A 110780-nucleotide genomic window follows, 5' to 3' on the forward strand; every position below is an offset into this window, starting at 1 on the left:
GCGCCGATGGTACTGCAGGGGGGACCCTGTGGGAGAGTAGGACGCCGCCGAACAATCATTGTGGGAAAGCCCCGCACCTTCTGGTGCGGGGCTTTCCTGCGTTCACGGGGCTTTACGCGGGTCTTTGTGCCTGAGAGCCGAAACGGGCCAGGTAGTGCCAGACGCGCTTCAGGGCCTGCTCGTCGTAGCGGCCGCTGCGGGCGGCCTCGCCGAGGATGCGCGGGGTGAGCACGTCGCCGACGGCGATGGCGCAGCCGAGGTCGACGAAGTCCTGGCCGCGGTAGTCCGGGTGCCGGCGGAGTTCGGTGACCGTGAGGCGGAAGCCCGGGTGCCATTCCGTGGGGCAGGGGAGCTTCGCGGCGGCGGCCTCGACTTCGGTGCCGCGGTAACTGGGGTCAAGTACGAGGGCCGCGACGTCGTGGTCCAGCCGTACCGGGGTGTGGACCTGGGCCTCGATGTAGTCGTCGAGTGCGTCCTGGTCGTCGGCCAGGGCCAGGGGGGTCAGCGACATGCGGTCGGCCACGCCGAAGGACTCGGGCTCCAGGTAGCTGTCCGGGTAGCAGAAGGTGGTGCGGGCCAGGGTTTCCGGGCGGAGCCGGAAGTGCGCGGAGCCGAAGCGGGGAGCGGCGCCGGCCGGGTTGTGGCGGAAGTTGAGGGCGCCGTACACCGGGCGTTCCTCGGCGGGCGCGTCGTCGTAGGCGCCGCCGAAGATGCGGCTCTCCCACTGCCAGCGGGCGCCGCCGGGCCGGGCGGTGAGGCCGCCGTTGCTGGTGCCCGTCACGAACTGGGAGCGGTAGACGCCCTCCTCGGCCAGAGCGGTGAGGATCGGACGGTCTTCGCTGACGCGGTCCGGGTGGAAGTTCAGCGTGACCGTGAGGGTCGGGTCCATCGGGGGGCCGGAGGAGAGGGCGGTGACGTGGGCGAGCGCCCGGGCGTGCGGATGCATGGGTGCAGTGTGCACCAAGCGGGTGGTTAGGATCCGCGATTATGGATCAGCATGTGGTGCGGGCCGTACGGGCCGACGAGTGGCAGCAGGTCAAGGCGTTGAGGCTGGACGCCCTGCGGGACCCGGCGGCGCCGGTGGCGTTCCTGGAGACGCTGGAGCAGGCGGAGGAACGGCCGGACGAGTTCTGGCAGGACCGGGCGCTTGGCGCCTCGCGGGGGCGGGTCGCGCGGCAGTTCGTCGCGGAGCGGCCCGACGGTGAGTGGGACGGATCGGTGAGCGTGCTCGTCGAGGAGGCGGGGAGCACCGACTTCTTCGGCCTGCCCGTGGAGAAGACCCAGGCGCATGTGGTCGGGGTGTTCGTACGCGGAGGGCGGCGGGGCGCGGGACTGGCCGAGGCGCTGTTCACCGCCGGGGTGGAGTGGGCGCGGGGGCTGGAGGCGCCGGTGCCGGAGCGCATACGGCTCTTCGTGCACGAGGAGAACCTGCGGGCGGCCGCCTTCTACCGGCGGTTCGGGTTCGTGCCGAGCGGGCGCGTGGTGGAGCTGGAGTCGGGGGCCGAGGAGCGCGAGTACGTCCTCGAGCGCTGAAGCGGGGTCGGGTGGCGTCAGCGGGGCGGGTCCAGGGGGGCGTTCGGCCAGCGGGAGCGGGCCTGTTCGCGGCTGCGGCAGAGCGCCAGCAGGGGAAGGGCCTCGTCGTGGAGGAGGTCCGGGAGCTGGGGGACGGGGGCGACGGCCGCCACGTCCTCCAGGACCAGGGTCAGTGGTGGGTCGAGCCGGCCGTGGGATGACCGTGCGGCCATGCGGCGGCCGTGCTCGACCACGTCTGCGGCGAGTGCCGTCAGGAGGGGCATCGCACCCGGGTGGGTGCGGGGGTCCTCCAGGGGTTCGCCCAGCACGTAGAGGGTGCCCCCTTCGGCGGCGAACGATGCCAGCGTGAGGGAATCCGTACGGTTCGGGTTGCAGGCCTCGCGGATGTGGATCGAGGTCAGGCAGGACAGGGCGCGGGCCGTCAGCTGCTGGGCCTGGTCGCGGCGTTCGGGGTGGGCGGTGAGGGCGCTCTCGAGTTCACCGGCGGCGCCGGGGGCGGCCCGGGGGTGGGTGCGCAGGGTGCGGACCGGGTCCTGGGCGCTGTTGCCCTGGGCCCAGCGGGCCAGGTGCTTGAACGGGAGGCCGTCGAGGGCGGCGGCCTGGAGCCAGCTGCGCAGGAGGGTCTCGGCGGTGTCGGCGACGGCGCTGTCCAGGCGGGCCTGGGGCCGTACGGGGGCCAGCAGGGCGACCGCCCGGGCGGCGGCGGTGTCGCGGTCGGCGCAGCCGTCGGCGGGGTTCCAGTGCATCCGGGCCGGGGTGTCGCACAGGTGCGAGGGGTCGTAGAGGAGGACCGGCCCGAGTTTCGCCCGGGCGTCCTTGGTTTCCGACCACAGTGCGGGGGACGAGGTGACCACCAGGGCGGCGCCCTCGGCGGCGGCGAGGGCCTGGGCGGCGAGGCGGTGGCGTTCGGCCGGGCCGCCGTAGACGAGGCGGGGGGCCGGTGCGGTGGACGGTGCCGGGGCGTAGCCGAACCCGTAGCGGTAGGCGTCCCCGGCCGGTGCCGGGGCCTGGCCGGCGGTGGTGTAGCGGGCCGGGGTCGGCTTCCGGGGCGGGGTGGCCGGTGCGGGTGTGGGGGCCCGGACGGGTACGGGTGCCGGTGCCGGGGCGGAGACCGGGGCGTGCGCGGCGGGGGCGGCCGTTGTCCGGGCCGGGGCGTGAGCCGGGCCGGGGAGCGGGGTCGGGCCCCCGGCGGGGTGATCCGGGGCCGGTGCCGCCGGTGCTGCCGGTGCCGAGGCGTCGGCGCGGGGGCCGCCGGGCACCTGGCCCGGCGGCCGGGTCTGTGCCGGGGCCGGGGCGGGGGTCGGCGCCGGGGCCTGGGCGGAGGCGGGGTCGGAGGGGGCCGGCTGGTGTCCGGTGCGGGGGCGGCGGGCCCTCGTACGGGCCACGACGCCCATGGTGAAGATCGTCAGGACCAGCAGGACCAGCAGCTGGCTGATGAACAGGCCCCAGAAGAGCCCCCACCCGGAGAGGGCCGCCGGGTCGGTGTCGGGCCAGGCCCCCGCGAGGTCGTGGGGTTGCGTTATCAGGGCGCGGACGGCCTCGGGGGTGCGGGTGAAGGTGACGGTGTCCGGCCAGGCGCCCTTGGTGAAGAGGGCGGCGAGGCCGGTGGCCGACCAGACCAGGACGGCGAGGCCGAGGAGGAAGGCCAGGAGGCCGACGAGGACCCCGTCGGGGACGCCGCCGGGGCGCGCGGGGGGTTCCGTACGTCTCGCGTCGGGCATGGTCAGGCCACCGTGGTCGCTGATCCGGGGCCGGAGCCCCGCTGGCGTTCGATGTACAGGGCTCGTTCCTCCGCTTCGAGTTCGGCGGCGAGCAGCTCGTCGGGGAGTTGCTCGGGGGTGGAGGACTCCGTCATCGCGCGGTCGGTGTAGACGAGGGGGCGTTCGGTTTCGGTGATCAGGTGTTTGACGACCTGGACGTTGCCGTTGACGTCCCAGACGGCGATGCCGGGGGTGAGGGTGGGGATGATTTCCACGGCCCAGCGGGGCAGGCCGAGGACCCGTCCGGTGGCGCGGGCCTCGTCGGCCTTCTGGGCGTAGATGGTGCGGGTGGAGGCCATTTTGAGGATGGCGGCCGCCTCGCGTGCGGCGGCGCCGTCGACGACGTCGGAGAGGTGGTGGACGACGGCGACGAAGGAGAGTCCGAGGCGGCGGCCGAACTTCAGGAGGCGCTGGAAGAGCTGGGCGACGAAGGGGCTGTTGATGATGTGCCAGGCCTCTTCGACGAGGAAGATGCGCTTCTTGCGGTCCGGCCGGATCCAGGTGTGTTCCAGCCACACGCCGACGATCGCCATGAGGATGGGCATGGCGATGGAGTTGCGGTCGATGTGGGAGAGGTCGAAGACGATCAGCGGGGCGTCGAGGTCGATGCCGACGGTGGTGGGGCCGTCGAACATGCCGCGCAGGTCGCCGTCGACGAGGCGGTCGAGGACGAGGGCCACGTCGAGGCCCCAGGCCCGGACATCGTCTATGTCGACGTTCATGGCCAGCGCCGATTCGGCTTCGGGGTGGCGCAGCTGTTCCACGATGTCGGTGAGGACGGGCTGGCGGTCCTGGATGGTCTCGACGACGTAGGCGTGGGCGACCTTGAGGGCGAAGCCGGAGCGTTCGTCGAGGCCGTGGCCCATGGCGACTTCGATGATGGTGCGGAGCAGCGCGAGCTGTCCGGTCGTGGTGATCGCCGGGTCGAGGGGGTTGAGGCGGATCCCGTCGTCGTTGGCGGCGACGGGGTCCAGGCGGATGGGGGTTATCCCCAGCTGCTGGGCGATGAGGTTCCATTCGCCGACGCCGTCCTCGCCCTGGGCGTCGAGGACGACGACCTGCCGGTCGCGGAAGCGGAGCTGGCGCAGGACGTACGTCTTCTCAAGCGCCGACTTGCCGTTGCCGGACTCGCCGAGGACGAGCCAGTGGGGGGCGGGGAGCTGTTGGCCGTAGAGCTGGAAGGGGTCGTAGATGTAGCCCTTGCCGCTGTAGACCTCGCGGCCGATGATCACGCCGGAGTCGCCGAGGCCGGGGGCGGCGGTGGGGAGGTAGACGGCCTGGGCCTGGCCGGTGGAGGTGCGGACGGGCAGGCGGGTGGTCTCGACCTTGCCGAAGAGGAAGCTGGTGAAGGCGTCCGTCAGCGCGGACATGGGATCTCGCATGGGCGGCACTTCCCTCCAGCTAACGTCGGATGCCGGTGGCGAACGGCAAGGTGTTGACGAAGGCGCGGTGGTGCTCGCGGTCGCACCATTCGAGCTTCAGGTAGGACTTGCCGGCGGAGGCGCGGATGGTGCGCTTGTCGCGGGCGAGGGCTTCGGGTGAACGCGAGGACACCGTGATGTACCCGACGAGGTTGACTCCGGCAGCGCCGCTGGCGAGATCTTCACCCCTCTGGTCGAGGCGGCCGTGGGCGGCGATGTCGCGGGGGTCGACGGTGCGGTTCATCTTGGCGGCGCGGGAGGCGTCGGCCTCGTCGTTGGTCTTCTCGGTGAGCATGCGCTCGATGGCGATCTCGGTGGGTTCGAGGTCCATGGTGACGGCGACGGTGCGGATGACGTCCGGGGTGTGGACGAGGAGGGGGGCGAGGAAGTTGACGCCGACCGGGGTCATCGGCCATTCCTTCACCCAGGCGGTGGCGTGGCACCAGGGGGCGCGGGTGGAGGATTCGCGGGTCTTGGCCTGGAGGTAGGTGGGCTCCACGGCATCGAGTTCCGCCGGCCAGGCGTTGCGCTTGGTCATGGCCTGGATGTGGTCGATGGGGTGGTCCGGATCGTACATGGAGTGCACGAGGGAGGACAGGCGTCCCTGGCCGAGGGGCTGGCGTACGCGGATGTCGGCTTCGGCGAGGCGGGCGCAGATGTCGGTGAGCTCGCGGGCCATGACGATGGCGAGGCCGGAGTCGCGGTCGAGCTTGCGGCCCTTGTGGCCTCCGGCGCGGGCGATGGCGTTGGCTTCGGCGGCGAGCTCGCGGGTGTAGTGCATGCAGGCGACGAGGTAGGCGCGGTGCTGCTCCGAGGAGGTGGAGACCATCGACTGGAGCTGGTCGTAGGAGTCCCGCAGCCAGGCCGGGGCGTGGGTGTCTCCGCGCTGGGCGACGTCCTTGGCGTGGGCGTCGGGGTCGGCGGGGAGGGTGCGGGCGAGCATCTGGAGGCGGGTGACGAAGCCGTCGCCGTTGGCGACGTGCTTGAGGAGGGTGCCGAAGCGGTCGACGAGGGCTTCCTGGTCCTCGCTGTCGCGGAGGCCGACGCCGGGGCCCTCGATCTCGATGGCGGCCGTGACGGTTCTGCGGTCGGCGTGCAGGAGGACGGCGATCTCGTCGGGGCCGAAGGGGGCGGCGAGCCAGTTGATGCGGCCGATGCCGGGGGGCGGGCCGACCTCGACCTCGCGGCCGTCGCTGGCGCGGGTGCCGGCTTCGACGGCGCCCGAGCGGTACGTCGTACCGCGTCGCAGGATGCGCTTGTAGCTGCGGCTGATCTCGAACCACCGGTAGAAGGTGCGGCCCTTGTAGGGGACGTACACGGCGGCGAGGGCGAGCAGGGGGAAGCCGACGAGGCTGACGATGCGCAGGGTGAGGTGGGGGACGAGCAGTCCGCTCATCATGCCGAAGAAGGCGCCGGTGATGATCAGTGCGATTTCGCCGGTTTCGCGGTTCTTGCCGACGATCGCGTTCGGCCGGGCCCGGCCGATGAGATACGTACGGCGGGGCGCGACCGGGTGGAGCTGGTGGGACTGGGACGTCAACGCCCGTCACCTCCTGTGTTCCTCGTACTCGAGCCAGTGCGGGGCGGGGGTGCGGCGGGGGGGACGTTCCCGCCGCCGGACCCGCTGCCGGAGCGGCGGCTGCTGTGGGCGGCCATGCCTCCGGAGATCTGGTTGGCGTCGCCGCCGCCGGTGTTGCCGCCGGTGGCGCGGTGGGAGCCGCCGCGGCTGCTGTGGGTCTTGATGCCCTGGGAGACGAGGGAGGCCGGGGAGCTGATGACGGCTGCGGCCTGGGCGCCGTCGGTGGCCTTGGAGCGGTTGGTGCGGGCGGCGGCGATCTCGTCGCCGAAGCCGGGGACGAAGCGGTAGATCATCGCCGAGGCGAAGATCGCCAGGAGGATGATGGCGAGGCCGGAGACGACGGCGGAGAAGGCGTTGGGGCCCTTGTCGCCGGCGAGGGCTCCGGCGAGGCCGAGGACGATCACGATGACCGGTTTCACGAGGATGACGGCGATCATGATGCCGGCCCAGCGGCGGACGTGGCCCCACATGTTGCGGTCGACGAGTCCGGCGTAGACGACGGTGCCGAGGAGGGCGCCGACGTAGAGCAGGGCGGCGCGGATGACGAGCTCCAGCCAGAGCACTCCGGCGGCCAGGACGGTGACGAGGGAGACGACGACCAGCATGATCGGGCCGCCGCCGATGTCCTCGCCCTTCTTGAGGGCTTCGGCGAAGGAGCCGAAGAAGACGTCGGTCTGGCTGCCGGTGGCGGCGGCGATGACCTCGGTGATGCCGTCGGTGGCGGAGACGACGGTGTAGAGGATCAGCGGGGTGAAGGCGGAGGCGAGGACGGTCAGCCAGAGGAAGCCGATGGCCTCGGAGAGGGCGGTGCTGAGGGGGACGCCGCGGATGGCGCGCTTGGCGACGGCCAGCAGCCACAGGACGAGGGTCAGGACGGTGGAGGCGGCGAAGACGACGGCGTACTGCTGGAGGAAGGCGGGGTTGGTGAAGTCGACGTTGGCGGTGCTCTTGACCGCTTCGCCGAGCTTGCCGACGATCCAGGCGGCGGCGTCGGCGCAGCCCTTGGCGAGGGAGGCGAGGGGGTTGATGGCGTCCGGGGGGCTGTTCGGCGAGAGGCCGGTGCCGGGTGCGGTGCCAGGGGCGTTGCCGACCTGGCGTTCGCAGTCCTCCTTGAGCGGGCCGATGACGCCTTCGCACTTGGAGGGTGACGGGGTGGCGGAGGGGGAGCCCGAGGGGGTGCCGGACGGGGTCGGGGTCGGGCTGGGGGCGGCGTAGGCGCGGGCGGACAGCAGGACGAGCGCCGTCTGTACGGCGGCCAGGGCGGCGGCGGTACGGGCGGCGGCGCCGCGCGGGGCCCGGCTGGTCCTCGTACCGCTGTCGGGGCGGCGGCTACCGGGCATAGGTGAACCCTCCGAACTCCTGGACGGCCTTGCTGATGTCGTCGGACGTGGAGGCGGGGACGTCGCCGGGGACCGGGGCGGGGCCGTCCTGCTGGCTGTCGGAGGCGACCTTCCAGCCGTCCGCGGTCCAGGTCAGTTCGAAGGTCCAGGTCTTCCAGGTGGTGCGGACCGGGCTGGTGGACTTGGGGCCGGACATGCCGACGAGGCCGGTGTACCAGACCGCGACCTTGGCGGTGGTGGGGTTGTAGCCCTCGACGCGGGTGCCGACGGGGACGGCACGGGTGACGAAGGTGCTTCCCTGCGGGGCGTTGCCGTTCGCGTCGAGGCCGAGGGTGGCGAGGAAGGCGGGGGAGTACGCCGCGTCCTGGGTGCCCTTGCGCCGTGCCGCGGCCTCGGGGGTGTAGATGCCGTCCACGAGGGCGTGCCGGACGTCCTTCTTGAGCATGCCGTCGGAGCCGAGGGCCACCGTGTAGTTGGCGGCCGCCGACTGGGCGCCCTGCTCGTCGTGGGCGAAGCCCGTGGGGACGCCGGCCGCCTTGCCGGTGACCGGGGCGGTGCCGGTGGGGGCGGTGGAGTCGGCGGCCGGGGGCTTGTCGGAGGACGGGGAGGCGTCGGGCGGGGCGTCCTGGGACCGGTTCGCGAACGCGATGGCGGCGATCAGCAGGACCACCACCCCGACCACGGTGATCAGGCCGCGGGAGGAGCGGGGGTTGCGGCGCGGGCCGCCGTACGCCTCGGAGGGCGGGTCCGGGAGCCGGGTACGGGTCTGGCCCGTGCCGCCGACCTCGGCGTGGCCGCTGCCGCCGCCGTACTGGTCGTCGTTGCTCATTGCGTGTCCGCCCCCTCCGCGTCGTACGACGGTAGCGCTCGTTTCCGCTCTGGCGCGGTGTGGTGATTCCTCATCAGGGTGCGGCCGGGCGCGGCGATCCGGCTAGACGGCCATCCCGTAGACGATCGTGAAGAGGGTGCCGAGGGAGCCGATGATGAAGACGCCGGTGAGGCCGGCCACGATCAGGCCCTTGCCCTGTTCGGCGCTGAAGGTGTCGCGCAGGGCGGTCGCGCCGATGCGCTGCTTGGCGGCGCCCCAGATGGCGATGCCGAGGCAGAGGAGGATCGCGACGGCCATGACCACCTCGATCATGACCTTCGCTTCGTTGCCGAGGCTGCCGAACGGCCCCCAGTTCGGGGCGATTCCGCCGATGATGGTGGTGATGTCGCCCTTTTCAGCTGCCAGGATCATGTAACTCACCGCCCCTGTAAGGGTAGTTCCGGTAGCCCGTGCCCGACGGCAGGGGTCACGCACTATCTTCTCTGATGAAACCGGCGCCGTCGTCGACTTGGCCGGTCTCTTTACCCGTTCTCTCGGCCCGCGCCCCGTATGCGCACCCTGAGCAGGTCACTCTGTGTATCACGGGGGGTGACCCCGGGCAATGATTGTCGGCCCGGCGTGCGCGGGGCCTTCCGAGGGCTGGCCGTTCGGACTAATCGGGGGAGTCCGGGGCAGCGGGGGAGCGTACGGAGGCGCGGGGGGCGCATCGGCGCCGGTCGGGCGCCGGAGGGGGCGGCGGGGCGTGCGGGCGGCGGGTTACCCGGGGAGCCAGTGGGCGGGGCGGGTGAGGTGCGCGGGGATGCGGGTGGCGGGGTTGCCGCGGGCGGCGCCCAGCTGGGGCTGCGTCAGGAAGAGGGCGTCGCGCAGGTCGGCGCCGCTCAGGTCGGCGTCGCGGAAGTCCGCGCCGATCAGGTCGGCGCCGCGCAGGTCGGCGCGGCTGAGGTCGGCGGCGATCAGGTAGGCGCCGCGCAGGTTGGCCCCGCGCAGGTCGGCTCCGGAGAGGCGGGCGCCCATCAGGTCGGCGCCGCGGTGGTTCTTCCTGCGGCCGGGGGTCTTGGCGCGGACCAGTTCGCTGGTCTTGAGGAGCAGGGCGTTGACCTCCTGGCGCAGGGCCGGGACGTCGAGGGCGGTGAGGGTGGCGGCGTCGGCGCGGGTGAGGGCCTCGGTCTTGGCGAGGGCCGTGCGCAGGGCCGGGTGGAGGGGGGCGGCCGCGGGGCGGGTGAGCGCCTCGGCGGTGTAGAAGAGCAGTTCGTGCAGCTGCCGCATGACCGGGAAGGCCTCGAACATGGCCTCGCGGGTCTCGGGGTGGGTGCGCCAGTCGCGGCCCTCGAAGGTGACCTGGGAGATCTGCTGGCCGGCGCCGAAGCAGTCGAAGACGGTGCAGCCCTGGAACCCTTCGTCGCGCAGCCGGGTGTGGATGCCGCAGCGGAAGTCCTGCCGGAGGTTCTTGCAGGGGGTGCCGGCGGTCTTGTTCGCGGCGAAGTCGGCGGACTTGGCGAAGGGCAGCGCGACGCAGCACAGGGCGAAGCAGGCGGAGCAGTCGGCCTGGAGGAGGGGCAGTGCGGTGGTGGACACCCTTCCATTGTGACCGGAGCGTCTTGATCCGTCGGGAGGGGGCGGCGAGCATCCGTACATGACAGAAGTGATCGCAGTTGCCGTCATCACCCTGCTCGCCGTGATCAGTCCCGGTGCGGACTTCGCGATGGTGGTCAGGAACAGTTATCTGTACGGGCGGCCGACGGGCCTGTTCGCGGCGGCGGGGGTCGCGGCCGGGGTGCTGGTGCACGTGTCGTACACGATGCTCGGGGTCGGTCTGCTGATCGCCTCGTCGACCGCCCTGTTCACGGCGATCAAGCTGGCGGGCGCGGCGTACCTGGTGTGGATCGGGATCCGTACGTTCCGGGCGCGGGCGGAGCTGACCGTGGACCTGGAGTCGAAGCCGGGGCTGACGCGGGCGGGGGCGCTGCGGTCGGGGTTCTTGACCAATGTGCTGAATCCCAAGACGACGCTGTTCGTGGTGTCCACGTTCACCCAGGTGGTCAATCCGGACACCTCGGCGTGGCAGCAGGCGGGGTACGGGCTGTTCATGTCGGCGGCGCACCTGGTGTGGTTCGGGGCGGTGGCGCTGTTCTTCTCCGACTCGCGGCTGCGGGACCGGATGCTGCGGGCGCAGAAGACGCTGAACCGGGCGATCGGGTCGGTGCTGGTGGGGCTGGGGGTGGGGCTGGGTTTCGCGCGCTGAGCCGTGACGGGGGTCTGGCATCCCGGGTTACCTGTGGGTAACGTGCGGGGGCATGGATGCTGAGGACGGGTTCTACGAGCGGCTCGGCGAGGGCCGCTTCCGGGCCACGCAGGCCACGCGCGGGCCCTGGGACCCGGGCTCCCAGCACGCCGGACCGCCGGCCGCGCTGCTGGGACGGGCCGTCGAGGAACGGCCCGGGGCGCGGGCGGAGATGCGGATCGCCCGGATCACGTACGAGATCCTGCGCCCGGTGCCGATCGGGGAGCTGGAGGTGACCGCCTCGGTGCTGCGGGCCGGGCGCGGCACCGAGCTGGTCGAGGCGGCCCTCGCCCCGGCGGGCGGGCAGCCGGTGATGCTGGCGCGGGCGCTGCGGATCCGGGTGTCCGGGGAGCCGGTGCCGGCGGTGGTTCCGGCGGCGGTGGTGCCGCCGCCCGGGGAGGTGGGGGTGACGCCGTTCTTCCCCGTGCCGTGGGAGACGGGCTACCACTCCTCGGTGGAGACCCGCTTCACGGAGGGCGCCTTCACCGAGCGGGGGCCGGGGACCTGCTGGATGCGGATGCGGGTGCCGCTCGTGGCGGGGGAGGAGGTCCGGCCGCTGGACCGGGTGCTGGTGGCCGCCGACTCGGGCAACGGGATCAGCGCGGTGATGGACTTCGGCCGGTTCGTCTTCGTCAACGGGGACCTCACCGTCCACCTGCACCGCCATCCGGTGGGCGAGTGGGTGTGCGTGGAGGCCCGTACGAGCGTGGACGCGGCGGGTATCGGCCTCGCGGACTCCCGCCTGCACGACGAGAAGGGCCCGCTCGGACGGGGCGCGCAGAGCCTGTTCGTGGCCCCCCGCTGAAGCCAACCCCCGTTCGCCGCACGGAAGTCGGTATGACACCCTCGACCGGATGGAGGCCCTGAGAGAGACCGACCCCGCCCACGTCGGGGCGCACGCGCTGGTGGCCCGGCTGGGGGCCGGAGGCATGGGGCAGGTGTATCTCGGGCGGTCCCCGGGCGGCCGCCTGGTGGCCATCAAGGTGATCAGGGACGAGATCACCGGACATCCGGAGGCCCTCGCGCGGTTCCGCCGCGAGGCCGAGACGGTGCGCGCGGTGCGGTCGGCCTACACCGCGAACCTGATCGACGCCTCGCTGGCGGCCCCGCCGTACTGGCTGGCCACCGAGTACGTGGCGGGGCCGACGCTCAGTCACGCGGTGGGCGGCTACGGCGCCCTGCCTGCCGACTCCTGCCGCAGGCTGTTCGCCGCGCTGGCGGAGGGCCTGGCGAGCGTGCACGCGTACGGGGTCACCCACCGGGACCTCAAGCCGCAGAACGTCATCCTGGGTGCGCAGGGGCCGCAGCTCATCGACTTCGGGATCGCCAAGGGCGTGGACGGGACGGCCCTGACGCAGGCCGGCACCGCCCCGGGCACCCCCGGCTACACGGCCCCCGAGGTGCTGCTGCGCGGCGAGGCGGCGGACGCGGCGGACGTCTTCGCCCTGGGCGCCACCCTCGCGTACGCGGCCACGGGCCGGGCCCCGTACGGCACCGGCGAGCCGACGACGGTCAACTTCCGGGCAGTGCACGGCGAGATCGACGTCGAGGGCGTGGAGCCGGGACTGGCCGCGCTGATCAGGGCCTGCGTGGCGAAGGAGCCGGGCGGGCGGCCCTCGCCGGCCGAGGTCATCCGCCGCTGCGCGGTGGACGCGGCGCTGGTCGACGACCCGGTGTACGCGGCCCTGACGGCCGCCGGCGGAGGCGCGGCGCGGGTGCCGGCGCTGCCGTCGACCATCGGCCCGGGGCTCGGCGCCGCCGGCTCCGGCTACGTGCCGACGTACGTTCCGGCGGCGGCCCCGGTGGCCGCCGGCACGGGGGCCCGCCGCGCCCCGCGCTGGGCGCTGGCGGCCGTCGCCGGTCTGGTGGCGGGGGGACTCGTCGCGGGCGGGTACCTGATGAGCGGGAACGGCAAGGGCGAGGAGGCCGGCGGAGGGGGACGGGCCGCCGCCCCGCCGGCCGGCGGCGCCGCAACCTCCTCGGCCGCGCCCTCCGCGGGCGTGCCGTCCTCCGTCGGGCAGCCGGCTCCGAGCCCGCCCGTCCCGGCCGGGGTCGGCGTGTCGGGCGCCGTGCCCGACCACATCGAGCCGAACAAGGTGTCGCGGGACCTGTGGAGCAGTACGGGCGGCTGCAACCTGCCCAACGAGGAGCGGGCGGAGTTCCTGCTGGCCTCCGTCGTCGACGCCGACGATCCGCAGGCGCCGACGGTCACGGGCAAGGTCAGGATCCGGGTCTTCCTGAAGCAGCACAACACGGAGAAGGGCACCTACGCCGTCTCCGTCGGCGTGAAACCGCCGCACGAGATCGACGAGAGCACCCGGCGGCCCTTCGAGGCGGTCCGCGACTACAACCACAGCATCGGCTACACGAGCAGGCCGGTCGACCTCAAGGACCCGGCGACCGGCGGTTCGGTGGACCTCACGTATCCGGACGACTTCGTCACGGAGCTCGTGGACAACCAGGGGACGCGGAAGAAGTTCCCGGGCATCCCGACCGCCAACGATCCCGGTGACTGGACCGTGCTGGTCTACCGGGTCCGTGGGGTCAAGGAGTACAGCAGTGTCTACTGCACCGGCTTTCCGGTGAAATAGTGCCGGAACAGACTGGCGAATGCGCTGTCAGACGGGCCGCCATGAGGCAGTGTTGACGGGTGCGCAAGTTCTGGATGGCGAGCGGTATCGGGATCGGCGTGTGCCTGACCTTCGTCGCGCTGCTGGTCGTCGGCACCTACTCGGCGGCGGCGGGCATCGCGAGCGGTGCCCGGCAGGGCGCGGTCGGGCTGGTGAAGGGCGCGGTGCCGGCGGTCTACCAGCCGCTGGTGGAGAAGTGGGGAAACCTTTGCCCCGCGCTCAATCCGGCGCTGCTGGCAGCCCAGTTGTACACCGAGAGCCACTGGAAGCCCGACGCGATCAGCCATGCCGACGCGCGGGGCATCGCCCAGTTCATCCCGGAGACGTGGGCCGCGTTCGGGGTCGACGGCGATGGTGACGGGGACCGCGACATCTGGGACCCGAGGGACGCCATCCCCTCGGCGGCCACCTACGACTGCCAGCTCGCCAAGGACGTCGCGGGGGTGCCGGGCGACCGGTCCGACAACATGCTCGCCGCCTACAACGCCGGCCCCTACCGCGTCATCAAGGCGGGGGGCGTGCCGCCGATCAGCGAGACCCAGGGCTACGTGAAGGCCATCCGCTCCCTGGAGAAGAGCTTCGCGCGGCCCGTCGCCCGGCTCGCCCCCTCCCAGCAGGCCAGCGGCGCCATGTACTTCGCGCAGAAGCAGCTCGGGACGCCGTACCTGTGGGGCGGCAACGGCACGGCCGACCAGGACGGGCGGTTCGACTGCTCCGGGCTGACCAAGGCGGCGTACGAGAGCGTGGGGATCGAGCTGCCGCGCGTGGCCAACGACCAGTACAACGCCGGGTCGCACCCCTCGCGCGAGGAGCTGCTCCCCGGTGACCTGGTCTTCTTCTCCGACGATCTGACGAACTCTCGGGAGATCCGCCACGTCGGGATGTACGTGGGGGGCGGTTACATGATCAACGCCCCGTACACCGGCGCGGTCATCCGTTTCGACAAGATCGACACCCCTGACTACTTCGGAGCCACCCGCGTGACCAAGGACGGTGCCGCGGCCCTTCCGGAGCCGCCGGGGGCGACTCCCAAGCCTTAGCGACTCTCCGTGAAGTCCAGGCCCTGAGCTGCGACGACGAGTCACTCTTGGATAACGTTGGAGTGATCATTCGGTGGAGAGTGGAACGTCCCAGGCAGAACGGGCGTTCCATGGTCACGGGGGTTGATCGGCTGGGGGGTTGAAGGGGCGCACACCGTCGTGCGCCCGCAGGGGACCTAGGCAGGCAAGGGGCCGCGGCGCATGGGTGGACTCACGACCGGTGGGCCGAACGTGGATGTCAGCCTGCTGTACGCAATCAACGCCCTCTCCCGGCGCGCCCCCGACTGGTTCGACCGCGCCGTGGCCTTCACCGGCTCGTACGGACTGCCGCTGGCCATGGTCCTGCTCGTGCTGTGGTGCTGGCGCGGCACCAGGCGGCAGGACGAGGCGACCGCCGTCGAGTCGTTCGCCGCGCTCGTGTGGGCGCCCCTCGCCGCCGCGATCGCCCTGCTGGTGAACGTACCGCTGCGTCAGTTCGTCGCCCGGCCGCGGCCGTTCCTCCAGCACGACGGCCTGGAAGTGCTCGGCGGCGCGGGCGCGCCCGTCCCCGGCTTCTCCTTCGTCAGCGACCACGCCACCCTCGGCATGGCCCTCGGCATCGGAGTGTTCCTGGTCAACCGCCGGCTCGGGCTCGTCGGGATCGGCCTGGCGCTCGCCGAGGGGCTGTGCAGGGTCTACCTCGGGGTGCACTACCCGACCGACGTCATCGGCGGGTTCGCCCTCGGCACCGCCGTCGTCCTGCTGCTCGCCCCGCTCGCCATGGCGGCGCTGGCCCCGGTGGTCAGGGCCGTCGCCCGCGCGCCGCGCCTCGGGCGGCTGGTACGGGCCCCCGAGCGGGTGGTGGCCCGCCCGGTCGAGCTGGCGCAGCGCCCGGCCGAGAGCGACCTCGCCGCGTAGGCCGTCGAGGCGCGGCCCCGCCCGGACGGCTCAGGGGTTCCAGAGCGCGAGCAGGAACGCCACCAGCAGGCACAGCCCCGCGGCGCCGAAGCACAGCCGCACCGCCACCGGGCGCGGGCGCGGCGTCACGGATCGCCGCCCTCGCCGCCCCCGCCGGGATGCTCCGGCTCCGTGCCGTCGCGGCGGTAACGGGAACGCAGCCACAGCCCGGTGCCCACGGCCGCCGCGGTGGTGACCCCGATGGCCAGCGCCACGTCGGCCGGTCCGTCCGCCGACCCCACCGGGCGGGCCCAGGCCGCCGCGGCCGGGGTGAGCGCGAGCAGCAGGGCCCAGAGGAGGGCCGCGAGGGAGCGTGCGGTACCTGGCATGGAACCAGAGCAACCGCTCGCGGGGCCCCCGGCCAGCCGGGGCGGCCGAACGGACGAAGGGGCGCCGCCGCTATTGCGAGGTGTGCCGGGTCGCGTCCCTGCGGGCCAGGTCACGGGAGCGGCGGGCCGGCCCCTTCCAGCCGCAGCCGCACACGGCCAGGCAGAAGGAGCCGCGTTCCGCGGTGCTCGTGGAGTGGCCGGCGGGCGGCTGTGCGGGTTCCGCGTGGTCCCGCGGCAGGGGCACAGGGGGAAGCGGAGCGAGCGGCGTCGCCTTCGTGTGCTGATCCACCCCTCCACCGTACCCGGGCCCGGCCCCGTCCGGTACGGCCCCGGGAGCCGGGCGGCCCGTTACGGGAAACCCCGGACCTCGTTAACCGGAGCGGGTGGGGGCCTCGGGCAAACAGCGGTCTCGCGTTGGGGGTTGGCAGGCGATGGTGGTGCACCAGCACAGGCGGCGGAGAAGGCGTGCGGGTGAGGCGGTGCTCGCGGTCTGTGCGGCGGTGGCCGTCGCGGCGCTGAGCGCGTGCGGAGCGGCGAGCGGCACGGGCACGGACGCCGGCGGCGGTTCCGGCAAGGGCTCGCGCGGCGGTGACGGCCGGCCCCCGGGCGACCCGGCCGCCGCGGTCCGCGGCGCCGCCGACGCGCTGACCGCCGCCGGGAGCGCGAAGGCCCGTACGGCCATGGAAATGGCGACCGGCGGGACCCGGGTCACCATCCGGGGCGAGGGCGGGGTCGACTTCCGCAAGCGGATGGGCCAGCTGCTGGTGATGCTCCCCGCCGACGTGAAGGGCCAGGCCGAGCACCGGCCCATCACCGAGCTGCTCGTCCCCGGCGCGCTCTACATGAAGAACCGGGGCGCCGGAGTCCCCGACGACAAGTGGGTCCGGCTCGACACCGCCACCCTCTCCGACGGGAACCTCGTCACCGGCGGTGCCACCGACCCGGTGGCCGCGGCCGAGCTGCTGCGGGGCGCGCGGGAGGTGACGTACGTGGGCGAGACCGAGCTGGCCGGCACCAAGGTGCGGCACTACCGGGGTACGGCGGACATCGCGGATGCCGCGCGGAGCGCCTCGCCGGGGACCAAGGGGGCTCTGGAGGCGGCGGCGAAAGGGTTCAGCAAGGACAGCGTGCCGTTCGACGCCTACCTCGACGAGGAGGGGCGCCTGCGCAAGGTCCGGCACCGGTTCACATACGTCAAGAATGGCGTGATCGATGTGTCCTCCACCACGCTGCTCTACGGATTCGGGACACCGGTGACCGTCGTATTGCCCCCAAGCGGGGACATTTACGCCGGGAAGATCGCCGAATAGCCGGCCCGGCGGGGTGAACCGGCGCCTCCGGGCCATGGCCCCGCTATCCGGAAATGGTCCATCCGTGTCATGCGCGGCGAGGGGCCCGCTCCCTAGGGTGGTATGCCGAGCGCCGACGGGCGAGGGCGGCAGAGAGAGGTGACACGCGTGACTCCCGCAGGCGGCATGACGGTGCAGGACCACGTGGCGCTCGCCGAGATCGAGCTGTGCGGTGAGCTGATCATCGCGGCCTCGGCGGCGGCCGAGGACCGGCTGAGCCAGGACCGGATCGACGAGGTGCTGATGGGGATCCGCCTGTAGCTCCGGGCGGCCCCGGGCGGTCTCCGCGGCGCCGGTGCCGGGGGCCGCGCCCCCGGACCGCGTACCGGCGCCGGCCGGGTCAGCTGCGCAGCAGGCGCGCGATGGCCTTCGTGGCCTCCTCCACCTTCGCGTCGATCTCGGTGCCGCCCTTGACGGCGGCGTCCGCGACGCAGTGGCGCAGGTGCTCCTCCAGCAGCTGGAGGGCGAAGGACTGGAGGGCCTTCGTACTGGCCGAGACCTGCGTGAGTATGTCGATGCAGTACACGTCCTCGTCGACCAGGCGCTGGAGGCCGCGGATCTGGCCCTCGATCCGGCGCAGCCGCTTGAGGTGCTCGTCCTTCTGGTGGTGGTAGCCGTGGACGGCTCCGGAGCCCTCCGCCTCGATGGTCGTCATCGGTCCTCCCGTGGTCCGGAAAGAGGGGTTATACCCCTCATGGGTATAGGGTACGTCGCCCGCGCCGGGGGTACAGGGGTCCGTGACTCCCACTCTGCCTGATGGAGGACACTGGGGAACCGCCGGTTAGCCGTGGCCGGGGGATGCGCCTAGCATCAGCCTGACCGAATCCAATGCACCCCGAGGACCTCACGTGCGATTTCGTCTGACCCCCAGGGAGACGAGCTTCTACGACATGTTCGCCGCATCCGCGGACAACATCGTCACGGGCTCCAAGCTCCTGATGGAACTGCTCGGAGCGGAACACTCCGCCCGGGCCGAGATCGCGGAGCGGATGCGGGCGGCGGAACACGCTGGGGACGACGCCACCCACGCGATCTTCCACCAGCTGAACTCCTCCTTCATCACGCCGTTCGACCGGGAGGACATCTACAGCCTCGCCTCGTCGCTCGACGACATCATGGACTTCATGGAGGAAGCGGTCGACCTCGTCGTCCTCTACAACGTGGAGGAGCTGCCCAAGGGCGTCGAGCAGCAGATCGAGGTGCTGGCGCGGGCCGCCGAGCTGACCGCCGAGGCCATGCCGCACCTGCGGACGATGGAGAACCTCACCGAGTACTGGATCGAGGTCAACCGTCTCGAGAACCAGGCCGACCAGATCCACCGCAAGCTGCTCGCCCAGCTCTTCAACGGCAAGTACGACGCCATCGAGGTGCTGAAGCTCAAGCAGATCGTCGACGTCCTCGAAGAGGCCGCCGACGCGTTCGAGCACGTCGCGAACACGGTGGAGACCATCGCCGTCAAGGAGTCCTGAACCCCGTGGACACCTTTGCGCTGGTCGTGACCATCGGTGTCGCGCTCGGCTTCACGTATACGAACGGCTTCCACGACTCCGCGAACGCCATCGCGACCTCCGTCTCGACGCGGGCCCTGACCCCGCGCGCGGCCCTGGCGATGGCCGCCGTGATGAACCTGGCCGGTGCCTTCCTCGGCAGCGGGGTGGCCAAGACGGTCAGCAAGGGTCTGATCGAGACCCCGCACGGCAACAAGGGCATGTGGATCCTCTTCGCGGCCCTGGTCGGCGCGATCGCCTGGAACCTGATCACCTGGTACTTCGGTCTCCCGTCGTCCTCCTCGCACGCCCTGTTCGGCGGCATGGTGGGCGCGGCGCTGGCCGGCGGGACGGAGGTCATCTGGTCCGGTGTGGTCGAGAAGGTCGTCATCCCGATGTTCGTCTCGCCGGTCGTCGGTCTCGTCGCCGGTTATCTGGTGATGGTCTGCATCCTGTGGATGTTCCGCCGGGCCAACCCGCACAAGGCCAAGCGCGGCTTCCGCATCGCGCAGACGGTCTCGGCGGCCGGCATGGCGCTCGGCCACGGTCTCCAGGACGCCCAGAAGACGATGGGCATCGTGGTGATGGCCCTGGTCATCGCCGACGTCCAGGGTGCCGACGAGGCCATCCCGATCTGGGTGAAGGTCTCCTGCGCCGTGATGCTGTCGCTGGGCACGTACGCGGGCGGCTGGCGCATCATGCGCACCCTCGGCCGCAAGATCATCGAGCTGGACCCGCCGCAGGGCTTCGCGGCGGAGACCACCGGTGCCTCGATCATGTTCGGCTCGGCGTTCCTCTTCCACGCGCCGATCTCGACCACCCACGTGATCACTTCGGCGATCATGGGCGTGGGCGCGACCAAGCGGGTGAACGCCGTGCGCTGGGGCGTCGCCAAGAACATCATCCTGGGCTGGTTCATCACCATGCCGGCGGCGGCCGCGGTGGCCGCGGTCAGCTTCTGGATCGTGAACCTGGCCTTCGTGTAGCGCGCCGCAGCGCCGTACGAAAGCGGGCCGGCTCCCCCCACCCAGGGGGAGCCGGCCCTTTTCTTTCGCCCTGCGGCGGCACCGCCATGCAGCGCCGCAGGACGTCCGGGCGGGTTCCGGCGATCAGCCGAAGCGGCCCGAGATGTAGTCCTCCGTCGCCTGGACGGACGGGTTGGAGAAGATCCGGTCCGTGTCGTCGATCTCGACGAGCTTGCCCGGCTGGCCGACGGCGGCGAGGTTGAAGAAGGCGGTGCGGTCCGAGACGCGGGCCGCCTGCTGCATGTTGTGCGTCACGATGACGATCGTGAAGCGCTCCTTCAGCTCCCCGATCAGGTCCTCGATGGCGAGGGTGGAGATCGGGTCGAGGGCGGAGCAGGGCTCGTCCATCAGGAGGACCTGCGGCTCGACCGCGATGGCGCGGGCGATGCACAGGCGCTGCTGCTGGCCGCCGGAGAGGCCGGAGCCCGGCTTGTTCAGGCGGTCCTTGACCTCGTTCCACAGGTTGGCGCCCTTGAGGGACCGCTCGACGACGTCCGCGAGCTCGGCCTTCTTGTAGCTGCCGTTCAGGCGCAGGCCCGCCGCCACGTTGTCGAAGATCGACATGGTGGGGAAGGGGTTGGGGCGCTGGAAGACCATGCCGACCGTGCGACGCACCGCGACCGGGTCCACGCCGGGGCCGTACAGGTTCTCGTCGTCCAGCAGCACCTTGCCCTCGACGCGGCCGCCGGGGGTGACCTCGTGCATGCGGTTCAGGGTGCGCAGGAAGGTCGACTTGCCGCAGCCGGAGGGGCCGATGAAGGCCGTCACGGAGCGGGGTTCCACGGTCATCGAGATGTCGTCGATGGCCTTGTGGCTGCCGTAGAAGGCGGAGAGGCCGCTGACGTCGATTCGCTTGGCCATGAGGGTCACTTCGCTTTCAGTTGGTCACCGCGGCGGAGCCGCTAATGGGCTCGCTCTTAGCGACCGGTCTTCGGGGCCTTCCAGCGGGCGATGCCGCGGGCCACCAGATTGAGGATCATGACGAAGGCGATCAGGACGAGCGCTGCCGCCCAGGCCCGGTCGTAGGAGGCTTCGCTGCCGACCTTGTACTGCTCCCAGATGTAGAGCGGGAGCGAGGACTGGGCGCCTTCGAAGGGGTTGCCGTTGATGAGCTGCGAGCCGAAGACCAGCAGCATGATCGGCGCGGTCTCACCGGCGATGCGGGCCACTGCCAGCATGACACCGGTGGAGATGCCGCCGATGGCGGTGGGGAGCACCACCTTCAGGATGACGCGCCACTTCGGCACACCGAGGGCCAGGGCGGCCTCGCGGAGCTCGTTCGGGACGAGCTTGAGCATCTCCTCGGTGGAGCGGACCACGACCGGCATCATCAGGATCGACAGGGCCATCGCGCCGGCGAAGCCGGAGGGGCCGAAGCCGAGCATCAGGTTCCAGGTCGTCAGGATGAACAGGCCCGCGACGATGGAGGGGATGCCGGTCATCACGTCGACGAAGAAGGTGACGGCCTTGGCGAGCCGGCCCTTGCCGTACTCGACCAGGTAGACGGCGGTCAGCAGGCCGATCGGCGCGGCGATCAGGGTGGCCAGGCCGACCTGCTCCAGCGTGCCGAGGAGGGCGTGGTAGACGCCGCCGCCCTGCTCGAAGCTGGTCACGCCGTTCATGGAGTGGCTCAGGAAGTCGCCGTCGAGGACGTCGACGCCGCGGCTGATGGTGGTGATCATCAGGGAGAGCAGCGGGACGACGGCGAGGACGAAGCAGACCCAGACGACGGAGGTCGCGACGCGGTCCTTGGCCTGGCGGCGGTTCTCGACGACCGCGCTGGAGGCGTACGTGATCCCGACGAACAGCAGGGCCGCGATCAGGCCCCACTGGATCTTGCTGTGCAGGCCGAAGAGGAGGCCGGTGCCGGTGCCGAGCAGCGCGGAGGCGACGGCGGTGCCGGCCGGTGCCCAGCGGGGCAGGCCGCCGCGGGTCAGTCCGGCGGGGGAGGGGGACCGGCGGGCCCCGGTGGGGCGGTGGTCCTGGAGTGCGTGGCTCATCAGGCGTTCGCCCCCGAGAAGTCCTTGCGCCGGGCGATGATCAGACGGGCCGCGCCGTTGACCAGCAGGGTGAGCAGGAAGAGCACCAGGCCGGAGGCGATCAGCGCGTCACGGCCGAACTCGTTGGCCTCGTCGAACTTCGCGGCGATGTTCTGCGCGAAGGTGCCGCCGCCCGGGTTCAGCACGTGCAGCGAGATGAGGAAGCTCGGGGAGAGGACGGTCGCGACGGCCATGGTCTCGCCGAGCGCGCGGCCGAGGCCCAGCATCGAGGCGGAGATGACGCCGGAGCGGCCGAAGGGCAGCACTGACATCCGGATGACCTCCCAGCGGGTCGCGCCGAGGGCCAGGGCGGCCTCCTCGTTCATGCGCGGGACCTGGAGGAAGACCTCGCGGCTGACGCTGGTCACGATCGGCAGGATCATGATCGCGAGCAGGATGCCGACGGTGAAGAGCGAGCGGGCGACGCCGACCTGGGTCTTCTCGAAGACGTACGTCCAGCCGAGGTACTCGTCGAGCCAGAGGTTCAGCCCGTTCAGCTGCGGCACCAGGAAGAGGGCGCCCCAGATGCCGTAGACGATCGACGGCACGGCGGCCAGCAGGTCGACCACGTAGGCGAGGGGCGAGGCCAGCTTGCGCGGCGCGTAGTGCGAGATGAACAGGGCGATGCCGACGGCGATCGGGACCGCGATGACCATCGCGATGATCGAGCTGACGACGGTGCCGAAGAGGAGGACGGCTATGCCGAAGACGGGGGGGTTGGCCGAGGCGTTCCAGTCGAAGGTGGTGAGGAAGTTCCCCTCGTTCTTCGACAGCGCGATGGTGGCCCGGTAGGTGAGGAAGGCGGCGATCGACGCCATGATCACCAGGAGCAGGATGCCGGAGCCCTTGGAGAGCCCCGCGAAGATCTTGTCACCGGCGCGGCCGGTGGACCTCGTGCTCGAGGAGACGGGCGGAGCCGCGTCTGTCTGGGTGAATGTGGTGGAAGCCATGGTCTTTCCGGTCTGTGTGGGGGGCGGGCCCCCTGGCGGCGGTGCACCGGATTTCCCCCGGGTGGAGGGGGAGGGTCCCGGGTCCCGGGACCGATCGGCGGAGGATCGGTCCCGGGCCGGGAGGGGTGTGGCTAGGCCAGCGACTTGATGACTTCGCGGACCTTGGTGTTGATCTCGGCCGGGATCGGCGCGTAGCCGTTCTCGGTGAGGACCTTCTGGCCCGCGTCCGAGGCGGTGTACTCGAGGAAGGACTTCACGGTGCCGAGCGTCTCGGGCTTGTTGCCCTTGTCGCAGACGACCTCGTACGTGACCAGGACGATCGGGTACGCGCCCTCGGCCTTGGTGGTGTAGTCGAGCTTCAGGGCCAGGTCGGAACCGGTGCCGGTGATCTTCGCGGCGGCGATGGCCTTGGAGGCGTTCTCCGGGGTGGCCTTGACCGGGGTGCCGGCGCCGGTGTTGACGTCGACGGTCTTGATGCTCTGGGAGGTGGCGTACGAGAGCTCGAAGTAGCCGATCGCACCGTCCACGGCCTTGACCTGGGAGGCGACGCCGGCGGAGCCGGAGGCGGCCTGGCCACCGGGGGCGGGCCACTTCTTCGAGGCCTCGTAGGTCCAGGCGTCGGGGGCGGCGGCCTTGAGGTACTTGCCCAGGTTCTCGGTGGTGCCCGAGTCCTCGGAGCGGTGGAAGGCCTGGATGGGGGTGGAGGGGAGCGTGACGCCGGGGTTCAGCTTCTTGATCGCCTCGTCGTCCCACTTCTTGATCTTGTCGTTGAAGATGTTGGCGATCGTCGCGGCGTCGAGGTTCAGCTTGTCCACGCCGGAGACGTTGAAGCCGAGGGCGATGGGGCCGCCGACCATCGGCAGGTTGATGCCCTGGCCGCCGGTGCAGATCTTCTTCGACTCCTCGACCTGCTCGGGCTTCAGCGCGGAGTCCGAGCCGGCGAAGCCGACGGTGCCCTGGTTGAAGGCGACGATGCCCTCACCGGAGGAGGAGGACTTGTAGTTCACCTCGACGCCGGAGCAGGCGGCCATGTAGTTCTTCACCCACAGGTCGACCGCGTTCTTCTGCGCGGAGGAGCCGGAGGCGAGGAGCTTGCCCTTGGCGCCGTCGCACTTGACGTCGCCGGGGGCGGGGGCGGAGGCCTTCTTGGTGCCGTCGGCGCCGGTCTTCGTGTTGTCGTCCGAACCGCACGCCGTGAGGACCAGGGCGCCGGACACGACGAGGGCCCCGAGGGCGGAGGCACGAAGCCGGTTCTTGCGCTGAAGCTTCACTTTCGGGTGTTCCTTCCGAGGAGCCGCCGGCCGCTTTCTGTATCGGGGCGGCGTGCGAAGAGGACTACGTGGCTGAGGGGTGCGGCGCCGCGCTTTCCCGATCGGCTCGCACCGTGCACTACCGAAATTAGGCAGAACAGGTGAAGCCGTCGACCGCGCTTGGTGAACGGGGGGTGAACCGTGGCGGACGGCCTGGTGCGGATGGGGTGGTTTGCGCGGGGGCGCAATCGGGCGTTATCCGCCCGTTACGACGCGGTTGCCTCTTCCCGGGCGCGTGGGCGGGCGTGGCCGGATCCCGCCGTTGCCCCCGGCCGGGCCGGCCTGGCGGGGTGCGGGCCGGACGCGGGCGGGAGGGACGGCCTACGGGTGGAGGACGGCCCCGGCCGGGGCCGGGTGCCAGACGCGGTGGAAGGCGCGGCGGGCCGCCTCCACCGCGTGGCGCTGATCGGCGTGCAGCACGCCGAGGGCGTACGCGGTCGCCGGGGCGATGCGCGGGGTGCGGGCGGCCGCCGCCGAGGCGGTGGCGGCCTCCGCGGCGTCCCGGTGCAGGTCCAGCGCCTCGCCCGCCGCCGAGAGCCGGGCCACGTCCCCGCCCAGGGCCTCCCGCGCGTACCGGTGCACCCGCAGCAGGCGGCGTACCTCGTGCCAGGCGGCGTCCTCGTGCGCCGCGTACGGGGTGCCCTGCGCGTCGGGCAGGGCGGAGACGGCCCCCGCGAGGCGGGCGCCGGTGAGCTGCGCCAGCGGTTCGAGCACGTCCCCGGCCCGGCCCCGGGCGGCCACCGGGTCCAGCGGCACCTCCGAGGCCAGCACCGCGACCGCGTCCGCCACCGCGTGGAAGCGGGACGACCCGAGGGCCTGGAGGGTGGCCGAGTGCGCCCGGGTGCGCGCCAGGGTGAGCCGGCGCTCCAGCAGGGCGCCCGCCCGCGCGGAGCCCACCGTGAGGGAGCCCGCCGAGCCCACCGTGAGGGCGCCCGGGACGCCCGTCCCGCCCCGCGGCGCGGGCAGGTCGGGGGAGCCCGACAGCCGCTGGAGGGCCTCCAGCAGCCGGGACAGCCGGGCGGCGTGGGCGTGCTCGTCGGCCAGGGTGGCCGAGAGCCAGACCAGCTCCGTGCGCAGGGAGTCCGCCCAGCCCGTCTCGGTGACCGGCCGGAACGTGCTCAGCGAGCCTGCGATGCGGCGCGCCGCCCCCCGCAGGCCGTACGCCGCCCCGCTGCTCTCGGCGGATTCGGGGCCGCCCGGCGCGCCCGCGTCGTGCAGGCGCAGCGCGCGCAGGAAAGCGGTGGCCTGGGAGCGCAGGTACGCGCCGAGCACGTCCCCCGCGGTCAGGTCGTCATGGTTTGGCAGAGCCACGCCGGCGCCTCCGGGCGTCTATGAGCATCTCCTGTACGTGCCGCAGCGGCTGGCCTTCGGCGTCGGTGCTGTGCCGGGTCCATTCGCCGTCCGGGCCCAGGTGCCAGGAGGAGGTGGCGTCGGACATGCCGGTCTCCAGCATCCGGTCCAGTGCCGCGCGGTGGGCCGGGTCGGTGACCCTGACCAGTGCCTCGATGCGGCGGTCGAGGTTGCGGTGCATCATGTCGGCGCTGCCGATCCACACCTCGGGTTCGCCGCCGTTGCCGAAGGCGAAGACCCGGGAGTGCTCCAGGAAGCGGCCGAGGATCGAGCAGACCCGTATGTTCTCCGACAGCCCCGGGACGCCGGGGCGTACGGCGCAGATGCCGCGCACCCAGATGTCGATGGGGACGCCCGCCTGGGAGGCCCGGTAGAGGGAGTCGATGAGGGCCTCGTCGACGATCGAGTTCATCTTCAGCCGGACCGACGCCGGGCGGCCGGACCGGTGGTGGTCGGCCTCCTTGTCGATGCGCGAGATCAGCCCGTCGCGCAGGGACTTGGGGGCGGTCAGCAGCCGGCGGTAGGTCTCGCGGCGGGAGTAGCCGGACAGCCGGTTGAAGAGGTCGGAGAGGTCCGCGCCGACCTGCGGGTCGGCGGTGAGCAGGCCGAGGTCCTCGTACAGCCGGGCGGTCTTGGGGTGGTAGTTGCCGGTGCCGACGTGGCTGTAGCGGCGCAGGGTGTCGCCCTCCTGGCGGACGACGAGGGAGAGCTTGCAGTGGGTCTTGAGGCCGACGAGGCCGTAGACGACGTGGCAGCCGGACTCCTCCAGCTTGCGCGCCCACTTGATGTTGGCCTGCTCGTCGAAGCGGGCCTTGATCTCCACGAGCACGAGGACCTGCTTGCCCGATTCGGCGGCGTCGATCAGCGCGTCCACTATCGGGGAGTCGCCGGAGGTCCGGTACAGGGTCTGCTTGATCGCGAGGACGTCCGGGTCCCCGGCGGCCTGTTCCAGGAAGGCCTGCACGGAGGTGGAGAAGGAGTCGTACGGGTGGTGGAGCAGTACGTCGCGCTCGCGCAGCGCGGCGAATATGTCGGGCGCGGACGCGGACTCCACCTCGGCGAGGTCGCGGTGGGTGCCGGCCACGAACTTGGGGTACTTCAGCTCGGGCCGGTCCAGGGAGGAGATGCCGAAGAGCGCGGTCAGGTCGAGCGGGCCGGGCAGCGGGTACACCTCGGCGGCGCTGACCTTCAGCTCCTGGACGAGGAGGTCCAGGACGCCGGGGTCGATGGACTCCTCGACCTCCAGGCGCACGGGCGGGCCGAAGCGGCGCCGCATGAGCTCCTTCTCCAGGGCCTGGAGGAGGTTCTCGGCGTCGTCCTCCTCGACCTCCAGGTCCTCGTTGCGGGTCACGCGGAACATGTGGTGCGCGAGCACCTCCATGCCGGGGAACAGCTCCTCCAGGTGCGCGGCGATGACGTCCTCCAGGGGGACGTAGCGCTGCGGGGAGGCCTCCAGGAAGCGGGAGAGGATCGGCGGGACCTTGACCCGGGCGAAGTGGCGGTGGCCGCTGACGGGGTTGCGCACGACGACGGCCAGGTTGAGGGAGAGGCCGGAGATGTACGGGAACGGGTGCGCGGGGTCCACGGCCAGCGGGGTGAGCACCGGGAAGATCTGGTTGCGGAACAGGGTGAAGAGGCGGGCCTGCTCCTTCTCGGTGAGGTCGGGCCACCGGATGAGGTGGATGCCCTCCTCCGCGAGCTGGGGGGCGATGTCGTGCTGGAAGCAGGCGGCGTGCCGGGCCATGAGCTCGCGCGAGCGGGTCCAGATCAGGTCCAGCACCTCGCGGGGCTGGAGGCCGGAGGCCGAACGGGTGGCGACGCCGGTCGCGATGCGGCGCTTGAGGCCGGCGACGCGGACCATGAAGAACTCGTCGAGGTTGCTCGCGAAGATCGCCAGGAAGTTGGCGCGCTCCAGGAGCGGGGTGGCGGGGTCCTCGGCGAGCTCGAGCACCCGCTCGTTGAAGGCCAGCCAGCTGCGCTCCCGGTCGAGGAACCGGTTCGCGGGGAGCTCGCCGGTCTCGTCCTTGTCCTCGTACGCGTCCAGGTCGGCGTCGAGGTCGGGATCGAGGTCGACGTGGCCGACCACGCGGGCCGCGTGGGGGCGGTGGGCGGCTATGGAACCGAGGCGGGGCTTGCCGGTGCCGGTGCCGGCGTCGCCGGTGGTGCCGCTTCCGGTTGCGGGGGTGTGAGACGGGTGCTGGGCGGGGACCCCGGCGGGGCCTGCGCTGGGCTGGTGGCTCATGACTCCATTCTTCCGCGCACGCGGCAGGACAGGCGCGTCGGAAGTGTCTGCCGTCAGGCGGAGTCGGGGCTGCATGCCGGGAGACTCGCAAGCGCGTCTGAATGCCCGGTTAATGGCGTATGGCTTTCGGGGTCCGCCTGGCGCACGCGGCGGGGCCGGGTGGGCCGCCGCCGGGGCGCGTCCGCCCCTTTCCCGCGTCCCGGCGGGCGGGGCGGGGGGCCTTCCGGCGGGCTTCCGGAGAGCCTTCCGCGGCCTTCCTGCGGCCGGGGCTTTATATCGGGCATACGCGGTTCTGTCGGGCTTCTCAGCCGGGACTCAGAATGCTTTCATGATCCGCGGACAGAGTCGGATGCATGACCGAGAGCTTCCGCCGCGAAGGCGAGTACCCCCAGCAGAACCAGGAGAACGGCCCGGAACGCCACGGCGCGCCCTTCGGGGACGACTGGCTGCGGGGGCGCGAGCGGCTCGCGCGGGATGCCGGGGCCGGGGCCCTTCCGCCGCCGCCCCCGTACCCGCCGGCCGCCCCGGCCCCCGGCTGGCACGAGGCGCACCAGCCGCCGGTGCTCCGCGGCGAGGCCCTCCCCGCGGGGCCGCCCGCCGGGCCCGCCGCCGGGCCGCCCGCCGGGTCCGCAGCCGGGCCCGCGCACGCGGCCCGCGCCAGGCGCCCCGTCGCGCTGCTCGCCGCCGTCGCCCTCGCGGCGGCCGCGGTCGGCGGCGGGACGGCCGTCGCCGTGCAGGAGTTCCTCGGGCGGGGCGCGTCCACGGGCGGCGGCTTCAGCGGCACCAACGTCTCGCAGTCCGGCAACGGCACCGTCTCCGGGGTCTCCGAGCAGGTCAGCCCGTCCGTCGTCCGCATCGACACCCGCACCGGCTCCGGTCAGGGCACCGGCTCCGGCATCGTGCTCACCGCCGACGGCGAGATCGCCACCAACAACCACGTCGTCAACGGCGCCTCGGAGATCCAGGTGACGATGAGCGACGGGAAGAAGTACCAGGCCCAGGTGGTCGGGACCGATCCCGGCAAGGACCTCGCGCTGATCAAGCTCCAGGGCGCGAGCGGCCTCAGGCCCGCCAAGCTCGGCGACTCCGACCGGCTCAAGGTCGGTGACGAGGTCGTCGCCATCGGCTCCCCCGACCGCCTCACCGGCACCGTCACCAGCGGCATCGTCTCGGCCCTGAACCGGGAGGTGAACGTGCCGAGGTCCGACGACCGCCGGCAGAACCCGCAGCAGTCCCCGCAGCGGCAGTCCGGCGGCTGGCCGTTCTCCTTCGAGGGCCGGCAGTTCAACGGCGACACCGGATCCAGCACCACCTCGTACAAGGCGATCCAGACCGACGCCTCCCTCAACCCCGGCAACTCCGGCGGCGCCCTCGTCAACATGAACGGCGAGATCGTCGGCATGCCCTCCGCGATCTACTCCCCGGCCGCCGACGGCGCCGGTGCCGGCAGCGTCGGCCTCGGCTTCGCCATCCCGGTCAACACCATCAAGGCCGACCTCGACTCCCTCCGGAAGGGGGACGCCGGGAACAGCGGCGCCACCGGCTTCGGCACCTCCTTCTGACACCCTGGGACGTGCCCCGCGCACCGACCACCACCCCTGGGGGACCCCACCATGGCCGCAGCCGCCACCACCGGCGCAGAAGGCGAACCGCAGCGGATCCTCGTCGTCGACGACGAGCCGGCCGTGCGTGAGGCCCTGCGCCGCAGCCTCGCCTTCGAGGGGTACGCCGTCGCGACGGCCGTCGACGGGCTCGACGCCCTCGACCGGGCGGCCTCGTACACCCCCGACCTGATCGTCCTCGACATCCAGATGCCCCGGATGGACGGGCTGACGGCGGCCCGCCGGCTGCGCGCCTCCGGCAGCGTCACGCCGGTGCTGATGCTGACCGCCCGCGACACCGTCGGCGACCGCGTCACCGGCCTCGACGCGGGCGCCGACGACTACCTGGTGAAGCCCTTCGAGCTGGACGAGCTCTTCGCCCGGGTCCGCGCGCTGCTGCGCCGCAGCTCGTACGCCGCCCCCGCCGCCGGCCGGGAACCGGACGGGGACTCCCTCGCCTTCGGCGACCTGCGCATGGACCTCGCCACCCGCGAGGTCACCCGCGGCGGACGCCCGGTGGAGCTGACGCGTACGGAGTTCACCCTGCTGGAGATGTTCCTGGCGCACCCGCGGCAGGTGCTGACGCGCGAGCAGATCCTCAAGACGGTCTGGGGCTTCGACTTCGAGCCGAGCTCCAACTCCCTGGACGTCTACGTGATGTACCTGCGCCGCAAGACCGAGGCGGGCGGCGAGCCGCGGCTGGTCCACACCGTGCGCGGGGTGGGGTACGTCCTGCGCGCCGGCGAGGGCGGGCCCGAATGACGGGTCCGGCCGCCCGGTTCCGCGCCCTGCCGCTGCGCTCGCGGCTCGCGCTGCTGGTCACCGTAGCCGTGGCGGTCGCGGTGGCGGCGGTGGCGGGAGTGTCCTGGGTGATGGTCCGGGCACAGTTGAACGACCAGCTCAACCGGTCGCTGAGGGGCACCAACCCCAACGAGCAGGTGCTGCGGACCCTGCGCGAGGGATGCGCGAACCGGCCGGCCCAGACCTCCCCCAACATCGCCGAGGAACTGAACGCCACGGTCCAGATCGTCACCGCCGACGGCGGCCGCTGCCTGGTCGACGGCCGGCGGGACCTGCCGGTCACCCGGGCCGACCTGGAGGTCGCGGTGACGCCGAACGCCAGCAGGCTGCACGACGTGACGACCGGCGACGGCACCGGCATGCGGGTCTACACCCGCTCCGCCAGCCTCGCCGGAGGCCAGCGCTTCGCCATCTCCATCGCCAAACCCCTCGCCGACATCGACAAGCCCCTGTCCACCCTGGCCTGGGTGCTGCTGCTGGTCTCCGGCATCGGTGTGGTCGGCGCCGGGGCGGCCGGGCTGTGGGTGGCCCGTACCGGGCTGCGGCCCGTCGACGAGCTCACCGGCGTCGTCGAGCACGTCGCCCGTACCGAGGACCTGACGGTGCGCATCCCGGACGAGGGCGACGACGAGATCGCCCGCCTGTCGAGGTCCTTCAACTCGATGACCGCCGCCCTCGCCTCCTCCCAGGAGCGCCAGGCCCAGCTGATCGCGGACGCCGGGCACGAGCTGCGCACCCCGCTCACCTCGCTGCGCACCAACATCGAGCTGCTCGCGCGCAGCGAGGAGACGGGCCGGGCCATCCCGCCCGAGGACCGCAGGGAGCTGCTGGCCTCGGTCAAGGCGCAGATGACGGAGCTCGCCGCGCTGATCGGGGACCTCCAGGAGCTGTCCCGCCCGGACGCGGCCCCGCACGCCCCGCTCGGGGTGGTGGCCCTGCACGAGATCGTGGCCTCGGCCCTGTCGAGGGCGCGGCTGCGCGGACCCGAGCTGCGGTTCGGCTCCGCCCTGGAGCCCTGGTACGTACGGGGCGAGGCGGCGGCGCTGGAGCGGGCGGTGGTCAACCTGCTGGACAACGCCGTGAAGTTCAGCCCGCCGGGTGGTGCGGTGGAGGTCTCGCTGCACGCGGGCGGGCTGACCGTGCGCGACCACGGGCCGGGCGTACCGCCCGAGGACCTCCCGTACGTCTTCGAGCGGTTCTGGCGTTCGGAGTCGGCCCGGGCCCTGCCCGGCAGCGGGCTGGGGCTGTCCATCGTGGCGCGTACGGCGGCCCGCTCGGGCGGCACCGCCGAGCTGCGTGCCGCCGCGGACGGGGCGGGCGGCACGGAGGCGGTCCTGCGCATCCCGGGCGCCCCGGCGCCGCCGCCGTCCTCGCAGCCCGCGGCGGGTCCGTCAGTTGTGCCGGATCAGTGAGGCGACCAGGCCGGAGCGGGTGTTCGGGAAGTCCATCGGGACGATGCCGAGGCCGGTGCGGCCGGACATCTCCGTGCCGTCGACGAAGGCGTGGACCTGCGGGTTGAGCCGGTCGGAGTTCCAGCGCGGGGGCATGTACGCGGCGGTGCTCACGTAGTTGACGAAGAGCTTGCCGGGCTGCTGCACCGCCTTGCGGAAGTGGTCCTCGATGCGGCCGCGCTTGGCGAAGGGCTCGGTGTTGTAGTCGTCCTGGATGTCGAAGACGGAGCCGTCGCCGTAGCGCAGGCCGGGCAGGCCGGCGTTGTCGGCGAGGAGGACGACCTTGCCGCGGGCCTGTCCGAGCGAGGGCAGGGTATCGGAGATGCGGAAGAGCGGGCGCCAGCCCCGGTTGTCGAGGTAGTCGTCGAAGACAGCGCGGAAGGTGGCGTCGCTGTCGGAGGAGTACTCCTGCTTGACCCGCATCAGCACCGTCTCCGAGGGGTGCGCGGCGAGGAAGTTCCAGCAGTCGGTGAGGACGTCGCCGAACATCAGGCCCTGGTAGAACGAGCCGTGGTGGATGGCGAACGAGCCGCCGGTCACCCGGCAGCGGACGTCCAGGAAGCGGATCCCGGAGACGAGCTGCTCGGCGACCGAGGTGTTCTGGCAGGCGACGTACAGGCCGCCCTGGCGGGCACCGGAGTCATGGGTGCCGGGGATGGTCATCCGCTGGAGGGCGGTGGAGTCGGCGAGGCCGGCCATCCAGTCCTGGGTGCCGAGTGTCCTCGCGGAGGCGGGGGCCGCCGTCCCGAGTCCGAGGAGCGCGCCCGCGCCCGCGGCCGTCGCCCCCGCCAGAAATGCCCGCCGGTCCCATGCCATGCCCCGCCCCTTTGCCGATCCGGTGATGGGACCGGATTATGGTGTGCGGAACCCGCGTTTACTACCCGTCGGTAGACTCCTGCTCCTCCAGCAACTCCACCATCCTGCGCAGCCCTTGGGTGAGCTCACGCCCGGTCGGGGCCTGTTCGGAGTCGGTGAGGGCCTGGACCATCACCCCGCTGAGCAGGGCCAGGTGCACGGACCCGAGGGCTCGTACGTCCTCCTCGCTGACGTCCTCCTCGGACACCCCGGCCAGCTGCGCCGCCACCATCCGCCGGGAGCGGCGCTGGCCTTCGGCGAGGACCGCGAGCAGCTCGGGCGAGGACTGGGCGTGCACGAAGGCCTCGACGTTGGCGATCCACAGCCAGCGCATGTCGAGGAAGTCGCGGCTCTTGCGGTCCCAGGTGTCGGCGTACCGCTCGGCCGCGGTGCGGCCCTGCCCGGCGAGCCGGCCGGAGCCGGCGGCCCAGTCGTCCATGGCGGCGAACAGCGCCTGGTTGAGCAGCGCCTCGCGGGATCCGAAGTGGTAGCCGATGGCGGCCATGCTCACCCCGGCGGCCGAGGCGATGTCGCGCACGGTGGTGCGCGCGTACCCCTTCTCCTCCAGGCAGCGGCGCGCGCCGGCCAGCAGGTCCTCGCGATTTCCCATGTCCCGGATGGTATCCGTGCCCCCGCGGCGTGCGGTCCGCAGCGATTTGGGCGAGCGCGCAATACGATTGTATTGCGCGCTTGCCCAAGTCCTGGCAGGGTGGTGTCGTCAGGTGGTGCCGTTACGTGATGCCGTCACCGCACCACCGCGGTCCACGAACGGGGAGAGCCGGACATGCGCAACACGCTGGACATCGAAGGACGCACACTGTCGTACCTGGACCCCGGCGGCCCCGGCCGCCCGCTCCTCGCCCTCCACGGCGGGATGTCCGAAGCCGCCGCCCTCACCGGTCTCGCCGCCGCCCTCGGCGACCGGTGGCGGGTCATCGCCCCCGACCAGCGCGGCCACGGCGACTCCGACCGGGCCGCCCACTACCGCCGCGAGGGGTACGTCGGCGACGCCGTCGCCCTCCTCGACCACCTCGGGCTCACCGGGCCCGTCCCCGTCCTCGGCTACTCCCTCGGCGGGCTCAACGCCTACCACCTCGCCGCCGCCCACCCCGGCCGGGTCGGCGCCCTGATCGGCGTGGACGCCACCGTCGACATCCGCACCCCCGCCGGGCCGCAGTGGTTCGACTTCCTCGCGGCCCTCCCCTACACCGCGCCCACCCGCGAGGAACTCCTCGCCGCCGTCGACCCGGCCGCCCTGCCGTTCGTCGCGGACGGGGTGCGCCCCCTGGCCGACGGGAGCGGCTGGCGGCTGGCCTTCAACGGGGAGGACATGCTCGACTCCATCCGCTCCTGCGAGGGCGACCACTGGGACACCTGGCTCGCGAGCACCTGCCCCGCGCTGCTGATCCACGGCCGCCACAGCCGGGCGCTCACGCGGACCGTCGCCGACGCCATGGTCGCCCGGCGCCCGGGGACCTCGTACACCGCCCTCGACGGCGACCACTTCGTGCCCTTCACCGACCCGGAGGGCTTCCACGCGGCCGTCGCGGCGTTCCTGGCGACCCTCTGACGCCGTCACCCCCTCCGGCACGGGGGTGCGGGGGAGGGACGGGGAAAGCCCGAGGGGACGGGGAAAGCCCGAGGGGGCGGCGGGCCGTCCGGCCCACCGCCCCCTCGGGAACGCATCCGCGTACCGCTACTTGACGACCGTGATCCGGTCCGCCGCCGGCGGGGCGATCGGGCTCGCCGCCGTCGACTTCGCCAGGTAGGCGTTGAAGGCGTCCAGGTCGGACGCGCCCACCAGCTTGTTCTTGTGCTCCTTCAGGACGGTGAAGCCGTCGCCGCCGCCCGCGAGGAACTCGTTCATCACGACCCGGTAGGTCTTGGCGGGGTCGATCGCCGCGCCGTTGAGCTTCACCGAGTCCACGACGACGCGGTCCGCGCCCGTCTTGGTCATGTCCAGGGTGTAGGTGAAGCCCTTCGACACCTGGAGGATCTTCGGGTTGGCGCCGTTGACCGGCCCGCTGACCTGCTGCTGGAGCGCGGTGATCAGCTGCGCGCCGGTCAGGTCCACGATGTTCATCAGGTTGTTGAACGGCTGGACCGTGTACGACTCGCCGTACGTGACGACCCCGTCGCCCTCCTCGCCCGAGGCCTTGTAGGCCAGGTCGGAGCGGATGCCGCCCGGGTTCATGATGGCCAGCTGAGCGCCGCCCTTGTCCGCCGGGGCCGTGGCCTCCAGCTGCGCGTCGGCGATCAGGTCGCCGAGCGGCTTCTCCGGCGCGTCCAGACCGCGGCCCGGGATGTCGGCCGAGATGTAGCCCATCGGACGGTTCGCCACCGGGGCGGCGAGCTCCTTCCAGCGGGTGATCAGTTCGGACATGTCCGGGGCCTTCGGCTGCTCACGGCCGACGACCTTGTTCACCGGCTTCGGCGACTTGACCGGCGTACGGACGATGTCCTTCGTCGCCCGGTCGTACGTCAGCGTGGTGTCCGTGTACAGACGGCCCAGGGAGGCGGCCGAGGTGACCGTGCGCGGGTTGCCCGCCGGGTCGGGGATGTTGCAGGAGTACGCCTGGTGCGTGTGGCCCGTCACCAGCGCGTCGACCTTCGCGTCGACGTTCTTGGCGATGTCGACGATCGCACCCGAGATGCCGGCACCGGCGCCCGGCACGTCGCAGTCGTAGTTGTACGCGCCGCTCGCGGGCAGGCCGCCCTCGTGGATCAGCGCCACGATCGACTTCACGCCCTGCTTGTTCAGCTCGGCCGCGTACTTGTTGATCGTCTCGACCTCGTCGGCGAACTTCAGGCCCTTGACGCCCTCGGCGGTGACGACGTCCGGAGTGCCCTCCAGGGTGACGCCGATGAAGCCGATCTTCACCTCCCCCTTCTTCCAGACGAAGGTGGGCGACATCATCGGACGCTTGGTCTTCTCGTCCGTGACGTTCGCCGCGAGGTACGGGAACTGCGCCCCGGTGAAGGTCTTGCCCTGCTCGAAGCAGCCCTCGACCGGGTGACAGCCGCCGTACGCCATCCGGCGCAGCTCGGCCCGGCCCTCGTCGAACTCGTGGTTGCCCACGCTCGACACGTCGAGGTTCAGCTTGTTGAGCGCCTCGACGGTCGGCTCGTCGTGGAAGAGACCGGACAGCATCGGGCTGCCGCCGATCATGTCACCCGCCGCGGCCGTGACGGAGTACTCGTGGCCCTTGCGGGCCTCTCGCAGGCTGGTGGCGAGGTACTCGACCCCGCCCGCCGGTATTGCTTTGGTGGTGCCGTCTGCCTGACGTTCGCTCACGGTGCCGGAGGAGCCCTGCGGGGGCTCCAGCGTGCCGTGGAAGTCGTTGAACGAAAGCATCTGTACGTCGACGGTCCGGCCCTTGGGAGGCGTACCGTCACCACTCGCGGCACCGGCCGGCAGCGCGGCGGCGACCAGCGCGCCGGCACCCGCCGTGAGGGCGAGGGCGCCGAAGGTCAACCGGCGGGCCGAACGGGGCCGTTGTGGCTTCGCTGACATTTAGTCCCCTTTGTGGACAGCGAGACAAGTTGGGAGGTGCCTCGCAGCCTATGGTCAACGCGCGTAGCACGACAGGGGGTATCGGGTTGCGAGCTGGTTACGCACGGCCCCCGGGCGGCGGCGCCGTAGGCTCGGAACATGACTGACGCAGCAGCGGCCCTGGAGCCGGGACGGCAGATTGAGATCCTTGAGGAACTGACGGAGGAGCAGGCCGACTCCGTACTGGAGCTGATCACGGAGGCGGCCCGCACCGACGGCACCACCGCCGTCTCCGAGCAGGGACGCCTCCAGCTGCGCGGGGGACCGCGCGAGGGGATCCGGCACTTCCTCCTCACCGACGGCGGCCGGCTGTGCGGATACGGGCAACTGGAGGACACCGACCCGGTGGAGGCCCCCGCCGCCGAGCTCGTCGTCCACCCCGCCCTGCGCGGCCGCGGCCACGGCCGCGCCCTGGGCACCGCCCTGCTGCACGCCTCCGGCAAGCGGATCCGGGTGTGGGCCCACGGCGGCAAGTCCGCCGCCCGGCACCTGGCGCAGGTGCTCGGCCTGACCCTCTTCCGCGAACTGCGCCAGCTGCGCCGCCCCCTGGGCCCCGACGCGGCACCCCTGCCCGTGCCGGTGCTCCCGGCCGGGGTGACGGTCCGCACCTTCGTCCCCGGCCAGGACGACGCCGCCTGGCTGGCCGCCAACGCCGCCGCCTTCGCCCACCACCCGGAGCAGGGCACGCTGACGCAGCGGGACCTGGACGACCGGATCGCGCAGCCGTGGTTCGACGCCAAGGGCTTCTTCCTGGCGGAGCGGGAGGGCGAACTGGTCGGCTTCCACTGGACGAAGATCCACGCCGAGGAGCAGCTCGGCGAGGTCTACGTGGTCGGCGTCCGCCCGGGCGCCCAGGGCGGCGGCCTGGGCAAGGCCCTGACGGCGATCGGCCTGCGCCACCTGGCGGAGTCGGGCCTGCCGACGGCGATGCTGTACGTGGACGCGGACAACCCGGCGGCGCTGGCGGTGTACGAGGGGCTGGGCTTCACGACGCACGAGATCGACCTGATGTACCGCACGGAGAGCTGAGCCGGGCTGAGCCGGGGGCGGGACGGGGTGGGGTGGGAGAGCGGTAGCCCCCTGGGCGGTCTCAGAGCCGGTTTGGGGGGTTCCCGTCAGTCCCATCGTCCTTCCGGTTCGTGCCGGTCCCTCAAGGGCGCTCACTTCGTTCGCGTCGCTTCGCGATGGCCTTCGGCCACCCTTGACCGACCGGCCCGCCCCGGAAAGCCGAAAGACTGCCGGGAACCCCCCGAAAGAACGGTCACGGGGCAGGAGCAGGGGAGCAGCTCCCTCAGTGACGAGGCGCGGGACCGGGCGTCGGCCTGCCGCGCATCCGGGCCCCCGAAGGCTGCCCCAGGGCCAGGGCCCCGGCTACCCGCACCATCCTGCCCACCAGGGAAGCACGGGGACCGGTGGGCGCGTCAGATCGCTACGCGCTCCTTCATGGCTTGGCGTCCGGCGACCGTCCTGGGCTGATACCCGCACCAAATGACGAACAGGACAGCCTCCGGGACCGGTGGGCGTGACAGAGCGCCACGCGCGCCCCGAAGCAGCGCCGCTCCTCCGAGCTCACTGCCGTGCCGCCACCTTCCCGGCGATCGCGTCGAGGAACGTGACCTCGACACCGGCAAGATACTGGTCCCGCTGGGCGAGAAAGTGCTTGGTGTGCGGTTGCGCCTCGTGGGCGTCGAAGGCCGCACGGTCCGCGTACAGCTCGTAGAAGACGCGCACCAAGGGCTCACCTTCCGGTACGTGCACTACGTAGGTCAGCGTGCCGGGCTCAGCGCGCCTAATGCCCTCCAGAGTGGTCGCGCACAGCCCATCGAATGCCTTCGCGGCTTCCTGATCGCGCAGCGAGAACCGCACAGTCAGGCCGAATCCCTCGCTCATACGTGCTCCCTTTCAAGTCTCTAACCCTCCGGCAACCGACACGGAGTGACCATCGGTGGGGCGGAGATGATCTGTCTCAGTCGAGCTGAGTGAGTGCGTCCACCAGTGTTCGGCCTTCCAGGGCCCCTCGGCGCAGCAGGAGGCCGCCCACCTTGTGCAGTTCGGCCCACGCATGCGGGCGGCCGACTTCCGAGGCGTCGTGGATGACACCCAGTGCGGTGGTCAGAGCGGCCTCCGCCTCTCCGGCGCCCGCGTAGGCGTGGGCCAGGCAGGACCCGTACCAAGCCCGATCCCGGCGGTAGGAGGGAGCGAAGCCAGCCAGCCCTGACGTCAGATGCCCGACCGCACTGTCCCAGTCCTTCAGGTGCAGGGCGGCCATACCGCGCTGGGCCGCGAACCAGGACTCTCCGTAGAAGTAGAGCCATGGCGGCGCATCGGTGGCGTCGGCAATGATTCTCTGAGCCTCGTCCAGTCGGGAGTACGCCTCGCTGCGCTCACCTTCCAGCGCGTACCCACGTCCTGCCATCTGCACCGCCATGGCCCTGGTGGCCTCGCTCGCCCCTGACAGCGACGCAGCGGCTTCACCCAACCGCGCACAACGCCGCCCACTGCCTCCCGACCACGCCAGGTGTGCCTTCATGCTCAGGGTGGTGGCCGCCAAGTCGCCGTACCCGGATTCCAGCGCCCAGTCGTAGGACCGGTCGAACCACCCCAGCGCGACGGGTGCATTGTCCTGGTCCTGTGCCATCCATGCCAGGAACTGGGCGTACTCGGCCAGCAGCCTCACCACCCGGTCCGCCAGAGCCCCCCGGGCCTGCCCGTACAGCCCCACCACCTCCCGGAACTGTGCCAGCACCAGCGGGGCAACGGTGCGCGACCCCAACGTGTCCTCGGCACGCCGATGGGCGGCCAGTAAGACGTCCATCGCGTCGACCGAGGCCGCATCCAGCCGCAGCCCACCCTCTTTCACCCCGGTTAAACGCTCAGCGTCAGACCCCGACACCAACCCGGGCAGTACGAGCGCGGGAAGCGGCAGGTCCTCGTGCCGGGCTCCGAGCAGTTCTGGCGGCACGCCAAGTCCCTCAACGATGCGCTGCCGCACCTCGACCGAGGTCACCGCGCGACGCCTGTTCTCGATGGCGGAGATGTCCGGTTGCGCCAGGCCCACGAGGGCGCCGAGCCGGCTCTGGCTGCTGCGCGTCAACTTCCGCCACGTCCCCAGCAGGGCAGCCCAGTCCTCGGCCGCTGCAGCCGCCCGCAGTTCGGGGTGCACCCACACATCCAGCTTGGGCTCCATGCCCGAAATATAGGACGGCCCTATTGGACGCGGCAGTGGTTCGGCCCGGCCGCCACCCGACATGGTGGTTCACACCCGGAGCGCCGCCCGAAGTCCCGTTCACGATGTCAGGGAGAACCCGTGACTCATCGCATCAAACACGCCTGCACCCACGACGCACCTCGTACCGAGACTTCTGACGGCCTCTCGGCGAAGGCGCCCTCCTCGGTCGAGTGCAGCGCTGATCTCTTCGACCGGGCGCTGGCGGCTGGGAGCGTTTCGTCAGCAGCTTCGAGGGAGCGTCCGATGAGTGAGTGCTACGAGTGCGTGCCCCACCGCCTCCTCCGCCGTCGCGTCCGCGACATCGCCTCCGGTGTCGAGGGCGTGCTCATGGCGGTGATCAACGAGAACGTCTCGGACACCGGTGTCGAGCGCTGGATGGAGCTCGCCTACATCCGCAACGCCTCCGGTCGTGAGTTCACCACAGCCGTGGGCAACGTCGAGCCCGCCTTTGACCAGCCCCAGACGGCCGTCGGACGCCGAGATGCGAGAAGTGCGTAGCCATCTGACGCGCCCACTCGCTTCCCACGCTGCTCTCGTCACCATTTGCTGCGGGTATCAGCCCCGGACGGCCGCCGGACGCCGAGACCAGAGAAGCGCGTAGCGATCTGGCGCGCTTGGGTCCTCGCCGGGGGATCTGGTCGACATGGGGCCCGGATCCGGGAGCGGGCCGACGCCCGGCCGCCCGCCTCATCACTGAGGGAGCTGCTCCCCTGCTCCTGCCCCGTGACCGTTCTTTCGGGGGGTTCCCGGCAGTCTTTCGGCTTTCCGGGGCGGGTCGGTCGGTCAAGGGTGGCCGAAGGCCATCGCGAAGCGACGCGACGAAGGAGCGCCCTTGAGGGACCGGCACGACACGGAAGGACGATGGGACTGACGGGAAGTCCCCCATACCGGCCCTGACACCGCCCGAGGGGCTACCGCTCCCCCCCCCGGGCCCCGGGAGTCCGCCTACCGGCAGCCGCAGCTGCGGCGGATCACCAGGGCCGACGGGAACTGCTTCAGCCGCTCACGCCGCGAGCCGGCCACGCGGAGGGCGTCGTCCAGGACGAGGTCCACCGCCGCGCGGGCCATCGCCGGGCGGTCCGAGGCGATCGTCGTCAGCGGCGGGTCCGTGAGGGCCGCCTCCTTGACGTCGTCGAAGCCGGCCACCGCCAGCTGCTCGGGGACGTCGATGCGCAGCTCACGGGCGGCGCGCAGCACCCCGATGGCCTGGTCGTCCGTCGCGCAGAAGATCGCCGTCGGCCGGTCGGGCCGGGCCAGGACCTCCAGGGCGACCCGGTACGCGTCATAGCGGTTGTACGGGGCCTCGATGAGCCGGCCCTCGACCGACCGCCCGGCCTCCAGCATGGCCCGGCGCCAGCCCTCGACGTGGTCGGCCACCGGGTCGCCGACGGAGGGGGTGTTCTCGATGCCGCCGATGCAGGCGACGTACTCGTGCCCGTGTTCCAGGAGGTGCCGGGTGGCGAGCTGCGCGCCGCCGATGTCGTCGGTGACGACCGCGACGTCGTCGATGGCCTCGGGCCGCTCGTGCAGCAGCACCACCCGTGCGTCCCACGCGTCGATCTCCGAGGCGGCGCGCTCGCTCATGCCCTGGCTGACCAGGATCAGTCCCGACACCCGCATGCCGAGGAAGGCACGCAGGTAGTGGACCTCGCGCTCGTCCCGGTAGTCGGAGTTCCCGACCAGGACCATCTTTCCGCGCTCGGCCGCGGCCTGCTCGACCGCGTGCGCCATCTCCGCGAAGAACGGCTGGCGGGCATCGGGGACGATCATGCCTATGAGGTCGGTGCGGCGGGACGCCATCGCCTGCGCGACCCGGTCCGGGCGGTAGCCCAGGTCCTTGATAGCGGCGAGTACACGCTCGCGCGTGGCCGGGGCGACCGGCCGGGGTCCGTTGTTGATGACGTAGCTCACGACGGCGGTAGAAGTACCCGCAAGTCGCGCTACGTCATCCCGCGTCACCTTGGCCACGCGCGGAAGTCTACGCGGGGTGACCTACCTCTGGGCAGGGTGTTTGGCCGACGGGATGGTCACAGGAGCTTCCTCCGAACGGGGGACGGCTTCCTCCGTACGGTCCGCGGCCTGCGCCGGGGCCTGCTTGGCGGCCGCCTGGGCCGCCGCCTCGGCGGCCGCCCGCTCCACCTTCTCCGGGGTGACGAAGCGGTAGCCGACGTTGCGGACGGTACCGATCAGGGACTCGTGCTCGGGGCCGAGCTTGGCGCGCAGCCGCCGTACGTGGACGTCCACCGTGCGGGTGCCGCCGAAGTAGTCGTAGCCCCACACCTCCTGGAGGAGCTGCGCACGGGTGAAGACCCGGCCCGGGTGCTGGGCGAGGTACTTCAGCAGCTCGAACTCCTTGAAGGTGAGGTCCAGGACCCGCCCCTTCAGCTTCGCGCTGTACGTCGCCTCGTCGACCGAGAGGTCGCCGTTGCGGATCTCCATCGGGGAGTCGTCCGAGCCCAGCTGCTGGCGGCCGGTGGCCAGCCGCAGCCGTGCCTCCACCTCGGCGGGGCCGGCGGTGTCGAGGAGTACGTCGTCGATGCCCCAGTCGGCGGTGACGGCGGCGAGGCCGCCTTCCGTGACGACGAGGATGAGCGGGCAGCCCGGTCCGGTGGACCGCAGCAGCTGGCACAGCGACCGCACCTGTGGCAGGTCGCGGCGGCCGTCGACGAGGATCACGTCCGCGCCGGGGGTGTCCACCAGGGCCGGGCCCTCGGCCGGGGCCACCCTGACGTTGTGCAGCAGCAGGCCGAGTGCGGGCAGCACCTCGGTCGACGGCTGGAGGGCATTGGTCAGCAGGAGGAGAGAGCTCATGCCCGACCACCTGCCCTGGTCCGGCCGCCTTGCTCCTGTTTGCTTCGCTTGTCCATCACGTCGGTTCCTCCTCGGTCCCGTCCCGGGGGTACCTCCCAGCGGTAGCTGGGGGAGTGCGTGGTACTGCTTCGTACGTCGTGCCTGGCAGCCGCCGCGTCCCCCGCGCCCTGGGGTCCGGATGGATACCTCTGTTCTCGATCAGTTCAACGTGCTGAAAGCACAAAAGGACCCGGGGGCTACGTTGCCCGGATCCTCTACGCCGCCAGAATAGCCCACCGGCCCTTTGGGGGCCGAGGGCTGCCGTGCACCGCATTCTGTGGTCCGCGCCACGCCTTCCTCCTGCGTATGCCCTGGTTTCGCCGGATCGAGAGGTCCGCCGACCCGTCCCGCGGCCCCTCCGGGCGCACGGACGGCGCGTGGAGGCACGCCGTGGTGACGGGCCAGAGGGGTCATCATGGAGGCCGACGGTAGAGAGCCGACGGAGCCGACCGATAGGAGCTGCAGTGGCAACCGGAACCATCCGCTACTGGGCGGCGGCGAAAGCCGCCGCCGAGACGGCGGAGGAGCCGTACTCGGCGCACACACTGGCCGAGGCGCTCGACGCCGTGCGGGACCGCCATCCGGGGGAACTCACCCGGGTCCTGCAGCGCTGCTCCTTCCTCGTGAACGACGAGCCCGTGGGCAAGCGCCCGCACGATGCCGTCCTGCTGACCGAGGGGGGCACCGTCGAGGTGCTCCCGCCGTTCGCGGGCGGGTGAGCGGAAACCGATGAGCACTCCCGAAGAACAGCAGCAGCGGCAGCGGCAGCAGCAGGCCGCCGAGCAGGACCCGTACGCGACGCAGACCTGGCAGTCCGACACCTGGGAGACCGGCTACCAGCCGGTGCACCCGCCGCTGGGCTCGGTGCCCGGCCAGCCGGCCGCCCAGGCCCAGGCCCAGGCCCCGGGCTCGCAGGGGCAGTGGGGGCAGAGCGCCGGCGGCGCCGTGCCGTGGCCGGACGCCACCGGGGCCGGTGCGGCCGGTGCGGCCGCCGCCGCGGAGACGGCGTACCTGCCGCCGGTGCCGGCGCAGCAGCAGCCGCAGCACCAGCAGCCGCAGCACCAGCAGCAGCCCGCCGCCCCCGAGGGCTGGTTCCGCGACGAGCAGCAGCAGGCTCCCGCGCAGGGCGGCTGGGCCGACGCCGCCGCGCAGACGGCGTACCTGCCGCCCGTGCCGGCGCAGCACCAGCCGCAGCAGCACCAGCCCCAGCAGCAGCCCGCAGTCCCCGACGGCTGGTTCCGGGACGAGCAGCAGCAGCAGCCGCAGGCGCCGGCCGCGCCCTGGTCCGACGGCTCGGGCTCCGCCGCCGCAGCGGAGACGGCGTACCTTCCGCCGGTCCGTGAGTCCGCCGCCGCGGCCGAGCAGACGGCGTACCTCCCGCCGGTCCGTGAGTCCGCCGGTGCCGCCGAGCAGACGGCGTACCTCCCGCCGGTGCCGGCGCAGGGTGCCGTGCCCGACGGCTGGTTCCGGGACGAGCCCCAGGCCGCTCCCGCCCCCGGCTCCGCCGCCGAGCAGACCGCGTACCTCCCGCCGGTGCGGGAGCGGGGCGCCGCGTCCGGTGCCTGGCCCGCCGGGGCCTTCTCCGACGACGCCGCCGCCGCGCAGACGGCGTACCTGCCGCCCGTGCCGGCGGAGCCCGAGCCGGAGCCGGAGCCCCGGCCGCAGCCCGGGCCGTCCGCCGAGTACTCGCCGCCGACCCTCGGCGGCAACACCCTGCGCGCCGTCGATCCCGCCCAGGCCCGCGCCGAGGGCCGGTCGCCGATCATCGACCCGGGGCCGCAGTCGGCCATACTGACCGCCGCCCTGGGGCTCCTGATGGCCGGTGCCGCGGCGCTCGGCCAGTGGGCGCTGCTCGTTCCGCTGATCGCCCTCCAGGGGCTCACCGCGGCCGGCTGGTTCCGCCTCAACGGCATGTGGCCGGCCCGTCAGGGCATCGTCCTGGCCTTCGCGGGAGCCCTCGTCGCCGACGGCGCGGTGCTCGCGGTGGACCGTACGTACGGCCCCGGCGCGATCATCGGCACCCTCGGGGCCTGGGTGCTGCTGACGCTGGTGCTCCAGCTGCGCAGCCAGGCGGACCCGGACGAGCGGATGTACGGGCTGATGGCGTCGGTGGCCTCCGCCGCGCTGGCCATCGTGTGCGCGGGCTTCCTCGCGGCGGACCGGGAGCCGGTGACCACCGGTGCGGTCGCGGTCGCGGTCGCGGTGTTCGCGCGGGCCCTGCCGCTGCCCACCGCGCCGTCCGTCGGTGTGTCGCTGGCCGCGGCGGCCGGTGCGGGCATCGCGGTCGGCGGGCTGACCGGGCTCGGCGCAGGCGGGGCGCTGGTGGGCCTCGCGGCCGGGGTGTGCGCCCTGATCGGGCTGCGCGTGGCCGCGTACGACTACCCGTCCAAGTTCGTCCACATGACGGCCGGTGTCGCGCTGCCGCTGGCCGCGGCGGCTCCGGCCGTGTACCTCATGGGCCGGGTGGTCGGCTGACACCGGGGCCCGGGGAGTCCGGGGAGCCCCGCCGCTGATCCCGCCTTCACGGCCGGTCATGGTCCACTAGAACGCACGTACTGACTAGCAGGGGGAGGGGCACGTGCGTTTCCTACGTGTCGTGGTGATCATCGGCGTGGTGCTGGGAGGGCTGTTCGTGGGCGTCGACCGCTGGGCGGTCGGCTATGCCGAGGACCGGCTGGCCGACCGCGTCCAGGCCCAGCAGGGCCTCGCGGGGAGCGCCGAGGTGGAGATCCACGGCTTCCCCTTCCTGACCCAGGCGCTCAGCCACGACCTGGACCAGGTCGACCTGAAGGTGGCGGGCGTCGACGTCACCGCCGACGGCCGCAAGACGCGGCTCTCGGAGCTGAAGGCCTCGTTCCACGAGGTGAAGCTCAACGACGGCTACAGCGGCGGCACCGCCGCGCGGGCCGAGGGCACGGCCCTGATCACGTACGAGGACCTCACCAAGGCCTCGCAGAACGGTGTGGTCCTCACCTACGGCGGGGCGCCGAACAAGGTGAAGGTCACCGCGACCGTGGACTTCCTCGGCAGGACGGTCACCCGCAGCGTGGTGTCGACCGTCGCCCTGGTGGACTCCGGCAACTCCAAGGTCGTCCGGGTGCGCGCGGACTCCGTGCCGGGCGAGGGGATCCCGGGGATCGAGGGCGTCGTGCGCAAGCGGACCGACTTCGACCGCCGCATCGACGACGGCCTGCCGGCCGGGCTCAAGCTCGCGTCGCTGACCTCGGACGAGTCCGGCGTCCACCTCACGCTGAGCGGATCGGACGTGTCCCTGGCCGGATCGTGAGACGGCGTGGTCCGATCCGCAGGAGGACGGGCCGCACGAACAGCCCCGGAAGGCCGTACGACGGCCGTCCGGGGCTTTCTCATCCCGTCATGCGGACGATCCTGTCTCGGTATATGACACGCCGGTGACAGGGCGGCCCGTTCGTCCCTACGATCCATGGCTATGAAGCATCAGCAGGCGGACCTCACGAAGCGGCGGGCAGTAGACCTGTGTCGCGTCGCCGCCATGCTCTGTCGCTCCATGTGAGGTGTGAGCCTTCCGCTCCGCCGGCCGGACCGACGGCCCTTCATCCCGCGTGACCGCACCGCCGCGCACCAGCCTCCCGCCCCCCCTGACGCCTCCCCGCGCAGGGCCGGAGAGCCGCACCCGGAACGCCACGCACCAGCACAGCCCGCTCGCAGCAGCCCCAGCACGGCCCCGCCGCAACTGCCCCGGAGGAGAACACCATGAGCCGCAGCGACGTCCTCGTAGACGCCGACTGGGTCGAGGCCCACCTGAACGACGCCAACGTCGTGATCGTCGAGGTGGACGAGGACACGTCCGCGTACGACAAGAACCACATCACCAACGCCGTCCGGATCGACTGGAAGCAGGACCTCCAGGACCCGGTCCGCCGTGACTTCGTGGACCAGGAGGGCTTCGAGAAGCTCCTCTCCGCCAAGGGCATCTCCAACGACGACACCGTCGTCCTCTACGGCGGCAACAACAACTGGTTCGCGTCCTACGCCTACTGGTACTTCAAGCTCTACGGCCACCAGGACGTCCGCCTCCTCGACGGCGGCCGCAAGAAGTGGGAGCTCGACTCCCGCGACCTGGTCGACGGCAAGGACGTCCCGAACCGCCCGGCCACCCAGTACAAGGCCAAGCCGCAGGACACCTCGATCCGCGCCTTCCGCGACGACGTCGTCGCCGCGATCGGTTCCCTGAACCTGGTCGACGTCCGCTCGCCCGACGAGTTCTCCGGCAAGCTGCTCGCCCCGGCGCACCTCCCGCAGGAGCAGTCGCAGCGCCCCGGCCACGTGCCGAGCGCCCGCAACATCCCGTGGTCGAAGAACGCCAACGACGACGGCACCTTCAAGTCCGACGAGGAGCTGACCGCCCTCTACCAGGCCGAGCAGGTCGACCTGGCGAAGGACACCATCGCCTACTGCCGCATCGGCGAGCGCTCCGCGCTCACGTGGTTCGTGCTGCACGAGCTCCTGGGCCAGGAGAACGTCAAGAACTACGACGGCTCCTGGACCGAGTACGGCTCGCTCGTCGGCGTGCCGATCGAGCTCGGCCCCAACAAGTAATCCGGCCGGGCACGCGACGCCCGTCCCCGTAGCGGCAGAACTTCTCCAGGACAGGACAGAGAACATGTGTGGAGCACAGATCGGCGGGCCCGACCTCGCGACGCTGAAGCCCGGTGAGACCGCGATCCAGGGCCAGGTGACCAAGGACGGTGAGCCCATCAGCGGCTACGTCCGCCTGCTGGACTCGACCGGCGAGTTCACCGCCGAGGTCCCCACCTCCGCGACCGGGCAGTTCCGCTTCTACGCGGCCACGGGCTCCTGGACGCTGCGGGCGCTCGTCCCGGGTGCCCAGGCCGACCGCGCCGTCGTGGTCGCCGAGGCCGGCGGCGTGACGGACGTCGCCATCGCGGTCTGATACCCGGACCGACAGCCGAACCGGCCGAAGGGCCGCACCCCAGGGGGTTGGACGCCACTGGAACGGGGTGCGGTCCTTCGCGCCGTCCGCGTCCGGGCCTACGCTGGAAACATGTACGCGCGGCGCCGGCGGGCCTATTTCCTGCTGATGGGCGGATGCCTTTTCCTCTTCGTCTCCGCCTGGTCCTTCGTGCGCCTGTTCTCGGTCGAGGCGGCGGTGGCGCTGTGCGTGGTCGCCATGGTCATTCCGCCGGTCGCGGCGGTGGTGGCGAACCGGCGGGGGCCGGACGACCGCTGGTGGGACGACCCCTCGGGCGATCCCAAGTCCGACGAGTGGTGGGACGAACTGGACGGAAAACGGCGCCCGGGGGACTAGAACGCGCCTATATAAGAACGTAATAAAGATGCGTACAACGGGTCCCCGCACCAGGGTGTCTTGGATGTGCGCGGGCGAACGATCCCGCGGCTCCAGTCCTGTGGGGGACCCCATTTTGGAAATCGAAAACCGGGATCCGGGCATGCCGGAAATAAAGCCGGTTGACGCGGTAATTCCGCCCGTGCCCGTACCGCCCGGTTCCGTCCCGCGCCGCCGCGGGCGTACCTGGCCCCTGCTCGCCGCAGCCCTGGCACTGGGCGCGGCCGTCGGCACCGTCACGGGCTACGCGGTCCAGTACCACCGCCCGCCCACGCCCCTGCCGCCCCTGGCGCAGCAGAAGCTGGACTCCCCGAAGCCGCTGGCGCCGGACGACGCGACGACGGCGAAGACGATCAACGCCAACCGCTGGCACAAGACCGACGACGACCTCACGAAGCTCCTGATCGAGGCACCGGCCGGGGCGAAGGTCGAATCCGAGGGCTACGACACCCTCGACTCCTTCTCGGCGAGCTTCGAGAAGCCCGACTACGCCCTGCGGGGCTACGTCAAGGAGGGCTTCCGACGCCTTGCCACCCGTGTCTGGACGGAGGGCGACGTCTTGGTGAAGGTCCGGCTCATCCAGTTCCGCGACTTCTCCGGCGCGAACGAGTACCAGCTGACGCAGGCCTCGTACCTGCCGGACAAGAGCTACGCGGGCAACGACGGGGTGGCTATCCCCGGCGTCCCCGCCGAGATGGGACACGTCTGGGTCGCCTCGGAAGTCCACGCTGAGCCCGGATACCTCCCGTACAGGGAGGGCAGGGCCATCGCCCGCCGGGGAGACATCGTTCTGGACCTCAACTACTTCGACAAGCGTGGCCGCGCGATTCCCGAGGGTGTTGTCCTCGACCTGGCCAAGCGACAGCTGGAGCGACTGTGACCGAGCCGCAGACCGAGACGACGGCAGATCCACAGACCACCGCTGCGGCCGGGCCCGCGCCCGTGGCGGGCCGCCGGAAGAGGGTCGTCCTCATCGCCGGGACCCTGGCTGCCGCGCTTGTCGTGGGCGGCGGTATCTGGGCGTCCTCCGTCCTCGCGGACGCCGACCGGACCGCGCCGACCGCCTACTGGGCCGCGGACGACGGGAATCGACCCGAGGCCGAGAACCCCGCACCGGTGCCACCGAACGACCTCTCCGGCAAGCTGCTTCCGATTCCTCCCGAATTCAAGCTGGGGCCGGACCTCGCCGCCAGCGGGAACGACTTCTTCGTCTCCGGGGAGAAGGCGGTCGAAGGCTTCAAGGAAGCCCGCAAGGGACTGTCCAGCTCGGAGCGCAAGAAGCGCGACGACATGCTGGCCGACCTCAAGCTCAAGGGCCTGGCCGGCCGGACCTACGCCGCCACCAGCGGCAGCATGGTCGTGGAGATCCGCATCATGCAGGCCGACTCACGGGCCGTCGGAGCGTTCTCCGAGGTCTCCAAGAAGCTGCTCGACCTCACCGGTGACGACCGCGACGCGCCGAAGGTGGATGGCTACCCGGACGCCAAGTGCTCCCTGCTGGCCGTGGGCGAGGAGGAGGACCCGAAAATCGACTCGCTCTACTGCGTGGCCGTCCAGGGCGACGTGCTGGTCAACCTCCGCGCGTACGGGCCCAAGCGAGAAGGGTTCTCGAAGCTCGAGGCCACCGGATTCCTCAAGAACCAGCTGTCCCGCCTGAAGTCCCCCGGGGAGTCCGCGTGACCGAGCAGCACACCACCGCCGACCCCGTACCGGACGCCCCGCCGACCGACACCCCGGCGGACCCGGCCACGACGTCCCCCGCCGCCCCCCGCGACCGCCGAACCCCGCGCGCCGTGCTGCGCTGGACCGCCGCCGTCCTCGTCTTCGGCGTCGCCGGCGCGGGGACCGCGTACGGGATCACCCAGGCCGAGCGCACCGACGTGCCCGGACTGTCCACCCGGGACGACGGACGCTGGACCTACCCGGCCCTGGTCAAGCCCAGCCTGCCCCCCGGCGCGGCGCTGCCCTTCGCCGTCGACAACGAGGACGGCATCCACTTCGCCGGCCTCACCCAGCTGCTCCTCCCGGCCCCGCTCGGATCCACCCCGGACACCGGCCTGAAGCTGGAGAAGGACTCGACGGTCGGCGTGGACACCTTCCTGGAGGAGTACGAGGGCTCCGCGCGCGAGAAGATGAAGCAGGGGTTCACCGACAACGGGCTGCGCCAGATAGCGGGCCGCGGCTGGACCACACCGGACGGCACCCGCACCCGCATCTACCTGCTGCGTTTCCACGCGTCCGGGTTGGCGGACACCTTCACCGGCTGCGGCCCCGACATGACGCTGAACGGCGTCAACCGTATCCAGACCGACGACGCCTGGGGCAAGGCCCGCGTCGCCGAGGGAGCCCCCGACCCCACCGGCGTCACGGTCCTGGAGGAACCCGCTCCGTCCGGCGACGAGCAGATCAGGGTCGGGTGCGTCCAGTCGGGCGACATCCAGGCCGTGATCCTCCAGGCCCGCAAGGGCGCGGCGGGGGCCGTCCCGCTCCACCAGGCCGTGATCCTCCAGCAGCAGCTGCTGAGCTGAACCGGAGGGGGCCGGTACGGCCCACCTCACAGCGTGCGCCGGTCTCCGGGCCAGTAGGCTTGGGGACCGGCCCGTCCACCCGCACCGAAACCTCCGAGGAGCACCCCGTGCTTGAGGCAGTCTTCACCTCCCTGCTGGTCCTGGTCTGCGTCGGCGTACTCGCCTTCACCGTCCTGGCCGTCAAGAAGCTGTACCAGGGTCAGCGCTGAGCGTCCGCGCAGCCGACCGCACCGGAACCCCTCCCACAGATCGCCTGAGCAGCCAAACATGATCCAGATCCCGTCCGACCTGAACCCGGGCCTCGTCCCCCTCGCCTTCCTCCTCGGCAACTGGGAAGGCGCGGGCGTCTTCGACTTCCCCGGTGAGGAGAAGTGCAACTTCGGCCAGGAAGTCGTCTTCAGCCACGACGGCCGGGACTTCCTGGAGTACACCTCCCACACCTGGGTGCTCGACGGCGAGGGCAACAAGGTGCGCCCGCTGGAGTCCGAGTCGGGCTACTGGCGCATCGACAAGGACCGCAAGGTCGAGATCGTCATGGTGCGCGACCAGGGTGTCGTCGAGGTCTGGTACGGCGAGCTCGCCGACCAGAAGCCCCAGATCGACCTGGTCACCGACGCGGTGGCGCGTACGGCCGCGTCCGGCCCGTACAGCGGCGGCAAGCGCCTCTACGGCTACGTGAAGAGCGACCTCATGTGGGTCGGCGAGAAGGCCACCCCCGACGTCGAGCTGCGCCCCTACATGTCGGCCCAGCTCAAGAAGGTCGTCACCCCGGAGGAGATCGCCGACATGGCGCGCAACCTCCCGGAGCTCCCCGAGGACGGCATCGCCTTCTTCCGCTGAGCGACGCACCCGGCACGGGCAGAGGGAAAGGGGACCGCGGGCTGACCGCGGTCCCCTTTCCGCGCTTACACTGGCCGGGTGGTGACCACCGACTGGAAGAGTGACCTGCGGCAGCGCGGCTACCGGCTGACGCCGCAGCGCCAGCTCGTGCTCGAGGCGGTCGACGCCCTGGAGCACGCCAGCCCCGACGAGATCCTCGTGGAGGTCCGCAAGACCGCCTCCGGGGTGAACATCTCCACCGTCTACCGGACCCTGGAGCTCCTGGAGGAGCTCGGACTGGTCTCCCACGCCCACCTCGGCCACGGAGCCCCCACCTACCACCTCGCCGACCGGCACCACCACATCCACCTCGTCTGCCGCGAATGCACCGGCGTCATCGAGGCCGACGTGGACATCGCCGACGAGTTCACCGCGAAGCTGCGCGCCACCTTCGGGTTCGAGACCGACATGAAGCACTTCGCGATCTTCGGGCTGTGCAAGAAGTGCGCGGCGGCCGGGCGCCAGACGGGCACCGCGTAGCGGGGTCGTAGGCTGGTGGCATGACCAGCAGCCCCTTGCTCCATCTCCCCGGCGCCGTAGCGGCCGAAGGCATCGACGAGGGCGTCGCCGCCCACTACGGAGAGCTCTACGGCGAACAGCGCTCCCTCGCCGACGGCCGCGGCTTCGTCGACCTCTCCCACCGCGGGGTCGTCACCGTCACCGGAGCGGACCGGCTGAGCTGGCTGCACCTGCTGCTCACCCAGCACATGAGCGACCTGCCCGCCGGACGGGCCACCGAGGCGCTGATCCTCTCCGCCCACGGGCACATCGAGCACGCCCTCTACCTCGTCGACGACGGCGAGACGGTCTGGGCGCACGTGGAGCCCGGCACCCGGGAGGCGCTCCTCGGCTACCTGGAGTCGATGAAGTTCTTCTACCGCGTCGAGGTCGCCGACCGCACCGACGACTTCGCCGTCGTCCACCTCCCGGCCGGCTCGATCGCCGAGGTCGCCAAGGAGCACGTCGTACGCGAGACCGCGCACGGCCGTGACGTCTTCTTGCCCCGCGCCGAGCTGGAGGCCTTCGCCGCCGCCCACGGCCCCGCCGCCGGGCTCCTCGCCTACGAGGCCCTGCGCGTCGAGGCCCACCGGCCGCGCGTCGGCCTGGAGACCGACCACCGCACCATCCCGCACGAGCTGGGCTGGATCGGCACCGCCGTGCACCTGCAGAAGGGCTGCTACCGGGGCCAGGAGACCGTCGCCCGCGTCCACAACCTGGGCAAGCCCCCGCGCCGCCTGGTCTTCCTGCACCTGGACGGCTCCGAGGTGCTGCTCCCGGCGCACGGGACGCCGGTACGGCTCGCCTCGGACGGGGAGGACGGGCGTCAGCTCGGCTTCGTCACCACCGCCGTGCGCCACCACGAGCTCGGCCCGATCGCGCTCGCGCTGGTCAAGCGGAACGTTCCGGTCGACGCCCCGCTGCTGGCCGGGAACACGGCCGCCGCGCAGGAGGTCGTCGTAGCCCCGTAAGGGGTCCGGGGCCTGCCGGTCAGGTGCCGGTCAGGTGCCGCTCAGATGTCGATGACGAGGGTGAACGGGCCGTGGTTCGTCAGCGAGACCCGCATGTCCGCGCCGAACCGGCCCGTCGCCACCGTCGCGCCCAGCGCCCGCAGCCGTGCCACGACCTCGTCGACCAGCGGCTCCGCCACCGGTCCGGGCGCGGCCGCGTTCCACGTGGGGCGACGGCCCTTGCGCGCGTCCCCGTACAGCGTGAACTGGGAGATCACCAGCAGCGGCGCGTCCACGTCGCTGCAGGACTTCTCCCCCTCCAGGATCCGTACGGACCAGAGCTTGCGCGCCAGGAGCTCCGCCTTCTCCGGAGTGTCGTCGTGGGTCACCCCCACCAGTACGCACACGCCCTCGCCGACGATCTCGCCGACCGTCTCGCCGGCCACGACGACGCTCGCGCCGTCCACCCTCTGCACCACAGCTCGCATACCACCTGTGTACCAGCTGTGCACCCGTCCGGGGCCGATCGGGTGGACGGGGACTGCGTCCGCACCACGGAGAGTGGCACCATGCACGCAGGCGGTGCCACCAGCACCGGTCGAGGGGACGGATACGAACGTCATGAACACTTCTGGTACCTCCGCACCTGCACCCGAGTCACCCGCGTCTCTCGCGCCACTCGTGTCACCCGTGTCACCCGTGTCACACGCTCCGGCGCCCGCCGCGGGCCCCGCCGGGTGGCCTCCCGCGCAGCGCACCGGCGAGCCGCTGGGGCCGACCACCCCCGCCACCGCCCTCGGGCTGCCCGAGCTGCGCGCGCTGCGGCGCGACGCGCAGCGCGACGAGGCCGACCTGAGCTACGTACGCAGACTCCTGCAGGGCCGCATCGACATCCTGCGCGCCGAGCTCGCCCGCCGTACGGACCCCGAGGCGCCGGTGGTGGACCGGCTCTCGGAGATCCTCGCCGACGCCCCTTCCAGCCGCAGCGCCTCCGCCCGGCACGTCACCCTCGGCACCCCGCAGAGCGAGGAGTACCGGCTGCTGGCGGCGGAGATGCTGTCCGACGTGGAGCTCTCCGACCTGGAGGCGCGCACCGACGGCGAGCTGCACGACGCGATGGGCCGGCTGGTCCGCTACGAGCAGCAGGTCTCGCGGCGCCGGCAGCAGCTCCAGCGGATGGCGGACGACTCCAGCGCGGAGATCACCCGCCGCTACCGTGAGGGCGAGGCGCAGGTGGACGACCTGCTGGCGTAGCCGGGCGAGCGCGGGCCCGGAGCGGCACGGCGCGGGGCACGGCTCGGGCCGCGGCGCGGGGCACGGCTGAGGGCGTGGCCAGGGGCGCCGCTGGGGGCGTGGCTGGGGGCGCGGAGAAATTCGGGCGACCCGGCCGGTACCCGGCGGTTAGCGTGGCCGGTCATGAGCGCTGATGTGCGGCCGATCGCCGCCTCCGAACTCCCCGCCTGGCTCACCACGCTGAACACGGGCTTCCTGACGCCGGGCACCCCCACGGAATCCGATGTGGCCCAGCGCGCCGCGAACAGCGACCTGACGCGCGTACAGGGGGCCTTCGACAAGGAGACCGGGCGGTGCGTCGCCACCTTCCGCTCCTTCGCCCAGGAACTGACCGTGCCCGGCGGTGCCGCCGTCGGGTGCAGCGCGGTCTCGAACGTGGCCGTGCTGCCCACCCACCGCCGCAAGGGCCTGCTGACCCGCATGATGGAGGCCGAACTGGCCGCCTCCCAGGCGCGGGGCGACGTACTGTCCACCCTGATCGCCGCCGAGTACCCGATCTACGGGCGCTACGGGTACGGCGCCGCGACCGTCCACGCCGAATGGGAGGTCGACGTGGCGCGCACCGGCCTGGACCGCGGCCGTCCGGCGCCGGTCGACGGCGGCCGGATCGACCTGGTCGACGCCGCCGAGGTGCGGCGCGTGGGCCCCGCCCTGCACGAGCGGCTGCGGGCCTTCCGCCACGGCCTCGTCGACCGCGACGAGCGCTGGTGGAGCCTGACGACCGGCCTGGAGCAGATGTCCCACCGCCCGTACCGGGAGAAGATGTTCGCGGTGTACCGGGACGCGGACGGCGAGGTGGCGGGGCTCGCCGCCTACCAGGCCGACGACCACTGGACCGACGCCAAGACCCCGCTGAACACCGTCCAGGTGCGGGACTTCCTCGCGCTCACCCCGCAGGCCGAGCGGGCGCTGTGGCACTTCCTGTGCTCCATCGACTGGGTGCTGAAGGTCCGCAGCGGCAACCGCGCCCCCGACGACCTGCTGCCGGAGCTGCTGCCCGACGCGCGTGCGGCCCGGCCGGTGTCGGCCGCCGACTTCCTGTGGGTGCGGGTGCTGGACGTCGTACGGGCGCTGGGCGCGCGGACGTACGCCGTGCCCGGGGTGCTCGTCCTGGACGTCGAGGACGCCACCGGTCCGGCGGGCGGCCGCTACCGGCTGGACGCGGGCGCCGGCACGTGCACCCGTACCGGGGAGCCGGCCGGCCTGCGGCTCGACGTGTCCGCGCTGGGCTCCCTCTACCTGGGCGACGCGTCGGCGGTGCGGCTGGCCGCGCTGGGCCGGGTCGCGGAGCAGCGGCCGGGCGCGGTCGTGCTCGCCGACGCGGTATTCCGGACCGCCCGCCGGCCGTGGTGCCCGGACGTCTTCTGAGGCCTATCGTCACCACCGGCCCCGGATGCCGGTGCCGTGCAGAACAAGAGGATTGAGCTACGTGACATCGATCGTGGAACGGCTGCGCGCCGCGGGCTGCGTCTTCGCGGAGGAGGAGGCCGGCCTGCTGGCCGCCGCCGCCACTGACGACGTCCACCTGGCGGGCATGGTGGCCCGCCGGGTGGACGGCGAACCCCTGGAGCACGTCGTCGGCTGGGCGGAGTTCTGCGGGCTGCGCGTGGAAGTGGGCGCGGGGGCCTTCGTACCGCGCAGGCGTACGGAGTTCCTGGTGCAGGAGGCGGTGGAGCTGGCCCGGCCCGGCGCGGTCGTGCTGGACCTGTGCTGCGGGGTCGGTGCCCTCGGCGCGGCGGTGGCGGCCCAGGTCCCGGGCGGGGTCGAGCTGCACGTGGCCGACATCGATCCGGCGGCGCTGGCGTACGCGCGGCGCAACGTGGCCCCGTACGGGGGCTCGGTGTGGGAGGGCGACCTGTACGGGGCGCTCCCGGCGGAGCTGCGGGGGCGGGTGGACGTGCTGGTGGTCAACGCCCCGTACGTGCCGACGGGGGAGATCGGGCTGATGCCGCCCGAGGCCCGCGACCACGAGCCGCTCGTTTCCCTCGACGGGGGTTCGGACGGCCTGGACGTCCACCGCCGGGTCGCGGCGGAGGCCTCGCGGTGGCTGGCGCCGGGCGGTCACCTCCTGATCGAGACGAGCGTCCGGCAGGCCCCGCTGACGGCGTCCGCGCTGACCGGGGGCGGCCTGGAGGTGCGGGCGGTCACCTCGGAGGAGCTGTACGCGACGGCCGTCATCGGCCGCGCGCCGGCGCCGGCTCCGGCCGCCTGATGCCCGGCCCGCCCGGTGCGGCCGACGACGCGGTCCGGGAAGCCCGGACGCGGCCGGCCGCACCGACGCGGGCGAGGACGGGGCCTCGGCGGCAGGCCTGACGGCGGTGGTCCCGCGCGTCCGCCTCAGCCCTGCTCTCCGGGGGTGCCCCCGGCACGGGCCGGCACGGCCGTCCGGCCGAGGAGTTCGGCGACGCGGATGAACCCGTCGCCGCCGTGGCCGTGGCCGATGGCCCGGCGGGCCAGGCCCTCGGTGGCGCGCATCAGGCCCGCGTCGATGCCGTGCGCCTCGGAGGTGTGGATGATGTGGGCCATGGACGAGGCCGCCGAGGTCAGCGGGTTGAGCTCGCCGGAGTAGCCGCCGCTGTCCACGTCCGCGGCGAACTCCGCGAAGAGCGGCGGCAGGATCGCGCCGATGCCCTGGGCGAACGGGGCCAGTTCCCCGGCGCTCACGCCCTCGGCCTTCGCCACCGCCAGGGCGTGGGCGTAGCCCGCCATCGCCGTCCAGAAGATGTCGAGCAGGGCGATGTCGTACGCCGCCGCCCGGCCGATGTCCTCCCCGAGGTGGGTGTGGGTCCCGCCGAGGGCCTCCAGCACGGGCCGGTGCTCGCGGTAGAGGTCCTCGGGGCCGCTGTGGATGAACACCGCGTCCGGTGAGCCGATGGTGGTGGCCGGGGTCATGATGGCGCCGTCGAGGTAGCGGATGCCGTGCGCGGCCGCCCAGGCGCCGGTCTCGCGGGCGCGGTCCGGGGTGTCGGCGGTGAGGTTGACGACGGTGCGCCCCTTGAGCGCGGCGGTGACGTCGTCGGGCCGCAGGACGGCGTCGGCGGCCTCGTAGTTGACCACGCAGACCACGGTGAGGCCGCTCGCCGCGACCGCTTCCGCGGCGGACCGGGCGGCGGTCGCACCCCGCGCGACGAGGTCCCGGTCACGGCCGGGGGTGCGGTTCCAGACGGTGGTGCGCAGACCGGCGTCCAGGAAGGCGCCCGCGAGGGCCCGGCCCATCGGGCCGAGGCCCAGTACGGTGACGGTGGGCTGGTGGGTGGACGAAGACATGGCTCAACTCCCGTGAAAACATGACTGGTACGTGTAAGAGACCGCGCTGAGGACGCGCAGGTCAGCGCAAACGGCGCAGGGAAGGGCAGGGGAATGACGCGCAGCCGCGCCCAGGATCCGGACGTCTGCGGAGTGACCGCCGCGATCGCCGTGATCGACGGCAAGTGGAAGACGGCCCTGCTCTGGCTGCTGGAGGACGGCCCCCAGCGTCCGGGTGAACTGCGGCGCCGGCTGCCGGGGCTCAGCGAGAAGGTGCTGACCCAGGCGCTCCGCGAGATGGAGACCGACGGGATCGTGCACCGCGAGGTGCACGACGTACTGCCGTTGAAGACCGAGTACTCCCTGACCGGCTTCGGCCGGGAACTCGCCGAGGCGGTGGCGACCCTGTCCGACTGGGGGCATCGGCGGCTGGAGAGGCTCGCCGCTGCCCGCGCGGCTTCCTGAACCCCTTCCTTCCCGGCCGCCCCACCAGCTTCGCGCGGCGGCCGCGCTCGGCCAAGTACCCACAAAAAAGTGGGTACCTGGCGGGTGCTCAGCCGAGGGCGAGCGGGAGCCGCGCGCCCAGCTCCCCCAGGGCGGCCGCCTCGGCGGCGGTGGGGGAGCGCCGGCCGGTGCCGACGAGCAGGGCGTCCTCGTCGGAGAACGACGCCGGGAAGGGCGCCCCGGCGATCCGCTCCAGCAGCGCCCGCGAAGCGGCGAGGCCCTCGGCGGGCGGGCGCGGCGCGTGCGGGAGGTGCGCGACCAGGTCGAGGTGGTGCAGCGTCCACTCCAGGACGTACGCGGACAGGTAGTTCCCGGCGGTGAGCACCTGGTCGCGGGTGGAGACCCGGGCGGAGGGGTCGGCGAGGGCGGCGGCGCGGCCGGCGGCGGAACCGACGTCGTCCAGGTGGAACGCGAGCAGCCACCGTTCCCCGTACGCGGCGGCCAGCCGCACGGTCAGCGCGTCCAGCGGGTCCTCCCCGTCCGGGACCGCGCCGACCTCCCAGTAACCCGCCGCGTCCCGGGTGGGCTCGGCGTCGGCGGGGGTGGCGAGGGTGATCAGGACGTCCTGGGCGTCGATGACGAGGTGGCACACGAGATCCCGCACGAGCCACCCCCGGCAGCCGGAGGGCCGCGCGAAGTCCTCGTCGGAGAGCCCGGCGACGGCGGCGCGCAGCGCGGCCCACGACGGTGAGAAGAGGTCCACGCCCGCAAGCTAGCACCGGCCGGGCGCCCCCGGGGATAGTAGTGGGAGCTATTGCTAGCAAGCGCTTGCAATAGTTAGCAGGGTGCGGCAGGATCGGAACATGGCATCGCTCAACGTCGGAAACCTCGGCGAATACCTCCGCGAGCAGCGGCGGCAGGCCCAGCTCTCGCTGCGGCAGCTCGCCGACGCGGCGGGGGTGTCGAATCCGTACCTGAGCCAGATCGAGCGCGGGCTGCGCAAGCCGAGCGCGGACATCCTCCAGCAACTGGCCAAGGCGCTGAGGATCTCCGCCGAGACGCTGTACGTGCAGGCCGGGATGCTCGACGAGCGGGACCGGGACGAGGTGGAGACGCGCGCCGTCATCCTCTCCGACCCGTCGATCAACGAGCGGCAGAAGCAGGTGCTGCTCCAGATCTACGACGCGTTCCGCAAGGAGAACGCGCTGGAGGCCGAAGAGGCTCCCGGCGAGGGCGCCGGCGACGACGCCGCGATGCCCCCTACGAATTGACTGTGATCCGGGAGGACCCGCACATGGCCATCGCCGATGACCTGAAGAAGACCCTCACCGACCCCACCCCCCTCTACTTCGCCGCCGGCACGGCCGACCTCGCCGTCCAGCAGGCCAAGAAGGTGCCCGCGCTCATCGAGCAGCTGCGCGCCGAGGCCCCGGCGCGCATCGAGGCCGTGAAGAACACCGACCCGAAGGCCGTGCAGGAGGCCGTCACCGCCAAGGTCACCGAGGTGTTCGGCTCGATCGACCCGAAGAAGCTCGGCGAGACCGCCCAGGACCTCGCCCTGCGCGGCGTCGGCGTGGCCGCCGAGTACGCCGTCCGGGCGAAGGAGACCTACGACAAGGTCGCCGAGCACGGCGAGCAGACCGTACGGGCCTGGCGCGGCGAGGTCGCCGACGAGATCGTGGACATCGCCGGGGCCGTGGAGCCCGAGCCCGCGCGCGAACCCGCCCCGGCGGAAGCCGCCGCGGAGGCCCCGGCGGAAGCCGCCGCGGAGGCCGACGCGGAGGAGAAGCCCGCGGCGAAGAAGCCCGCCGCGCGCCGCGGCACGGCCAAGAAGGCCGCCGCCGGGACCGGCGAAGAGGCCTGAACGAGCGGAACGCGGGCCGGGCACCCGGCGGGTGCCCGGTTCGTTGCCGTTCGGGAAGACGGCTCCGGCGGTAGCGTGGAGTCACTGGTGCCGGATGTGAGAAGGCGGTCGCGACATGCTGATGCAGGGGTTCGATAACGGGGTGCTCCCGTTGCTCGGCTACGCCATGCTGGCGCTGGCCGTCGTGGCCTTCGTGATGGCGCTGCTGGCGCGCGAGGACGCGTACCGGGCCGCCGACAAGCAGACGAAGACCTTCTGGCTGGTCATCCTCGGGGTGACCGTCCTGGTGGACTTCTTCCTCGGGATGCTGTTCCTGCAGATCGCGGGCCTGGTGGCGAGCATCGTGTTCCTCGTCGACGTGCGCCCCGCCCTCAAGCAGGTCTCGGGCGGCGGCCCGCGCCGCGGAGGCAGCAGCAGCGACGGCCCGTACGGGCCGTACAACGGCGGCCGCTGAACCCGTACCGGCGCGTCGCGCCGGTCGCAGTACGGCGCGGTACGTCGCGGTACTAGGTCGCCGCGCGGGAGAGCAGGACCACGGCGACGTCGTCGGTGAGCTCGCCGCCGTTGAGGCGGCGGGCCTCCGTGACGGACGCCTCCAGCAGCGCCTCGCCGCTCAGCCCGCGCTCGATGTGCCGGTTGATCATGTCGACCATGCCGTCCTGCCCGAGGCGCTCGCGGCCGTCGCCGACGCGTCCCTCGATGAGGCCGTCGGTGTAGAGCATCAGGCTCCAGCTGCCGCCCAGGTCGACCTGGCGGCGCGGCCAGCGGGCCCGGGGGAGCAGACCGAGCGCCGGGCCGCTGTTCTCGTACGGGAGCAGCCGCGCGGGCGCGCCCGGCCTCGATATCAGCGGCGCCGGATGCCCGGCCAGGCACAGGCCCGCCCGCCGGCCGTCCGGGGAGATGTCCACCGTGCACAGCGTCGCGAAGATCTCCTCGCAGGGCCGCTCCACCTCCAGGACCTCCTGGAGCGTGGCGAGCAGGTCGTCCCCGCACAGCCCGGCCAGGGTCAGCGCGCGCCAGGCGATGCGCAGCTCGACGCCGAGGGCCGCCTCGTCGGGGCCGTGGCCGCAGACGTCGCCGATCATGGCGTGGACGGTGCCGTCGGGGGTGCGGACGGTGTCGTAGAAGTCGCCGCCCAGCAGGGCCCGGCTGCGGCCCGGGCGGTAGCGGGCGGCGAAGCGGAGGTCGGAGCCCTCCAGGAGGGGCGTGGGGAGCAGGCCGCGTTCGAGGCGGGCGTTCTCCTGGGCGCGCAGTTTCGATTCTGCGAGCTTGTACTGGGCGATGTCGGCCCGCTTTCTCTCCACGGCGTAGCGGATGGCGCGGCTCAGCAGCCGTCCGTCGAGCTCGTCGCGGTAGAGGAAGTCCTGCGCGCCGACGCGCACGGCCTCGGCGGCGCGGTCGGCGTCGGCCTCGCCGGTGAGGACGAGGACGGCGTGGCCGGGGGCGATACGGAGCACCTCGCGCAGGGCGCCGAGGCCGTCCTCGCCGGGGCCGGGCAGGGCCAGGTCGAGCAGGACGCAGTGCACGTCGGGGGTGAGCAGCCGCGCGGCCTCGGTGAGGTTGCGGGCGCTGCGGATCCGGATCCGGTGGCCGTCGGCGTCGAGGATCTCGGGGACGGTGAGACCGCCTGCGGGGTCGTCCTCCACCACCAGCAGCGTCAGTGACGACTGGGCGGCGGGGCCGCTGTCCGTGGCGGGGATGTCCCTCTGCCGCGGTACGGGTACGGGCATGGTCTCCGGTTCCTTGCCTCCCCCCGAGGGTGCGCTCATGCGGCTGACCCTAGCGGGCGGGTACGGGCGAGCGGAATGGGAGCGGGGGAGGGCCGCCGTCATATGCCCCTATCGCGGGGGAAAACCGCGCGGCGGGGATGACCAACGTCACGAACCCGCCGCCCCCCGTCCCACCCCCCGGAACCCCGCCCCTCACGTTCCGCGGCCACCGCTGTACGCACGGCCCCGCCGAGGCCCGGCCCGGCGTCGGACGGCCCCCGCGCGTGGGGCCGGGCCCGCACCCGACGGTTCGCGCGCGTGGCGGGGGGCCGGTCCGGGCCGAGGCCCGGGGGAGGTTCCGCGCCGCGAGCCCTGCCGGGGCCGCGTCGGCGTGTGCGGGGGCCGCCCGCCATCGGCCCGCGCCGGCGACTGTGCCACTCCCCGCGTCGGCGCCCGTCCCCGTGCCGGCGCTCGCGTCTGCCTCGGAGCCCGCGTCCGAGACTGCGCCCGTCCCCGCCTCGGAGCCCGCGTACGCGTCGGCGTCCGTCCCCGGGCGACCGGGCCCCGGCCCACGGCCCGCTACAGCGCCCGTCCCCGTCGGGGCCAGCGCCCGCTCGCGCGTGGCGGGGGCCCGCCGGGCCCGGCGGGAGATCGCGCGCCGCCACCGCGCCCGCGCCTCGGACGCGAGACTCGGCCGGGGCCGCGCCGGCACGGACGCCAGGGTTCGCCGGCTTGCCATCGGGCCGCCCCCGCGTCGCCACCCGCACCTGGGGGGAGGTCAGGGCCGAGCCCCGGACTCGGGGGAGGAGTCGTACCGCATCAGCGTTCGCGCCCGTCTCGGCGCACGCCCCCCAGGCCCCCGCCCGCGACCGGCGTCCCCGGGCCGCGCGCGGGGTCCCGGGCCCGCTGGGCCCCGGGGGGTTCACCGCCCGGCCAGGGCCTACGCGTCGGGGCGGACCACTGCCTTGATCGGCATCGAGCCCGCGCCCGCCATGGTCACCGTGCGCCCCGGGCGCGGGGCGTGGACCATCGCGCCGTCGCCGACGTACATGCCGACGTGGCTCGCGTCGTCGAAGTAGATGATCAGGTCCCCGGGGCGCATGTCCTTCAGCGCGACCTTCGGCAGCAGCCGCAGCTGCTCCTGCGAGGTGCGCGGGATGCCCCGCCCCGCCGCCAGCCAGGCCTGCGAGGTCAGGCCGGAGCAGTCGAAGGAGTCCGGCCCCGTCGCGCCCCAGACGTACGGCTTGCCCATCTGCGCGGTGGCCCACTGCACGGCCCGCTTGCCCGCGTCCGTCGCGGCGCCGTTGACGTCCTTCATCGCGCCCGAGGACAGCCATGCCGTCTGCGCCTTGTACTGCGCTTCCTGTTCCAGCTGGATCAGCCGGGCCTTCTCCTCGGCCTCCAGCCTGTTCTCCAGGGCCTCCGCCGTCTTGATCTTCTCCTCGATCTGCTTCTTGGCGGCTTCCTTCTTGGCCCTGTTGTCCTCCATCTTCTGCCAGAGCGCACCCGCCTCCTTGGCGTACCGCTCCAAGTCGGTCTGAGTGCGGTTCAGTTCGGACAGCAGGTCCGTGGTGGCCTTCTCGCCCTGCCGCAACCGGCCCGTCCCGTCGAGGAAGTCGGCCGGGGTGTCGCTCAACGCCAGCCGTGCGCCCGGCGGCAGTCCGCCCGAGCGGTACTGGGCGCGGGCGGCGGCGCCGGCGCGGTCCTTCAGGGAGGAGATCCGGTCCTGGCCCGCCACCACCAGGTTGGCGACCTGGACGATCCGCTCGGACTGCGCCTTGGTCTCGCTCTCCGCGAGGTTGTACGCGTCGGTCGCGCTGCCGGCCTGGCGGTACAGGTCCTCGATCTCCTTGCGGACCTGCTCCAGGGACTTGGCGCCCGGCTCGGGCGCCGGGGCCGCCGGTGCGGCGGGGGCCGACGGGGCCGAGGGCGCGCCCGGAGCCGCGTACGCGGTGGTGGCGAGGCCCGGGGCCGCCAGTATCGCCATGGCGCACAGCAGCGTGAGAGCGGACACTCCCTGCCGACGCGACGACGCTCGCTTCACGGTCCCCATGGCTCCCCCAGGCGCCCCGTGTCAGACCGATGTCACCGGACGGCCGTCGGCCGTGGCCGACGGCCGACGGCCGAAGGCGGACTGCCGACTGCCGACTGCCGGAGAACGGCACGAATCGGGCCGGACCGGACCGGACATCAGATCTGACTATCCATCAGTAACTTGGCACTGTCTCCGGGATGGTGCCACGACTCGGTGAATTCCAACACCCTCCGGATGCCACTCCGATCATGACCGGCCACCCCCCGACCGTCCCAGCCGACTCAACGGACCGCCTCCGACGCCGGTTCCCCACCGCGCCAGGTTCACCCCGCCGGGCGCAACGCCTCCCAGCGCACCGTCAGTTCCCCCTGCCGCCAGCGCCCCGGACCGTCCGCCAGCGGCCAGTCGGCGGCCAGCGCCCGCGCCGTCCGGATCCACCGCTGCCGCGCCCCGTACGAGGCGTACGGCGCGGCCGCCGCCCACGCCCGGTCGAAGTCGCGCAGGAACGCGTACACCGGCTCACCCGGCACGTTCCGGTGGATCAGCGCCTTCGGCAGCCGTTCCGCCAGGTCCGACGGCCGCTCCAGCGAGCCCAGCCGCGTCGCGAAGGTCACCGTGCGCGGCCCCTCCGGCCCCAGAGCCACCCACACGTGCCGCCGGCCGATCTCGTCACAGGTCCCCTCCACCAGCAGCCCGCCCGGGGCCAGCCGGCCGCAGAGCCGCCGCCACACCTCCGCGACCCGCTCCTCGTCGTACTGGCGCAGTACGTTCGCCGCGCGGATCAGCGCCGGACGCTCCCCGCCCTCCAGCGGCACCTCGAAGCCCCCGTGCCGGAAGCTCAGCCCCTCCCGTTCGTACGGCTTCGCCCCCGCCACCCGCGCCGGTTCGATCTCGATGCCGACCACCCGCACCCCGGGAGCCGCCTCCCGCAGCCGCGCCAGCAGCTCCACCGCCGTCCACGGCGCGGCCCCGTACCCCAGGTCCACCGCCACCGGCGCGTCCGCCCGCCGCAGCGCGGCCCCGTGCGCGGCGGCGATCCAGCGGTCCATGCGGCGCAGCCGGTTCGGGTTCGTCGTCCCGCGCGTCACGGTGCCCTCGGGGCGCTTCGGGGACGGCGGAGTGCTGCGGGAGACCATGCGCCGAGCGTATGCGGAGGGCACGGTCAAGATAAAAATCCGGCAAACGGACAGGAACTTCCGGGCTCCCGGAATGCGGCGGACCGCCGTCCGGGTTGCACTCCTTGCAGGGCGCCGACCGCGCTCCCGCAGCCATGCCGCCCCACCGGCGCTGCCGACCCGCCCGCCAGAGCGGGGCGCAGCGGACCGTCCGCCGCCGTCCGAGCGAGAGGAACTGCTCCCTTGAGCCAGTACGTGTCCCGTCTCGGCGGCAGCATCAGCGGCCGCATCGCCGCCGCCCGCGGCGTCCGTCCCGACGCCCCGCGCCTGCGCCTGCCCGCCGTCGGCCACCACCGCAAGCCCCGCCGCGTGGCCATGCTCAGCGTGCACACCTCACCGCTGCACCAGCCCGGCACGGGCGACGCCGGCGGGATGAACGTCTACATCGTCGAGCTCGCCAAGCGCCTCGCCGCGATCAACATAGAGGTCGAGGTGTTCACCCGCGCCACCACCGGCGGCCTGCCGCCCGTGGTCGAGCTCGCGCCCGGGGTCCTCGTACGGCACGTGGACGCGGGCCCCTACGAAGGCCTCGCCAAGGAGGAGCTGCCCGCGCAGCTGTGCGCCTTCACCCACGGCGTCATGCAGGCCTGGGCCGGCCACCGTCCCGGCTACTACGACCTGGTGCACTCCCACTACTGGCTGTCCGGCCACGTCGGCTGGCTCGCCGCCGAACGCTGGGGCGTACCGCTGGTGCACGCCATGCACACCATGGCCAAGGTCAAGAACGCCGCCCTCGCCGAGGGCGACACCCCCGAGCCCGCGGCCCGCGTCATCGGCGAGACGCAGATCGTCGCCGCCGCCGACCGGCTCATCGCGAACACCGCCGAAGAGGCCGAGGAGCTCGTACGGCACTACGACGCCGACCCGGGCAAGGTCGCCGTCGTCCACCCCGGCGTCAACCTCGACCGTTTCACCCCCGGCGACGGCCGCGCCGCCGCCCGCGCCCGCCTCGGCCTGCCGCAGGACGCCGTGATCCCGCTGTTCGCGGGCCGCATCCAGCCCCTGAAGGCCCCCGACGTCCTGCTGCGGGCCGTCGCCGAGCTGGTCGACCGCGACCCGTCACTGCGCGGGCGCCTCTTCGTCCCCGTCGTCGGCGGCCCGAGCGGCAGCGGCCTCGCCAAGCCCGAGGGGCTGCAGAAGCTCGCCGCGAAGCTCGGCATCGCCGACCTCGTCCACTTCCACCCGCCCGTGGCCCAGGACCGGCTCGCCGACTGGTTCCGCGCCGCGTCCGTGCTGGTCATGCCGTCCTACAACGAGTCCTTCGGCCTCGTCGCCATCGAAGCGCAGGCCGCCGGTACGCCGGTCCTCGCCGCCGAGGTCGGCGGCCTGCCCGTCGCCGTCAACGACGGGGTGACGGGGATCCTCGTACCCGGACACGACCCGGTGGACTACGCCCGCGAGCTGCGGCGCTTCGTCGACGACCCCGGGCTCGCCGACCGCATGGGCGCCGAGGCGGCGCGGCACGCGCAGTTCTTCGGCTGGGACACCGCCGCCAGCGGCACCGCCGACGTGTACACCGCGGCCATGCACGATCACCGCCGTCGCGTACGCTCCCACCATGGCTGACACCGCCGCGATCATCGAGTCCACGCTGGCCGGCGCCGGGCTGAGCTGGGAGAGCCCCGAGCCGGGCTCGTACGTCGTCCAGCTGCCCGGCACCCGCAAGCTGAGCACCACCTGCTCCCTGCGGATCGGCCGGCACTCCCTGTCGGTCAACGCCTTCGTCATCCGCCACCCCGACGAGAACGAGGCCGGGGTCCACCGCTGGCTGCTGGAGCGCAACCTCAAGCTGTACGGGATGGCGTACGCGGTCGACCCGCTCGGCGACGTCTACCTCACGGCCCGGCTCCCGCTGACGGTCATCACCCCGGACGACCTCGACCGCCTCCTGGGCACCGTCCTGGAGGCGGCGGACGGCGCCTTCAACACCCTGCTGGAGCTGGGCTTCGCGAGCGCGATCCGGCGCGAGTACGAATGGCGCGTCTCGCGCGGCGAGTCGACCCGCAACCTGGACGCCTTCAAACACCTGACCCAGCCGTCCCCGTCCTGACGCCTCCCCGCATGCGCGGTGCGGTGCGGCGCGGTGCGGCGGCCCGGGCCTCCGGCCGCGGGGCGGGGCCGACGGGTGTATGCGGGTACGGGCGCGGGTGCCGCTGCGCGGGGCCGTCCCCTACCCGCCCTTCCACCGTTCCCGCCTCGGACGCCGGCGCGGCTACGACACGGCGATTGCGCCCCCGCGCCTGGACCGCCGACGGGGCGGGAGCGCACCCCGGCCCGGGCCGGCTCGCTGAGCCCGCCAGGTCGGGCGATCGAGCCCCGGGGCCACCTCCCTGCGGGTACCCGGAGGAGCCCGACCGCAGCCGGGACGCCCGAAGGGCGGGCAGAACCCGGCCGCGCGCACGGCCCGAGCCCCCTCACCAGCGGCCCGGCGCCCCCGCCTCCGGGCGGCTACGCGGCCCGGCGCCCCCGCCTCCCGGCAGCTACGCCCTGCCCGCGGGCTCCGCCACCGCGGGCGCGGCCCCCGTCCCGGCGGCCCGGCCTTCGGCGACGGCACCGTGCCGGCGGGCTTCGCCCCGGCAGGTGCCGCCGGCGCGGCGGCGCCAAGACCCGCCGAGGGGTCCGGGCGTAGTCCGGCAAACGCCGGAAGGGCGGGTAGGGACCAGCCCTGCACGACCGGCCCGGCCGCGTTCCCCGGCGCCCGCCTTCCGGCGCCCGCCTTCCGGCGCCCGCCTTCCGGCGCCCGCCTTCCGGCGCCCGCCTTCCGGCGCCCGCCTTCCGGCGGCTACGCCTCGGAGGCGGCCACCAGCGGGCCGGCGGGCTGCGCCACCGCAGGTGTCGTCGGCGCGGCGGCGGCAGAGGCCGCGCCCCCGCCCGCAGCCGCGTGCCCGCCTGAACCCCCGTCCCCCTTGGAAAGCCCCCGCATCAGCAGCCAGTACCCGGCCGCCGCCACCGTCCCCAGTGCGCCCGTGGCCGCCCACAGCCACCCCGCCCCGTACCGGTCGATCACGAAACCGGCCATCAGCGGAGCCACCAGCGCCGCCACCGCCCACGACATCGTGTACATCCCCTGGTAGCGCCCCCGCCCGTGCTTCGGCGACAGCCGCACCACCAGCTCCATCTGCGTCGGCGAGTTCACGATCTCCGCCAGCGTCCACACGCACACCGTCAGCGCGTACGCCCACAGCGGGCCCGCGAAGGCCGTCATCGCGAACCCGTACCCCGCCAGCAGCGCCGAGACCACCAGCAGCCGGCGCGGGTCGCGGTGCTCGATCCACCGCGTCACCGGGATCTGGAGGAGCACGATCAGCAGCCCGTTCACCGCGACGACCAGCCCGTAGTCCCCGGGCGAGAAGCCCGCCCGGCCCATCGCCACCGGCAGGCCCACCGAACCCTGCGTGAAGATCAGCGAGATCACGAACGACAGCCCGACCACCGCCATGAACCGGCCGTCCCGCAGCACCGTCCCCAGCCCGATCTCCGGCCCCGCGTCCGCCGCCGCGCCGATGCCCGCGTCCTTGACCGGGCGCGACTCCGGCAGCTTCACGAACACCAGCACCGCGCACAGCAGCGTCAGCGCCGCCTCGCCCAGGAAGCCGGCCAGGTAGCTGTACTCCGCCACCACGCCCGCCACCACCGAGCTGATCCCGAAGCCCAGGTTGATCGCCCAGTAGTTCAGCGCGAAGGCGCGCACCCGGTCCCGTTCCGGGACGATGTCCGCCATCATCGCGGAGACCGCCGGCCGCGAGGCGTTCGAGGCCATCCCGACCAGCCCCGCCACCGCCGCGATCGCCGCCGGATGCTCCATGAACCCGAGCAGCGCCACCGACAGCCCCGTCGACACGTTCGCCACCAGCATCGTGGGCCGCCGCCCCAGCCGGTCGGTCATGACGCCCGCCACCAGCGAGGAGATCACCCCGCCCAGCCCGTGCAGGGCGACCACGAGCCCCGCGAAGGAGGCCGAGTAGCCCCGGTCCAGGGTCAGGTACAAGGTCATGAACGTCGCGACGAAGGCCCCGAGCCGGTTCACCAGCGTGCTGGCCCACAGCCACCAGAACGCGGGCGGCAGACCCGAGACGCTCTCCCTGGCGGCCCGTGCCCAACGGGCAGCTGACATATGGATTCCCCCGATGATGTAAGTACCACTTGAACCACTGGCACATTACGAACGGGGTCCGCCGGAGTCCACTGAATTGACGCCGCCAGTCAATCGGAGGCCGCCTCAGGAGCCCCCGGGACCGCGCGCGGGCGCCCCGCGGCGTCCACTAGGCTCGTACGCATGGCCGACGCACCGTACAAGCTGATCCTCCTCCGCCACGGCGAGAGCGAATGGAACGCGAAGAACCTGTTCACCGGCTGGGTGGACGTCAACCTCAACGAAAAGGGCGAGAAGGAGGCGGTCCGCGGCGGTGAGCTGCTCAAGGACGCCGGCCTGCTCCCCGATGTCGTGCACACCTCCCTCCAGAAGCGCGCGATCCGCACCGCGCAGCTGGCCCTGGAGGCCGCCGACCGCCACTGGATCCCCGTCCACCGCTCCTGGCGCCTGAACGAGCGCCACTACGGCGCCCTCCAGGGCAAGGACAAGGCCCAGACGCTCGCCGAGTTCGGCGAGGAGCAGTTCATGCTGTGGCGCCGCTCCTACGACACCCCGCCGCCGGCCCTCGAGGACGGCACGGAGTTCTCCCAGTCCGACGACCCGCGCTACGCCTCGATCCCGCCGGAGCTCCGCCCGCGCACCGAGTGCCTCAAGGACGTCGTCGTCCGCATGCTGCCGTACTGGTACGACTCGATCGTCCCGGACCTCCTCGACGGCCACACCGTCCTGGTCGCCGCCCACGGCAACAGCCTCCGCGCCCTGGTCAAGCACCTGGACGGCATCTCCGACGCCGACATCGCGGGCCTGAACATCCCCACCGGCATCCCGCTCTCCTACGAGCTCGACGCCGACTTCAAGCCCCTCAACCCGGGCGGCACCTACCTCGACCCGGCCGCCGCGGCGGCCGCCATCGAGGCCGTCAAGAACCAGGGCAAGAAGTAGTACCGACGCGCACAACGGTGAGGGCCCCGTCCGGGTCGGACGGGGCCCTCATGGCTGGGTGGCCGGGTCAGCCGCCGCACTGGCACGGGGCGCCGGACTGGCAGCCGCAGCCGCAGCCCGAGCCGCAGCCGCAGGCCGCGAGCAGCGGGAGGCGCAGCGGCTCCGGACGGGGCGGCTGCTCCTGTTCCGGGGTGATGGGGACAGGGCTTTCGGGCATGGTGCCTCCTCGCAGGCGGCGTACGGGAAGTCGTGGTGCCTTCGCCTCATTCATGCCCAGCCGTACGGGCGCGTCAACGGCGCATTGGGGCGTGCCGCGCGGAGGGGCTCAGGCGCCCTCGGCCGGCGTCGGGTGCTGGAGCTCGTCCGCGTGCTCGCCCGTCACCAGGTACACCACGCGCTTCGCCACCGACACGGCGTGGTCCGCGAACCGCTCGTAGTAGCGGCCCAGCAGGGTCACGTCGACGGCCGTCTCGATGCCGTGCTTCCAACGGTCGTCCATCAGGTGCTGGAAGAGCGTGCGGTGGAGCTGGTCCATCTCGTCGTCGTCCTGCTCCAGCTGGAGCGCGAGGTCCACGTCCTTCGTGATGATGACCTCGGCCGCCTTCGCCATCAGGCGCTGCGCCAGCTGGCCCATCTCCAGGATCGTCGCGTGCAGGTCGCGGGGGACCGCCGTCTCCGGGAACCGCAGCCGCGCCAGCTTCGCCACGTGCTGCGCCAGGTCGCCGGAGCGCTCCAGGTCGGCGCTCATCCGCAGCGAGGTGACGACGATCCGCAGGTCGGTCGCGACCGGCTGCTGCCGGGCCAGCAGCGCGATGGCGCGCGCCTCCAGGTCGTGCTGGAGGTCGTCCACCTTCTGGTCGGCGGCGATGACGCTCTCCGCGAGCTTCAGGTCGGCGTCCAGCATGGAGGTCGTGGCCCGCCCGATCGCGGAACCGACGAGCCGGGCCATCTCGACCAGGCTTTCTCCGATCGAGTCCAGTTCCTCGTGGTACGCGTCGCGCATGGTGTCCCTCTCTTGCCTGCTTGCCTGCTCGCCACTCTCGTGAGGACCGTTCGGCCCCACGTTGACACGTTCGGACGCGAACGCGTCCGACTCCGGCACCGCAAGTGAATCAGCCCCGTCGTCAGGGTGAACTCTGGGCGACGACTGTTCGAGGTGCCACCCGGACGGCTGTGGAAGTGTCCCCGGGCCTGCTTAACCTGGATCCATGGACGTGAACGCGGCGGTCGCCGCAGCTGCGGCGATCGCCGGTCTCTGCACCGGTGTCATCGCCATGCTGGCGTTCCGCTGGAGCGAGCGCGACCAGGCCCGCCCCACCCGGAGCTCCATGCGCCCCGACATCAACGCGGTGCTCCCGCCCGGAGTGGACACGGTCCTCTCCGTGCTCCGCTCCTCCGCCGTCGTCCTCGACGAGGGCGACGCGGTGGTCAAGGCCAGCTCGGCCGCGTACGCGCTCGGACTGGTCCGCGGCGGCAAGCTGGCCGTGGAGCCCATGCTCCACATGGCCCGCGACACCCGCCGGGACGGCGAGATACGCCAGATCGAGCTCGACCTGCCCCGGCGCGGCACCGGCCGCGGCGAGGCCCTCGCGGTCTCGGCCCGGGTCGCCCCGCTGGGCTCCCGCCTGGTGCTGCTGCTGGTCGAGGACCTCACCGAGGCCCGCCGCATCGAAGCGGTGCGCCGCGACTTCGTCGCGAACGTCTCGCACGAGCTGAAGACCCCGGTCGGCGCGATCTCCCTGCTCTCCGAGGCGGTCATGGACGCCGCCGACGACCCCGAAGCGGTCAGCCGCTTCGCGGGCCGCATGCAGATCGAGGCCACCCGCCTGATCAACCTCGTCCAGGAGCTCATCGACCTCTCCCGGGTGCAGAACGACGACCCGCTGGAGGACGCCGAGCCCGTACGGGTGGACACGCTGGTGGCGGAGGCCATCGACCGGTGCCGCCACACGGCCACCTCCAAGCAGATCACCATGGCCGCCGGCGGCACCGCCGACCTGCGCGTCTGGGGCAACCGCGGCCAGCTGGCCGCCGCCCTCGGGAACCTGGTGGAGAACGCCGTCAACTACAGCCCCGCCCGCACCCGCGTCGGCATCGCGGCGCGCCGGGTGACCGCGCCGGGCGGAGACTTGATCGAGATAGCCGTGACCGACCAGGGCATAGGCATCCCGGAGAAGGACCGCGAGCGCATCTTCGAGCGCTTCTACCGCGTCGACCCGGCCCGCTCCCGCGCCACGGGAGGCACCGGGCTGGGCCTCGCGATCGTGAAGCACGTGGCGGCCTCGCACGGCGGGGAGGTGTCGGTATGGAGCTCCGAGGGCCAGGGCTCCACGTTCACCCTGCGGCTCCCCGAGGCGGCCGCGCCGGCCCCGGCGACCGCCCCCGAGCCCGCCAGACCCCAGCTTGACCCAGAACCAGTCATCCCTGCCCCGGAGGTCCTTCCGTGACCCGAGTGCTCGTCGTCGAGGATGAGGAATCCTTCAGCGACGCCCTGTCCTACATGCTGCGCAAGGAGGGTTTCGAGGTAGCCATCGCCGCGACGGGGCCCGACGGGCTCGACGAGTTCGAGCGCAACGGCGCCGATCTCGTCCTCCTCGACCTGATGCTGCCCGGCCTGCCGGGCACCGAGGTGTGCCGGCAGCTGCGCGGTCGCTCCAACGTCCCCGTGATCATGGTGACCGCCAAGGACAGCGAGATCGACAAGGTCGTGGGTCTGGAGATAGGAGCCGACGACTACGTCACCAAGCCCTTCTCCTCCCGGGAGCTGGTCGCCCGCATCCGCGCGGTCCTGCGCCGCCGGGGCGAGCCGGAGGAGGTGACGCCGGCGGCCCTGGAGGCGGGTCCCGTGCGGATGGACGTGGACCGGCACGTGGTCACCGTCGCCGGGGCCAAGGTCGACCTGCCGCTGAAGGAGTTCGACCTGCTGGAGATGCTCCTGCGCAACGCGGGACGCGTCCTGACGCGCATGCAGCTGATCGACCGGGTCTGGGGCGCGGACTACGTCGGCGACACCAAGACCCTGGACGTCCACGTCAAGCGGCTCCGCGCCAAGATCGAGCCGGACCCGGGGGCGCCGCGCTACCTGGTCACGGTCCGCGGCCTGGGCTACAAGTTCGAGCCGTAGGCCGCCCGACGAACCCGGAGGTCCGTGACACCGGGAAGTACACCCGGGAAGCGCACGGGGGAGTACATGGGGAAGGGCCCCGGCCGCATCGCGGCCGGGGCCCTTCCCCATGTACGGGTACGGCGCCCGCTCGGGCGCTCAGGCGCTCAGTGGCCGGCGCTGCGCGACGGCGAGGCGGACGCGGAGCCCGCGGCGCCCGACGGCGTGGAACCGGCGGCCGGGGAGCCCGACGCGGCCGGGGAACCCGACGCGGCCGGGGAGCCCGACACGCCCGGGGAGGCCGAGCCCGAGGGGCTGCCCGACGGGACGGGGCCGGGCGCGGCGGCGGGGGCCTCGGTCGGGCCGTAGCCGGCGTACATGCCGGTGGCCGGGACGACGAACGCGCCCAGCTCCACGTCGCCCGCGGTGCTCAGCTGGAAGACGACGTCCTGCACGTTGCCGTTCTGGACGGCCTCGCGGCCGCCCTCGATGACGGCGGAGGCGTTGCCCTTGCCGCCCAGCACCACGGAGCCGCCGGCGGGCACGGTGATCTTGCCGGAGCCCTCGGCCGCCTTCAGGACCACCTTGGACTTGCCACCCTTGAGGGTGATCCCGTCCAGGGTCTGGGCCTTGGTGCCGGAGTTGAAGACGGTCGCCGAGACGGCGGCCGGACCCTTCTTGTCCTTCTCGCCCTTGGTGATCACCAGGGCGTTCTGGATCTTGATGTCGCCCTTGGTGACGGCGGCGTTGTCCGGCTTGATCTGGAGAGACTGCGCATCGTTGCCCGCGCCGCACGCGGCGAGCGAGGCAAGGGAGAACACGACGGCGGTAGCGGCGAGAGCGCCGCGTCGAAGGCTGCGGCTCACGGCGGCGGCAACTCCTTGGACGTACGGACGGGACGGGTGGGGGCTCGGAGCGGCCGAGGTAAAGCCGCCCTAAGGGTGTGTCAGCGCGCTTAGGTTACCGAGCCGCCGCCCCGCCCCCGCACCCGACCCTCCGCAGCGTGCGCACCGCGCCGCACCCGTCCCGCGATCTTGCATTCCGCTATCCGGCCGCGGGCCCCCGTGTGATCAATTCCGGGATTCCCTCGAACGCGGCTCCGTGATCAATTCCAGATTGGGCCGGAACCCACTGCGTACGGGTGGCCGCCAGTCGAACGGAGTACTTCGGTTTCCGGTCCAGGAATCCGGCAAAACGGGACGTACGTCACACTCATGGCCGCGTCCGCCAGGTGTAACGTGGTCGTTTCGCCCGGTCCGCACAGCGCCTCCGACCTGCGAATACCCCCTTCCAGAAGCCTTTCGCAGCACGTTCGTGTCGCTGTTGTCAAGCCCCGAGATGTGCCCTGACCTGCGAAAACGCCATTCATAACAGTCAGTTCTCGTGTTACCCTGGATAGCCACGGAAGGGGTACCTGTCACATGACGTTCAAGGTTGGCGACACCGTGGTCTATCCCCATCACGGGGCCGCGCTGATCGAGGCCATCGAAACTCGCCAGATCAAAGGCGTGGACAAGACCTACTTGGTGCTCAAGGTCGCCCAGGGCGACCTGACGGTTCGTGTGCCTGCGGACAATGCAGAGTTCGTCGGCGTTCGCGACGTAGTCGGCCAGGACGGGCTGGACCGGGTCTTCGAGGTGCTCCGCGCACCGTACGCAGAAGAGCCCACGAACTGGTCCCGTCGTTACAAGGCGAATCTGGAGAAGCTCGCCTCTGGCGATGTCATCAAGGTCGCCGAAGTAGTGCGCGACCTGTGGCGTCGTGAGCGTGAGCGCGGTCTCTCCGCTGGTGAGAAGCGCATGCTCGCCAAGGCGCGGCAGATTTTGGTGAGCGAGCTCGCGCTCGCCGAGAACACCAACGAGGACAAGGCCGAGGCCCTCCTCGACGAGGTTCTTGCGTCCTGACGCTCGAACCGGCCACAGTGTGCCGCGGTGCCCGATGACCCGCCCTCTCTTCGCGAGAGGGCTGTTGCCGGGCGCTGCGGCATGTCTGCACCCCAACGCTGTTCACCGGCGCCGCCCACCGGCGCCGCCCACCGGCGCCGCCCACGCACCAGCGCCACCACGCGCGGCGGTGCACCCCCGCGCATCCACCCACACCCGTGGGTCACTCCGTCGTACCCAGCGTGTGCCCACCCGCACGCTCCTGTACCGGCGTGCCGGGTCCGGGCAGCCGGCTCGACCGGTCGTCACGGAAGGGGCGAGGGCGTCGCACCCGGCACTCCCGCGGACCAGCGCCGGGGGCACGCCCAAGGCCATACCCATGTCGGCCGAAGTCACAAACCTGGCTCGGAGCTACTGATGTCTGACGAATCCCGCCCCCACCGCACCGCCGCGGTGATCCCGGCCGCAGGCCGCGGGGTACGCCTCGGCCCGGGCGCCCCCAAGGCCCTGCGGGCCCTCGGCGGGACCCCGATGCTGATCCACGCCGTCCGCGCCATGGCCCGCTCCCGCGCGGTCGCCCTGGTCGTGGTCGTCGCCCCGCCCGACGGGGCCCCCGAGGTGCGCCACCTCCTGGACGAGCACGCCCTGCCCGACCGCACCGAGGTCCTGGTCGTGCCCGGCGGCGAGACCCGCCAGGAGTCCGTGCGGGCCGGCCTGGCCGCCCTCCCGGCCGACATCACCTCCGTACTGATCCACGACGCGGCCCGCCCCCTGGTCCCCGTCGACACCGTGGACTCCGTCGTCGAGGCCGTCCGCGCCGGAGCCCCCGCCGTGGTCCCCGCGCTGCCCCTGGCCGACACCGTCAAGGAGGTCGACCCCCGGGGGCCCGGCGAGCCCGAGCCGGTCGTCGCCACGCCCGAGCGGGCCCGGCTGCGCGCCGTGCAGACCCCGCAGGGCTTCGACCTCGCCACGCTGCTGCGCGCGCACGAGGCCATCGCCGTCAGCGGCGAGGGCGCCACCGACGACGCCGGCATGGTGGAGCGCACCGGGGTCACCGTCGTGACCGTCCCCGGCCACGAAGAGGCCTTCAAGGTCACCCGCCCGCTCGACATGGTCCTCGCCGAGGCCGTACTCGCCCGCAGGAGGGCCACCGATGTCTACTGACCTGCCCCTGATCCCCCTCGTCGGCATCGGCACCGACGTGCACGCCTTCGAGGCCGGCCGTGAGCTGTGGTGCGCCGGGCTGCTGTGGGAGGGCGAGGACGGCCTCGCCGGCCACTCCGACGGCGACGTCGCCGCCCACGCCGCCTGCGACGCCCTCTTCTCCGCCGCCGGTGCCGGCGACCTCGGCGCGCACTTCGGCACCTCCCGCCCCGAGTGGTCCGGCGCCGCCGGGGTCACCCTCCTGGCGGAGGCCGCCCGGATCGTCCGGGCCGAGGGCTTCGAGATCGGCAACATCGCGATCCAGGTGATCGGCGTACGCCCGAAGATCGGCAAGCGGCGCGAGGAAGCGCAGAAGGCGCTCGCGGCGGCGGCGGGCGCCCCCGTCTCCGTCTCCGGCACCACCACCGACGGACTCGGCCTCACCGGCCGCGCCGAAGGGCTGGCCGCCATCGCCACCGCCCTCGTCTACCGGACGAACCGGGGCTGAGTACGACGTACGGCCGACGTACGGCCGCCCCGCGGGCCGTCGGCGATGTCACCTCTTCGGCAACAAACCGTCCGGGCGCCCTCAAACGGTCGCGGGGCACTGCCGCAGGCGCACTACCCTGGATGCCGTGACTATTCGCCTGTACGACACCAGCGCCCGGCAGATCCGCGACTTCACCCCGCTCGTCCCGGGCTGCGTCTCGATCTACCTCTGCGGTGCCACCGTGCAGGCGGCACCGCACATCGGGCACATCCGGTCCTACCTGAACTTCGACGTCATGCGCCGCTGGTTCGCGTACCGCGGCTACGACGTCACGTTCATCCGCAACGTCACCGACATCGACGACAAGATCATCGCGAAGTCGGCCGAGCAGAGCCGCCCCTGGTGGTCCATCGGCTACGACAACGAGCTGGCCTTCAACACCGGCTACGACGCCCTCGGCTGCCTGCGGCCGACGTACGAGCCGCGCGCCACCGGCCACGTCCCCGAGATGATCGAGATGATGCGCGGCCTCATCGAGCGCGGCCACGCGTACGAGTCGGAGGGCAACGTCTACTTCGACGTGCGGTCCTTCCCGGGCTACCTCGCGCTCTCCAACCAGGAGCTCGACAACCTCCAGCAGCCCTCCGGCGCGGGCGAGACCGGCAAGCGCGACCCCCGCGACTTCGCGATGTGGAAGTCCGCCAAGCCCGGCGAGCCGTCCTGGGAGACCCCCTGGGGCCGCGGCCGTCCGGGCTGGCACCTGGAGTGCTCCGCCATGGCGCACAAGTACCTGGGGGAGGCCTTCGACATCCACGGTGGCGGCCTGGACCTGATCTTCCCGCACCACGAGAACGAGATCGCCCAGGCCAAGGCCTTCGGCGACGAGTTCGCCCGGTACTGGGTGCACAACGCCTGGGTCACCATGTCCGGCGAGAAGATGTCGAAGTCCCTCGGCAACTCCGTCCTCGTCTCCGAGATGGTCAAGCAGTGGCGTCCGATCGTCCTGCGCTACTACCTCGGCACCCCCCACTACCGGTCGATGATCGAGTACAGCGAGGAGGCGCTGCGCGAGGCGGAATCGGCGTTCGCCCGCATCGAGGGCTTCTACCAGCGCGTCACCGAGAAGGCGGGCGGGGCCGTCGAAGCCGCCGCCGAGGTGCCGCCGGCCTTCGCCGAGGCGATGGACGACGACCTGGGCGTCCCGCAGGCGCTCGCGATCGTCCACACCACGGTCCGCCAGGGCAACAGCGCGCTCGCCGCCGACGACAAGGACGCGGCCATCGCCCGCCTGTCCGAGGTGCGCGCCATGCTGGGCGTCCTCGGCCTGGACCCGCTCGACCCCCACTGGGCGGGCGAGTCCGACCGCGGCGAAGACCTGCACGGGGCCGTCGACACCCTCGTACGCCTCGTCCTGGAGCAGCGCGAGTCCGCCCGCGCCCGCAAGGACTGGGCGACCGCCGACGCCATCCGCGACCAGCTCCAGCAGTCGGGTCTGGTCATCGAGGACGGCCCGGCCGGTCCGCGCTGGACGCTCGGCCCGCGCTGATGCCGGGCGCCCCGGTCTGACGCCGGGCGCACCGGCTTGGTGGCCGCCCGGCCGTCCGGGCGGCACACTCTTCATACGTACATATCGCAGCACGAACGAAACAGGTAGAGGTCATGGCCGGTAACAGCCAGCGCAGGAACCGCCGCACGTCCAACAAGAAGGGCGCGACGATCGGCAGCGGTGGCCAGCGGCGCAAGGGCCTGGAGGGCAAGGGCCCCACGCCCAAGGCCGAGGACCGCAAGAAGCACAAGGCGAACCGCATCGCCAACGCCATGGCCCGCCAGGCCGCCAAGCGCCGCCCCGCCCCCCGCCGCGGCGGCCCCAAGGGCACCAGCGAGATGGTCGTCGGCCGCAACCCGGTCTTCGAGGCACTGCGCGACGGCGTCCCCGCCACCACCCTCTACGTCCAGCAGTTCATCGACAACGACGAGCGCGTACGCGACGCCCTCAAGCTCGCCGGCGAGCGCGGCAACATCAACCTGATGGAGGCCCCCCGCCCCGAGCTCGACCGGATGACCAACGGGCTCAACCACCAGGGCCTGGTCCTCCAGGTCCCGCCGTACGAGTACGCGCACCCCGAGGACCTCACGGACGCCGCCCACGACAACGGCGAGGACCCGCTGATCGTCGCCCTCGACGGGGTGACCGACCCGCGCAACCTCGGTGCGATCGTCCGCTCCGTCTCCGCCTTCGGCGGCCACGGCGTGGTCATCCCCGAGCGCCGCGCCGCCGGTATGACCGCCGGAGCCTGGAAGACCTCCGCCGGCACCGCCGCCCGCACCCCGGTCTCCCGCGTCACCAACCTGACCCGGGCCCTCCAGGAGTACAAGAAGGCCGGCATCGCCATCGTCGGTCTGGCCGCCGAGGGCACCCACGAGGTGCAGGAGCTGGACGCCCTCTCCGGTCCGGTCGTCATCGTCGTCGGCTCCGAGGGCAAGGGCCTCGGCCGCCTCGTCGGCGAGAACTGCGACTACCTCGTCCGCATCCCGATGCCCGGCGGCGCCGAGTCCCTCAACGCCGGTGTCGCCGCCGGCGTCGTCCTCTACGAGGCCGCCCGCAAGCGCGCCCAGCGCGGCCGCATCTGACCCGGACGGCCGCCGGCGCTTGATCCACCTGGCCCACGGGACATGACCCGTGAGCGTGTCGCCCCGCCCCTCACGGGCGGGGCGACTTGATCTTGACGGGTCTCGGACAGATCCCTCGTGTCAAGGCAGTGTCCTAAACACCCATCACTCGGTTAGATGAGTGTGGACACCAGAACGTCAGGGTTCGACGACCAGCCCGCGCTGAGCATGGTCAAGGTGCCGTGCGACCCCGCACAGGTCATCGTCAACCACGCCAGCTTCCGCGTGCGGCTCGCACCGAGCCCGAGCGCGCGTTCCAAGCCCGCGAATGCCCCCGGCCGCGCGCCCCTCCTCGGTGCCGCCGCCGTCGCGACCGCCGGAGCCACCCGCCGCCGCGCCCCCGTCGTCTGGAGCGGCAAGTCCGCGCCCGGCGACGCCGCGGCCATGGGAGGGCTCCTCCAGGCGGTGCGCGAAGCCGGCCGCGGCCACGACGACTACGACGGCGGAGCCGCCACCCAGACCATCCCCCGGGTCGACCTGGCACACGACCTGGTCGAGGACACCCTCGCCACCCCCACCGTCATCGGCCAGCGCACCTACGGCGACCCGGACGAGACCCGTCCGCTCGCCGCGGTACGCGACCTGCCGCGCCGGCCCCACCCGCCGTACGGGGGCCACGACGCCCACGACGGCGACTACCCGGGACCCGACGCCGGTCCCGACAGCCGGCGCTCCGCCACCGACGCCCGCGGCCAGGCCTCGTACTACCCGGGCCGCCGCATGAACCTCGGCGTCGTCCTGCTCCCCCTGCGCGTCTTCCTCGGCTTCATCTCCATCTACGCCGGCATGGGCAAACTCTGCGACCCCGTCTACTTCGACGGCGGCGAACGCGGATCCATGGTCACCTGGCTGCAGACCCTGCACCCCTGGGCCCTCGCCGAACCCCTGCGCGACTTCGCGCTCGCCCACCCCGTCGGAGCCGGACTCAGCGTCGCCTTCCTCCAGGTGATCGTCGGCGTGCTGACCGTCTTCGGCCTCTGGCAGCGCTTCGCCGCCTGCATCGGCGCCCTGCTCTCCGCCGCACTCCTCATGACGGTCAGCTGGAAGACCGTCCCCGCCTACGACGCCCCCGACATCATCTACCTCGCCGCCTGGAGCCCGCTGATCATCGCCGGCGCTCCCGTCTACTCCCTCGACGCACGCCTCACCGGCGAGGCGTGGCGCACCCTCGGCCCCCGCTCCGAGATCTGGCGGCTGCGCCGCCGGGTCCTGCGGCGCGGTGCCGTCATGGCCACCGTCGTCTGCGGACTGACCCTGCTCATCGGCTCGCTCCTCGGCGGCGCCGTCCGCTCCTCCACCGTCGTCACCGTCCCCGGCCCCGGCGAGGCCCCCAGCAACTACCTCCCCGGCAGCCCCCTCCCGCAGGCCCCCGCCAAGCAGTCCGCCCCCGGCAGGCAGCCCTCGAAGCAGGCCTCGCCCTCGGCCACCCCCTCCGAGCCCGCCGCCAGGTCCGGCCGCACCGGCAGCAGCGCCCCGAGCCGCGACAGCTCCTCGACCGGCTCCGGAGCGCCCAGCGCCACCAAGACCTCCGGCAGCCAGACCCCGCGCAGCAGCACCCCGAAGCAGTCCAGCCCGCAGCAGCCGCCGGCCACCACCTCGGGGACCCGCAGCGGCTCCGACACCCAGACCAAGAAGCCCGGCCTCGTCGGCGGCCTCCTGGGCTGAGCGACCCCGACCCACCGACCGGAAGGGCCCGGCGCGCGTACGGCGCGCCGGGCCCTTCCGCGTGCCGGAGCACGGGGAGACGTAGCAGTACGGAAACGGCTCAGACGGCGCCCTGCGCCGCCAACTCCCTTGCCGCCTCGGTCAAGTCCTTCGCCGTGTCGATCGCCCGCCAGTAGGCCCCCTGCGGCAGCGTAAAGCCCGCCAGCCGCCGCTCCCGCGCCAGCCGGGGGAACGTCGTCCGCTCGTGGTCCCCCAAGTCGGGGAGCAGGGCGGCGAATTCGGGAGCGAACACGTACACCCCGGCGTTGACCGGGTAGGGCGACGGCGGGGCCTCGATGAAGTCCAGCACCTGCCCGAACTCGTTCGTGTCCACCACCCCCCACGGCATCCGCGGCCGCGCCAGGGCCAGCGTCGCCACCGCCTCCCGCTCCTCGTGGAAGGCCGCCATCTCCCGCAGCGGGAAACGCGTCCACACGTCGCCGTTGGTCGCGTACCAGGCCCGGTCCGGGTGCGGCAGCCGCTTCGCCGCGTGCTTCAGACCGCCCCCGCGCCCCAGCGGCTCCTCCTCGACCACCGTCGTCACCCGCAACGGCAGCGGAGCCCGCGCCAGCCACTCCTGGAGCACCTCCGCCAGGTGCCCGCACGACACCACCGCGTCGGTCACCCCCTCCGCCGCCAGCCAGGCCAACTGGTGCCCGATGATCGGCAGTCCGGTGCCCGGGATCTCCACCATCGGCTTCGGCCGGTCGTCCGTGTACGGCCGCAGCCGCGAACCCTGCCCGCCCGCCAGGACGACCGCCTGGGTGGGACGAGCCGGGAACGCGGCTGCGTCATCGGTGGATTGGAGTGGCGCCGGGGCCGTGTCGGTCATGGCCGCCAGCGTAGGACCGGCCCCCGGCCGGCCCGGGCAGGCACGGCGGGCGGTCAGCCCATCGAGGCGACGCCCGACGCGTACGAGGTGTCGCAGACGGGGCGCGCGTAGGACTGGGCCTTCGTCGGCCCGTAGGCCTCCACGGCGGCCCGCCCCAGGGCCCGCGCGATGCTCACGCAGTGCTCCGCCAGTGACGGACGGCCGTTCACCTCCTGCTGGAGGTGCGTGAGGACGACACCCGGCTGCTCGCCCTGCTGGAGCTCACCGAGGAGCTTGTCGCGCAGCAGCTCGTGCGGCGCGGCCGGCTTCTTCGGGACGGAGACGTCCTCGGCGGAGGCGGTCAGGATCTGGGAGGAGTGATCCGCCCAGGGGACCATGGTGACCGCGAGGGTCCCGGACAGGACCAGGACGACGGGCAGGACCAGGGCGAGGGAACGGCCGATACGGCGGGCAGTGTGGGTCACGAGGGCGAGAGTAGCGCTCGGTGAAGATTTGGCGACATTCAGTCACCCGGTCGGGGGATGGTTCGACGTGGTTTTTCGATTTATGGGTTGACGAGTGCGGCCGAATGGCCCGGTCTGCCGGGGTTCGTGGAGCGCGCCGCCCGCAACTGCCGCGGCGGGGGCGCCCCTTGGTGGAACGCCCCCGCAACTCGGACGGTTACGCCCTACTTCGACAGCCGTGCGCCGGAGGAGGTCGAGAAGACGTGGATCTCGTCGGCGCGCGGCACCACGTGCAGCGACGAGCCCTTCTCGGGCACGTGGCGGCCGTTCACGCGGACCACGATGTCCTGGCCGTCGTGGCTGCCGTAGACGTAGCCGTCGGCGCCCAGTTCCTCGACCACGTTCACGGTGATCGTCAGACCGCCGGTGTCGCCGATGTCGAAGTGCTCGGGGCGCACGCCGACCGTGACGGTGCGGTCGCCCGCGTCGGCGGCGGCGGAGAGCGCGTCGCGCGACACCGGGACGACGCTCTCGCCGAACTTCACGCCGCCGTCGGTGATCGGCACCTCGACCAGGTTCATGGCGGGCGAGCCGATGAACCCGGCGACGAACAGGTTCGCCGGCCGGTCGTACATGTTGCGCGGGGTGTCGACCTGCTGGAGCAGACCGTCCTTGAGGACCGCGACGCGGTCGCCCATCGTCATGGCCTCGACCTGGTCGTGGGTGACGTACACGGTGGTGATGCCGAGGTCGCGCTGGAGCGCCGCGATCTGCGTACGGGTGGACACGCGCAGCTTGGCGTCGAGGTTCGACAGCGGCTCGTCCATGAGGAAGACCTGCGGCTTGCGCACGATGGCCCGGCCCATGGCCACGCGCTGGCGCTGGCCGCCGGAGAGGGCCTTCGGCTTGCGGTCGAGGTACTGGGTGAGGTCCAGCATCTTCGCCGCCTCCTCCACCTTGCGGCGGATGGTGGCCTTGTCCTCGCCGGCGATCTTGAGCGCGAAGCCCATGTTGTCGGCGACGCTCATGTGCGGGTACAGCGCGTAGTTCTGGAACACCATCGCGATGTCCCGGTCCTTGGGCGGCAGGTGCGTGACGTCGCGGTCGCCGATGCGGATGGCGCCGCCGTTGACGTCCTCCAGGCCCGCGAGCATGCGCAGGGAGGTCGACTTGCCGCAGCCGGAGGGGCCGACGAGGACGAGGAACTCGCCGTCCTCGATCTCCAGCTCCAGCTGGTCGACGGCGGGCTTGTCGCCGCCCGGGTAGAGGCGGGTCGCCTTGTCGAAGGTGACAGAAGCCATGGTGGTGAATCCCTTCTACCGGCAGGAACGTGCCGGACGATCCGAGTGGAAGGTCTAGTCCAGTCAGCTGGACTCCGGACGACGCTACCTGGCGGGCACGGCTCCTGTCAGCACTTCTGACGGTCCGGATGGTCCGGCGGGGCCCCGGCCGCTCGGCGCGGAGGGGCCCGGAGTCGGCATGAATGCGATGGCCCGGGGAATCGGGCGCTGTGTAGAGTGATGGCGGCTCCACGCGCAGCGGTCCCGCGGGTGGTGTTGTGCCGCCTTAGCTCAGTTGGCTAGAGCGCTTGACTTGTAATCTTGAGGTCGTCGGTTCGATTCCGACAGGCGGCTCCGCCCCAGGTCAGAGGGGTACCGACCAAGGGGATTCGTACAGAAGCGGAAGGCTCCGGGTGATCACCCGGAGCCTTTTTGCGTGCCGTCAGGCGCGGCCCGAGACGCGGTCGGCGAGGCGGGCCAGGGGGGTCGTCGTCGGGCGCCGGGTGGCCGCTTCGCGGCGGTCCGCCCCGCGGTAGGCGGCGTAGAGGGCGTGGACAGCGAGCCAGCGGAAGGGCTCCGGTTCCCAGCGGCGGACGCGGTGGTGCACCCAGGGCAGGGCCGTCAGCTCGGTGCGGTCGCCGAGGACGAGGTCGCGCAGGGTGCGGCCGGCGAGGTTGGCGGCGGCCACGCCGGATCCGACGTAGCCGCCGGCCCAGCCCAGGCCCGTGGCCGCGTCCAGGGTGACGGTGGCGCACCAGTCGCGGGGGACGCCGAGGACGCCCGACCAGGCGTGGGTGATCTCCGTGCCGGCGAGGACCGGGAAGAAGGAGACCAGGAGGTCGCGCAGCGAGGCGATGGTGGCGGGCTGGGTGCGGCCGTCGTGGTCGGTGCGGGAGCCGAAGCGGTAGGGGACACCGCGGCCGCCGATCGCGATGCGGTCGTCGGCGGTGCGCTGCGCGTACATGTAGGCGTGGGCCATGTCGCCGAGGAGCGGGGCCTCCTGCCAGTTGAGCCGCTCCCAGACCGAGGGCGGCAGGGGCGCCGTGACGATCATCGAGGAGTTCATGGGGAGCCAGGTGCGCCTGTGGCCCTTGAGGGCGGCGGTGAAGCCCTCGGTGCAGCGCAGGACGTACGGGGCGCGGACGGTGCCGTACGGGGTGACGGCGCGGCGGGGGGCGATCTCGGTGACGGGGGTGGACTCGTGGAGGGTGACGCCGAGGCGTTCGCAGGCCGCGGCGAGGCCCCGGACGAGTTTGAGCGGGTGGATGCGGGCGCCGTGGGGGGTCCAGCTGGAGCCGACGGCGTCGGCGACGTCGATACGGGCGCGGGTGGCGGGGGCGTCGTACAGCTCGCGGTCGGTCTCGCCGAAGGAGAGCTCGGCGGTGTGGAACGCCTTGAGCCGGCTGAGCTGGGCGGGGGTGCGGGCGACTTCGAGGACTCCGCCGCGGTGGACGTCGGCGTCGATGTCCTCCTCGGCGGCGACGGCGATGACTTCGGCGACGGTGTCGTTCATGGCGTGCTGGAGGCGGCGGGCGGCGTCGTGGCCGTGGAGGGCGGCGTAGCGGTCGCGGCCGGCGATGCCGTTGTAGAGCCAGCCGCCGTTGCGGCCGGAGGCGCCGTAGCCGCAGAACTTCTGCTCCAGGACGGTGACGCGGAGGCCGGGGGCGGCGCGCTTGAGGTAGTAGGCGGTCCACAGGCCGGTGTAGCCGCCGCCGACGATGACGACGTCCGCGGTGGCGTCGCCGGTGAGGGGGGCGCGGGGTGGCTGGTGGGCGGTGGTGCCGGTCGCGTACCAGAAGGAGATGCCGCCGTTGATCGTCATGGGGGAGTTGGTACCGGGGGCGCCGGAGGGGTGTCCAGGGGGCCGGGTGTCGTGTTTCGGGGGGAACGGCGGACGGGGTGGCCGGTGCGGGGGCGGAGCGGGGGGTGTAGGGGAGGTCCGGGGGAAGGCGGGGGTTTCGGGGGCGCGGGCCGGGGCGCTGTCGGTGCGGTGGGTCACGATGGGGGCATGGCGCGGAACGGGCAGGGAACGCGGGCGGGCCGGGCGACGGTGCGGGCGGCGCGGCTTCCGGAGGTGCGGTTGCCGGAGCTGGCGGTGTGGGAGGGGGGTGCGCTGGAGCCGGACGGGGATTACGACGGGCTGGAGTTCGCGGACCTGGACCTGGCGGGGCAGGACGGGGCCGGGGCGCGGTTCATGGACTGCGCGCTGCGCCGGTGTGGGCTGGACGAGGCCGGTCTGGCGAGGGCGCGGGTGCTGGATTCGGTGCTGGAGCAGGTCCGGGGGGTGGGCACGGACCTGTCGGGGGCTTCGCTGCGGGACGTGGAGCTGGTGGAGGCCCGGCTGGGCGGGGCGCAGTTGCACGGGGCGGTGCTGGAGCGGGTCCTCGTACGGGGCGGGAAGATCGACTACGTGAACCTGCGGACGGCACGGCTCAGGGACGTGGTCTTCGAGGGATGCGTGCTGGTGGAGCCGGACTTCGGAGGTGCGGTGCTGGAGCGGGTGGAGTTCCGGGACTGTGCGGTGCGCGGGGCCGACTTCTCGGGGGCGCGGCTGTCGGAGGTGGATCTGCGGGGTGCGTCGGAGCTGGGGATCGCGCGGGGGGTGGAGGCGCTGGCGGGGGCGGTGATCAGCCCTGGTCAGCTGTTCGAGCTGGCTCCGGCGATGGCGGCGCAGCTGGGGGTGCGGGTGCTGGGGTAGCCGGAGCGCGGCCCGTACGAGGGGGTGCGTACGGGCCGGGCGGGCGGGGCGTCAGCGCTTCTTCGGTTCCTCGGCGTTGCGCCAGACGGTGAGGTCGACCGTGACGTAGTTGCTCGCGTCTTTCCCGTCCGACTTGCCGCGGTACGTCGCCACCGCGATGTGCCCGGCGTCGCTGAGCACGCAGATCTCCGACCCGTCGGTGAGCTGGTCGAGGCTGACCTTCTCGGTGTAGCGGGTCTCGGTGCGGCAGGTCTCCAGGGAGCCCTTCTGCGCGTTGTTCAGGACGACGAGCTTGCCGTTGTCGGTGCCGAGCCTCTTCTCGCCGAACAGGGTGTCGAAGTAGTAGTAGAGGTCCCCGTGGCTGTACGAGACGCCGGAGCTGCCGCCCGAGGTGGGGCGCGGCGGGTTGTCGGCCAGCATGATCTGGTAGTTGGCCGTCATGTTGATGCCCTGGTACGAGGCCGGGGCGGGGTCGGGGCGCTTCTGGTTCTTGTTCTGGGAGGCCCCGGGGCTGGGGGTGGCGCCGCGACTGCCGCCGGTGGCGGCGCTGCTGCCGCCCCTGCTGCCCTTGGAGGAGCCGTCCGGCAGCAGGGAGCCGATGACCGCGAGGCCGATGACCGTGCCGACGATCGTCCCGGCGATGATCAGGCCCTTGCGCCGGGAGTTCTGCGGGGCGGGCGGCGGGAAGCCCGTCTGGGGGAAGCCGGTCTGCGGGAAGCCGGTCTGGTGGAGCGGCGGCGGCGTGTGGTAGCCGGGGGCGAACCCGGGCTGCGGCGCGGGGTACCCGGGCGGCGGCGTGTGGTACCCGGGCGCCGGGGCCGGGTAGCCGGGGGGCGGGGTCTGGTACCCGGGGGCCGGGGTCGGGTAGCCGGGCGGTACGGCGCCCGGTGCCGTCGCCGGGGTGGCCGGCGCGGCCTGCGTCGGCGCGTACGCCACGCCCGGGGGCACGGCCGGGGCCGCGGGCGGCGGGGGCGGCGCGGAGAGCTCGGTCGGGGTGGGCGCGGCGGCGGGCTGCGGCGGCGGGGTCCTGGCCGGTTCGGGCAGCTGGAGCCGTTCGGTGATGGAACCGGCGACGGCCTTGGGGAGCCAGTCCTCGCCCTGGCGCAGCGGGTCGGGCGAGAGGCCGTGGCACATCTCGATGACCTCGGTGAGGCTGGGCCGGGCGGCGGGGTCGCGGCTCAGGCAGCGGGTCACCAGGGGCCTCAGCTCCGCCGGCAGGGCGCTGAGGTCGGGGTCCTCGTGCACGATCCGGTACAGGACGGCGTGCGAGTTCCCGTCGCCGTAGACCGGCGCGCCGATCGCCGCGAAGGCGATGATCTGGCCGAGGGCGAAGATGTCGGTGGCGGCGGTGACCGCTCCGGCGGAGGCCTGCTCGGGCGCCATGAACGCGGGCGTGCCGACGCTGACGCCGCTGCTGGTCAGGGCGGTGGCGTCGGCCGCGCGGGCGATGCCGAAGTCGATCACGCGGGGGCCGTCGGAGGCGAGGAGCACGTTCGCCGGCTTCAGGTCGCGGTGGACGATGCCCGCGCCGTGGATGACGTGCAGGGCCTCGGCGACCCCGATGGCCAGCAGCAGGACGCTGCGCAGCGGCAGCCGTCCGTGCCGGGTCACGGCGTGCGCGAGGGAGGGGCCCGGTACGTAGGAGGTGGCGAGCCAGGGCTGCGCGCCCTCGGTGTCGAAGTCGATGACGGGCGCGGTGTACAGGCCCTGCACCCGCTGGGCGGCCCGTACTTCCTGCTGGAAACGCCGCCGGAACTCCGGATCCTCGCTGAACTCGGGCCGGATCACCTTGAGGGCGACGGGCCGTCCGCCGAGGGTGTAGGAGAGGTACACCTTGCCCATGCCGCCCGCGCCCAGCACGGCCACGAGCCGGTAACCGCCCACCGTGGCCGGGTCCTCCGGCCTGAGCGGCTGGAAGAGCTCGGCTGAAGGCGCACCGCTACCACTCATGAAAAACCGTCCCCTATCGGGCAGTTCACAGCCTGCCGACGCCCTGAAGCCAACCGAGAGAGTACCCGACACCCGGGCCCCGGCCGGGTCGGATCCGGAGACCCTTCAACGGGCCGCCAGGGGGCGGCGGCGCCGGTGGTAGCCGAGGGCGAGGGCGAGGATCAGGGGGCCCCAGAGGGCGAACGGGCCGCTGACGATGAGGGCGAGGGCCCGCCACCAGCCGTTGGTGTAGCCGACGTCGGAGAACCCGGCGAGGTGGAAGACGCAGAGCACCCAGTCGACGAGGAGCCAGGTGAAGCCGAGTCCGGCGAGGGTGGCGGGCACGGTGACCGCGTGACGGGGGATGCGGCGGCCGCCGAGTACGGGGACCCGGGCGGGGACCGTTTCGCCCCAGGGGCGTACGAGGCCGGCGCAGAGCAGGGCGAAGGCCTCGGAGAGGAGGCTGAGGGCGAGGACGTAGGGGACGGTGATCAGGAGCGGCTGCCCGGAGGGTGGCAGGTCCATGCCCATCTGGAAGCCGAAGCCGACGGGCAGCCGCCACAGGCACACCGGCAGGGCCAGCAGCGGCAGGAGGCGGGCGGTCGTCCGGGCCCAGCGCGGGACGGGGCGTTCGGTGGTGGCGTGGTTCATGCGGCCAGCCTCCCGGCCGCGCGGCGGCCGGACATCGGGCACGCGAGCGATCCGGCTCCCCCGGGCGGGGGAGGGAACGGCCCGGGCGGGTCCGCTCAGGCGGGTACGCGGGGGAAGCGGGACTGGAGGGTCCAGATGACCGGGTTGTCGGCGAGGCCCTCGTGCATGTCGACGAGGTCGGCGATCAGGTCGTGGAGGAAGTCGCGGGCCTCGCGGCGCAGCAGGCGGTGGCTGAAGGTGAGGGGCTCTTCCTCCGGGGCCATCCAGTCGGCTTCGATGTCGACCCAGCCGAAGCGGCGTTCGAAGAGCATGCGGTCGGCGGACTCGGTGAAGTCGAGCTCCGCGAACCGGCGGTCGGCGGAGCGGCTGCCGCGCGGGTCCTCGTCGAGCTGCTCGACGATGTCGCACAGCGCCCAGGCGAAGTCGAGTACGGGCACCCATCCCCAGGCTGTGGACACCTCCGTGTCCTTTTCGGTGTCCGCGAGGTAGACGTCCCCGCAGAACAGGTCGTGGCGCAGGGTGTGGACGTCCGCCGAGCGGTAGTCGGTCTGCGGGGGGTCGGGGAAGCGCCGGGAGAGGGAGTAGCCGATGTCGAGCACGTTCCCGATGGTGTCACGGGTGCTCCTCCGGCGGCGCGGGGGGCGGCGCGGGGCGGCCCGGGCCCCTGCGGGCGCCGCCCCGGACCCGCCCGCCCCGGACGCCGGCGGGGGTCAGTCCTCCAGGGCCTGGTAGGCCGTGGTCCAGAAGTCGTGGATGACGCGCACCGGGGCCGGGGCGGACAGGCCGACCTGCGTGAGCAGGATGCCGGTGAGGCCGTTCACCGGGCCGGCGTAGGCCGAGGTGCCGGTTCCGCCGTCCCAGCCGAACTGGCCGACGGGCGCGTAGTCGCCGATGCCCGGACGACAGCTGACCGGCGAGGACCGCCGGCACATCGCCGCGTGGCTGGCCGAGGGGCTCGGGTACGCGGAGATCGGGCGCCGCCTGGGGCGGCCCGCCTCGACCGTCATGCGGGAGGTCACCCGCAACGGCGGGCCGGGGGAGTACGCGGCCGAGCGGGCGCAGGAGGCCACGCGGGACCGCGCGCGCCGGGGCGGGCAGCAGGCGCGGCCTCCGGCGCCGCACACCCCCCCCGACACCGGCCACGGGCGGGACCCGCGGGCGGTGCGGGAGTTCACCGAGTCCTTCACCGGGCTCCTGGCCCGGCAGGGGATGCCGCCGATGGTCTCCAGGGTGCTCGCCTGCCTCTACACCACCGACTCGGGCGCCCTCACCGCCGCCGAGCTGGTCCAGCGGCTCGACGTCAGCCCGGCGTCCGTCTCGCCGCGCGGATGAACGACGTCCTGGTGGCGGAGTCGCGGCGCGGAGCCGGGGTGCTGGGGGCGGGGACTCCCGCCGGGGCGCGCTTCGAGGCCTCGCTCGAGCTGCTCTCGCTCGTGAACGAGGCCCTCGGGCAGGCCGTGGAGGAGTGGCGGCGGAGACTGGCCGGGCGGGACGCCGGGCGGAGCCCCGGGCGGGACGCCGACGCCGGGCCGTGAGCGGGGTCACGAGGGCAGCAGGCGTTGCTCCTTGGCCACCGCCACCGCGCCGGCGCGGGTGTCGACGCCGAGCTTGTCGTAGATGCGTCCCAGGTGGGTCTTGACCGTGGCCTCGCTGATGAACAGGGCCCGGGCGATGTCGCGGTTGCCCAGCCCCCGGGCCAGCTGGCCCAGGATGTCGAGTTCGCGGTCGGTGAGGGTGGGGCGCGTTCCGCGCATGTGGGCCATGACCCGGCTCGCGACGGGCGCCGACAGGGTGGTGCGGCCCGCCGCCGCCGAATGGATGGCGGCGAACAGCTCCTCGGGCCGTTCCGCCTTGAGCAGGTAGCCCGTCGCCCCCGCCCCGATCGCCCGGGTGATGTCCGCGTCCGTGTCGTACGTCGTGAGGACCAGGACGTGCGGCGGGGAGGGGAGGGCCGTGATGCGGCGGGTGGCTTCGACGCCGTCGATGCCGTCGCCCAGCTGGAGGTCCATCAGGACCACGTCCGGCCGGAGCCTGGCGGCCAGCGCGACCGCCTCCTCGCCGCTGCCCGCCTCGCCGAGCACCTCGATGTCCGGTTCGCTGCCGAGGAGCGCGAGGAGTCCGGCGCGGACCACCACGTGGTCGTCGCAGAGGAGGATCGTCGTCATCCTGTGGGCTCCAGGGGGATTGAGGCCGAGAGGACGGTGCCCTCGCCGGGGGTGGATTCGATCGTCAGGGTGCCGCCGAGCTGGCGCACGCGGGCGCGCATCGCCGGGAGGCCGTGGCCGCGTTCGGGGCCGGCGCCGGCAGGGGTGGCGGCGGTGAAGCCGGCGCCGTCGTCCGCGATGTCCAGGACCACCTGGTCGCCGAGGAAGCTGAGGGTGAGGGCGGCGGTGTGCGCGTGCGCGTGTTCGCGGACGTTGGCCAGGGCGCCCTGGGCGATGCGCAGGAGGGCCGATTCGGTGCGGTCCGGGAGGGGGACGGGTACGCCCTCCAGGTGGAAGCGGACCTGGACGCCGGGCCCGGCGTCCAGGGCGCGCAGGGCGTCGGCGAGGCCCGCGCCGTCGGCCAGCTCGGGCGGGGCCAGGTCGTGGACCAGGCGGCGGGCCTCGGCGAGGCCGCGGGCCGCGATGCCGGTGGCGGTACGGACGTGCGCGCGGGCGGTGGCCGGGTCGCTGTCCCAGGTGCGGTCCGCGGCCTGGAGGAGCATCTGCTGGCTGGACAGGTGCTGGGCCAGGGTGTCGTGGATCTCCATGGACAGCCGCTGCCGCTCGGCGAGGGTGCCTTCGCGGCGTTCGGTGGCGGCGAGTTCCCGGCGGGTGCGGATCAGGTCGTCGATCAGCGCACGCTGGGCGCGGGCCTGGCGCTCCATGTGGACGAAGACGGCCGTGGCCAGGGCGGCGATGGCGGGCGGGGCCAGCAGGAGGTTGGGGTCGAAGGCCGTGGAGAGCTTCAGCTGGGCCGCCACGACGAAGACGGTGAGTACGCCGACCAGGGCGACGGCGGCGCGCGGCGGGAGGGTGCGCAGGGCCGTGAAGAACAGCGGTACGGCGCACCAGGCGAAGCTCGGCGCGAGCACGACGAGGACGACCCAGGCGGCCACGACCAGGCCGAGCCAGAGCCGGCGGCGCAGGGTCGGGGGCGCGGGGGCGCCGGGGTCGGGGGCGGCCTGGGTGACGCCGACGGCGGGGCCGAGGACGTAGAGCAGGGCGAGGGCGACGCCGAGGGAGATCACCCAGGGGGTACGGGGTTCGCCGGGGTGGCGGAGCAGGAACCGGGCCACCGAGGCGCCGAGCAGCAGGAAGAACGCCGCGTGCATGACGGCGGCGAGGGTGCGGGTGTCGGGGGCGGTCGCGGGGTGCCGGCTCACGGCGTGGCTCCTGGGGGTGGGCGGGGGTTTCTTATGCTGCCGCAGCCCCGGCCGGGCCGCGGCCCGGCGGCGGTTGCCCGACGGACGGTCGCCCCGGCGCGGCGGGTGCGGGTGCGCCGGTGGCCCGGCGGCGCCCCGGCCCCCCCGGCCCCCGGGGCGGCGGTGCCGCGGTCGGTGCCGCCGCCCACCGGCCGGGGCGGTGCTGCGGCGTTGCCGTTCCACCCGGCGCAGGGGCGTGTGACCAGGGAAACCGTGCGGCCCGCCCCACCGCATCGGCCGATCGGATGATGCCCGGGTCAGCCGGTGCGCTGGGCGGGGCGAGCCGGTACGGGGACGGCCCGGGGCGGGGTCCGGGGCCAGGCTTGGAGAGAGCCAGCCGACGACCCACCAGGAGCTGAAATGAACACCCGCACCCGCGTCCTCACCGGCACCGCCCTCGCCGTCGTCCTCGGCGCCGGGACCTTCGGCGCCGTCAGCGCGAGCGCCACCCCCGCCGCGCCGGCCAAGAAGGATTCCGACAAGAACTTCACCACCTCGACGCACCTCACCATCGGTGCCGCCACCCGCGCCGCGCAGGCCGCGCTGGAGGCCGCCGAGAAGGAGAACCAGAAGGTCACCGTCGCGGTGGTCGACCGCAACGGCAACACCATAGTCACCCTGCGCGGCGACGGCGCCGGCCCGCAGTCCTACGAGTCGGCGGAGCGCAAGGCGTTCACCGCCGTGTCCTGGAACGCCCCGACCTCCGTCCTCGCCGGCCGCCTCGCGCAGACCCCGAACCTGAAGGACATCCCGGGCACCCTCTTCCTCGGCGGCGGCGCCCCCGTCCAGGCGGGCGGCGCGCCCGTCGCCGGCATCGGCGTGGCCGGCGCCCCGAGCGGCGACCTGGACGAGAAGTTCGCCAAGGCCGGTGTGGAGTCCCTCCAGCAGTAGGGTCCGGCTCCGCCGCGGATCACCCGCTTAGGATCGGCGCGTGGAACTCAAGCGCCTGGCCGCCCCCGCCGTCACCGCCCTGCTCGTCCTCACCACGGGATGTACGGGCGCGACGGTGCAGGGGCGGCCCGGCGCGTCCGGGCTGCGCGATCCGTTCTTCCCCCGGGCGGGCAACGGCGGCTACCAGGTCGACCACTACGCGCTGGACCTCGCCTACGACCCCGCCGACGGGCGGCTGCACGGCACGGCCGTCATCACCGCCCGCGCCGGCCAGGGCCTCAGCTCCTTCAACCTCGACTTCAGCGGCCTCAAGGTCGAGGCGGTGGACGTGCAGGGCGCCGCCGCCCGGTACAACCGGACCGGCAACGAGCTGACGGTGCGCCCGGCCAAGGACCTGAAGAAGGGCGAGGTCTTCCGTACGACGGTGGACTACTCCGGGCGGCCGAAGCCGGTCGTCGATCCGGACGGGTCCGAGGAGGGCTGGATCACCACCGAGGACGGTGCGGTCGCCGTCGGCGAGCCGGTGGGGTCGATGGGCTGGTTCCCCGGCAACCACCACCCGAGCGACAAGGCCGCGTACGACGTGACGGTCACCGTGCCGGACGGGTACGAGGCCGTCTCCAACGGGCGGCTGCGCTCCCGGCGGGAGACGGGGGACGGGCGGACGGAGTTCGCGTGGCACAGCCCGGAGCCGATGGCGAGCTACCTGGCGACCGTCGCCGTCGGCAAGTTCAGGGTGAGCACCGGGCGGACCCCCTCCGGCGTGGAGGTCTACAACGCCGTCGACGGCGGTGAGGCGGCCGGCAGCGAGGCGGCGCTGAAGCGGCTGCCCGAGATGCTGGAGTGGGCGAGCACCAGGTTCGGCCCCTACCCCTTCGGCACGGCCGGATCGATCGTGATGCCCGCGGGGACCCTCGCGTACGCGCTGGAGACCCAGACCAAGCCCGTCTACCCCGGCGCGCCCGGCGAGGAACTGGTCCTGCACGAGCTGGCCCACCAGTGGTTCGGGAATTCCGTCTCGCCGAAGTCCTGGAAGGACATGTGGCTCAACGAGGGCTTCGCCACGTACGCGGAGTGGCTGTGGTCCGAGGACCGGGGCGGGATCACCGCGCAGCGCCGTTTCGAGGCGTTCCTGGCGGGTGACACCTCGGTCGACGCGGAGGCCGGGGGCGGCTGGGACGCGTTTCCGCCCGCCGCGCCGCCCGGCGCGGCGCAGGTGTCCGACGCGCCCGTGTACTACCGGGGGGCCATGGTCCTGCACCGGATCCGGCAGGAAGTGGGGGACGAGGCGTTCTTCGGCCTGCTGCGCGGCTGGGCCGCCGACCACCGGCACGGCAACGCGAGCACCGCGGACTTCACCGCGTACGCGCAGCGGCGGACGGGCCACGACCTGAAGAAGGTGTGGGACGTGTGGCTGTACGGACAGGGCCGCCCCCGCGCGTAGGGCGTGGGCGCCCCGGGCCGGACGCCGGTCGGGCCCCCCGCCCGGAGGTCCGGGGAGGGGGCTTCGGCCCGGCGGGCGGGATCAGACGTTGACGCCGAAGTCCTGGGCGATGCCGACGAGGCCGGAGGCGTAACCCTGGCCGACCGCGCGGAACTTCCACTCGGCGCCGTTGCGGTAGAGCTCGCCGAAGACCATGGCGGTCTCGGTGGCGGCGTCCTCGGAGAGGTCGTAGCGGGCGATCTCGGCGCCGCCGGCCTGGTTCACGACGCGGATGTAGGCGTTGCGGACCTGGCCGAAGTTCTGGCTGCGGTTCTCGGCGTCGTAGATGGAGACCGGGAAGACGATCTTGTCCACGTCGGCGGGGAGGCCGGCGAGGTTGACGTTGATCGCCTCGTCGTCGCCCGAGCCCTCACCGGTGCGGTTGTCGCCGGTGTGGACGATGGTCTGGTCCGGGGTGGACTTGTTGTTGAAGAAGACGAAGTGACCGTCGGAGACGACCTTGCCCGTCGCGTTGACCGCGATGGCGGAGGCGTCCAGGTCGAAGTCGACACCGGTGGTCGTGCGGACGTCCCAGCCGAGGCCGACCGTGACGGCGCTGAGGCCGGGGGCCTCCTTGGAGAGCGAGACGTTGCCGCCCTTGGACAGGCTTACTGCCATTTGACTGGTGTCCTTCCTCGTCACATGACCGCGATGTGTGGTCAAGCTACCGCTGCCGTTATAACGCGGGCAGGGGGCGCGAAGGTTCCAGGCACGTGGAAATGGGGTGACGTGGCGCGGGCGGGGGCCGATCATAGGTCCATGCCTGGTCCCCATGTCATCCGCGGTTCCGTCGTGCTCCCCGAGGCGGAGCTCGCCTGGCGGTTCTCGCGTTCCTCCGGGCCGGGCGGGCAGCACGTCAACACCTCCGACTCGCGGGTGGAGCTGCTGTTCGACCTGGCGGCGACCGAGGCGCTGCCGCCGGTGTGGAAGGAGCGGGCGCTGGAGCGGCTCGCGTCCCGGCTGGTCGACGGCGTGGTGACGGTACGGGCCTCCGAGCACCGCTCGCAGTTCCGCAACCGGGAGATGGCGATGGTCCGGATGGCCTCCCTGCTGGCGGAGGCCACGGCCCCGCCGCCGAAGCCGCGCCGGGCGACGAAGATCCCCCGGGGGATCAACGAGCGGCGCCTGCGGGAGAAGAAGGCCCGGGGCGAGACCAAGCGGAACCGCAGCGCGCGCGACTGGTAGCACGGCCCGACTGGTAGCGCGGCCTAAGGGGCCAGGTGCCGGTAGCGGCCGCGGAAGTAGGCCAGCGGCGGTGCGTCCGGGACCGGGAGGCCGGCGGCGAGGACGCGGCCGACGACCAGGGTGTGGTCGCCCGCCGTCACTCGGGACTCGGTGCGGCACTCCAGGGTGGCCAGCGCGCCCGACAGCAGCGGCGCGCCCGACAGGGCGCCGCGTACGTACGGGACCCCCTCGAACAGCAGCCGGTCGCTGATCCGGCCCTTCATAGCGAAGCGGCTCGCGACCTGGAGCTGGCTGTCCGCGAGGAGGGAGACCGCCCACAGCGGCTGCTCGGCGAGCAGGTCGTCCATGCGGGAGTCCTCGCGCACGCTCACCAGGACCAGTGGCGGGTCCAGGGAGACCGACATGAAGGCGGTGGCCGTCATGCCGACGTCCTCGCCGCGGGGTCCGCCGGCGGTCAGGGGCGGCTCGTGCGCGGTGATCAGGCACACGCCGGCGGCCAGCCGGGACATGGCGGCACGGAACTCGTCGTTGCTCACCCCCTCAGGATGGGGGGTGGCGGGCGCGGGAGCCGGGTCTGCGGCGGTCGTCTTGGGCACGTACCGAACGCTAGTCCCGCGCCCGCACGCCGCACATCGGCCCCCGGTCCCCACCGCCTCCCCGACCGGGGTCCTAGGCCCTGTCGTCAAAGTCCCGCCTGGCCTGCGGCGTCCGGCACCGCACCTCGCCGCGTTGTCGGGGCGCCCAAGTACGTCCAGTACTCGGGCGCCCCTCCGCCTTGCGATGCACGGCACCGGACGCCGCAGGCCTGACCGGCGCTACTTTGACGACAGGACCTAGGTCCGGAGGTGAAAGTCCGCCCCACCGGCGCCACTTTCGCGCCGCGGCACGGGCCCAGGCCGTATCGTTTGCCGCCGGGAACGGGAGGGAGCGTTCCCACTCCGTACCCCCTCCCCAGCACGCCCTTATTCATCTCATGTGACTTGAGTCACAGAGGGCAAGATTTGTTGACCCTGTGTACCTGCCGCACAGCTCACTGTGATTCAGTGGACGGGACACCGCAACGAAACGCCGATGACATACCTGGAGTTGCTGTCGAGGTCTCGGGGAGAGCGAGCAATGGAGACCGAGTCGGAGCCGTACGTCCGTCTTGCGACCTTGCGGCAGCTGCACCAGGTGGTGGCCGAGCTCAACACCGCGCGGAGCCTGGCGGACACCCTGCAGACCGTCGTGGACGGCATCGTCAGGGGCCTCGGCTACGAACTCGCCTGTGTCAACCTCGTACGCCCTGACGGGGATCTCGTGGTCGCGGCCTTCGCCGGCGACCCCGCCGCCGAAGCCCTCATCACCGGCCGCGTCGGCTCCCGCCCGGCCTGGGAGCGCCGCCTGACCATGGGCGAGGACTGGGATGGCCTGCGCTTCATCCCGCACACCGAGGGCTGGGTCCTCCTGGAGGACGACGTCCCCCAGTGGCACACCGACGGGCCCGATCCGCGCTTCCAGGACGAGTGGCACCCCGAGGACCGGCTCTACGCCCCCATGTACGCGACGGGCGGGGAACTGCTGGGTGTCATTTCGGTGGACAGACCGCGCAACGGTCGCCGCCCCGGCGCGTGGGGGCGCGAAGCGCTCCAGATGTACGCCTTCCAGGCCGCCATTGCGATCAGCAACGCCAGGCTCCGCGCGAACATGCAGCGCGCCCTGGTCCGGCTGGAGCGGGAGCAGCAGGCGCTGCGCGCCAGCGAGGAGTCGTTCCGGCAGGCCTTCGAGTACGCGCCCAGCGGCATGGCCATCGCCGAGATGGGCGGCGACCAGCACGGCCGGCTGCTGCGCACCAACGACGCCCTGTGCCGCCTCCTGGGCCGGCCCGCCTCCGTGCTGCGCCGCTACTCCTTCTCCGACCTCGTCCACCCCGAGGACATCGGGACCCTGCTGCGCACCTCCGCCGAGGGCGGCCGCGCCGAGCTGCGCCTCGGGCGGCGCGACGGCACGTACGTCTGGGTCTCGCTGCGCAACTCGGTGGTCGCGGACGCCGCCGACGGGCCCCGCTTCCTGCTCACGCACGTCGAGGACATCGAGGAGCGCAAGCGGCACGAGCTCCAGCTCGCGCACCGGGCCAGCCACGACTCCCTCACCGGCCTGCCCAACAGCGCCGAGCTGCGCTCCCGGCTCGGGGCGCGCCTGTGCCGGCGGCCCCAGTCCGTACGGGCCAGCGCGGTGGAGGCGCTGGACGCGGCGTACGAGGGCCGCCCCGGGGCGGGTGGTGCCGGCGAGCACGGCTTTCCGCCCGAGGGGCAGCAGCACGGGTACGGCGGCGGCTACCCCGCCGGGCCGGCCGCCGCGCAGGCGGGCGACTCCTTCGACTTCCCCGGCACGCTCCCGGGCCGGCCGGACGGCCCGTACGACCACCACGTGCACACGGTGGCGCCCGCCGGCGACATCGACGACGGCACGAAGGGGCTCGCGGTGCTCTTCTGCGACCTCGACGGCTTCAAGTCGATCAACGACCGGTTCGGCCACCACACCGGCGACGCCGTCCTGATCGAGGTGGCCCGGCGGCTGACGACGGGCGTCAGGGACGGTGACACCGTCGCCCGGCTGGGTGGTGACGAATTCGTCGTCCTCGCCGACGGGCTGGGCGCGGCCGACGCCGCCGACCTCGCCGTGCGGCTGCGCAACGCGATCATCCCGCCGATCCGGGTGGACGGCCGCGCGGTGCGCGTGGGGGCGAGTTTCGGGATCGGCTGGGCCAGCTGCGGGATGTCCGCGGAAGAGGTGCTGCGCTCCGCCGACCAGCGGATGTACATCGAGAAGCGGTCCCGTTCCAAGGCGCACCGGCGGGCCGGCTGATCACGCGGGCCGCCCGTGGGCGCACGTGTTCGGGGTAGGCTCCCGTGGGTCGAAAGGAGTGACCTGCGATGACGACGCCCGCGAACAACGGCCCGCACGGTGGGGCGAACAAGCCCGAGGACGATGACCCGTTCGGCTACCTCTACGCGGACGGCCAGGCCGCCGGAGCCACCCCGCCCGGTCAGGGCGGCGGATACGGCTACCCCGGCCCGACGGCCGGCGGACCGCCCGGCGCGCAGCCCGGCGTCCCCCGGACCTCGTACAACCAGGTGCGCACGGTCGGCGAGCGGACCTACGGCGGCCAGCGCGGCGCCGTTCCGCAGCAGCAGCCCCCGCAGGCCTACCAGGCCCAGTACCAGGCGCCCGAAGCCCTCCAGGCGAACGGCTACGGCGTCCCGCAGCAGCCGTCCGCGCCGACGGCACATCACCAGCCCGTCCCGTCCCGGGGCGGCGGCCGCGGCGGTGGCTCCAGCCGCCGGGGCATGGTGATCGCGGCGATCGCGGTGGTCGCCGCCGTCGGCATCGGCATCGGCGCGGCCGTGGTCTTCGGCAAGAAGAACGACAAGGACGACAAGAACCAGGCGACGGGCCCGGCCCAGTCGGTGGCGCCCTCGCAGAAGTCCGATCCGGAGCCGAGCGGCTCCCCGCAGCCCTCGCAGGCCCCGCTGCCGAAGGCGGACGCCTCCGGCGCGGGCATGGCCCTGACGGGCGGCGCGGCGCTGCAGGCCACCGTCCCCGGTGCGAAGAGCGCAGGCGGCCAGTACGTCGGCAACTTCAACCAGACCGGCGCGGCCGTCACTTGGACGCTGGACGTGCCCAAGGCGGCCCAGTACAAGCTGAAGATGACGTACGCGGTGCCGGGCAAGGACGCCAACACCACGCTGACCGTCAACGGCGAGGCGCAGTCCCGGCCGATAAACATGAAGAACTTCGCGCAGGCCAAGCCCGGTGAGTGGGGCTGGACGTACACGCACTCGCTGGTGCAGCTGAAGAAGGGCACCAACACGGTCAAGATCTCGTGCGAGACCGGCAACCAGTGCGAGATCAACATCGACCAGCTCTGGCTCGAGCAGGGCTGACCGGCGCTCCGGCCGACGGCGGGCCTACAGGGCCGTGACCTTCACCGACCCCCGTACCTCCTCGTAGGTGCGGGGGTCGAAGTCTCCCGCCGTCGGGGCGTGGACGGTGGCCGCGGAGAGGGCCACCGCGCGGGTGAGGCGCTCGGGCCAGTCCAGACCCCGGGTGAGCGCGGAGAGCAGGCCCGCCACCGCGGAGTCGCCCGCGCCGGTGGGGTTGCCGCGCAGCGGCCGGGGCGGGGCCGCCTCCCAGGTGCCCTCGGGGGTGGCGGCGAGCAGACCGGCGGGGCCCAGGGAGGTGACCACGGCGTGGGCGCCGCGGCGGCGGGCGTCGCGGGTGGCGGGCAGCGGGTCGCGGGAGCCGGTCAGCTCCGCCAGCTCGGCGGCGTTCGGCTTGATGACCTCCGGCCGGGCGGCGACCCCGCGGCGCAGGGCCTCGCCGCTGGTGTCGAGCAGGACCGGGACGCCGGCCGCGCGGGCCGCCCGTACCAGGACCGCGTACGCGCCGACCGGCACGCCCGGGGGCAGGCTGCCGCAGAGGGCCACGGCGCGGGCGCCGGTGAGGAGTTCGGCGTACCGGTCGAGGAAGGCGGCCCATTCGGCGGCGGAGATCTGCGGGCCGGGCTCGTTGAACTGGGTGGTGTCGCCGGTGCTGTCGTCGACGACGGCCAGGGTGCGCCGGGTGGTGCCGGCGCAGGGAACGAGGGCGTCGGCCACCCCGGGCGTGTCCGCCAGGAGTTCGCGTACGACCTGCCCGGCCGGGCCGCCGGCGAAGCCCGTCGCCGTGACCTCGTCGCCGAGCGCGGCGAGCACCCGGGCCACGTTCAGGCCCTTGCCGCCCGCGCGTTCGCTGACGCCGGTGACCCGGTGGGAGGTGTGCGGCAGCAGCCGCGGCACCCGGTGGGTGATGTCGAGGGCGGTGTTGAGCGTCACGGTGAGGATCATGGTCAGTCCCGGTCTTGGTGTGTGCCGGGATCATGCCAAATCGAGGGCGGTCGGCCCAGTCCCGCGGGCCGGCCGCCCCGGTCGTGCCGGGTGGACGGCCGGTTCAGGACGGCGGGCTGACGATCCATTCGCCGCGCCGCATGACGCCCTTGACGTCGAACGACGCGTCCAGGACCACCAGGTCGGCGTACTTTCCGGGCTCCAGCGAGCCGACCTCGTCGTAGAGGCCCAGCAGCTTGGCCGGGTTGGCGGAGATCGCCTGGACCACGGACTCGACGGGCAGCCGGTCCACCGTCACCGACCGCTTGAACGCGGTGTCCAGGGTCAGCGTGGAACCGGCGATGGAGCCGCCCTCCACGAGCCGGGCCACGCCTTCGCGGACCTCCACCTCCAGCGGGCCGAGGTGGTAGGTGCCGTCGCCGAAACCGGCCGCGTCCATGGCGTCGGTGATCAGCGCGACGCGGTGCGCGCCCGCGTGGTGGAAGGCCAGCTCCAGCATCGCCGGGTGCAGGTGGGTGCCGTCGTTGATCAGCTCGACGGTGACGCGTTCGTCCTCCAGCAGGGCGGCGATCGGGCCGGGCGCGCGGTGTTCCAGGCCCGGCATGGCGTTGTAGAGGTGGGTGGCGACGGTCGCGCCGGCGTCGATGGCCTGGCGGGTCTCGTCGTACGTGGAGTCGGTGTGGCCGATGGCGGCGATGACCCCGTGCTCGGCCAGCAGCCGTACGGAGTCCAGGCCGCCGGGGAGTTCGGTGGCGAGGGTGACCATGCGGGCGGCGCCGTGCGCGGCGTCGACCAGCTTGCGGACCTCGGCCGGGTCGGGGTCGCGCAGCAGGTCCTCCTTGTGCGCGCCCTTGCGGCAGGGGTTGATGAAGGGGCCCTCGAAGTGGATGCCGGCGATTTCTCCCTGCTGGGTGAGCTCGGCGAGCAGTCCCGCGCGGCGGGCGAGTTCGTCCAGGCCGCCGGTGACGGTGGAGGCGACGAGGGTGGTGGTGCCGTGTTCGCGGTGGGTGCGTACGCCCTTGAGGACCTCCTCGGCGGTGCCGGAGGTGAAGGAAGCCCCGCCGCCGCCGTGGTTGTGCATGTCCACGAAGCCGGGGACGATCCAGTGCCCGGACAGGTCGGTGACGTCCGCGTCCTCGCGGGCGCTGCCCGCGATGCGGCCGCCCTCGACGATGACGCGGCCGCCCGCCACGATCCCGGTGGGCAGCACCACCCTCGCGCCGGAGAGAACGGTGCTGTGTGCGCTTCCGGACATCAGGCAGGTACCTCCGTGGCGAGTAGGTCCCAGGCGAGCAGCCCCGCGCCCAGGCATCCGGCGGTGTCCCCGAGGGCAGCCGGAACGATCTCGGGCAGCCGCTGGAACGTCACGCGCTCCTCGACGGCGGTCCTCAGTGGTGCGAACAGCGTTTCCCCGGCCTCGGCGAGCCCGCCACCGATGATCAGCGTGTTCGGGTCCAGCAGGGTGATGGCGGTGACCAGGCCGTCGGCGAGCGCGCCGATGGCCGTCAGCCAGACCGCGCGGGCGGCCGCGTCCCCGGACTCGACGGCCTTGGCGCAGTCGGCGGCGTCGGCCGCCGGGTCACCGGAGGCGGCGGCCCAGGCGCGGCTGACGGCGGAGGCTGAGGCCAGGGTCTCCAGGCAGCCGTGCTGACCGCAGCCGCAGGCGGGGCCGCCGGGGCGGACCACGATGTGCCCGATCTCACCCGCGTAGCCGTGGGCGCCGGCCTCGATCCGGCCCGCGATGCCGATGGCGCCGGCGATGCCGGTGCCGAGCGGGACGAAGAGGAAGCGGTCGGCGCCCCGGCCCGCGCCGATGCGGCCTTCGGCGAGCCCGCCCGTGCGGACGTCGTGGCCGAGGGCGACCGGGATCCCGCCGAGGCGGGCGCCCAGAAGTTCGCGCATCGGTACGTCGCGCCAGCCCAGGTTCGCCGCGTACACGGCGATGCCCCGGCCGGCGTCGACGATGCCGGGGACGGCGACGCCGGCGGCCGAGGCGGCCGTGCCGAAGCGGGCACGGCCCAGGCCGAGGAGCTCGTGGGCGAAGTCCAGGATCGTCTCGACGACGGCTTCGGGGCCCCGCTCGCGGCCGGTGGCGCGGCGGGCCTCGTGCAGCAGGGTGCCGTCCGCGCCGATGAGGGCGGCCTTGATCCCGGTGCCGCCCACATCCAGGGCGATGACGTGTTTCACGGGTTTCACAGCAGACAGTCTCGCGTGCTCGGCGGGGAAAGGTCTAGTCCATTGGAGGGGATTGTTGAGTAGCCATACAAATCCGGGCACCTGCCCGGACACGGTCCGGACACAGTCCGCGGCGAGGCCCGTTCCGGATGTGGAGGAGCCGCCAAAGTGGTGTAGACCTTACGTCGGATCGTACGTACAACCTGGGGTGGATCAAGAACTGTGAAGGGCCGTTACCTGAGGCCGGCGGCGACCGGCGCCGCGCTGTGCCTGACCGTGGCGACGCTGGCGGGCTGTGGAACCGTCTCCGGCCTCACCGGGGACAACGAGGTGACCCTGCGGGTCGTGGCGGCCGACTACGGGGACAATCCGCAGAACTCCTCCGCCGGCTACTGGAAGGACCTCGCCGCCTCCTTCGAGAAGGACAACCCCGGCGTCCGCGTCGAGGTCAGCGTCTACTCCTGGTCGGAGGTCGACGCCAAGGTCGCCGCCATGGTCAAGGCCGGCAAGGCCCCCGACATCGCGCAGATCGGCGCCTACGCCGACTACGCGGAGGCCGGCAAGCTCTACACCGCCGACGAGCTGCTGTCCGTCAACACCGAGGCCGACTTCCTCGCCCCGCTCGCCGACGCGGGCAAGGTCAAGCGGGTCCAGTACGGCATGCCCTTCGTCGCCAGCACCCGGCTGCTCTTCTACAACCAGAAGCTGCTCGGCGACGCCGGGGTCATCCCCAAGGACGCCAGCGCCTCCTGGCAGCCCAAGAGCTGGGCGGAGCTGGAAGCGGCCGCCAAGAAGCTCAAGGCGGCGAACGTCCCGACCCCCTTCGCGCTGCCCCTCGGCCGCGAGGAGGCCCAGGCCGAGACGATGATGTGGATGCTCGCGGGCGGTGGCGGCTACACCGACAACGAGGAGGCGTACGCGATCGACTCCCCGGACAACGTCAAGTCGCTGGAGTTCCTGCGCGACAAGATGGTCGGCCAGCAGCTGACCGGCCCGGTGGAGCCCGGCAAGCTGGACCGCCAGGCCGCCTTCGACGCCTTCACGCGCGGCGAGGTGGGCATGCTCAACGGCCACCCGACGCTGCTGAAGCAGGCCGCCGGCAAGGGACTGCGGTTCGGCATGGTCGCCATGCCGACCGCCGACGGCACCGACCACTCCACGATGGGCGTCGCCGACTGGGTGATGGCCTTCAAGAACGGCCACAAGAAGGAGTCCGGGAAGTTCCTGGACCACCTGTTCTCCGCGAAGAACGTGACCGCCTTCACCAACCGGTACGACCTGCTGCCGGTCACCACCAGCGGCTACCGGGCCATGGCCGCCAGCACCGGCGGCACGGCCACCCAGCTGAGGACCTTCCTGACCGCTCTGCCCAGCGCCCGGCTCTACCCGGTCGGCAAGAAGTCCTGGGCCGGCGTCAGCGAGGACGTCAAGCAGAACATCGGCAAGGCCGTGCAGCCGGGCGGGCAGCCCGCGAAGGTCCTGGAGGAGATCGCCACCAGGGCGCGCAAGGCGGACGGCGAACGCTGACCCCCCGGCCCGTGGCACACCGCTCCGGCCGGGACCGGGCCGGGGCGGTGTCGGTGGGCGGCGTTAATCTGGCCGTATGACGGACGGCGGCCAGGCGGGTGAGACGGCGGGGAGCGGGGCGGCGGAGACGGCGCACGGCCGGCTGACCGCCGCCGAGGCCGCCGTGCTCGCCTACGAGGGCCGCAGCTGGCCGGGCCCCGGGGCCAAGGAGCGGGCCGTGCGCGAAGGCCTCGGGCTCACCCCGGTCCGCTACTACCAGCTGCTCAACGCCCTCATGGACGACCCGCGCGCCCTCGCCCACGCCCCCGGCACCGTCAACCGCCTCCGCCGCATCCGCGAGGCCCAGCGGGCCCGGCGCTGAGCGGCCGGGCCCCGGGCCCGGGGGAAGGCTGGTCGGCGCCGCGGCCGCCCCGGTAAGGTCATCCGTATGGGGAGCCAGCCGCACGACCTGCCGCCGATGCCCGTGCCCGCCACCGCAGCCGGACGCGAGGGACTCGAAGCCCTCCTCCGCGCACCCCGCAGAGCCGTGATCGCCCTCGATTTCGACGGCACCCTCGCCGAGATCGTCCCCGACCCCGACCAGGCCCGCGCCCATCCCTCCGCCGTGCCGGCGCTCGCCGCGCTGGCGCCGCAGGTGGAGGCCGTGGCCGTCATCACCGGCCGGCCCGCCGGGGTCGCCGTCCGCCACGGCGGCTTCGCCGGGGTGCCGGGACTGGAGCACCTGGTGGTCCTGGGCCACTACGGCGCCGAACGCTGGGACGCCGTCACCGGCATCGTCCACGCCCCCGCCGAACACCCCGGCGTCGCCGCCGTACGGGCGGAGCTGCCGGGGTTCCTCGACGCGATCGGGGCGTGGCGCGGGACCTGGATCGAGGAGAAGGGCCGGGCGCTGGCCGTCCACACCCGCCGCGCCGAGGACCCCGCCGCCGCCTTCGAGGCCCTGCGCGAACCCCTCGCGGAGCTCGCCGCCCGGCACGGGCTGATGGTCGAGCCGGGGCGCGCCGTGCTGGAGCTGCGCCCGCCGGGCACGGACAAGGGCGTCGCCCTGACCGAGTTCCTGGAGGAGCGGGACGCCGGGGCCGTGCTGTACGCGGGGGACGACCTGGGCGACCTCGCGGCGTACTCGGCGGTCGAGAAGCGCCGCGCCGAGGGCCTCCCGGGGCTGCTGGTGTGCAGCGGCTCGGCGGAGGTCCCGGAGCTCGCGGCCCGCGCCGACCTGGTCCTCCCGGGCCCGGCGGCGGTGACGGCCTTCCTGGCGCGGCTGGCGGCCGCCCTCACTTCCTGAGGGGCGGGGGTGCGGGCCTCACCCCCGCCCGCCTCACCCCCGCAGTGCGTCCAGCTGGGCCGTGAACCAGGCCGCCGGGGGGAGGGCCGTCGCGGCCGCCGCCAGGCGCTTGGTGCGCTCCGCGCGTTCCGCCGGCGGCATGGACAGGGCCTCGTGGAGGGCCGCGGCCGTCGCCGAGACGTCGTACGGGCTGACCGTCAGCGCGTCCCCGCGGAGCTCCTCGTACGCCCCCGCCCCGGTGGACAGCACCAGCGCGCAGCCCGCCTCCGACACCACCGGGATCTCCTTCGCGACCAGGTTCATCCCGTCCCGCACCGGGTTGATCAGCGCCACGTCGGCCAGGCGGTACGCGGCCAGGGAGCGGGCGAAGTCGTCCTGCACGGAGAGGAGGACCGGCTGCCAGTCCTCCGTGCCGAACTCCTCGTTGATCTCCGCCGCCAGCTCGCGCACCGACGCCGTGTACGCCCGGTACACCTCCAGGTCCTGTCGCGAGGGGTAGGCGGACGCCAGGTGCACCACGCGGCCGCGCCACTCGGGGCGGACGGTCAGCAGCTCCCGGTAGGCCAGCAGGCCGCGCAGGACGTTCTTCGACAGTTCCGTGCGGTCGACCCGGACGATGGTCCTGCGGTCGCCGACCTCCGCCCTCAGCGCGGCCAGCTTGTCGTCGACCTCCGGCCGGTGCGCGAGCGTTCGCAGGTCTTCCTCGTCCACGCCGAGGGGGTACTGGGTCACCGCGGTGAACCGCTTCTCCCCGTACCCGCTCCCGTCCGCGGTCGTCCTGCGGTGGTGCACCCCGCTCTGGCCGTCCCGCGGGAAGTACGCGCTCGCCACGCCGCGCACGTCGTCCATGGTGGCGCCGCTGATGAAGTTGTCGGCCCACCCCCACGTGTGGAAGCCCAGCCGGTCCGCCCCGAGCATCCCCCACACCAGTTGGCTGCGGATGTCGTCCGGGAGCATGTCCAGGAACTCCCGCGAGGCCCACGGGGTGTGCGTGAAGTGCGCGATCCGCAGGTCCGGGCGCAGTTCGCGCAGGGCCCCCGGGACCAGGGCGAGGTGGTAGTCCTGGACCAGGACCGACGCGCCCTCCGCCGCCTCCTCCGCCAGGGCCTCGGCGAAGGCCTGGTTGTACGCGGTGTACGAGTCCCAGCGGCGGCGGAACGCGGCGTCGAAGACCGGCTCGCGCGGGACGTCGTACAGGTGGTGGTGGGTGAACCAGAGCACGGAGTTCGCGATGCCGTTGTAGGCGTCGTCGTACACCTCGGGATCGATGTCCAGCATCCGGACGCCGGGCTCGGAGACGCCCCGGCGGACCGCCTCCCGGTCGGCGTCCGACAGGGCCGCGCAGATCCAGAGGGCCTCCGGCTGCGCGGCGAGCGCCGCGGACAGGCCGGAGACGAGGCCGCCGCCGCCGCGCCGGGAGCTGAGGGTGCCGTCGGCGTCGAGGGCGTACGAGAGCGGGCCGCGGTTGGCGGCGACGAGAACCTGAGAAGCCATACGGGAAGCCATGCGGCGAACCTAGCCCGGTCGGTCCTCGCTCAAACGTCCGGTAATTGTCCGGTTCGTCACGTCCTGGTCGGTCCGGGGCTCACGCCACCCGTCGCCCCGGGCCTCACGCCACCCGCCGGACCGCGTACTCCTCGACCTCCAGCATCGGCGGCCGCTCCTCCGTGTCCACCGCGTACGTGCGCGGAACGAACCCGTCCGGCCCCCGCTCGAACTGCGTCAGCCTCGGCCGCACCCGGGCGTGCGCCCAGCGGTGGCCGGGGGAGTGCCCGGCCGCGAGCCGCAGCTGCGCGGTGCGGTAGATCGCCGCGGCCATCCGGCCCAGCGCCTGCCCGTCCTGGTGCCGGTGCAGCCGGACCCCGACGTCCACCTGGGCCAGCGCGTCCAGCCCGACCGTGTGCAGGGCGTCCACCAGCAGGCCCAGCTCCACCCCGTACCCGACGGGGAAGGGCAGCCGCTCCAGCAGGGAGCGGCGTACGGCGTACTCGCCGCCCAGCGGCTGGACGAAGCCGGCCAGCTGGGGCCAGTGGAGGTTGAGGAGGGGGCGGGCCACCAGCTCCGTGACGCGCCCGCCCTGGCCCGGGGCGTCGCCGAGCGGGCGGTCGTACATGGCCTTGACGAACTGCACCGGCGGGTCGGTCAGCAGCGGTCCGACGATCCCGGAGACGAAGGCGGAGTCGAAGTCCCGCAGGTCGGCGTCCACGAAGCAGACGATGTCCCCGGTGGTGGCCAGCAGCGAGCGCCACAGCACCTCGCCCTTGCCGGGCACGGCCGGGATCCGCGGCAGCACCGAGTCCCGGTGCACCACACGGGCGCCGGCCCGCGCCGCGACCTCGGCCGTACGGTCGGTGGAGCCGGAGTCGACCACCACCAGCTCGTCCACCAGGGGGACCGCGAGGCCCTCGATCAGATCGCGCCGGATCACCTCCACGATCTGCCCGACCGTGGCCTCCTCGTCGAGCGCGGGCAGCACCACGCTCACCGTCGTACCGGACGCCCGTTTCCGGTCGAGCAGCCGGTCGAGCGGTCGGTCGGCGGCGGACCAGGAGCGGACCGCCAGCCAGCGCTCCACGTCATCCAGCACTCTCAGCACTCCCTGGGCTTCTCTGCGGTACTCGGCAACCGATGCCCGGCACCCGATGCCCGGCGCTCGGGACTCGGCGGCACTCGGCGGTTTTCGGCCGAATTGTGATCCATCTCGCGGTTCGGACGGCTGTCTCAACCGCCCGTCCCTTCGGTTACAGTCTTGAACAACGCGAAGGACCACCGCATGCCGGGGGTCCCGCGTACAAACGCACCGGCGCGCCAGAGAGCGCGTGTGCCGGTGCCATACCGCTCATCCAGAGGGGCAGAGGGACACGGCCCGTTGAAGCCCCGGCAACCCTCCAGTCGGTTCTCGCCACGCGAGGCCCCGGCTAGGGAAGGTGCCAATTCCGTCTCATGGCGAAGTGCGCCATGGGGAAGATGAGGAGAAAGGGCCTCGCCATCATGGCTGCACAGACTGTCGCCACCTCTGCCACCACCGGGTCCGTCGATCTGGGACCCGCCACCGGCCTTTCCTGTCGTGAGTGCGGCACCCGCTTCGAGCTCGGCCCGATCTTCGCCTGCGTCGAGTGCTTCGGCCCCCTGGAAGTCGCCTACGAGCTCCCGCTCGGCGACCCGGAGGCCCTGCGCGCCGCGATCGAGGCCGGCCCGAACAACATCTGGCGCTACGCGCCCCTGCTGCCCGTCCCGGCGGACGTGGCCTCCAAGCCGAGCCTGAACCCGGGCTTCACCAAGCTCGTGGACGCCGAGAACCTGGCCAAGGAGCTGGGCGTCACCGGCAAGCTCTACGTCAAGGACGACTCCGGCAACCCGACGCACTCCTTCAAGGACCGCGTCGTGGCCATCGCCGTCGAGGCCGCCCGCGCCTTCGGCTTCACCACCCTGTCCTGCTCCTCCACCGGCAACCTGGCCGGCGCCGTCGGCGCCGCGGCCGCCCGCGCCGGCTTCCGCTCCTGCGTGTTCATCCCGCACGACCTGGAGCAGGGCAAGGTCGTCATGGCCGGTGTCTACGGCGGCGACCTGGTCGGCATCGAGGGCAACTACGACGACGTCAACCGCTTCTGCTCCGAGCTCATCGGCGACCCGCTGGGCGAGGGCTGGGGCTTCGTCAACGTCAACCTGCGCCCCTACTACGGCGAGGGCTCCAAGACCCTGGCGTACGAGATCTGCGAGCAGCTCGGCTGGCGGCTGCCCGACCAGCTCGTCATCCCGATCGCGTCCGGCTCCCAGCTGACGAAGATCGACAAGGGTCTCCAGGAGCTGATCAAGCTCGGTCTGGTCGAGGACAGGCCGTACAAGATCTTCGGCGCCCAGGCCGAGGGCTGCTCGCCGGTGTCGACCGCCTTCAAGGCCGGTCACGACGTGGTCCGCCCGCAGAAGCCGAACACCATCGCCAAGTCCCTGGCGATCGGCAACCCGGCGGACGGCCCGTACGTCCTGGACATCGCGCGGCGCACCGGCGGCTACGTCGAGGACGTGAACGACGAGCAGGTCGTCGAGGCCATCAAGATCCTGGCGCAGACCGAGGGCATCTTCGCCGAGACCGCGGGCGGCGTGACCGTCGGCGTGACGAAGAAGCTGATCGAGAACGGGCAGCTCGACCCGGCGCTGACCACCGTGGTCCTGAACACCGGTGACGGCCTCAAGACCCTGGAGGCGGTGGCCGCGGACAGCGGCCAGACCGCCACCATCCGCCCCAGCCTGGACGCGTTCCGCGCCGCCGGCCTGGCCTGACCATCCCCCCTGCTCTACCGGAAAGGCAGTAGCGCCATGAGCGTCAACGTCCGCATCCCCACCATCCTGCGCACCTACACCGGCGGCAAGGCCGAGGTCCCGGCCGAGGGTGCGACCCTCGCCGAGGTCATCGAGTCCCTGGAGCAGAACCACCCGGGCATCGCCGCGCGCGTCCTGGACGACCAGGGCAAGCTGCGCCGCTTCGTGAACGTCTACGTCAACGACGACGACGTGCGCTTCGAGGGCGGCCTGCAGGCGGCCACGCCGGACGGCGCCGGCGTCTCGATCATCCCCGCCGTGGCCGGCGGCTGCTGACCGAACACATCAGAATTACCCCCTCCGTCATAAACGGAGGGGGTAATTCTGCTTGATTGGGCGCGGTAGAGTTGGGGCAGTCCCCTCCGCTGTTCTTGCCCGCCGCATATGAGCGGGCCGACGGATGGTTGACATTGAGTCAACATGCGCGCGCCTTTTGGGCCTTTGGTGCTGCTTGTCTGGCCCGAGTTGCCCTGGAATATTCCAAATTTTCACTCTATTTCAACGTTTCCGCGTGTCCAGAATTCTCGTCGGATTGACCTGTTGCTGACAGCACCGGTGCGGATACATTCAGCCGCGGTCGAGGCGTTCCGGCGCAAGTTCTGACCCGGGACCGCGAAGTGCGGTCCCGCGCAAGGGCCAGTAATAGGGGAGTTAGGCATGGCTCAGGGCACCGTCAAGTGGTTCAACGCGGAGAAGGGCTACGGCTTCATCGCGGTCGACGGTGGTGCGGATGTGTTCGTCCACTACAGCGCCATCCAGATGGACGGGTACCGCACCCTCGAAGAGGGTCAGCGGGTCGAGTTCGAGATCTCGCAGGGCCAGAAGGGTCCGCAGGCGGACATGGTCAAGCTCGCGGCCGGCTGAGCCGGAGCGAACGCGATCGGCCACCGACGCACGCACACGCGCATGAGGGGCCCACATCCCGGACAGGGTGTGGGCCCCTCCTGCATGTCGGCCCCGTGCCGCCCGCGTGTTGCCCGAAGCCGCTTGCACTCGTGGGGGTCGAGTGCTAATCATTGGCGTTAGCACTCTCCGAGTGAGAGTGCTACTCAGACGAGGACCGGGTCGGTGAGGCCCGCAGGGTCCGGCGGGAAGGAACCGCCGGGTCCGCAGGCCGTCCGTCGCGGGCGCGGGCGCGGTCCGGAGCAATCCACCCCTGTCCGGGAGGACCACTTCACCATGGCCAAGATCATCGCGTTCAACGAGGAGGCCCGGCGCGGTCTCGAGCGTGGCATGAACCAGCTCGCCGACGCCGTCAAGGTCACCCTTGGCCCCAAGGGTCGCAACGTCGTCCTTGAGAAGAAGTGGGGCGCCCCCACGATCACCAACGACGGCGTCTCCATCGCCAAGGAGATCGAGCTCGAGGACCCGTACGAGAAGATCGGCGCTGAGCTGGTCAAGGAAGTCGCCAAGAAGACGGACGACGTCGCCGGTGACGGTACGACCACCGCGACCGTCCTCGCCCAGGCGCTCGTCCGTGAGGGTCTGCGCAACGTGGCCGCCGGTGCCAACCCGATGGCCCTCAAGCGCGGTATCGAGAAGGCCGTCGAGGCCGTATCGGCTGCCCTGCTGGCCCAGGCCAAGGATGTCGAGACCAAGGAGCAGATCGCTTCCACGGCCTCCATCTCCGCCGCCGACACCCAGATCGGCGAGCTCATCGCCGAGGCCATGGACAAGGTCGGCAAGGAAGGCGTCATCACCGTCGAGGAGTCCCAGACCTTCGGTCTGGAGCTGGAGCTCACCGAGGGCATGCGCTTCGACAAGGGCTACATCTCGGCGTACTTCGCCACCGACATGGAGCGTATGGAGGCGTCCCTGGACGACCCGTACATCCTGATCGTCAACTCCAAGATCGGCTCGGTCAAGGACCTGCTGCCGCTCCTGGAGAAGGTCATGCAGTCCGGCAAGCCGCTGCTGATCATCGCCGAGGACGTCGAGGGCGAGGCCCTGTCGACCCTGGTCGTCAACAAGATCCGCGGCACCTTCAAGTCCGTCGCCGTCAAGGCCCCGGGCTTCGGCGACCGCCGCAAGGCCATGCTCG

At 72.7% G+C, this 110780-nt stretch carries 110 protein-coding genes, 1 tRNA gene, 2 pseudogenes and 1 riboswitch (1 of these 114 running past the window's edge); of the genes and pseudogenes, 62 read left to right on the top strand and 51 right to left on the bottom strand.

Annotation, left to right across the window (positions count from 1 at the left end; translation table 11 throughout):
- Positions 1–112: 112 nt before the first annotated feature.
- Positions 113–946, bottom strand: coding sequence for a DUF3626 domain-containing protein (locus tag ACZ51S_RS29195; RefSeq protein WP_468962448.1), 834 nt, complete (start codon positions 944–946; stop codon positions 113–115).
- A 41-nt stretch (positions 947–987) separates the two neighbouring features.
- On the opposite strand from ACZ51S_RS29195, the gene ACZ51S_RS29200 reads away from it, so the two are divergent.
- Positions 988–1533 (top strand): GNAT family N-acetyltransferase, encoded by a 546-nt coding sequence (locus tag ACZ51S_RS29200; protein ID WP_468479283.1) that lies wholly within the window; start codon positions 988–990, stop codon positions 1531–1533.
- Positions 1534–1550: 17 nt separating this feature from the next.
- Here ACZ51S_RS29200 and ACZ51S_RS29205 read toward each other — a convergent pair whose 3' ends face one another.
- The 7 genes from ACZ51S_RS29205 to ACZ51S_RS29235 form a co-directional block, all read right to left on the bottom strand.
- Positions 1551–3254: a type VI secretion protein gene (locus ACZ51S_RS29205; protein WP_468479282.1), complete on the bottom strand. Its 1704-nt coding sequence runs from the start codon at positions 3252–3254 to the stop codon at positions 1551–1553.
- A 2-nt stretch (positions 3255–3256) separates the two neighbouring features.
- A complete protein-coding gene (locus ACZ51S_RS29210) occupies positions 3257–4675 on the bottom strand; it encodes an ATP-binding protein (RefSeq protein WP_388945844.1) in 1419 nt (472 codons plus the stop codon).
- 19 nt (positions 4676–4694) lie between these two features.
- Positions 4695–6254 carry an SCO6880 family protein gene (locus ACZ51S_RS29215; protein ID WP_468962450.1) on the bottom strand — a complete coding sequence of 520 codons (1560 nt, stop codon included), beginning with the start codon at positions 6252–6254 and terminating at the stop codon, positions 4695–4697.
- Entirely contained in the window at positions 6251–7633 is a 1383-nt protein-coding gene (locus ACZ51S_RS29220) for a hypothetical protein (protein ID WP_468962452.1), read from the bottom strand. Before ACZ51S_RS29220 ends, ACZ51S_RS29215 begins: the two co-directional genes overlap by 4 nt.
- Positions 7623–8462, bottom strand: coding sequence for a DUF8175 domain-containg protein (locus ACZ51S_RS29225; RefSeq protein ID WP_468479279.1), 840 nt, complete (start codon positions 8460–8462; stop codon positions 7623–7625). Before ACZ51S_RS29225 ends, ACZ51S_RS29220 begins: the two co-directional genes overlap by 11 nt.
- Positions 8463–8564: 102 nt before the next feature.
- Positions 8565–8873 carry a hypothetical protein gene (locus ACZ51S_RS29230; RefSeq protein ID WP_008742356.1) on the bottom strand — a complete coding sequence of 103 codons (309 nt, stop codon included), beginning with the start codon at positions 8871–8873 and terminating at the stop codon, positions 8565–8567.
- Positions 8874–9218: 345 nt separating this feature from the next.
- Positions 9219–10037 carry a pentapeptide repeat-containing protein gene (locus ACZ51S_RS29235; protein WP_468479278.1) on the bottom strand — a complete coding sequence of 273 codons (819 nt, stop codon included), beginning with the start codon at positions 10035–10037 and terminating at the stop codon, positions 9219–9221.
- A 58-nt stretch (positions 10038–10095) separates the two neighbouring features.
- Here ACZ51S_RS29235 and ACZ51S_RS29240 point away from each other — a divergent pair, with 58 nt between their 5' ends.
- The 5 genes from ACZ51S_RS29240 to ACZ51S_RS29260 all read left to right on the top strand — a co-directional run bounded on the left by ACZ51S_RS29240 (position 10096) and on the right by ACZ51S_RS29260 (position 15310).
- Positions 10096–10704 carry a LysE family translocator gene (locus ACZ51S_RS29240; RefSeq protein WP_388945857.1) on the top strand — a complete coding sequence of 203 codons (609 nt, stop codon included), beginning with the start codon at positions 10096–10098 and terminating at the stop codon, positions 10702–10704.
- 52 nt (positions 10705–10756) lie between these two features.
- Positions 10757–11548, top strand: a complete 792-nt coding sequence (locus tag ACZ51S_RS29245) for a thioesterase family protein (protein WP_468479277.1) — start codon at positions 10757–10759, stop codon at positions 11546–11548.
- 49 nt (positions 11549–11597) lie between these two features.
- Positions 11598–13334 (top strand): serine/threonine-protein kinase, encoded by a 1737-nt coding sequence (locus ACZ51S_RS29250; protein WP_468479276.1) that lies wholly within the window; start codon positions 11598–11600, stop codon positions 13332–13334.
- A gap of 74 nt (positions 13335–13408) precedes the next feature.
- Entirely contained in the window at positions 13409–14413 is a 1005-nt protein-coding gene (locus ACZ51S_RS29255) for a C40 family peptidase (RefSeq protein WP_468479285.1), read from the top strand.
- Positions 14414–14614: 201 nt separating this feature from the next.
- Positions 14615–15310: a phosphatase PAP2 family protein gene (locus ACZ51S_RS29260; RefSeq protein ID WP_468479275.1), complete on the top strand. Its 696-nt coding sequence runs from the start codon at positions 14615–14617 to the stop codon at positions 15308–15310.
- Positions 15311–15435: 125 nt separating this feature from the next.
- Here ACZ51S_RS29260 and ACZ51S_RS29265 read toward each other — a convergent pair whose 3' ends face one another.
- Together ACZ51S_RS29265 and ACZ51S_RS29270 are read right to left on the bottom strand one after the other, a co-directional pair.
- On the bottom strand, positions 15436–15678 hold the full coding sequence (locus ACZ51S_RS29265) for a hypothetical protein (protein WP_468479274.1): 243 nt from the start codon (positions 15676–15678) through the stop codon (positions 15436–15438).
- 70 nt (positions 15679–15748) lie between these two features.
- Positions 15749–15967: a hypothetical protein gene (locus ACZ51S_RS29270; RefSeq protein ID WP_468479273.1), complete on the bottom strand. Its 219-nt coding sequence runs from the start codon at positions 15965–15967 to the stop codon at positions 15749–15751.
- A 142-nt stretch (positions 15968–16109) separates the two neighbouring features.
- Between ACZ51S_RS29270 and ACZ51S_RS29275 the strand changes: the two genes are divergently transcribed.
- Positions 16110–16988: an SCO4651 family lipoprotein gene (locus tag ACZ51S_RS29275; RefSeq protein WP_468479272.1), complete on the top strand. Its 879-nt coding sequence runs from the start codon at positions 16110–16112 to the stop codon at positions 16986–16988.
- A gap of 147 nt (positions 16989–17135) precedes the next feature.
- Positions 17136–17288, top strand: a complete 153-nt coding sequence (locus tag ACZ51S_RS29280) for a hypothetical protein (protein WP_388945932.1) — start codon at positions 17136–17138, stop codon at positions 17286–17288.
- 79 nt (positions 17289–17367) lie between these two features.
- Here the strand turns inward: ACZ51S_RS29280 and ACZ51S_RS29285 are convergent, their stop codons facing one another.
- Complete coding sequence (locus ACZ51S_RS29285; RefSeq protein ID WP_042801353.1) at positions 17368–17682, bottom strand: metal-sensitive transcriptional regulator; 315 nt, start codon at positions 17680–17682, stop codon at positions 17368–17370.
- 193 nt (positions 17683–17875) lie between these two features.
- On the opposite strand from ACZ51S_RS29285, the gene ACZ51S_RS29290 reads away from it, so the two are divergent.
- Positions 17876–18496 (top strand): DUF47 domain-containing protein, encoded by a 621-nt coding sequence (locus tag ACZ51S_RS29290; RefSeq protein ID WP_388945876.1) that lies wholly within the window; start codon positions 17876–17878, stop codon positions 18494–18496.
- A 5-nt stretch (positions 18497–18501) separates the two neighbouring features.
- Positions 18502–19500 carry an inorganic phosphate transporter gene (locus tag ACZ51S_RS29295; RefSeq protein ID WP_388945879.1) on the top strand — a complete coding sequence of 333 codons (999 nt, stop codon included), beginning with the start codon at positions 18502–18504 and terminating at the stop codon, positions 19498–19500.
- 123 nt (positions 19501–19623) lie between these two features.
- Here ACZ51S_RS29295 and pstB read toward each other — a convergent pair whose 3' ends face one another.
- From pstB to ACZ51S_RS29325, 6 genes are all read right to left on the bottom strand, one after another.
- Positions 19624–20400, bottom strand: a complete 777-nt coding sequence (gene pstB / locus ACZ51S_RS29300) for a phosphate ABC transporter ATP-binding protein PstB (protein ID WP_388945882.1) — start codon at positions 20398–20400, stop codon at positions 19624–19626.
- Between the two features lie 56 nt (positions 20401–20456).
- Complete coding sequence (pstA, locus tag ACZ51S_RS29305; protein ID WP_468479271.1) at positions 20457–21539, bottom strand: phosphate ABC transporter permease PstA; 1083 nt, start codon at positions 21537–21539, stop codon at positions 20457–20459.
- A complete protein-coding gene (pstC, locus tag ACZ51S_RS29310) occupies positions 21539–22528 on the bottom strand; it encodes a phosphate ABC transporter permease subunit PstC (protein ID WP_388945887.1) in 990 nt (329 codons plus the stop codon). Before pstC ends, pstA begins: the two co-directional genes overlap by 1 nt.
- Positions 22529–22659: 131 nt before the next feature.
- On the bottom strand, positions 22660–23799 hold the full coding sequence (pstS, locus tag ACZ51S_RS29315; RefSeq protein ID WP_468479270.1) for a phosphate ABC transporter substrate-binding protein PstS: 1140 nt from the start codon (positions 23797–23799) through the stop codon (positions 22660–22662).
- Between the two features lie 360 nt (positions 23800–24159).
- Complete coding sequence (locus ACZ51S_RS29320; RefSeq protein WP_468962455.1) at positions 24160–25149, bottom strand: CHAD domain-containing protein; 990 nt, start codon at positions 25147–25149, stop codon at positions 24160–24162.
- On the bottom strand, positions 25130–27430 hold the full coding sequence (locus tag ACZ51S_RS29325) for an RNA degradosome polyphosphate kinase (protein WP_468962456.1): 2301 nt from the start codon (positions 27428–27430) through the stop codon (positions 25130–25132). The genes ACZ51S_RS29320 and ACZ51S_RS29325 overlap by 20 nt, the downstream gene beginning before the upstream one ends.
- Before the next feature lie 353 nt (positions 27431–27783).
- Here ACZ51S_RS29325 and ACZ51S_RS29330 point away from each other — a divergent pair, with 353 nt between their 5' ends.
- The 3 genes from ACZ51S_RS29330 to ACZ51S_RS29340 are packed head-to-tail and all read left to right on the top strand — an operon-like array spanning position 27784 to position 31244.
- A complete protein-coding gene (locus ACZ51S_RS29330) occupies positions 27784–28992 on the top strand; it encodes a S1C family serine protease (protein WP_468962458.1) in 1209 nt (402 codons plus the stop codon).
- A gap of 51 nt (positions 28993–29043) precedes the next feature.
- Positions 29044–29793: a response regulator transcription factor gene (locus tag ACZ51S_RS29335; RefSeq protein WP_388945902.1), complete on the top strand. Its 750-nt coding sequence runs from the start codon at positions 29044–29046 to the stop codon at positions 29791–29793.
- Complete coding sequence (locus ACZ51S_RS29340) at positions 29790–31244, top strand: sensor histidine kinase (RefSeq protein ID WP_468479267.1); 1455 nt, start codon at positions 29790–29792, stop codon at positions 31242–31244. Before ACZ51S_RS29335 ends, ACZ51S_RS29340 begins: the two co-directional genes overlap by 4 nt.
- On the opposite strand, the gene ACZ51S_RS29345 is transcribed toward ACZ51S_RS29340, so the two are convergent.
- On the bottom strand, positions 31224–32099 hold the full coding sequence (locus tag ACZ51S_RS29345; RefSeq protein WP_468479266.1) for a phosphatidylinositol-specific phospholipase C: 876 nt from the start codon (positions 32097–32099) through the stop codon (positions 31224–31226). The two genes, ACZ51S_RS29340 and ACZ51S_RS29345, sit on opposite strands and share 21 nt — an antisense overlap.
- Before the next feature lie 61 nt (positions 32100–32160).
- A complete protein-coding gene (locus ACZ51S_RS29350) occupies positions 32161–32748 on the bottom strand; it encodes a TetR/AcrR family transcriptional regulator (RefSeq protein WP_468804200.1) in 588 nt (195 codons plus the stop codon).
- A gap of 174 nt (positions 32749–32922) precedes the next feature.
- Between ACZ51S_RS29350 and ACZ51S_RS29355 the strand changes: the two genes are divergently transcribed.
- The gene (locus ACZ51S_RS29355) at positions 32923–33708 is read left to right on the top strand and encodes an alpha/beta fold hydrolase (protein ID WP_468886859.1); all 786 of its coding nucleotides are present in this window, start codon (positions 32923–32925) and stop codon (positions 33706–33708) included.
- 126 nt (positions 33709–33834) lie between these two features.
- On the opposite strand, the gene ACZ51S_RS29360 is transcribed toward ACZ51S_RS29355, so the two are convergent.
- On the bottom strand, positions 33835–35652 hold the full coding sequence (locus ACZ51S_RS29360; RefSeq protein WP_468479263.1) for a bifunctional metallophosphatase/5'-nucleotidase: 1818 nt from the start codon (positions 35650–35652) through the stop codon (positions 33835–33837).
- A 138-nt stretch (positions 35653–35790) separates the two neighbouring features.
- On the opposite strand from ACZ51S_RS29360, the gene mshD reads away from it, so the two are divergent.
- Entirely contained in the window at positions 35791–36720 is a 930-nt protein-coding gene (gene mshD / locus ACZ51S_RS29365) for a mycothiol synthase (RefSeq protein ID WP_468479262.1), read from the top strand.
- A 540-nt stretch (positions 36721–37260) separates the two neighbouring features.
- Here mshD and ACZ51S_RS29370 read toward each other — a convergent pair.
- Positions 37261–37581, bottom strand: a complete 321-nt coding sequence (locus ACZ51S_RS29370; protein ID WP_468479261.1) for a putative quinol monooxygenase — start codon at positions 37579–37581, stop codon at positions 37261–37263.
- A gap of 76 nt (positions 37582–37657) precedes the next feature.
- The gene (locus ACZ51S_RS29375; protein ID WP_468962460.1) at positions 37658–38878 is read right to left on the bottom strand and encodes a helix-turn-helix domain-containing protein; all 1221 of its coding nucleotides are present in this window, start codon (positions 38876–38878) and stop codon (positions 37658–37660) included.
- A 285-nt stretch (positions 38879–39163) separates the two neighbouring features.
- Between ACZ51S_RS29375 and ACZ51S_RS29380 the strand changes: the two genes are divergently transcribed.
- Positions 39164–39418 (top strand): hypothetical protein, encoded by a 255-nt coding sequence (locus tag ACZ51S_RS29380; RefSeq protein WP_468479258.1) that lies wholly within the window; start codon positions 39164–39166, stop codon positions 39416–39418.
- Between the two features lie 447 nt (positions 39419–39865).
- On the opposite strand, the gene ACZ51S_RS29385 is transcribed toward ACZ51S_RS29380, so the two are convergent.
- Positions 39866–40888 (bottom strand): LacI family DNA-binding transcriptional regulator, encoded by a 1023-nt coding sequence (locus tag ACZ51S_RS29385; RefSeq protein WP_388942551.1) that lies wholly within the window; start codon positions 40886–40888, stop codon positions 39866–39868.
- A gap of 24 nt (positions 40889–40912) precedes the next feature.
- Positions 40913–41731, bottom strand: coding sequence for a winged helix-turn-helix domain-containing protein (locus ACZ51S_RS29390; RefSeq protein WP_388942548.1), 819 nt, complete (start codon positions 41729–41731; stop codon positions 40913–40915).
- Positions 41732–42234: 503 nt separating this feature from the next.
- Here ACZ51S_RS29390 and ACZ51S_RS29395 point away from each other — a divergent pair.
- The 13 genes from ACZ51S_RS29395 to ygfZ all read left to right on the top strand — a co-directional run bounded on the left by ACZ51S_RS29395 (position 42235) and on the right by ygfZ (position 51993).
- A complete protein-coding gene (locus ACZ51S_RS29395) occupies positions 42235–42489 on the top strand; it encodes a MoaD/ThiS family protein (RefSeq protein WP_361608620.1) in 255 nt (84 codons plus the stop codon).
- A 301-nt stretch (positions 42490–42790) separates the two neighbouring features.
- Complete coding sequence (locus ACZ51S_RS29400; protein WP_468962502.1) at positions 42791–44245, top strand: hypothetical protein; 1455 nt, start codon at positions 42791–42793, stop codon at positions 44243–44245.
- Positions 44246–44348: 103 nt separating this feature from the next.
- A complete protein-coding gene (locus tag ACZ51S_RS29405) occupies positions 44349–45056 on the top strand; it encodes an LmeA family phospholipid-binding protein (protein WP_468479221.1) in 708 nt (235 codons plus the stop codon).
- A gap of 162 nt (positions 45057–45218) precedes the next feature.
- A complete protein-coding gene (locus ACZ51S_RS29410) occupies positions 45219–45302 on the top strand; it encodes a putative leader peptide (RefSeq protein ID WP_350206375.1) in 84 nt (27 codons plus the stop codon).
- A gap of 200 nt (positions 45303–45502) precedes the next feature.
- Complete coding sequence (locus tag ACZ51S_RS29415) at positions 45503–46348, top strand: sulfurtransferase (protein WP_388942538.1); 846 nt, start codon at positions 45503–45505, stop codon at positions 46346–46348.
- A 64-nt stretch (positions 46349–46412) separates the two neighbouring features.
- The gene (locus tag ACZ51S_RS29420; RefSeq protein ID WP_007265476.1) at positions 46413–46703 is read left to right on the top strand and encodes a DUF1416 domain-containing protein; all 291 of its coding nucleotides are present in this window, start codon (positions 46413–46415) and stop codon (positions 46701–46703) included.
- 111 nt (positions 46704–46814) lie between these two features.
- Positions 46815–47078 carry a DUF3099 domain-containing protein gene (locus ACZ51S_RS29425; protein ID WP_468479219.1) on the top strand — a complete coding sequence of 88 codons (264 nt, stop codon included), beginning with the start codon at positions 46815–46817 and terminating at the stop codon, positions 47076–47078.
- A gap of 142 nt (positions 47079–47220) precedes the next feature.
- A complete protein-coding gene (locus ACZ51S_RS29430; protein WP_468962462.1) occupies positions 47221–47997 on the top strand; it encodes a hypothetical protein in 777 nt (258 codons plus the stop codon).
- Positions 47994–48797: a hypothetical protein gene (locus ACZ51S_RS29435; protein WP_468804212.1), complete on the top strand. Its 804-nt coding sequence runs from the start codon at positions 47994–47996 to the stop codon at positions 48795–48797. Before ACZ51S_RS29430 ends, ACZ51S_RS29435 begins: the two co-directional genes overlap by 4 nt.
- Positions 48794–49645: a hypothetical protein gene (locus ACZ51S_RS29440; protein ID WP_468804214.1), complete on the top strand. Its 852-nt coding sequence runs from the start codon at positions 48794–48796 to the stop codon at positions 49643–49645. Before ACZ51S_RS29435 ends, ACZ51S_RS29440 begins: the two co-directional genes overlap by 4 nt.
- A gap of 267 nt (positions 49646–49912) precedes the next feature.
- Positions 49913–50485, top strand: coding sequence for a heme-binding beta-barrel domain-containing protein (locus ACZ51S_RS29445; protein ID WP_388942522.1), 573 nt, complete (start codon positions 49913–49915; stop codon positions 50483–50485).
- A gap of 78 nt (positions 50486–50563) precedes the next feature.
- A complete protein-coding gene (locus ACZ51S_RS29450; RefSeq protein ID WP_468479215.1) occupies positions 50564–51004 on the top strand; it encodes a Fur family transcriptional regulator in 441 nt (146 codons plus the stop codon).
- Positions 51005–51024: 20 nt separating this feature from the next.
- Positions 51025–51993 carry a CAF17-like 4Fe-4S cluster assembly/insertion protein YgfZ gene (gene ygfZ / locus ACZ51S_RS29455; RefSeq protein ID WP_388942516.1) on the top strand — a complete coding sequence of 323 codons (969 nt, stop codon included), beginning with the start codon at positions 51025–51027 and terminating at the stop codon, positions 51991–51993.
- Positions 51994–52034: 41 nt separating this feature from the next.
- Here ygfZ and dtd read toward each other — a convergent pair whose 3' ends face one another.
- Entirely contained in the window at positions 52035–52460 is a 426-nt protein-coding gene (gene dtd / locus ACZ51S_RS29460) for a D-aminoacyl-tRNA deacylase (protein WP_388942513.1), read from the bottom strand.
- A 133-nt stretch (positions 52461–52593) separates the two neighbouring features.
- Between dtd and ACZ51S_RS29465 the strand changes: the two genes are divergently transcribed.
- From ACZ51S_RS29465 to ACZ51S_RS29475, 3 genes are all read left to right on the top strand, one after another.
- Positions 52594–53226 (top strand): RsiG family protein, encoded by a 633-nt coding sequence (locus ACZ51S_RS29465; RefSeq protein ID WP_468962464.1) that lies wholly within the window; start codon positions 52594–52596, stop codon positions 53224–53226.
- Positions 53227–53388: 162 nt separating this feature from the next.
- On the top strand, positions 53389–54633 hold the full coding sequence (locus tag ACZ51S_RS29470; RefSeq protein WP_468962466.1) for a GNAT family N-acetyltransferase: 1245 nt from the start codon (positions 53389–53391) through the stop codon (positions 54631–54633).
- Between the two features lie 25 nt (positions 54634–54658).
- Positions 54659–55477 (top strand): putative protein N(5)-glutamine methyltransferase, encoded by an 819-nt coding sequence (locus tag ACZ51S_RS29475; RefSeq protein ID WP_468479212.1) that lies wholly within the window; start codon positions 54659–54661, stop codon positions 55475–55477.
- 125 nt (positions 55478–55602) lie between these two features.
- Here the strand turns inward: ACZ51S_RS29475 and ACZ51S_RS29480 are convergent, their stop codons facing one another.
- Positions 55603–56532 (bottom strand): NAD(P)-dependent oxidoreductase, encoded by a 930-nt coding sequence (locus ACZ51S_RS29480; RefSeq protein WP_468804222.1) that lies wholly within the window; start codon positions 56530–56532, stop codon positions 55603–55605.
- Positions 56533–56625: 93 nt separating this feature from the next.
- On the opposite strand from ACZ51S_RS29480, the gene ACZ51S_RS29485 reads away from it, so the two are divergent.
- Positions 56626–56976 carry a winged helix-turn-helix transcriptional regulator gene (locus ACZ51S_RS29485; protein WP_468479210.1) on the top strand — a complete coding sequence of 117 codons (351 nt, stop codon included), beginning with the start codon at positions 56626–56628 and terminating at the stop codon, positions 56974–56976.
- A gap of 88 nt (positions 56977–57064) precedes the next feature.
- Here ACZ51S_RS29485 and ACZ51S_RS29490 read toward each other — a convergent pair whose 3' ends face one another.
- The gene (locus ACZ51S_RS29490) at positions 57065–57718 is read right to left on the bottom strand and encodes a maleylpyruvate isomerase N-terminal domain-containing protein (protein WP_468962469.1); all 654 of its coding nucleotides are present in this window, start codon (positions 57716–57718) and stop codon (positions 57065–57067) included.
- 100 nt (positions 57719–57818) lie between these two features.
- On the opposite strand from ACZ51S_RS29490, the gene ACZ51S_RS29495 reads away from it, so the two are divergent.
- The 3 genes from ACZ51S_RS29495 (at position 57819) to ACZ51S_RS29505 (ending at position 59273) form a co-directional block, all read left to right on the top strand.
- On the top strand, positions 57819–58226 hold the full coding sequence (locus ACZ51S_RS29495; protein WP_468479208.1) for a helix-turn-helix domain-containing protein: 408 nt from the start codon (positions 57819–57821) through the stop codon (positions 58224–58226).
- A 23-nt stretch (positions 58227–58249) separates the two neighbouring features.
- The gene (locus tag ACZ51S_RS29500) at positions 58250–58819 is read left to right on the top strand and encodes a hypothetical protein (protein ID WP_468479207.1); all 570 of its coding nucleotides are present in this window, start codon (positions 58250–58252) and stop codon (positions 58817–58819) included.
- A gap of 115 nt (positions 58820–58934) precedes the next feature.
- Positions 58935–59273: a DUF2516 family protein gene (locus tag ACZ51S_RS29505; RefSeq protein ID WP_388942480.1), complete on the top strand. Its 339-nt coding sequence runs from the start codon at positions 58935–58937 to the stop codon at positions 59271–59273.
- Positions 59274–59325: 52 nt separating this feature from the next.
- Here ACZ51S_RS29505 and ACZ51S_RS29510 read toward each other — a convergent pair whose 3' ends face one another.
- From ACZ51S_RS29510 to ACZ51S_RS29520, 3 genes are all read right to left on the bottom strand, one after another.
- On the bottom strand, positions 59326–60588 hold the full coding sequence (locus ACZ51S_RS29510) for a PP2C family protein-serine/threonine phosphatase (protein WP_468479206.1): 1263 nt from the start codon (positions 60586–60588) through the stop codon (positions 59326–59328).
- 880 nt (positions 60589–61468) lie between these two features.
- Positions 61469–62581, bottom strand: coding sequence for a C40 family peptidase (locus tag ACZ51S_RS29515; protein WP_468962471.1), 1113 nt, complete (start codon positions 62579–62581; stop codon positions 61469–61471).
- Between the two features lie 305 nt (positions 62582–62886).
- Positions 62887–63699 (bottom strand): class I SAM-dependent methyltransferase, encoded by an 813-nt coding sequence (locus tag ACZ51S_RS29520; protein ID WP_468479205.1) that lies wholly within the window; start codon positions 63697–63699, stop codon positions 62887–62889.
- 222 nt (positions 63700–63921) lie between these two features.
- Between ACZ51S_RS29520 and mshA the strand changes: the two genes are divergently transcribed.
- Both mshA and ACZ51S_RS29530 read left to right on the top strand, forming a co-directional pair.
- Positions 63922–65304, top strand: coding sequence for a D-inositol-3-phosphate glycosyltransferase (mshA, locus tag ACZ51S_RS29525; RefSeq protein ID WP_468479204.1), 1383 nt, complete (start codon positions 63922–63924; stop codon positions 65302–65304).
- Positions 65297–65788, top strand: a complete 492-nt coding sequence (locus ACZ51S_RS29530) for a type III secretion system chaperone family protein (protein ID WP_388942466.1) — start codon at positions 65297–65299, stop codon at positions 65786–65788. Before mshA ends, ACZ51S_RS29530 begins: the two co-directional genes overlap by 8 nt.
- A 732-nt stretch (positions 65789–66520) precedes the next feature.
- Here ACZ51S_RS29530 and ACZ51S_RS29535 read toward each other — a convergent pair.
- Positions 66521–67852: an MDR family MFS transporter gene (locus ACZ51S_RS29535; protein WP_468962473.1), complete on the bottom strand. Its 1332-nt coding sequence runs from the start codon at positions 67850–67852 to the stop codon at positions 66521–66523.
- Between the two features lie 162 nt (positions 67853–68014).
- Here ACZ51S_RS29535 and ACZ51S_RS29540 point away from each other — a divergent pair, with 162 nt between their 5' ends.
- The gene (locus ACZ51S_RS29540; protein WP_388942461.1) at positions 68015–68773 is read left to right on the top strand and encodes a phosphoglyceromutase; all 759 of its coding nucleotides are present in this window, start codon (positions 68015–68017) and stop codon (positions 68771–68773) included.
- A 67-nt stretch (positions 68774–68840) separates the two neighbouring features.
- Here ACZ51S_RS29540 and ACZ51S_RS29545 read toward each other — a convergent pair whose 3' ends face one another.
- Positions 68841–68990 carry a hypothetical protein gene (locus ACZ51S_RS29545; protein WP_351889844.1) on the bottom strand — a complete coding sequence of 50 codons (150 nt, stop codon included), beginning with the start codon at positions 68988–68990 and terminating at the stop codon, positions 68841–68843.
- Positions 68991–69098: 108 nt separating this feature from the next.
- Entirely contained in the window at positions 69099–69776 is a 678-nt protein-coding gene (gene phoU / locus ACZ51S_RS29550) for a phosphate signaling complex protein PhoU (protein WP_388942457.1), read from the bottom strand.
- 205 nt (positions 69777–69981) lie between these two features.
- On the opposite strand from phoU, the gene phoR reads away from it, so the two are divergent.
- Positions 69982–71220: a two-component system sensor histidine kinase PhoR gene (gene phoR / locus ACZ51S_RS29555; RefSeq protein WP_468479202.1), complete on the top strand. Its 1239-nt coding sequence runs from the start codon at positions 69982–69984 to the stop codon at positions 71218–71220.
- Between the two features lie 5 nt (positions 71221–71225).
- Positions 71226–71897: a two-component system response regulator PhoP gene (gene phoP, locus ACZ51S_RS29560; protein ID WP_466527820.1), complete on the top strand. Its 672-nt coding sequence runs from the start codon at positions 71226–71228 to the stop codon at positions 71895–71897.
- A gap of 146 nt (positions 71898–72043) precedes the next feature.
- On the opposite strand, the gene ACZ51S_RS29565 is transcribed toward phoP, so the two are convergent.
- Positions 72044–72742, bottom strand: coding sequence for a DUF461 domain-containing protein (locus ACZ51S_RS29565; protein WP_468479201.1), 699 nt, complete (start codon positions 72740–72742; stop codon positions 72044–72046).
- A gap of 555 nt (positions 72743–73297) precedes the next feature.
- Between ACZ51S_RS29565 and ACZ51S_RS29570 the strand changes: the two genes are divergently transcribed.
- The 6 genes from ACZ51S_RS29570 (at position 73298) to ACZ51S_RS29595 (ending at position 79727) form a co-directional block, all read left to right on the top strand.
- Entirely contained in the window at positions 73298–73780 is a 483-nt protein-coding gene (locus tag ACZ51S_RS29570) for a CarD family transcriptional regulator (RefSeq protein ID WP_003953493.1), read from the top strand.
- Between the two features lie 396 nt (positions 73781–74176).
- Entirely contained in the window at positions 74177–74923 is a 747-nt protein-coding gene (gene ispD, locus ACZ51S_RS29575; RefSeq protein ID WP_468804436.1) for a 2-C-methyl-D-erythritol 4-phosphate cytidylyltransferase, read from the top strand.
- Positions 74913–75410: a 2-C-methyl-D-erythritol 2,4-cyclodiphosphate synthase gene (gene ispF, locus ACZ51S_RS29580; RefSeq protein WP_468479199.1), complete on the top strand. Its 498-nt coding sequence runs from the start codon at positions 74913–74915 to the stop codon at positions 75408–75410. The genes ispD and ispF overlap by 11 nt, the downstream gene beginning before the upstream one ends.
- A gap of 127 nt (positions 75411–75537) precedes the next feature.
- A complete protein-coding gene (cysS, locus tag ACZ51S_RS29585) occupies positions 75538–76938 on the top strand; it encodes a cysteine--tRNA ligase (RefSeq protein ID WP_468479198.1) in 1401 nt (466 codons plus the stop codon).
- Between the two features lie 113 nt (positions 76939–77051).
- A complete protein-coding gene (gene rlmB / locus ACZ51S_RS29590; RefSeq protein ID WP_388942439.1) occupies positions 77052–78023 on the top strand; it encodes a 23S rRNA (guanosine(2251)-2'-O)-methyltransferase RlmB in 972 nt (323 codons plus the stop codon).
- A 156-nt stretch (positions 78024–78179) separates the two neighbouring features.
- Positions 78180–79727 carry a DoxX family membrane protein gene (locus ACZ51S_RS29595; RefSeq protein ID WP_468804439.1) on the top strand — a complete coding sequence of 516 codons (1548 nt, stop codon included), beginning with the start codon at positions 78180–78182 and terminating at the stop codon, positions 79725–79727.
- A 100-nt stretch (positions 79728–79827) separates the two neighbouring features.
- On the opposite strand, the gene ACZ51S_RS29600 is transcribed toward ACZ51S_RS29595, so the two are convergent.
- The 3 genes from ACZ51S_RS29600 to ACZ51S_RS29610 form a co-directional block, all read right to left on the bottom strand.
- Positions 79828–80598 carry a nucleotidyltransferase family protein gene (locus ACZ51S_RS29600; RefSeq protein WP_468962476.1) on the bottom strand — a complete coding sequence of 257 codons (771 nt, stop codon included), beginning with the start codon at positions 80596–80598 and terminating at the stop codon, positions 79828–79830.
- A gap of 53 nt (positions 80599–80651) precedes the next feature.
- Positions 80652–81062 carry a hypothetical protein gene (locus ACZ51S_RS29605; RefSeq protein ID WP_468479196.1) on the bottom strand — a complete coding sequence of 137 codons (411 nt, stop codon included), beginning with the start codon at positions 81060–81062 and terminating at the stop codon, positions 80652–80654.
- A gap of 203 nt (positions 81063–81265) precedes the next feature.
- Complete coding sequence (locus ACZ51S_RS29610) at positions 81266–82342, bottom strand: ABC transporter ATP-binding protein (RefSeq protein WP_388942427.1); 1077 nt, start codon at positions 82340–82342, stop codon at positions 81266–81268.
- Positions 82343–82601: 259 nt separating this feature from the next.
- Here ACZ51S_RS29610 and ACZ51S_RS29615 point away from each other — a divergent pair.
- Positions 82602–82675 (top strand) — tRNA-Thr (locus ACZ51S_RS29615).
- Positions 82676–82763: 88 nt separating this feature from the next.
- Here ACZ51S_RS29615 and ACZ51S_RS29620 read toward each other — a convergent pair.
- Positions 82764–84143, bottom strand: a complete 1380-nt coding sequence (locus ACZ51S_RS29620) for an NAD(P)/FAD-dependent oxidoreductase (RefSeq protein WP_468962478.1) — start codon at positions 84141–84143, stop codon at positions 82764–82766.
- Between the two features lie 186 nt (positions 84144–84329).
- Here ACZ51S_RS29620 and ACZ51S_RS29625 point away from each other — a divergent pair, with 186 nt between their 5' ends.
- Positions 84330–85019 (top strand): pentapeptide repeat-containing protein, encoded by a 690-nt coding sequence (locus tag ACZ51S_RS29625; protein WP_468479194.1) that lies wholly within the window; start codon positions 84330–84332, stop codon positions 85017–85019.
- A gap of 51 nt (positions 85020–85070) precedes the next feature.
- On the opposite strand, the gene ACZ51S_RS29630 is transcribed toward ACZ51S_RS29625, so the two are convergent.
- The 4 genes and pseudogenes from ACZ51S_RS29630 to ACZ51S_RS29645 form a co-directional block, all read right to left on the bottom strand.
- Positions 85071–86969: a serine/threonine-protein kinase gene (locus tag ACZ51S_RS29630; protein WP_468479193.1), complete on the bottom strand. Its 1899-nt coding sequence runs from the start codon at positions 86967–86969 to the stop codon at positions 85071–85073.
- Positions 86970–87074: 105 nt separating this feature from the next.
- Complete coding sequence (locus ACZ51S_RS29635) at positions 87075–87599, bottom strand: hypothetical protein (RefSeq protein ID WP_468804443.1); 525 nt, start codon at positions 87597–87599, stop codon at positions 87075–87077.
- A gap of 95 nt (positions 87600–87694) precedes the next feature.
- Entirely contained in the window at positions 87695–88198 is a 504-nt protein-coding gene (locus ACZ51S_RS29640) for a hypothetical protein (protein WP_388942412.1), read from the bottom strand.
- Between the two features lie 111 nt (positions 88199–88309).
- Positions 88310–88489: pseudogene (locus ACZ51S_RS29645) on the bottom strand (serine hydrolase); the annotation flags it as partial.
- A gap of 1 nt (position 88490) precedes the next feature.
- On the opposite strand from ACZ51S_RS29645, the pseudogene ACZ51S_RS29650 reads away from it, so the two are divergent.
- Positions 88491–89134: pseudogene (locus ACZ51S_RS29650) on the top strand (helix-turn-helix domain-containing protein).
- 6 nt (positions 89135–89140) lie between these two features.
- Here the strand turns inward: ACZ51S_RS29650 and ACZ51S_RS29655 are convergent.
- Both ACZ51S_RS29655 and ACZ51S_RS29660 read right to left on the bottom strand, forming a co-directional pair.
- Positions 89141–89764, bottom strand: a complete 624-nt coding sequence (locus tag ACZ51S_RS29655; RefSeq protein WP_388942406.1) for a response regulator — start codon at positions 89762–89764, stop codon at positions 89141–89143.
- Complete coding sequence (locus tag ACZ51S_RS29660; protein WP_468479381.1) at positions 89761–90915, bottom strand: sensor histidine kinase; 1155 nt, start codon at positions 90913–90915, stop codon at positions 89761–89763. The genes ACZ51S_RS29655 and ACZ51S_RS29660 overlap by 4 nt, the downstream gene beginning before the upstream one ends.
- Before the next feature lie 450 nt (positions 90916–91365).
- Between ACZ51S_RS29660 and ACZ51S_RS29665 the strand changes: the two genes are divergently transcribed.
- Positions 91366–91896 (top strand): GlcG/HbpS family heme-binding protein, encoded by a 531-nt coding sequence (locus ACZ51S_RS29665; RefSeq protein ID WP_388942404.1) that lies wholly within the window; start codon positions 91366–91368, stop codon positions 91894–91896.
- Positions 91897–91936: 40 nt separating this feature from the next.
- On the top strand, positions 91937–93340 hold the full coding sequence (locus tag ACZ51S_RS29670; RefSeq protein WP_468479378.1) for a M1 family metallopeptidase: 1404 nt from the start codon (positions 91937–91939) through the stop codon (positions 93338–93340).
- 81 nt (positions 93341–93421) lie between these two features.
- Here the strand turns inward: ACZ51S_RS29670 and ACZ51S_RS29675 are convergent, their stop codons facing one another.
- Positions 93422–93997 (bottom strand): TerD family protein, encoded by a 576-nt coding sequence (locus tag ACZ51S_RS29675; RefSeq protein WP_388942398.1) that lies wholly within the window; start codon positions 93995–93997, stop codon positions 93422–93424.
- Between the two features lie 141 nt (positions 93998–94138).
- Between ACZ51S_RS29675 and arfB the strand changes: the two genes are divergently transcribed.
- On the top strand, positions 94139–94564 hold the full coding sequence (gene arfB / locus ACZ51S_RS29680; protein WP_468479377.1) for an alternative ribosome rescue aminoacyl-tRNA hydrolase ArfB: 426 nt from the start codon (positions 94139–94141) through the stop codon (positions 94562–94564).
- Positions 94565–94587: 23 nt separating this feature from the next.
- Here the strand turns inward: arfB and ACZ51S_RS29685 are convergent, their stop codons facing one another.
- Entirely contained in the window at positions 94588–95160 is a 573-nt protein-coding gene (locus ACZ51S_RS29685) for a flavin reductase family protein (protein ID WP_388942392.1), read from the bottom strand.
- Positions 95161–95680: 520 nt separating this feature from the next.
- Here ACZ51S_RS29685 and cdgB point away from each other — a divergent pair.
- Both cdgB and ACZ51S_RS29695 read left to right on the top strand, forming a co-directional pair.
- Positions 95681–97411 (top strand): diguanylate cyclase CdgB, encoded by a 1731-nt coding sequence (gene cdgB / locus ACZ51S_RS29690; protein ID WP_468479376.1) that lies wholly within the window; start codon positions 95681–95683, stop codon positions 97409–97411.
- Between the two features lie 68 nt (positions 97412–97479).
- Entirely contained in the window at positions 97480–98490 is a 1011-nt protein-coding gene (locus ACZ51S_RS29695; RefSeq protein WP_468479375.1) for a CBM35 domain-containing protein, read from the top strand.
- A gap of 24 nt (positions 98491–98514) precedes the next feature.
- Here the strand turns inward: ACZ51S_RS29695 and ACZ51S_RS29700 are convergent, their stop codons facing one another.
- The 3 genes from ACZ51S_RS29700 to ACZ51S_RS29710 all read right to left on the bottom strand — a co-directional run bounded on the left by ACZ51S_RS29700 (position 98515) and on the right by ACZ51S_RS29710 (position 101619).
- On the bottom strand, positions 98515–99432 hold the full coding sequence (locus tag ACZ51S_RS29700) for a 1-phosphofructokinase family hexose kinase (protein WP_468479374.1): 918 nt from the start codon (positions 99430–99432) through the stop codon (positions 98515–98517).
- Positions 99433–99535: 103 nt separating this feature from the next.
- Complete coding sequence (nagA, locus tag ACZ51S_RS29705; protein ID WP_468479373.1) at positions 99536–100687, bottom strand: N-acetylglucosamine-6-phosphate deacetylase; 1152 nt, start codon at positions 100685–100687, stop codon at positions 99536–99538.
- Positions 100687–101619, bottom strand: coding sequence for an ROK family protein (locus ACZ51S_RS29710; RefSeq protein WP_468479380.1), 933 nt, complete (start codon positions 101617–101619; stop codon positions 100687–100689). Before ACZ51S_RS29710 ends, nagA begins: the two co-directional genes overlap by 1 nt.
- Positions 101620–101829: 210 nt before the next feature.
- Between ACZ51S_RS29710 and ACZ51S_RS29715 the strand changes: the two genes are divergently transcribed.
- From ACZ51S_RS29715 to otsB, 3 genes are all read left to right on the top strand, one after another.
- A complete protein-coding gene (locus ACZ51S_RS29715; RefSeq protein ID WP_468962482.1) occupies positions 101830–103134 on the top strand; it encodes an extracellular solute-binding protein in 1305 nt (434 codons plus the stop codon).
- Positions 103135–103210: 76 nt separating this feature from the next.
- The gene (locus tag ACZ51S_RS29720; RefSeq protein WP_468479371.1) at positions 103211–103495 is read left to right on the top strand and encodes a DUF3263 domain-containing protein; all 285 of its coding nucleotides are present in this window, start codon (positions 103211–103213) and stop codon (positions 103493–103495) included.
- A 66-nt stretch (positions 103496–103561) separates the two neighbouring features.
- Positions 103562–104419 (top strand): trehalose-phosphatase, encoded by an 858-nt coding sequence (gene otsB / locus ACZ51S_RS29725; protein ID WP_468479370.1) that lies wholly within the window; start codon positions 103562–103564, stop codon positions 104417–104419.
- 33 nt (positions 104420–104452) lie between these two features.
- Here otsB and ACZ51S_RS29730 read toward each other — a convergent pair whose 3' ends face one another.
- A complete protein-coding gene (locus tag ACZ51S_RS29730) occupies positions 104453–105913 on the bottom strand; it encodes an alpha,alpha-trehalose-phosphate synthase (UDP-forming) (protein WP_468479369.1) in 1461 nt (486 codons plus the stop codon).
- Positions 105914–106028: 115 nt separating this feature from the next.
- Entirely contained in the window at positions 106029–107006 is a 978-nt protein-coding gene (locus ACZ51S_RS29735) for a glucosyl-3-phosphoglycerate synthase (protein WP_388942364.1), read from the bottom strand.
- A gap of 249 nt (positions 107007–107255) precedes the next feature.
- A riboswitch (SAM riboswitch) is annotated at positions 107256–107393 on the top strand.
- A gap of 17 nt (positions 107394–107410) precedes the next feature.
- Here ACZ51S_RS29735 and thrC point away from each other — a divergent pair.
- The 4 genes from thrC to groL form a co-directional block, all read left to right on the top strand.
- Positions 107411–108700, top strand: coding sequence for a threonine synthase (gene thrC, locus ACZ51S_RS29740; RefSeq protein ID WP_468479368.1), 1290 nt, complete (start codon positions 107411–107413; stop codon positions 108698–108700).
- Between the two features lie 36 nt (positions 108701–108736).
- Positions 108737–109015, top strand: coding sequence for a MoaD/ThiS family protein (locus tag ACZ51S_RS29745; RefSeq protein ID WP_467892576.1), 279 nt, complete (start codon positions 108737–108739; stop codon positions 109013–109015).
- Between the two features lie 381 nt (positions 109016–109396).
- Entirely contained in the window at positions 109397–109603 is a 207-nt protein-coding gene (locus tag ACZ51S_RS29750) for a cold-shock protein (protein WP_008743607.1), read from the top strand.
- Between the two features lie 315 nt (positions 109604–109918).
- Positions 109919–110780 carry the 5' portion of a chaperonin GroEL gene (gene groL, locus ACZ51S_RS29755; RefSeq protein WP_007265555.1) on the top strand. The gene runs 758 nt beyond the window's last position, so only the first 862 of its 1620 coding nucleotides appear in the window; it begins with the start codon at positions 109919–109921; the stop codon falls past the right edge of the window.

It is taken from the genome of Streptomyces sp. NPDC034043, from assembly GCF_055575675.1.

Bases quoted from the DNA above. Each gene is read 5' to 3' on its own strand.
- ACZ51S_RS29195 (WP_468962448.1), bottom strand. From the start codon at position 946: ATGCATCCGCACGCCCGGGCGCTCGCCCACGTCACCGCCCTCTCCTCC.
- ACZ51S_RS29200 (WP_468479283.1), top strand. From the start codon at position 988: ATGGATCAGCATGTGGTGCGGGCCGTACGGGCCGACGAGTGGCAGCAG.
- ACZ51S_RS29205 (WP_468479282.1), bottom strand. From the start codon at position 3,254: ATGCCCGACGCGAGACGTACGGAACCCCCCGCGCGCCCCGGCGGCGTC.
- ACZ51S_RS29210 (WP_388945844.1), bottom strand. From the start codon at position 4,675: ATGCGAGATCCCATGTCCGCGCTGACGGACGCCTTCACCAGCTTCCTC.
- ACZ51S_RS29220 (WP_468962452.1), bottom strand. From the start codon at position 7,633: ATGCCCGGTAGCCGCCGCCCCGACAGCGGTACGAGGACCAGCCGGGCC.
- ACZ51S_RS29225 (WP_468479279.1), bottom strand. From the start codon at position 8,462: ATGAGCAACGACGACCAGTACGGCGGCGGCAGCGGCCACGCCGAGGTC.
- ACZ51S_RS29230 (WP_008742356.1), bottom strand. From the start codon at position 8,873: ATGATCCTGGCAGCTGAAAAGGGCGACATCACCACCATCATCGGCGGA.
- ACZ51S_RS29240 (WP_388945857.1), top strand. From the start codon at position 10,096: ATGACAGAAGTGATCGCAGTTGCCGTCATCACCCTGCTCGCCGTGATC.
- ACZ51S_RS29245 (WP_468479277.1), top strand. From the start codon at position 10,757: ATGGATGCTGAGGACGGGTTCTACGAGCGGCTCGGCGAGGGCCGCTTC.
- ACZ51S_RS29250 (WP_468479276.1), top strand. From the start codon at position 11,598: ATGGAGGCCCTGAGAGAGACCGACCCCGCCCACGTCGGGGCGCACGCG.
- ACZ51S_RS29255 (WP_468479285.1), top strand. From the start codon at position 13,409: ATGGCGAGCGGTATCGGGATCGGCGTGTGCCTGACCTTCGTCGCGCTG.
- ACZ51S_RS29260 (WP_468479275.1), top strand. From the start codon at position 14,615: ATGGGTGGACTCACGACCGGTGGGCCGAACGTGGATGTCAGCCTGCTG.
- ACZ51S_RS29265 (WP_468479274.1), bottom strand. From the start codon at position 15,678: ATGCCAGGTACCGCACGCTCCCTCGCGGCCCTCCTCTGGGCCCTGCTG.
- ACZ51S_RS29275 (WP_468479272.1), top strand. From the start codon at position 16,110: ATGGTGGTGCACCAGCACAGGCGGCGGAGAAGGCGTGCGGGTGAGGCG.
- ACZ51S_RS29285 (WP_042801353.1), bottom strand. From the start codon at position 17,682: ATGACGACCATCGAGGCGGAGGGCTCCGGAGCCGTCCACGGCTACCAC.
- pstB (WP_388945882.1), bottom strand. From the start codon at position 20,400: ATGGCCAAGCGAATCGACGTCAGCGGCCTCTCCGCCTTCTACGGCAGC.
- pstA (WP_468479271.1), bottom strand. From the start codon at position 21,539: ATGAGCCACGCACTCCAGGACCACCGCCCCACCGGGGCCCGCCGGTCC.
- pstC (WP_388945887.1), bottom strand. From the start codon at position 22,528: ATGGCTTCCACCACATTCACCCAGACAGACGCGGCTCCGCCCGTCTCC.
- ACZ51S_RS29325 (WP_468962456.1), bottom strand. From the start codon at position 27,430: ATGAGCCACCAGCCCAGCGCAGGCCCCGCCGGGGTCCCCGCCCAGCAC.
- ACZ51S_RS29330 (WP_468962458.1), top strand. From the start codon at position 27,784: ATGACCGAGAGCTTCCGCCGCGAAGGCGAGTACCCCCAGCAGAACCAG.
- ACZ51S_RS29335 (WP_388945902.1), top strand. From the start codon at position 29,044: ATGGCCGCAGCCGCCACCACCGGCGCAGAAGGCGAACCGCAGCGGATC.
- ACZ51S_RS29340 (WP_468479267.1), top strand. From the start codon at position 29,790: ATGACGGGTCCGGCCGCCCGGTTCCGCGCCCTGCCGCTGCGCTCGCGG.
- ACZ51S_RS29345 (WP_468479266.1), bottom strand. From the start codon at position 32,099: ATGGCATGGGACCGGCGGGCATTTCTGGCGGGGGCGACGGCCGCGGGC.
- ACZ51S_RS29350 (WP_468804200.1), bottom strand. From the start codon at position 32,748: ATGGGAAATCGCGAGGACCTGCTGGCCGGCGCGCGCCGCTGCCTGGAG.
- ACZ51S_RS29355 (WP_468886859.1), top strand. From the start codon at position 32,923: ATGCGCAACACGCTGGACATCGAAGGACGCACACTGTCGTACCTGGAC.
- ACZ51S_RS29360 (WP_468479263.1), bottom strand. From the start codon at position 35,652: ATGTCAGCGAAGCCACAACGGCCCCGTTCGGCCCGCCGGTTGACCTTC.
- mshD (WP_468479262.1), top strand. From the start codon at position 35,791: ATGACTGACGCAGCAGCGGCCCTGGAGCCGGGACGGCAGATTGAGATC.
- ACZ51S_RS29370 (WP_468479261.1), bottom strand. From the start codon at position 37,581: ATGAGCGAGGGATTCGGCCTGACTGTGCGGTTCTCGCTGCGCGATCAG.
- ACZ51S_RS29375 (WP_468962460.1), bottom strand. From the start codon at position 38,878: ATGGAGCCCAAGCTGGATGTGTGGGTGCACCCCGAACTGCGGGCGGCT.
- ACZ51S_RS29380 (WP_468479258.1), top strand. From the start codon at position 39,164: ATGAGTGAGTGCTACGAGTGCGTGCCCCACCGCCTCCTCCGCCGTCGC.
- ACZ51S_RS29390 (WP_388942548.1), bottom strand. From the start codon at position 41,731: ATGAGCTCTCTCCTCCTGCTGACCAATGCCCTCCAGCCGTCGACCGAG.
- ACZ51S_RS29410 (WP_350206375.1), top strand. From the start codon at position 45,219: ATGAAGCATCAGCAGGCGGACCTCACGAAGCGGCGGGCAGTAGACCTG.
- ACZ51S_RS29415 (WP_388942538.1), top strand. From the start codon at position 45,503: ATGAGCCGCAGCGACGTCCTCGTAGACGCCGACTGGGTCGAGGCCCAC.
- ACZ51S_RS29420 (WP_007265476.1), top strand. From the start codon at position 46,413: ATGTGTGGAGCACAGATCGGCGGGCCCGACCTCGCGACGCTGAAGCCC.
- ACZ51S_RS29425 (WP_468479219.1), top strand. From the start codon at position 46,815: ATGTACGCGCGGCGCCGGCGGGCCTATTTCCTGCTGATGGGCGGATGC.
- ACZ51S_RS29430 (WP_468962462.1), top strand. From the start codon at position 47,221: ATGCCGGAAATAAAGCCGGTTGACGCGGTAATTCCGCCCGTGCCCGTA.
- ACZ51S_RS29445 (WP_388942522.1), top strand. From the start codon at position 49,913: ATGATCCAGATCCCGTCCGACCTGAACCCGGGCCTCGTCCCCCTCGCC.
- ygfZ (WP_388942516.1), top strand. From the start codon at position 51,025: ATGACCAGCAGCCCCTTGCTCCATCTCCCCGGCGCCGTAGCGGCCGAA.
- dtd (WP_388942513.1), bottom strand. From the start codon at position 52,460: ATGCGAGCTGTGGTGCAGAGGGTGGACGGCGCGAGCGTCGTCGTGGCC.
- ACZ51S_RS29465 (WP_468962464.1), top strand. From the start codon at position 52,594: ATGAACACTTCTGGTACCTCCGCACCTGCACCCGAGTCACCCGCGTCT.
- ACZ51S_RS29470 (WP_468962466.1), top strand. From the start codon at position 53,389: ATGAGCGCTGATGTGCGGCCGATCGCCGCCTCCGAACTCCCCGCCTGG.
- ACZ51S_RS29475 (WP_468479212.1), top strand. From the start codon at position 54,659: ATGCCGGTGCCGTGCAGAACAAGAGGATTGAGCTACGTGACATCGATC.
- ACZ51S_RS29480 (WP_468804222.1), bottom strand. From the start codon at position 56,532: ATGTCTTCGTCCACCCACCAGCCCACCGTCACCGTACTGGGCCTCGGC.
- ACZ51S_RS29485 (WP_468479210.1), top strand. From the start codon at position 56,626: ATGACGCGCAGCCGCGCCCAGGATCCGGACGTCTGCGGAGTGACCGCC.
- ACZ51S_RS29495 (WP_468479208.1), top strand. From the start codon at position 57,819: ATGGCATCGCTCAACGTCGGAAACCTCGGCGAATACCTCCGCGAGCAG.
- ACZ51S_RS29500 (WP_468479207.1), top strand. From the start codon at position 58,250: ATGGCCATCGCCGATGACCTGAAGAAGACCCTCACCGACCCCACCCCC.
- ACZ51S_RS29505 (WP_388942480.1), top strand. From the start codon at position 58,935: ATGCTGATGCAGGGGTTCGATAACGGGGTGCTCCCGTTGCTCGGCTAC.
- ACZ51S_RS29510 (WP_468479206.1), bottom strand. From the start codon at position 60,588: ATGAGCGCACCCTCGGGGGGAGGCAAGGAACCGGAGACCATGCCCGTA.
- ACZ51S_RS29515 (WP_468962471.1), bottom strand. From the start codon at position 62,581: ATGGGGACCGTGAAGCGAGCGTCGTCGCGTCGGCAGGGAGTGTCCGCT.
- ACZ51S_RS29520 (WP_468479205.1), bottom strand. From the start codon at position 63,699: ATGGTCTCCCGCAGCACTCCGCCGTCCCCGAAGCGCCCCGAGGGCACC.
- ACZ51S_RS29530 (WP_388942466.1), top strand. From the start codon at position 65,297: ATGGCTGACACCGCCGCGATCATCGAGTCCACGCTGGCCGGCGCCGGG.
- ACZ51S_RS29535 (WP_468962473.1), bottom strand. From the start codon at position 67,852: ATGTCAGCTGCCCGTTGGGCACGGGCCGCCAGGGAGAGCGTCTCGGGT.
- ACZ51S_RS29540 (WP_388942461.1), top strand. From the start codon at position 68,015: ATGGCCGACGCACCGTACAAGCTGATCCTCCTCCGCCACGGCGAGAGC.
- ACZ51S_RS29545 (WP_351889844.1), bottom strand. From the start codon at position 68,990: ATGCCCGAAAGCCCTGTCCCCATCACCCCGGAACAGGAGCAGCCGCCC.
- phoU (WP_388942457.1), bottom strand. From the start codon at position 69,776: ATGCGCGACGCGTACCACGAGGAACTGGACTCGATCGGAGAAAGCCTG.
- phoR (WP_468479202.1), top strand. From the start codon at position 69,982: ATGGACGTGAACGCGGCGGTCGCCGCAGCTGCGGCGATCGCCGGTCTC.
- ACZ51S_RS29570 (WP_003953493.1), top strand. From the start codon at position 73,298: ATGACGTTCAAGGTTGGCGACACCGTGGTCTATCCCCATCACGGGGCC.
- ispD (WP_468804436.1), top strand. From the start codon at position 74,177: ATGTCTGACGAATCCCGCCCCCACCGCACCGCCGCGGTGATCCCGGCC.
- ispF (WP_468479199.1), top strand. From the start codon at position 74,913: ATGTCTACTGACCTGCCCCTGATCCCCCTCGTCGGCATCGGCACCGAC.
- rlmB (WP_388942439.1), top strand. From the start codon at position 77,052: ATGGCCGGTAACAGCCAGCGCAGGAACCGCCGCACGTCCAACAAGAAG.
- ACZ51S_RS29595 (WP_468804439.1), top strand. From the start codon at position 78,180: ATGAGTGTGGACACCAGAACGTCAGGGTTCGACGACCAGCCCGCGCTG.
- ACZ51S_RS29600 (WP_468962476.1), bottom strand. From the start codon at position 80,598: ATGACCGACACGGCCCCGGCGCCACTCCAATCCACCGATGACGCAGCC.
- ACZ51S_RS29610 (WP_388942427.1), bottom strand. From the start codon at position 82,342: ATGGCTTCTGTCACCTTCGACAAGGCGACCCGCCTCTACCCGGGCGGC.
- ACZ51S_RS29620 (WP_468962478.1), bottom strand. From the start codon at position 84,143: ATGACGATCAACGGCGGCATCTCCTTCTGGTACGCGACCGGCACCACC.
- ACZ51S_RS29625 (WP_468479194.1), top strand. From the start codon at position 84,330: ATGGCGCGGAACGGGCAGGGAACGCGGGCGGGCCGGGCGACGGTGCGG.
- ACZ51S_RS29630 (WP_468479193.1), bottom strand. From the start codon at position 86,969: ATGAGTGGTAGCGGTGCGCCTTCAGCCGAGCTCTTCCAGCCGCTCAGG.
- ACZ51S_RS29635 (WP_468804443.1), bottom strand. From the start codon at position 87,599: ATGAACCACGCCACCACCGAACGCCCCGTCCCGCGCTGGGCCCGGACG.
- ACZ51S_RS29655 (WP_388942406.1), bottom strand. From the start codon at position 89,764: ATGACGACGATCCTCCTCTGCGACGACCACGTGGTGGTCCGCGCCGGA.
- ACZ51S_RS29660 (WP_468479381.1), bottom strand. From the start codon at position 90,915: ATGCACGCGGCGTTCTTCCTGCTGCTCGGCGCCTCGGTGGCCCGGTTC.
- ACZ51S_RS29665 (WP_388942404.1), top strand. From the start codon at position 91,366: ATGAACACCCGCACCCGCGTCCTCACCGGCACCGCCCTCGCCGTCGTC.
- ACZ51S_RS29675 (WP_388942398.1), bottom strand. From the start codon at position 93,997: ATGGCAGTAAGCCTGTCCAAGGGCGGCAACGTCTCGCTCTCCAAGGAG.
- arfB (WP_468479377.1), top strand. From the start codon at position 94,139: ATGCCTGGTCCCCATGTCATCCGCGGTTCCGTCGTGCTCCCCGAGGCG.
- cdgB (WP_468479376.1), top strand. From the start codon at position 95,681: ATGGAGACCGAGTCGGAGCCGTACGTCCGTCTTGCGACCTTGCGGCAG.
- ACZ51S_RS29695 (WP_468479375.1), top strand. From the start codon at position 97,480: ATGACGACGCCCGCGAACAACGGCCCGCACGGTGGGGCGAACAAGCCC.
- ACZ51S_RS29700 (WP_468479374.1), bottom strand. From the start codon at position 99,432: ATGATCCTCACCGTGACGCTCAACACCGCCCTCGACATCACCCACCGG.
- nagA (WP_468479373.1), bottom strand. From the start codon at position 100,687: ATGTCCGGAAGCGCACACAGCACCGTTCTCTCCGGCGCGAGGGTGGTG.
- ACZ51S_RS29720 (WP_468479371.1), top strand. From the start codon at position 103,211: ATGACGGACGGCGGCCAGGCGGGTGAGACGGCGGGGAGCGGGGCGGCG.
- otsB (WP_468479370.1), top strand. From the start codon at position 103,562: ATGGGGAGCCAGCCGCACGACCTGCCGCCGATGCCCGTGCCCGCCACC.
- ACZ51S_RS29730 (WP_468479369.1), bottom strand. From the start codon at position 105,913: ATGGCTTCTCAGGTTCTCGTCGCCGCCAACCGCGGCCCGCTCTCGTAC.
- thrC (WP_468479368.1), top strand. From the start codon at position 107,411: ATGGCTGCACAGACTGTCGCCACCTCTGCCACCACCGGGTCCGTCGAT.
- ACZ51S_RS29745 (WP_467892576.1), top strand. From the start codon at position 108,737: ATGAGCGTCAACGTCCGCATCCCCACCATCCTGCGCACCTACACCGGC.
- ACZ51S_RS29750 (WP_008743607.1), top strand. From the start codon at position 109,397: ATGGCTCAGGGCACCGTCAAGTGGTTCAACGCGGAGAAGGGCTACGGC.